The organism is Nonomuraea sp. NPDC050394 (assembly GCF_044459065.1).
Classification (GTDB): Bacteria; Actinomycetota; Actinomycetes; order Streptosporangiales; family Streptosporangiaceae; genus Nonomuraea.
In genome coordinates, this window is sequence record NZ_JBITIO010000003.1 from 563,749 (window position 1) to 679,091 (window position 115,343).

The window sequence follows — 115,343 nt, forward strand, 5'->3', positions numbered from 1 at the left end:
CCGCGCCGTCGGCGAGGTGTCGTCCGGACGGCTTCGCGGGCGGGATCAGCGCGACGTACCGGGCGCCGAAGACGGTCGTGGGCAGCATCTGGGCGCGCACGTCGGCGGGGATGAGGCGCAGGTGCTCCGGCTGGATGGCCAGTGTCAGCCGGGCGCCGTCGCCGGCGGCGGCGATGGTCCTGACCTCGCCGACCACGACCCCGCGCACCTTGACGTCGGCCAGCGGATGCATCTGGTGGCCGACCGCGCCGGTCCGCAGCGTGACGAGGGCGACCTCGGCGAACTGCTTGGTGTAGACGGCCACCGACAGCCACACCAGCAGCACGGGGACCATGAGGAACGCCACCCCTGCCAGCCGTCGTCTCATCCCGCGCTCCTCATCCGGTGATCTTCACGGTCGTGGTGGCGCCCCAGATGGCCAGGCTGAGGAAGAAGTCGGTGACGCTGATCAGCACGATCGAGGCCCGTACGGCCCGGCCGACCGCCACTCCCACCCCGGCGGGCCCGCCGGCGGCGCGGTAGCCGTAATAGCAGTGGGCCAGGATCACCATGACGCTGAAGATCAGCACCTTGAGGAAGGAGAGCAGGACGTCCGTGGGCGACAGGAACACGCCGAAGTAGTGGTCGTAGGTGCCTTCCGACTGCTGGTTGACCCAGATGGTGACCATGCGCGAGGACAGGTAGGAGCTGATCAGGCCGATGCCGTACAGGGGGATGATCGCGACGGTCCCGGCCACGATCCTGGTGGAGACCAGGTACGGCAGGCTCGGGATGCCCATGCCCTCCAGGGCGTCGACCTCCTCGTTGATGCGCATGGCGCCGAGTTGCGCGGTGAATCCGGCGCCGATCGTGGCCGACAGGGCCAGGCCGGAGACGATGGGCGCGATCTCGCGGGTGTTGAAGTAGGCGGAGACGAAGCCGGTGAAAGAGGCGGTGCCGATCTGGTCGAGGGCGGCGTACCCCTGCAGCCCGACGACGACGCCGGTGAACAGCGTCATGGCGACCATCACGCCGATGGTGCCGCCGATGACGGCCAGGCCGCCGCTGCCGAAGGCGACCTCGGCCAGCAGGCGCAGGATCTCCCTGAAGTAGCGGGCGAGCGCGGCCGGGATCCAGAGCAGCGCCCGGACGTAGACGCCGAGCTGGTCGCCGAGTTCGTCCAGCCAGGTCAGGACTCTGGTCTGCATCAGCCCACCTTCGAGGGGACGACCTGCAGGTAGATCGCCGTGAGCACGACGTTCACGAAGAACAGCAGCAGGAAGGTGATGACGACGGACTGGTTGACCGCGTCGCCGACGCCTTTGGGCCCGCCGGCCGGGTTGAGCCCCCGGTAGGCGGCCACGACGCCGGCGATGAAGCCGAAGAGCAACGCCTTGAACTCGCTGACGTACAGGTCCGGCAGCTGGGCCAGGGCGGAGAAGCTGGCCAGGTAGGCGCCGGGCGTGCCGCCCTGCATGACGACGTTGAAGTAGTAGCCGCCCGCGACGCCGACGACCGAGACGAGGCCGTTGAGCAGCACCGCGACGCCCATGGCCGCCAGCACCCTGGGCACCACCAGCCGCTGGATGGGGTTGACGCTCATGACCTCCATGGCGGCCATCTCGTCGCGGATCGTGCGGGCGCCGAGGTCGGCGCAGATGGCCGAGCCGGCCGCCCCGGACACCAGCAGCGCCACGATCATCGGGCTGATCTGCTGGAGCATGCCGAGCACGCTGGCCGCACCGGTGAACGACTGGGCGCCGATCTGCTGGGCCAGCGAGCCGACCTGCAGGGAGATGACCGCGCCGATCGGGATCGACACCAGCGCGGCGGGCAGGATCGTGACGCTGGTGATGAACCAGAACTGCTGGATGAACTCCGCGAACTGGAACGGCCGCCGGAACATCAGCCCCAGCACGGACCCGCCCAGGGCGAACATCCTGCCCGTCTGGCGTAAGCCGCCGGTGATCGAGGCCATCGTCTACTCCTTCACACCGGGCAGGTGCCGGGAGACGATCGCGTCCCTGGCGGCGGGGGCGAGTTCGGGCAGCATGCGCATGACCCGGTCCATGCGCCGCCAGACGGCCTGGCGCGGGGGCAGTCCCGGCGTGGGGGCGAGCTGCTCGGGGATGGTCTTCCCGCCGCCGCCGCCGTACGGCACGGCGCTCTCCATGGCCCGCAGGGCGGCGTCCTTCTCCTCCGACATGCCGATGGGCCCGCGGACGTCCCCCTTGAGAAACTGCCGGACGACCTCGTCGTCGCTGGTCAGCAGGACCTCGCGGGGGCCGAAGGTGACCAGTTCGCGGCGGTAGAGCATGCCCAGGTTGTCCGGGACGGTCGAGGCGATGTCGATGTTGTGGGTGACGATCAGCATCGTGGTGTCGAACTGGGCGTTGAGGTCGATGAGCACCTGCGACAGGAACGCGGTGCGGACCGGGTCGAGGCCGGAGTCGGGCTCGTCGCACAGGATGATCTCGGGCTCCAGCACCAGCGCCCTGGCCAGGCCCGCGCGCTTGCGCATGCCGCCGGAGATCTCGCCGGGCAGCTTCTTCCCGTCGCCCGCCAGGCCCACCATCTCCATGCTGTCCAGGACGATCCCGCGGATCTGCGCCTCGCTCTTCCTGGTGTGCTCGCGCAGCGGGAAGGCGATGTTGTCGTAGAGGTTCATGGAGCCGAACAGGGCGCCGTCCTGGAACATCAGGCCGAAGAGCTTGCGGGTCTCGTAGACCTGGCGGTCCGGAGAGTTGATCATGTCGACGCCGTTGACCACGACCTTCCCCCTTTCCGGCTTGATCAGGCCGATCAGGGATTTGAGAAACACCGTTTTCCCGGTGCCAGAAGGACCGAGCATCACGCTGATTTCCCCGGCGGGGAGAATCAGCGAGACGTCTTCCCAAATGGTCTGCGCGCCGAAGGACTTCGACAGTCCCTGGACCACCACTTCGATTCCCATTACCTCGCCTGACCGGTCGCGGTATTGCGTCCGGGCAAGCTACTCATCACGGCGATTGGGAGGCAAGTGACTAAAGACACGATTCCGCATCGGTCGGGTCGTCTATCAACGCCTGATTGTTTTGGATTCGCCTTTTGTCATCGGGTGCGGGTTTTCCTGGAGAGCCTGATCCGCGTTTTGCCGCATCGTGCGCACGCCTGCGTCACCACCAGGCCGATCCGCTCGATCTCGACCCAGTGGCGATGGAGGTGCATGGGGGTTCAGCCCTTCCGCGAGCCCGCCTTCCTACCATTGATGGTTACCTCGGGCGGGCACTGGGCGGAAGGGGCGCCGGCCGTTCCGCACAGGGCGCCCTGGTTGACCTGGATCTCGTTGGCCTTGCCGGAGACCGAGGCGGTCAGCAGCCGGCTGATGTCCTCACCGACGCCGCAGCCGGCGAACGGCGGGATGTCCACCAGCCCGCGCAGGACACCGCCGACCAGGAGATTGTCCTGGTAGGGCGGGTCGTACATCTCGCCGCCCCGGAGTTTGAGATCGATCGGCCTGGCCGTCCCGCACTTCGGGCCGACGTCGATGGCCTGGCCGTTCACGCTGGCCTTGAGCACGCGCATGGTGACGCGCGCGTTGACCGCCACGGCCAGGTCGTCGGAGCCGTCGGAGGTGGAGGAGTCGATGAGGTGGACGTTGGCCGCGCCCACCTGGGTGAGCTCGACCGTCGTGGTGGTCGGCACGAAGCCGAAGGTCAGGAAGGTGCCGGTGGCCCGGACCGGCTGGTTCTCGCCGACGTAGTCCTGGCGCTGCCACGGCACCGTGCCCGGCGGCGGGTCCTTCGGCACGACCCAGCGGAAGCCGCTGAGGCTCTTCACCGCCGACAGCGACTCGACCGAGACGCCGGCGTCGAGCTTCTTGATGTTGGAGAAGCCCTTGAGCTTGGCGCAGCCCATCGCGGGCGGGATGGGGCCCGGCACCGCGGTCGGCGGCACCTCGGGGACCTCGAAGTCGGGGTTGAGCACGGTGGCGGCCGGGTTCGGCGGGCAGTCCTCGCCGGTCTTCGGGCCGCGGAAGACCACCTTGGCCTGCACGGTCTCGGTCTCGGGCGTGCAGGTCGCGGTCTTGGCGCCGCCGGTGGGCGGGGTCAGGACCATGGTCAGCGTCGAGGCGGTGAACGTCGCGACGCCGGGGACGGCCGCCTTGAACGCGTCGCCGCGCTGGCCCGCGGTCCAGGTGGCGGCGGTCAGCCGTACCTCGCCGGAGGCCGCGACCGGGCTCTTCGCCGGGCTGCGCACCTGCCGCCAGGCGAGGACGCGCGGCTCCGGGCTCTCGCCCTCGTCCGCCTTGAAGGCGGCGCCGACCTTGGGGGTGATGGTGGCGCTCAGCGAGTCCACCGGCTGGTCGGAGAGGTCGGCGAGGATCGAGCGGGGCATGACGATCTTCATGCTGAGGCGTCCGGGGCGCACGTCCACGCCCACGGCCTCGGGGCTCTTCATCGTGACCGTCAGGCGGATCCTGATGCGGTGGTTCGTGGCCGAGGTGCCGACCTTGCACCCGTACACGGTGTCCGACACGGGGCCCTGCGTCCCGGTGGCGGCGCTTCCCCCGGACCCGAACATGGTCGCGAGGATTCCTGCGGCGATCCATGGCGCGGCTGAGCGCATGGCAGTCCCTTCAGCGGTGTCCGCGGCACGGTAGGGCACAACGCATTCGCTTTTCAAGCCTTTGTCATCGGCTGACAAACGCGCCGCGCGGCTTTGTCAACGGATGAGCACGCGCCGCTTGGCAGCCAATGACTAATTCACCGCGCATTGTTTGTCACTGGCTGAGCAATACATATTTCAGGGATTCGAATTGTTGACGCCAGAACTCTCTTCTGTTTCTGTGACGTTCGTCACCACTCACCTTTCATGGAGGCACACGATGAAATCCATCGCACGGGTGTCCGCGCCGTTGGCCGCCGCGGCCGTCGCACTGATACTGCTGCCCGGCACGGCGGTGGCGGCCGAGTCCACCCCCGTCATCCGCGCCGGTACGGCCACCGCGGCCGCGTACTCCGGGAAGATCCAGGCGCTGAGCTTCGGCGAGGTGTACTTCTCCGGCAACGCCCCCTTCATCGGCCTCGTGGACACCACGTGCCAGTACGCCCAGCTGCGCGGCGGCGTCAGCTCCAACGGCACCGGCGGCTACGTCAACTACGTCCAGATCGACAACGACGGCTCCGGCGGCGCCTGCCCGAACAACCAGGGCGGCACCACCACCATCACCACCGTGAACACCAACGGCAGCGGCACCATCTACTACGACGACGATCACCTCAACAACCGCGACACCTTCCTCAAGCTGCCCGGCAACCAGCCCGGCGTGAAGATCAAGGCCGTGATCGAGATGCCGGCCGTCACCACCGAGCCGCAGACCTGCTACTACGGCCTCACCGCCGACACGCCCACCCTGGAGATCGACCTCTACAACCCGGACAACCCCAACCGTCCCGACCCGACGCTGGCCCAGGCCCAGGGCAGCGCTCAGGGGCAGCAGTTCTACCTGATGCCGACCGAGACCAACGACGTGTACTGCCCCGAGGCCGCGGCGGCCTTCGCCAACGTGGTGGTCAAGGGCGAGTCCGTGCCCAACTCCGGCACCTACGACCAGAAGCTTTACGCGACCAAGGCCCCGTGAGGAATCCAGTGAAGCGAGCCGAAGCCGCCCTGGCCGCACTGCTCATGGTGGCGACACCCGCCGCGATGGCCACCCCCGCCCAGGCGGAGGACATCCCCGCGTTCGACTTCGCCGACTGCCCCGACCTGCCCGATCGTGCCGATCCGCGGTTCTGGACGTGCAACGTGATCATCGTCAACGGCGGGAAGTTCGTCCTCGGCAAGTTCGACCAGGTCATCAACAAGGCGATGAAGATCACTTATGCCACGGGCCTCGACCCCGACACCCGCAAGCAGGTCACCGTCTTCGGCCGGCTGCGCGCCGAGCGCATGACGGTCAGGAAGGGCATCTTCGGGGACCCCATCCTGACCGCCGTCTACGCCGAACCCCAGTACGCGGGCTCGTTCGACGTCGTGCCCGGCCCGATCTGGAAGATGGCGCTGAAGGTCCGCATCATCAACCCGGTCCTCGGCCACAACTGCCGGCTCGGCTCCGACAGGAACCCCCTCCGGCTGAACCTCATCCTCGGCACGACCAACCCGCCACCGCCCAACACGCCCATCTCCGGCGTGAAGCCGGTACTGGTGTCCACGAATCCGCCGATCCAGAAGGCCACGATCGTGGACAACGCCTTCGCGGTGCCCGGCGCGGAGAGCTGCGGGCTCGGCCTGGGCCTGCTGAACGCGGTCGTGAACTCCCAGGCGGGGACCCCTGCCGCCGCCGGCCGCAACACCGCGATCTTCCAGCAGTACGGATCCTTCAAGAAGTACACCGACATCGTGCCCTGAAAGGTTCGATGATCAAGGAAGTGCCTGGTCTCTTGTCGGAGGCCGGGCTCTTCCCTATGTTCGTTGTGTCACATGTCACAAGGCGTGCGAGGGAGGTGTGACTGTTGACGCAAACCGTTGAACAGGGTGACTTACCCGGCCCCATCCCGCCGCACTTCGCCGAGATCATGTGGCCAGAGGTGCCCAGCATCGTGGACGAGGTCCTGCTGGCGATCGGCGAGTCGATCCCCGAGTTCGCCCACCGCACCACCGGCAAGCACGGCCAGCTGCTGAGACGCGGCGTCGACTGCATCCTCACCTCGTTCATCCAGCGGGTCGCCGACCCCAGCGCCTCCTTCGAGGCCCGCGACGCCGTCTGCCGCCAGCTCGGCCGCTTCGAAGCCCGCGAGGGCCGCAGCCTCGACAGCCTCCAGGCCGCCTACCGGCTCGGCCTGCGCCTGGTCTGGCGGCGCAGCGTCGAGGTCGGCAACCGGCACGGCGTCGACCCCTCGCTCGTGGCCACGATGGGCGACTCGATCATCGCCTTCATCGGCGACCTCGCCGAGCAGTCCGTACGCGGTCACCAGGAGGAGCTGGCCAGGGCCAGCAAGGACCTGCGTGAGCGCCGGGCCAGGCTGCTGCGCCACATACTCGACGGGGGCGGGGCCGTACCCGAGCGTGCCGCCCGCGCCGCCTGGACGCCCGCCGAGCAGATCACGCTGGTCGCGCTGCGGGCCGGCGCCGCCGACCCGGGCGGCCCGCTCGAACCCGGCGTCCTGGCCGACTGGGCCAGCGCCGAGCCCTGCCTGCTGTATCCGGGCGAGATCGCCGGCGAGCGGCTGCGGCGCCTGGAATCCCTGCTGGGCGGCATGTCCGCCGTCATCTCCGTCACCGTGCCACTGGCCGCCGCGCCCTCGGCCATGAGGTGGGCGCGGCGCGTCTTCTCGCTGGCCGACGAAGGGATCATCGCGGGCGCGCCGCTGCTGCGCTGCGAGGACCACCTGGTCACGCTGTGGCTGCTGGCCGACCACGAGCTCACCGAGCAGATCGCGCGCCGCGAGTTCACCGCGCTCGGCTCGTTCACGGCCGGGCGGCGCGAACGGCTGCTGGAGACGCTCGGGGTATGGCTCGCCACCCGCGGCACCGCGGCCGACATCGGCGAGCAGCTCCAGGTGCACCCGCAGACCGTGCGCTACCGGATGCGGCAGCTGGAGAGCGCCCTCGGCGACGCCCTCACCGAGCCGGACCGGCGCTTCGCCATCGACCTGGTCCTGCGGGCGCGCGCCGCGAAGGGCTCGTTCGGCATCTGACACGTGGCGTCTCCGGGGGCCCTCACGGGGTTTGGCTCAGGCCTCTCCCTGGTTCGACTCAGGGCGTCTCACGGGTTCGGCTCGGGCCTCTCGCGGGTTGGCTCGGGCCTCTCACGGGTTCGGCTCACGCCTCTCACGGGGTTCGGCTTTGGCGTGTCACCGGTGGTGGCTTTGGTGTCTTCGGTACGGCGCGCCGCGTCCGGTGCCAGAGTGTCGGTGCGAAGCCGTACCTTAGTTCGCGTGCCTGAGCAGCCCCTGACCCTCGACGCCGCGCTCTCCGAGGAGGCGGTGCTGTCGACCTACCGCCGGATGTTCGCCGCGCTGGCCCGCGACAGCGGGGCCGTAGTCGACGACCCGGCCCTGGTCGACATCGCCGAGACGCTGTTCGGCGCGTTCGCGGAGGCGGGCGAGGAGTGGCTGACGCACGAGCAGATGCGCCACGTGTGCCGCGCCTACCCGGCCGACCAGTTCGACAACCGGCTGCGGGTGCTCAAGGGGCTGGGCGCCGTCCGCGAGGTCTTCCCCAAACCCAACCAGCTGCGCTACCGGGCCTCGTTCACCAGCGTGGTCGGGCTGATGTTCATCCGCCGCATGATGGACGACGGCGGCCAGTCCGAGATGCACCGCCTGCTGGCACTCGAAGACCTCAACGTCGCCGACCCGCGCACCACCATGGAGGAGGCCAGGCAGAGCGCCGCCAACCTCGCGCGCGCGTTCCGCCTGTGGGCGCTGGAGCTGATCACCCTCACCACCGGCACCATCGAGGAGCTGCGCGAGCAGGCGCCCAAGCTCTGGGGCACCGAGGAGATCGCCCGCCGCGCGCAGAGCCTGCACGGCACCATCCTCACCCGCTGGCCCGATCTCGACCGCACCTGCACCGACCTGCGCGCCGCCATCTACTCCTACAGCGACGCCAGCCGCCGCGCCGCCGGGCGCCTGGCCGACTCCGCGGGCACCACCCGCAACCTGACCCTGCTGCCCACCGAGACGTGGCGTACCTTCTCCCAGACCGCCTCCCGCGAGCGCCTGGCCGCCGTCCTGGACGGGTTCGTCTTCGACGCGCCCGCGCCGTGGCACGATCCGGCCGCGATCGCCCGCGCCGTCGACGAGGCGCCGCGCCCGGTGCCCGCCCAGCCCACTCCCCCGCGCTCCGACCTGCCCGACCCCGGCCCCGCCGACTCTCTCGACGGCCCGGCCGACGCCGTCGTCCAACGGCTGACCGAGGTCGCCGAGTCCCTCCTGGCCGGTGGTGCCGACCGCGTGCGCCTGGCCGACGCGGTCGGCACCGACTGGTCCTCGGTACGCCGCCTGCTGGCCGACCTCACCAGCATCGACCTGCGCCCCGAGCTGCCCTACCGCCTGACCTGGTCCGACGAGCTCTCGGTCGACCCGGATCGCGAACCCGCCTGGCTCTCGCACGGCTTCCTGGAGCGCACCTCATGACAACGACAGAACCCACCTCGGCCACCGATCCAGGACCCACCGACACCACACCCCCGGCCGAACCGGGGCACGCGAGCGACGCACCACAGACGGAGGCAGGGCACGCGGACATCACGCCGCGGGCGGAGTCAGCGAGCGTGAGCACCACGCCGCAGGCCGTACCGAAGCACGCGGACGCCGCGCCGCGGGCGGAGGCGGGGAGCGCGAGCGGGGCAGTGCGGGCGGTGGCAGAGCCGGTGAGCGGGGTGGCCGCGGCGGTCGCGCATGTGCGGGCCCGCTCTGGTGGGCCGCTGCGGCTCGGGGCCGGGGCTCCGGCGCCGGTGGGCATGGTGCGGCTGACGCATTACGACACCACCGGGCTCGCGATGCCCGTCTGGCCGGACGGGGCGACGCCGTCCCTGCTGGAGGAGCATCAGGTGGCGGCGATGCCGGTCGAGCGGGCCGGTGAGGCGCGCCGCGTGCTGGCCGCCTGCCTGAAGTGCTGCTGGAACGACCTGGCCACCGACCCGTGGCCGGGCGTCGCGGCCCCGGCCGAACAGGTGCTCGACACCTACCGGGCGCTGATCGGACGCTCCGACGACCTGATGCGCAACTGGGCCGTCGGCGCGCTGCGCCGCCTGCACGACTCCTCGTGGATCGTCCTGTCCGACGGCCTGGTACGTCTGGGACCCCGCTGCGCCCTCTGGCCGGTCGAGTCGTTCGCCCAGCTCAAAGAGCTCGTCCGCAGGCTGCCCGAGCCGGAGCGCGACGAGCTGACCGTGGTCGCCGACGAGGACCTGGTGGCCGGAACGCCCGCCGCCGAGCCGGGCGGGCTGGTCGAGGGCGGGGAGGCCGAGTTCGACGACCTGCTGTCCAGTTATGACGAGCGGCGCAGGGCCGAGCTGGTCGGCGCCTACATGGTGCTGGAGCATGCGGCCGAACCGGTCCAGGAGGCCAGGTTCGCCGCGTTGCGCGACCCCGCCATGCGGCACACGCTGGGCGAGATGCTGGGGCGGCGCGGCCGTACCCTCATCCAGCAGCACGAGCGCTGGACGTCCGGCTACGACGACGCGACGGCGGCCGGCGCGGCGCGGGCCGAGGGCGGGCTGGGTGAGAGCGAGCGGGCGGTGCTGACGCTGGTGCTGGTGCACTCGGTGGCGATCCCGCGCGCGGAGGGGGCGCTGCCCGAGGACACGTGGCTGTCGCCGTTCCCGACGCCGGTGGACGAGCTGCGCCGCCACACCCAGCTGCCGATCGGCGAGCTGGAGTCGGCGCTGCGCGCGTTGCGGCACGCCGGGCTGCTGGGGCAGGTGAAGGCCGGTGAGGAAGCGGGCGGGTACGTGCCGGGACCCCAGTTCCACCGGCTCACCCCGTCGGCCAGGCGGCGGCTGCAGGAGGAGCTGATCCTGGCGGCCGGGCCGCACACGCCGCTGGCGGGAGCCGTACGGGCGAGAAGGTCCGCATCGTGACGGCGATCAGGCATCGCCACCCGGGCGGACCCCACCGCGCGAACACGTATCGCCACGCGAACGGGCACCACCACGGGGAGGCGCGTCGCCACCCGGATAGGCAATGCCACCCGGATGGGCATCGCCTCCCGGGCGGGCGTCGCCGCTCGGGTTGGGGTGTGGGTGGGTTGGGTTGGGCTGGTCGTTGGATGAATCTCGGGGGTTGAGGGTGTCGCAGGTGGAGAACGTCGTCGGGGACCGGGTCCTGATCGCCGTGCAGGCGGTCAACATCTCCCGGCTTTCGACGCACCCCGTGCCGACCGTGCCGGGGACGCTGATCGTGGTGGCGGGGGCCGGGCCGAAGGACTCCAACGGGGCGGGCAAGTCATCGTTCATCGCCTCGATCACGGCGTTGCTCGGCGATGAGCAGTGGCGGTTCGCCTCGGGGGCGAAGGCGGTGTCGGAGCTGCTGTTCAACGCCGAACTGGCCAGCGGGGCGGGTGGCAGGCAGTGGGCCAGCGCCGACCACGGCTACATCGTCGGCGTCTTCGGCCCGCCCGGCGCCGACGCCGATCTGGCCGCGCTCGACCACGGCGCACCTGCCGCCGCCGACGACGAGGAGGGCGGGGCCGGCGAGCTGATCTCGGCGGAGATGGAGACCGGGGAGCTGTTCCAGGTGCCGACCGGGGGCGCGGTGACCGTGTGGCTGCGGGTCAACCAGGAGGCGCCGCACCTGGAGGTCCGCTGGCGGGAAGGGGTGCACCTGGCCGCGGCCGCGTCGGAGGCGGAGCGGGTGGCCAGGGCCGACGACCTGTGGAACGCGCTGCCGAAGTCAGCCGGACGCCGTGACGTGGTGGCCCGCGACCTCACCAAGGTCCTCTATGGCGACCGGGTGCGCTGCGTGTCGTTCCTGTCGACGTCGGTGCGGAGCAAGGTGGCCACGAACCTGCTGTCGCAGCCGCTCAACGAGATCTCCCCCGAGCGCGTCTTCGAGGCGATCGCCGCGCTCACCGGCCTGGACACCGAGCTGGAGCAGGAGCGCGAGGCCCGGCGCGACGAGCACGCCAAGCGGGTGCGCGCGGCCCAGGCGGGCGAACGGCTGGCCGAGTTCGAGGCAGAGTCGAAGGCGTGGGTGACCACGTTCGACCGCAGAGACCAGGCCCGTGTACGGCTCGCCGAGGCACTGCGCTGCTGGCGGGGCCGCCAGGCCAGGAAGCTGGCCGACGCCGCGGCCAAGGACGAACTGCTGGCGGCCGAGTCGGCCCGGCACCGGGAGGCGGCCGAGAAGGCCGCGGGGGCGATCGCCATGGTCAAGGCGGAGATCGCCACGCTCAAGGACGACACGCTCGACAGGAAGGTGGGCGAGGCGCGCAAGGAACTGGCCGCGCTGCAGGCCAGGGCGGCCAAGCTCGACGCCGACCGGGCGGTGGCCGCCAACTCCGCCGACGAATTGCGCGGCCAGATCCCGGCGCTTGAGGAGACGCGGCGCTTCGCCGACGGCCGGGACGTCCCGGCCGCCGAGCGGGAGGTGGGCGAGGCCAGGTTGCGGCTGAACGAGGCGCTGAAGGGCCTGGGCGTCGCCGACCGCGAGGTGGCCTCCGCCCAGGCGGCGCTGGACGACGCCGAGGGCGGCCCGGCGGCGGCCCAGCTCAACGCCCTGTCGGCCGCCGGTCTCGACGCCACCGGCCTGCTCGACGCCCTCGACGTCGCCGAACAGGCGCGCGACCACGCCCACGGCCCGGGGCCGGAGGGGCTGGTTCTGTCCGGGTTGCGCGGGTGGCCGCACGAGCACGCGGTGATCGTGGACGCCGACCGGCTGGAGGCCGCGGCTGCCGCGCTGGCCGGGCTACCGGGGTCGGTTCTGGTCTCCTCGGCCGGGGTGAGCGTGGTCGGCGCCTTCGACGGGGTCGCCACCGGGCGCGAGGCGCGGATCAAGGCCGCCGAGCACCGGCTGAACCGGGCCAAGGACACGCAGGAGTCGGCGACGCAGGCCGTACACGATGCCGAGGGGGCGGTGGCGCGGGCGCAGCGGCGGCTCGAAGGCGCCAAGGCGGCGGTGCGGCTGGCCGAGATCGAGGCGCGGCTGGCCGAACGGCGCGCCAAGCTGGCCGAGCTGACCGCGGCGGTCGAGGAGGTCACCCCGAAGGTGGCCGAGACCGAGCGGCTGGCCGGATCGCTCGACTTCCGCGCGCGCACCCGCGACATGGAGATCGAGCGGATGGAGGGGCGCAGGCAGCGGCACGAGGGCGAGCGCAACCAGGCGAACGAGCAGGACCGGCGGGTGGCCGCCGACCGCGAGGCGCTGAAGCTCGACGCGCTGGCCGCCGACTGGGGCGGCACCGCCGACGGCGCCCGCGAGTGGATCGAGGCGCTGCCGGAAGAGGAGCGCCCGCGCGGCGCCGACGAGTGGTGGCGGATGGCCGAGCGCCACTTCGACCAGGCGCAGCGGGACACGTTCCCGGAGGAGGACGCCGAGGTTCCGGAGGAACTGGCCTTCCTGCTGGCCGAGCGGGCGGGCAGCACGGCGCGCGAGCAGGCGACGTTCGCGGCGGTCTGCGGCGCGCTGGCCTCCTACCTGCGCGGGCAGGAGGAGTACGAGAAGCACCAGCGCCGCCAGATCGAGGCGCAGGTCGACTCCCGGCAGCGCGACCTGGCCGCGGCCGACAAGGGCGCGGAGGAGGCGGCGCAGTCGACGGCCGTGCACCGGGCGGCGCTGACGGCGGCGATCAAGGCGCGGCTGACGCGGGTGGCGGAGGAGTTCGACAAGCTCGACACCGGATACGGCGGTTACGGGGCGACGCTGGAGTTCCCGGTGCCGCCGCCGCCCGCCGACCCGGAGCAGCGCTGGCAGTGGCGGGTCACGCCGAAGTGGCGGCGGGGCGACGGGCAGGGGTTCGTGCCGTACAACCGGCGGGCCAACACCGCGCTCATGGACGAGAAGGCGGTCAAGCTGGTGTGCGCCGCGGCGATCGCCTCCTCCGGGGGCGGGCACCTGTGCCTGGTGCTCGACGAGCTCGGCCGCAACCTGGGCAAGGAACACCGGCGGGAGGCGGTGGCGCTGTTCCGGCGGATCGGCGAGACGTATGGGATCACGGTGATCGGCGCGCTTCAGGATGACATGGAGCCTTATGCGATCGACGCGTGCGGGCAGTACATCAAGCTTCGGCGGTCGTCGGACGCCATGCCGTACAACGAACCGCCGGTGATCATCGGGCACGACCAGCACGCGGAACGTGTGCGCGCGCTCGCCTCCTACGTGGAGCGGCCCGCCTCCTAAAGATCCGGCGGCCCCACGGTGTGCCTGCGGGGCGGCGGCGTGGCGGGCGGCTAGCGTCCGAGTCCGATGACGTACACCGCCTCCGATGCCGACGGGCATCGGGCCATGGCCCTGGCGCTCCGCGTCGGCGAGCTGCTGCTCGGCAGCGGCGAGGCGACCGAGAACGTCGGCGGCGCCATGCGCAGGATCCTGGAGTCCTACGGCCTGCGCAACGTGGAGGCCGACGTCAACCTGTCGGCGATCACGTTGTCGCACGTGCCCGAGGACGGCCGCGCCGCCGCCACCGCCGAGCGCAGGGTACGCCGCCGCCAGCCCGACTACGACCGGCTCATCGCCGTCCACGTGCTGGTCGGCGAGATCACGTCCGAAGGATTGTCGCTGGCCGAGACGGAGGGACGGCTGCGGGAGATCACCCGGCGGGTCAAGGTGTACCCGGAGTGGGCGGTGGTCTGCTCGCTCGCGCTCATCTCGGCGTCGGCGGCGGTGCTGATCGGCGGCGGGCCGATCGTCGCGGCGGCGGCGTTCGCGGCCACGATCCTCGGCGACCGGGCGGGCGCGTGGCTGGGACGGCGCGGGGTGGCGGAGTTCTTCCAGCTCGCGGTCGCGGCCAGCTTCGGCGCGCTCATCGCGGTGCTGCTGATCTGGGGCGAGGTGCCGGTGCAGTCGTCGGCGGTCGTCGTCGGCGCGGTGATCGCGCTGCTGCCGGGGCGGCCTCTGGTGGCGTGCGTGCAGGACGGCATCGCCGGCGAGTACGTCACGGCGACCGCCCGGCTCACCGAGGTCGTGTTCATCGTGGCGGCGGTGATCTCGGGCATCAGCTCGGTGCTCGCGTTCGCGCTGCAGCTCGGGGTGCCGATCAGCGTGGACAACGTCCCGACGGCGCCGCTGTCGCTGGAAACGCCGCAGTTGCTGGGGGCGTTCGGGGTGAGCCTGACGTTCGCGGTCGCGCTGCTCGTGCCGCCGCGGTACCTGGCGCAGGGGGCGTTGGGCGGGTTGCTGATCTGGGTGACGTTCGTGTTCCTGACGTGGCGGGGACTGCCCGCGGTGGTGGCCACGACGGTGGCGGCGGCGGTGATCGGGCTGCTGGGGACGGCTTTCGCGCGCCGGGTGAAGGTGCCGTCGATGGTGTTCGTGATCCCGGCCATCGGGCCGTTGCTGCCGGGGTCGGTGCTGTACAAGGGGATGCTGGAGATGAGCCTGGGCGAGTTGTCGCGGGGGACGCTGCACCTGATCGAGGCGCTGTCGATCGCGCTGGGGATCGGCGCGGGCGTCATCATGGGCGCGGAGATCCTCCGCGCCTTCCGCGGCCGCGACCTGGCCCGCCGCATCCGCCCCGCCTCCCGCCGCACCCGGGGATACTGATCACACTTCCCCACTCCCATCGGGCGCGTCCGGCTCTCAGCACACATGCCACCCCCGCCATCGGGTGCGCGCGTCCGGCTCTCAGCACACATGCAACCCCCGCCATCGGGTGCGCGCGTCCGGCTCTCAGCACACATGCCACCCCCGGCCATCCGTTACGGCAAGCCGCCCCCACGCCTCCCGCCGACGTCGGCGGGCGCCGATCGTCGGGCGCGTCTCACGTCGGACAACACACCCGCCGCCACGACGCCCCCTTGGCCGGACACCGGGTGTGACGTGACCCAGATCGCGCGCCGTCGCGTCAGGCGGGATCAGCGCGCTTGTGTGGTTGTCCCGGACGCTGTGTGGTTTGTGTGGTTTATGTGGTTTCTGTGGTTGGTGGGGTTGTTATGGGGGCTGGGTTGGGGGGATTGGGGGTGGGCCGGTGTAGGAGGCTCGGAGGCGGAGGAGGGTGCCCTTGCCGTACTCCTCCATCGCGTGGGCCAGCCAGCCCGCCGTTCTCGCGATCGCGAACACCGCCTCCCCCGCCCCGGAGACCATGCCCGCCACCGCCACCAGCGTGGCCAAGGCCATGTCGATGTTGTGTTCCGGTAGCCGCCGGCGGCGGGTCTCGGACAGGACGGCTCGGGCCGCGGCCACCCGGTCGTGGCCGGGGGCGGCGGACTCCACCAGGTCCAGGAGGGCCGCGCCTCTGGCGTCGCCGTTCTTGTACACGCTGTGGCCGAAGCCGGGGATGCGTTCGCCCCGCCGTACCCGCTCGCCGATCACGCGCGGCGCCAGGCCGGGGTCGGTGACCTCGGCCAGCATGCGCTCGGCCCCGTAGGAGGCGCCGCCGTGGAGCGGGCCGCCCAGAACGCCCAGCCCGGTGAGGACCACCGCGTACGGGTCGGCCTTCGCGGAGGCGGCGACCCGGGCGGCCAGGGTGGAGGCGGCCAGTTCGTGGTCGGCGAGGAGGACCATGGCCGCGCGCAGAGCGTCCACGAGGGCGGGGGTGGGTGCGCGGGCGGTCAGCCGCGGCCACAGCCGCTCGGCGATCGACCCCGCCGTCTCCTGCGCCCCCACCAGGGGCAGCGCGTCTACCAGGCCGGAGATGAGGCGGCGTCCGGTGGCCGCCACGGAGACGGGGTCGAGCTGGTGCCGCAGGCTGTCAGAGGCGCCGAGCACGGTGACGATCACCTGCAGCCGATCCAGTGGCAGAAGTTCGACCGGCAGACCCCGCTGCGCGGCCACCGCCGCCCGCAACGCCCCCGCCTCCCCTGCCCACCCACCCGGCTCGTCCGCCACGTCCCGCGCGACGACCCGCCCGGCCGTGTCCCCGTGCGACTCGCCCAGCCTCACAACCCGCCCGATGGGCTCGGCCCCCGCACCTCGCGAAAACGCCCCGCCACCCCGGCCAGCCTCCTCACCTCGCGAAAACGCCCCGCCACTCCGCGAGAGCGCCCCGCCGCCCCGGCCGGCCTCCTCACGTGGTGAGAGCACCCCACCACCCGGGTCCGCGGATCCGTGGCGGGTCGGGTCCTGATCGCCCGCGCGCTCCGGGCTCCCTGAGGCGGGCCACGTGTCCGGTGCGTCGGTCCACAGGAGTTCGGCGACCGATTCGAAGGGGTGTGCGCGGGCCAGGGACAGGGCGTCGTGGCCCCGGTAGTACGGGCGGTCGAGGCCCAAGGCGGTGATGGAGGACTCGATCACCAGCTCCGGCGGCTGGCCACGCGGGCGGCCGCGGCGGGCCAGTGCCTCGATCTCGGCGGCGTCGAACATGCTGCGCCTGCCGTCATGACGGCGCTTCAGGACACCCCTGCTGACATACGCGTAGAGGGTCGCGGGCTTGACTCCGAGGCGGTCGGCCGCCGTTGCGGCATCTATCCAGTCCACGGCCGAACCCCCTCGATGTTGATGAAAATCAATATTGATCCATGTTGAGGGAACATGTCAACGTTGAGGACATGCCAAAGGTTCATTTCCTCGACGTCACCAACCGGGACGGCGTGCAGACCGCGCGCACGGGCCTGTCGAAGTTCGGCAAGACCATGGTCAACTTCTACCTGGGCAAGCTCGGGGTGGCACAGTCGGAGATCGGGTTCCCGTTTCTGTTCCACGAGGTGCCGTATGTGCGGGCGCAGGTGGCGCTCGCGCGGGCCGGCGCGTTCGGGGGGCTGCGGCTGTCGGGCTGGTGCCGGGGAGTCGCGCAGGACGTGGAGAAGGCGGCGCCGCTCGGGCTGACGCACTACAACCTGTCCATCTCCACCTCGGACTACATGATCCAGAACAAGTTCCAGGGACGCCTCGACCGGGAGGCGATCATCCGGGAGATGACGGCGGCCGTGCGCGCGGCCAAGAGTGCCGGTGCCGAGACCGTCGGGGTCAACGCCGAGGACGGCTCGCGCACCGACGACGGGTTCCTGCTGGAGTTCGCGCTGGCGGCCAAGGAGGCCGGGGCGGATCGGGTGCGGTACTGCGACACGATCGGCGGCGACACCCCCGGCCGGATCCGCGAGCGGTTCGCCCGCCTGGCCGGTGCCACCGGCATGCCCGTCGAGACCCACTGCCACAACGACCTCGGGATGGCCGTGGCCAACTCCGTCTCGGGCGCGCTCGGGGATCTGGAGGCGGGGCAGGACGCGTGGATCAACACCTGCGTGAACGGCATCGGCGAACGTTCGGGCAACGCCGACCTGCTCTCCACGATCCTGGCGTTCCGGCACGGGTTCGGGCTGGAGAAGGCGGAGATCGGCGACGAACTCGACCTGTCGTGGGCCAGGAGGTTCGGGCTGTGGGCGGCCTACGCCTTCGGGCAGGCGCTGCCGTACAACCAGGTGGGGGTGGGGCGTAACGCGTTCGCGCACGAGAGCGGCATCCACGCGGACGGCGCGCTCAAGGATCACGGGAACTACGAGCTCTACGACGAGGCGTCGCTCGGGCCCTTCCCCGCGGACTGGCACGCGCGGGACGGGCGGGTCGTGCTGACCGGCGAGTACGGCGGCAAGGCCGGGTTCCGGCACGTCATGGAGGGGCTCGGTGTCGAGGTGGCCGAGGAGGACCTGGCGTTCCAGGTGGTGCAGCTCTGCAACGCGATGACGGGCAGGCCGCTCACCGACGACGAACTGCGCCTGATCGCGACCTACCCGCGTGAACTGTCCCTGTTGTTCCCCAGCTACACCGGCTAGCGCTCACGCCGCCCGGTCCACCTGGGCCTGGGTGGCCAGGGCCTCGTGGAAGTCCTTCTCCGGGTGCTCAAGACCGCCCAGCTGAACGGCTTCGCGGCGGAAGAACATCGCGAGCGTCCAGTCGGCCAGCACCTTCGCCTTGTGGTTGAAGGTCGGCACCCAGGCCAGGTGGTACGCCCGGTGCGCCACCCAGCCGAGGAACCCGGTGAGCCTGAGCCGGTAGACCTGGGCGACGCCCTGGTGGTGGCCGAGTCCGGCGACCGAGCCGAGGTAGGCGTGCCTGTAGGCCGTCAGCTTGCGGCCCCTGACGTAGGCGACGATGTTGCGGCCGAGGAGCTTGGCCTGCCGTACCGCGTGCTGGGCGTTCGGGGCGGTGAAGGCGCCCGGGTTGGTGAGGTCGGGCACCGCCGCGCCGTCGCCGGCCGCGAACGCGTCGGCCAGGCCCTCCACGGCCAGGTACTCCGTGGCGAGGATCCGGCCGGTGCGGTCGACGGGCAGGCCGCTGGTGGCGGCGAGCGGGTTCGGGCGGCCGCCGGCGGCCCAGACGATCGTGCCGGCGTCCAGGGCGGTGCCGTCGCTCATCGTGGCGACGCCGTTCTCCGCCGAGGTGAGCCGCGTGTCGAGGCGCACGTCCACGCCGCGTTCCCGCAGCGCCTTCGCCGTCCAGACGCCGAGGTCCTCGTGGATCTCGGGCAGGATGCGGCCGGTGGCCTCGACCAGCGTCCAGCTGAGCTCCTCGCGCCGGATCCGCGGGTGGTAGCGCAAGGCGTCGTCGGCCAGTCCTTGCATCTCGGCCAGCGCCTCCACGCCCGCGAACCCGCCGCCGACCACCACGAACGTCAGCGCCCTGCGGCGCACCTCGTGGTCATCGGTCGAGGCGGCGGCGGCCAGCTGGGCGAGCACGTGGTTGCGCAGGTGCACGGCCTCGCCGACCGTCTTGAAGCCGACGGCGTGCTCGGCCAGGCCCTTGATCGGCAGCCCTCTGGTGATCGAACCCGTGGCCATCACCACGATGTCGTAGGCGATCTCATAGGGGCGGCCCTGGGCGGGCTGGAAGGTGGCGGCACGCTCGTTGTGGTCAACGTTGGTGATCTTGCCGGTCAGCACCCTCATGCGGGGCAGCACCCGGTTGAGCGGCGCCACCACGTGCCTCGGCTCGATCTGGCCACCGGCCGCCTCGGCCAGGAACGGCTGGTAGGTCATGTAGCCGCGAGGGTCGACGATCGTCACTTCCGCCTCGCCGGTACGCACCAGCTTGCGCAACCCCAGAGCGGTGTACAAGCCGACATATCCGCCGCCGACGATCAGGATCTGCTTCCTCATGACGTCCACGTCCTTCTTGAGTGGTTGTTCACCCACATAGACGGGACAGCCCTCACGGTTGTGACACCTCATTTCAAGATTTTTCCCGCTACGGGGTGAGGCCGTCGAGGCGGTCGGTCAGGCGCGAAGTGATCACGGGACCGGCCTCCCAGGAGGAGGTCAGCGGGGTGACGGTGACGGCGCCGCTCGACAGGAGCGTACGGTCGGCGTCCGGGACCGGGTCGGGCGCGGTGGCCGTCAGCGGCGCGAGGCGGTAACAGCGCGGGCACGCGTCGGTCGCCGGCAGGTAGTCGACGGTGATGGGCAGCATTCTGCCCAGGCGGGCCATCTTGACCTCGCCCGTCGGCACCGCCGGGTAGTTGACGTTCAGGGCGGTGTACGCGGGCAGCAGGCGGCCGTTGCGTGCGGTGGTGGCCAGGCGGTTGACGAGCTTGACGCCGAAGGCGATCGAACTGGCCGCGCTGGGGAAGGCCGAGCCCGCGCGGGCCGTGCTCAGGGCGACGGAGGGAACGCCCACCTCCAGCGCGGTGATCGCGGCGCCGACGGTGCCGGAGTGGTTGACGGCCGCCGCTACGTTCTCGCCCTGGTTGGGGCCGGAGACGACCAGGTCGGGCGGGTCGCCGGCGAAGACCGTGCGGAGGCCGAAGGAGACGGCGTCGGCGGGGCTGCCGGCGATCGCCCACACCCCGGGCGACATCTCGGCCGCCTCCACGGTGGTGCCGAACCTGATGTTGATCGAGGTTCCGACGCCGCTGGAGTCGCCGGCCGGGGCGACGATCGTGACCTCGTGGCCGGCGGCGACGAGGGCCTGGCGGAGCTGAAGGGTGAACGGAGCCTGGTAACCGTCGTCGTTCGTGAGCAGGATGCGCAACGACGGCGGCGGCGTGGCGGCGGTCCGCGCCTGAACAGGGGTGGCCAGGACGGATAACAGGGCCGGTACGAGGAGGATGCGCCTGAACATGGGGGTCTCCGTTCATGGTCGTTCACCGGGGATTCACCTGCTGAGTGAGTGCTCCGGATCGGGCCTTCTGAACTGCGAGCCTGCTATGCGGCACGGGGAGGGGCACACCCCTAAACGGGCAGGGGTCACCGCGATTGTGCGCGCGGATTCCTGACTGCGGGGTTCACATCGTGTCGCCGGCGGTCTCCGGCAGCGCGGCCAGGCACAGGAGGCTGAGCACGGCCATGGCGCTGACGTAGCCGCCGACCGCCATCGTGCCGAACCCGCCGCCCTGCAGCGCGGTCGCGACGAGCGGGGGTACGGCCCCGCCCAGCACCCCGCCGAGGCTGTAGGCGACCGAGGCCCCGCTGTAGCGGCACTCGGTAGGGAACAACTCCGGCAGGTACGCCCCCATCGGCCCGAAGATGAGCCCCATGATCCCGAGCGCCCCGGCCAGCGACACACCGGCCAGCAGAACCGACCTGGTCTCCATCAGCGGGAACATCACCAGCCCCCACCCGATCGCGACCGCCGCACCGGCCATGAGCGTACGGCGGCGGCCCAGGCGGTCGGAGACCAGGGCGGACACGACGGTGCCCGCGCCCATGAACACGACGCCGATCATGGTCAGCGCGAGCATCGTGGTCTTGGGGATGCCGAGGGTGGCGGTGCCGTACGCGAGACAGTAGGTCGTGGCGGTGTAGAAGAGCGTGTACGTCACGGTCATCGCACCGGCGCCGAGCAGCACCCGCCGCCACTGGTGCCGGATGAGCCCAGCGAACGGCACGCGGGCGATCCTGCGCTGATCCATGGCCTGCCGGAAGACCGGCGTCTCGGCGATCCTGACCCGCACGTACAGCCCGACGAGCACCAGCAGCAGGCTCGCCACGAACGGCAGCCGCCACCCCCAGCTCCCGAACTGCGCGTCCGTGAGCGTCGCGCCCAGGATGAGGAAGAGCCCGTTGGCCGCGATGAACCCGACCGCCGGCCCGAGCTGCGGAAACATCGCATACAGCCCGCGCCTGCCCGGCGGCGCGTGCTCGGTGGCCAGCAGCGCGGCCCCGCCCCACTCCCCGCCCAGCCCGATGCCCTGCGTGAACCTGAGCACCACCAGCAGCACCGGCGCCGCCACCCCGATCGCCGCATACCCCGGCAGCAACCCGATCGCCACCGTGGACAACCCCATGAGCAGGAGCGAGACGACCAGCATCGACTTGCGCCCGATCCGGTCGCCCCAGTGCCCGAACACCGCCGAGCCCAGCGGCCGCGACAGGAACGCCACCGCGAACGTCGAGAACGCCGCCAGGTTGCCCGCCGTCTGGTCCAGCTCGGGGAAGAAGGCGGCGTTCAGCACCAGGGCGGCGGCGGTGCCGTAGATGTAGAAGTCGTAGAACTCGATCGCCGTGCCGACGAGGCTGGCGACGGCGATCCTGGTCCTGCTGGGGGCATCTGTCACAACATCTCCCCGATTCCTTGACACACTGGGGCGATGACCGCAGACCGCCACCGCCCCGGCTACGTCCGCCGCCGCCTCGGCCGCGCTCTCCTCCAGTACGCCGTCGCCCTCGTGGTCGGCGCCGTCGTCGTCGCCGTCTGGTGGTTCACCCGCTGACCCCGGCCACCGCCAGCGTCGAGCCGGTACGCGTCTTCGTCACCCTGAGCTGCGCCGGAATCCGGGTGCGCAGTTCGGCGACGTGACTGACGATCCCGACCGCGCGACCGCCGTCTCGCAGCCCGTCCAGGATGTCCAGCACGCCGTCCAGGGTGTCCTCGTCAAGCGTGCCGAACCCCTCGTCCACGAACAGGGTTCCGATCTCGGCGCCGCCCGCCTCCGCGGTCACCACGTCGGCCAGCCCGAGCGCCAGCGCCAGCGAGGTGATGAAGCTCTCGCCGCCGGACAGCGTGGCCGGATCCCGGTCGACGCCGGTCCAGCCGTCGGCCACCCGCAACCCCAGCCCGCCGCCCGACCGGCCGCGCGCGCCGGCCGTTTTCCGCAGGTCGTGCTGGAGCTGGTAGCGCCCGCCCGACATGTGATCCAGCCGGTCGTTGGCCGCCGCCACGACCTGCCGCAGCCGCTCCCCCAGCACGAACGACGACAGGCTCATGTTCCACTGGTTGTCCCCGGAGGTGCCCGAGGCCAGCGACGCCATCCGCTCGGCCAGCCGATGCGCCGCCTCGGCCGGCTCCCACCGCTCCAGGCACCCGCGCAACTCCTCGCACAGCTCGTCGAGCCGCCGGGCCCTGGCCTGGGCCTGATCCCGCGAGGAGACCAGCGCCGCGTACTCCTCCTCGGCCCGCTCCCGCCCCGCCTCCAGCTCCGTCAGATCAGGCGCCGCCTCGCCGGCCGCCGCGACCAGCGCGGGATCGGCCAAGGTGCTCGTCACCGCCGCGTACTGCGCGTCCAGCTCCCGCAGCAGCTCCGCCTTACGCTCGCGCTCCTCGTCCGGGCGGGCCACCGCGAGCGCCTCGTCCACATCCGCGAACTCCGCCTCGGCCGCCGCCCGCTCCGCCTCCTGCCGCGCCGCATCCCGTTCCTGCGCCGCCCGCACCGCGCGCGCCGTCGCCTCAAGCGCCTCACGCAGCAGCTCGGCCTCGTCCCCCAGCCGTGACAGCCGCGCCGCCAGCGTCGGGTCGTCGCCGCGCGCACCGTCCAGCCGCGCCGCCAGCCGTCCCGCGTCGCCGCTCAGCTCTTCTTGCCGGGTACGGCAGGCCGCCACCCGAGCGGTCACCCGCCGCAACCGTTCTTCCAGCTCGGCCCGCTCCCGGTGCAACCGCTCCACCTGCCCGGCCAGCACCGCCTCCCGCCCGGCCGAGCGCCGCAACCGATCCACCTCGGCCACGGCCTCCCGCAACATCGCCACCCCGACCACCGGCTCCCCGCCCGCGGCCACCGCGCCATCGCCACCGGAGGCGCCCGAGCCGGCGCCATCAGAGGCAGTGCCTTCCGTGGCAGCGGCGTTGCCAGGTGCGGCGCCGGTAGCGGCTGCGGCGCCCGTGTCGGGTGCGGCGCCGGTACCGGCTGCGCTGTCCGTGTCGGGTGCGCTGTCCGTGTCCGGGGAGGTGTCCGGCGAGGTGTCCGTGCCGGGAGCGGCGACGGCGGGGAGGCGGTTGATGAGGCGGGCGCGTTCGGCGGCCAGCTGGGTGTGGTGGGTGCGCTGGGCGGCGATGGCCTCGCCGACCTCGCGGGCCTGCTCCGCCGCGCGTCGCTGCCGCCCTTCGATCCGCTCGACCTCGGCGGCCAGTTCCGGCTCACGCTCGGCGACCGCCCGCAGCCGGTCCACCTCTTGCCCGGCCTCCCATAGCGCCCGCTGCGCGTCCTCCACGCCCAGCCCACGGCTCTGCCCGGCGTCCATGTCCCCATCAGCCGAGATGCCCCGCCCGCTCTGGACCTCACCGGACGCGCATCCTGTGTCCGGCCGTGCCTGAGCGCCGGATGGGTGTTGCGGAGCCCAGGGGTGAGGGTGTGCCGGGCAGGCGGCTTCCGTGGCGGTGGCCAGGCGGGTCTCGAGGGTGGCGATGGTGAGTTCGGCGGCCTCCCGGCGGCTCAGGGCGGCCTCGTGGGCGGACTCGGCGGCGAGCTCGTCGTCCGGGGAGGGAGCCGTGGGGGCCGGGGCGGCGGGGTCGGGGTGGTGCGGGGAGCCGCACACCGCGCACGGCGCGCCCGAGGACAGGTCGCGGGCCAGTTCGGCGGCCATCCCGTCCAGGCGGGCCTGACGGAGGTCGAGCCAGCGTTCGCGTAGCCGCTGGGCTTCGTCCACCAGGCGCTGAAGGGCTTCGGTGGCGGTGTGGAGTTCGCCGGTCAGGGCGTCGCGGCGGCGGGCGGCCTCCAGGACGGCCAGCGCCGCGTCCCTCGCCGCGATGGCCGCGGGGACGGTGGCGGCCTCCGTACGTACCCGGGCCAGCGCTTCCTTCGCCTCGGCCAGCTTCCCGGGCAGGTCGGCGGCGGCCGCCGACAGGTCGCTCTGGCGGCGGGTCAGGGTGTCGAGCTGGGCGGCCAGCCGTACCAGCTCACGGTCGGTGTCGAGAATGTCGGACACGGCGGCCCGCACGGCCTCGGCGGCGGGAACCCGCGCGGCGTCCACCCGTGACTGGGCCAGCAGCCCTTCGGCCTGTTCGATCAGGGCGGGCAGTCCGGCGAGGCGCGCGGTCGTGCTCTCGTCGTCGGTGACCAGGGCGGTGAGCTCCTCCTCGACCCTGGCCAGGTCGCGGCGGATCACCGACAGCCTCGCCTCCTCGGTCAGCAGCTCCGACAGGCGCGCCGATTCGTCATGCCGCTCCCGCTCCAGCGCCGCCAGCCGGCCGGGCAGCTCAGGATCGTCGACCCCGGCTGCCCGTCGTCCCGGCTGCCCGTGCCGGCCGGGCAGCCGCGCCTCGACGGTGCGCCCCTCGACTGCGCGAGCCTCTGACACGCGGGCTTCCGTCGCGCGAGCCTCCGACGCGCGGGCTTCCGTCGTGCGGGCTTCTGTCGTGCGGGCTTCTGTCGTGCGGGCTTCTGTCGTGCGCGGGTCGTCGGAGGGGAGGAGGGGGCGGGCGCGGGCGATGGCGTCGGCGGCGAGCGTGCGGGTCTTGGCGGCGGCCTCCGCGCGCTGGCGGGCCGCCGTCACCAGCGGGAGCACGCGATCGGCCCGGGTCGCGTCGTCGAGCAGCGCCTGCAGGTCGGCGCGCTCTTCCGCGCGCTCGTCAAGGGTACGGCGGAGCGCGACGGCCGCCGCGTGCCGCCGCTGCCGCTCGGCCAGCGCGGTGGCCACCTCATAGGCGTTCCTGGCCCTGCGCAGCGCGGACTCCGCCCCGGCCTGCCGATCGGCGGACCCGGCCACCACCGCCCGCGCCGCCGCCAGCAGCCCACCGGCCCACGCGAGCGGATCGTCCTCAGCCGTGAGCGGCTCAACGACCGTAGGCGCTTCGACGACCGTGGACGGTTCCGCGGCAGTGGACGGCTCGACGGTCGTGGACGGTTCGACGGGCGCGGCCTGCTCGGCCAGTTCGAACAGCGCGTCCTGTTCTCCGCCGGGCACCTCGACGGGCGCAGCGGCCGGGAGCGGGAGCGGGGTCAGGTCGTCGCCCGCCGCCTCCTCGATCCGCTGGATGGCGAAGTCGACCTGCCGGCGTAGTTCTTGCTGCTCCCGCCACGCCTGCTTGCGCCGCTCGGCCAGCCACGACTCCGCCTGCGTGTAGACCTTGACGGTGAACAGCCGCTCCAGCAGCCGCCGCCGGTCGTCGCCGTCGGAGCGCAGGAAGCGCGCGAAGTCGCCCTGGGGCAGCATGGCCACCTGGCAGAACTGGTCGGCGTTCATGCCGAGCAGCCCGCCGATCAGGTCGCCGGCCTCGTCGGCCCGCGTGGTCAGCCCCGTCCAGGTGGAACCCGACCGCTCCTGGACGATGACCTTGGCCTTCTCCTCGGTGAACCCCGAGCCGCGCCGCTTGGGCCGCTGCCAGGCGGGCGAGCGTTCGACGCGCAGCAGGCGGCCCCTGATCGTCGCCTCCAGCGTCACCGACGGGCCGACGTCCGGCGGCGCGTGGTCGCAGCGCAGGCTTCTGGCGCTGTCGCGCTGGGCGTTGGCGACCTTGCCGAACAGCGCGAAGCACAACGCGTCGAGGACGGTGGTCTTGCCCGCGCCGGTGGGGCCGTGGACAAGGAAGAGACCGGCTTCGGTCAGCGCGTCGAAGGAGACCGTCTCGGTGCCCGGGAACGATCCGAACGCGGTGAGCGTCAGCAGGTGCGGCCGCATCTAGGCCATCGCCTCCTTGATCCTCGATGCCTCGATGGCCAGTCTGAGCAGGTCTTCCTCGTCGCCGGAGGCGGGCTCGCCGCGTACCTCACGGACGAAGTCGAGCGCCACCTCGGCCTCCGCGCGGCCGTTGATGGGGGCCACCGGGGTGGCCTCGGCGGCGCCGACGGGGTCGAAGGAGAGGGCGAGCGTATGCGGGAAGCGGGCGCGCAGCCGGTCCATGGCGGACTTGGGGCGGATCGCGTCGGTCAGCACGATCTGGAGCCAGTGGTCCTCGTAGGCGGCGTGGCGGGGTGAGGTCAGCAGGTCTTCGAGCTCGCCCCTGAGCCGGCCGATCGGGCGCGGGACCGGCGCGGGCACGAACTCCGGTTCCTCGCCCAGCGTCACCAGCCAACTGCCCTTGACCTGGTTGACCTCGGAGAAGGAGTAGGCCAGCGGCGAGCCGGAATAGCGGACGGTCTCCGACATGCGCTGGCGGCCGTGCAGGTGGCCGAGGGCGACGTAGTCGAGTCCGGCGAAGGCCGACAGCGGCACGTGCGCCACCCCGCCCACGCTGATGTCGCGCTCGCTGTCGCTGGCCTCTCCCCCGGTCACGAACACGTGGGCCAGGGCCACGGAGCGCGCGTGGCGGGCCGCGGAGGCGCGGATGCGCCCGGTCGCGTGGGCCAGCGCCGCGGTGTGGCTGCGCTCGGCCAGCTCCCAGGGGCCGCGCACCAGCTCGGGCTCCAGGTAGGGGATGCCGTAGAAGGCCACATCGTCGAGGACGACGGGCTCCCAGGCGAGGTCGGGGTCGGTGCGCAGGTGCACACCGGCACGATCCAGCAACGAGGCCCCGACGCCAAGGCGACGCGCCGAGTCGTGGTTGCCGCTGATCATCACAATCCGGGCACCGGCGTCGACGATCCTGCTCAACGCCTCGTCGAACAGGGCCACGGCGTCGACCGGCGGCAACGCCCGGTCGTAGACGTCACCCGCGACTGCCACCACGTCGACCCGCTCCGCCATTATGGTCTCGACCAGGTGATCGATGAAGGCCGCCTGGCCCTCCAGCAGGCTCTCGCGGTGAAAGGCGCGGCCGAGATGCCAGTCGGAGGTGTGCAGGATCCGCATGTCGCAGGAAGCTAACAGGTCTCACCGACAAATGCGGTCCCCTGCGCCACATGAGCCGGGAGTAGGGTGGAAGATCAGTGGGCAAACCAGCGCACATGGGGAGGCCGATGCGCACAGGCCGTGGCACCTTGAGTGTTGCCGCAGGTTTGGTGCTGGTGGCTTTGGCGACTGTGGGATACGCATTGCCACCGGCGTTCGATCCGCCGCCCTTGCAGGTGGATCAGGCGTTCCGTTCCCTCGCGCCGCAGCCGGCCGAGGAGGTCAGGCCCGTGGTGGCGGCGGGGCCGGTACGCACGACCGAGGTGACGATCTCCGCCGAGCGTCAGACGCTCTCAGGAACGGTCCGTTTTCCGCTCACGCCCGGCCCCCATCCGGGGATGGTGTTCGTGTCGGGCTCGGGCAACGGCTCGCGGGAGGAGTTCACCCCGCAGGCGGAGTTCCTGGCCAGGGCGGGCGTGGCGACGATCGCGTTCGACAAGCGGACGATCGGCTACACCTTCCGCGAGCGCGACTTCGGCCTGCTCGCCGACGACGCGCTGCGATGGGTGCGGTGGCTGCGTGACCAGCCGGGCGTCGACAAGTCACGGGTGGGGCTCTGGGGCGTGAGCGAGGGCGGCTGGGTGGTGCCGATCGCCGCGGCCAAGAGCCTTGACGTGGGCTTCGCCGTACTCGTGTCCTCGCCGAACGTCTCGCCGCTGCGGCAGGTCGCCTGGGCGCTGAACGAGCAGTTGCTGCGGCTGCGCGCGCCCGTGGGCGCGCGGGACCTGCTGACCCGGGCGATGGGCGGGGTCGGGTTCAACTTCCTGCGCTACGACGCGATGCCCGCGCTGCGGCAGATCAAGCAGCCGGTCCTGGCTCTGTACGGCACGACGGACCCCTCGATCCCCTTCGTGGAGTCCACGCAGGCGCTGACGAAGGCGCTGACCGAGTCGGGCAACGACCAGTACACGATCCGCTTCATGGACAAGGGCGACCACGCGCTGCGCATGTCCGGCGGGCCGTTCACCAAGGGGTACCTGGAGACGCTGGCCAACTGGCTCAAGGGCCTGCCGCACACCGCCCGGCCACAGGTGCACATGGCGGGCGCGACGCCCGTGCAGCGCTTCGAGGCCGCCGACGTGCCCGCCGCGCCGTGGTACGCGGGCGGGACGATGCTGGGGCTGACGATCTGCCTGGCCGCCGTCGGCTACGTGGCCGGTCCCGTCGCCTCCATGGTGGTACGGCTGCGCGGCCACAAACGCGCCACAGCCGAGACGAACGCCAGGCTGTGGCCCCCGATCCGGCGCCGCCTGCACCGCATGGCCTGGACGGGCCTGGCGCTGCTGATCTCGGTGGGCGGGTTCATCGGGCTGCTGGTGATGTTCTCGATCAACCAGGCGGGCGCCTGGCCCGCGGTGCTGGCCGGGTGGCTGCTGGTGCGGGCGCTGGCCGTGCTGATGCTCATCCAGGAGGTCACCGCGGTCGCCGCGGTGGTGTCGGGGCTGCGCGAGGGCTGGCAGCCGAGCCGCTGGCAGCACGTGGCGATCGCCGGGGTGGCCGGCGGGACCGGGCTGCTGCTCGTGGCGGCCGCCTACTACGGCCTGTTCTCCTTCCCCTGGTAGCCGTCCCGTTCAGTCGAGGTAGGCGGCGCTCCAGCGGTCGATCTCGGCGAAGACCTGCTTGCGGGCGGGTTCGGCCGACAGCACCAGGTCGTGTATGCCGTCGGTGATGCGCACGCAGGTGACGTGGGGGCCGATCGCGGTGGCCCAGCGGGCGATCTGCCGCGGGTCCAGGACGATGTCGGCGGAGCGGGCCTCGGGTACGAAGTCGCGTACGCGCAGCCCGTTGCTCGCGGCCAGGACCAGCACCGGGACGTCGACGTCGAGTCCCTTGTGCAGGCGGCGCTGGGCGCGGCGGATGGCGGCCAGCCAGGAGGCGTGCACGGAGAAGCCGCCGAGCGGCTTGAGCTCCAGGTCGTAGTCCCATTCGCCGCCGGACGAGCGGTGCAGGCTCTGGCCGTAGGCGGTGCTGACGCCGAGGGGCAGCGCCCGGTCGGAGTAGGACAGCGGGGTCTTGAGGAGGTCCGCGGCCAGGCGGACCGGGGCCGGCACGTTGAGGTCGAGGAACGGGCTGTTGAGCACCAGCCCCTGGGTGAGGCCGCGGCCGCGGACCCGGTCGGCCCACAGCGCGGCGACCAGGCCGCCGGTGGAGTGGGCGTTGAGCGTGAGCGAGTCGTGGTCGCGCCGGATGACGCGGACCGACTCGTCGATCTCCGGGAAGTAGTCGGTGACGCTCTTGATCAGGCCGCGGGTCTGGTGCGGGAGCAGGGACCGGCCGTACTTGCGCAGGTCGAGGGCGTAGAAGTCGACGCCCTGGGCCAGGTAGTGGTCGGCGAGGTGGTCCTGGAAGAAGTAGTCGGTGAAGCCGTGGATGTAGAGAACGGCCCGGCCGGTGGGGGCCTGCGCCCTCCTGGTCAGAAGGGTCGCGATGACCTCGCCCTCGGAGTCGGGCGGGAGCGGGAGGACAGTGCTCTCATACATGTTCATCACGATACGGCCAATCCGGCAGCCCCTCGGGCAGGTCTGTGCTCACCTTCATCGGGAACGCGGCGGGGCGTTTCTCCAGGAACGCGGTGACGCCTTCGACCGCGTCGGGGGCGCCGCCCAGCTCGGCCATGAGGCGGGAGTCTGCGGCGTGCGCCCGCCAGGGGCTGTCCGCCGACAGACCGGACCACATGAGCCTGCGGATGGCGGCGACGGAGACGGCCGAGGTGTTGTCGGCGATCTCGCGGGCCAGGGCGTGGGCGGCGGGCAGGAGGTCGCCGGCCGGGTAGAGGCGGGAGACGAGCCGCCCGCCGAGCGCCTCGGCGGCGTCGAAGATCCGGCCGGTGGCCGACCATTCCATGGCCTGGGCGATGCCGACGATCCTCGGCAGGAACCAGCTCGACGCGGCCTCGGTGACGATGCCCCGGCGGGCGAAGACGAAGCCGAAGCGGGCGGTGTCGGCGGCCAGCCGCACGTCCATGGGCAGGGTCATCGTGGCGCCCACGCCGACGGCGGGGCCGTTGACGGCGGCGATGACCGGTTTGAGGCTCGCGGCGATGCGCAGCGCGACCGTGCCGCCGCCGTCGCGCGGGTAACCGTCGATGAGCTCCCCTTTGCCGTGGCCGAAGGTCTTGCCCCCGCCGGACAGGTCGGCACCGGCGCAGAACGCCCGGCCGGCGCCGGTGACGACGACCGCGCGGACCTCATCGTCGGCGTCGCTCCTGTCGAAAGCGTCGATCAACTCACCGCGCATCGTAAAGGTGAAGGCGTTCAGGCGTTCGGGACGCTTCAATGTGACGGTGGCGACACCGTCCGTCACGGTGTAGTCGATCTCGGAGAAGGCCATGGACCGAATCTTATTCGGTTACTGATGTTCACTCTCCACTAACGTCATATTTCGCATTCCATCCGTATGCTGCCGCCCCAAAGCGGCCTACGGTGGACTGCGCGGGGAAGCGGGGATGGGTGTGTCACGGAGCAAGGTACCGGTGAGCACCGGCGCGGTCCTGGGATGGACCCTGTTGTCGGCGCTCGTGCCAGGGGCGGGCCATCTGCGGGCCGGCTGGCGTAGGACCGGCCTGGCGTTGCTCGGCTGTTACGCGGCCGGGCTCCTCGCCCTGCTCTTCGTCGCCCTGACCGCCGACGGCGACCTGTTCGGAACGGCCGTCAACTGGCTGCGGACGATCGCGATCGGCTCGCTCGTGCTCGGGCTGGCCTGGTTCGCGCTGGTCGTGCACACGTTCATCGTGCTCAGCCCCGGGCGGCTGCCGCAGAACGCGCAGATCCTCACCGGAACGCTCGCCGGGCTGCTCGCGGTGGCGGTCATCGCGCCCTTCGCGTACGCCGCCCAGACCGTCTGGACCATCCACAGCACGATCGGCAACATCTTCGCCCCCGACGAGCCCCTGGCGGACCGGCCGCAGCAGCAGGGCCGCCCGGCCGACCCGTGGGCGGGGCGCGAACGCGTCAACATCCTGCTGCTCGGCGGCGACGCCGACACCCACAGGACCGGCGTGCGCACCGACAGCATGAACCTCGCCAGCATCGACGTCGCCTCCGGCAACACCGTGCTGATGAGCCTGCCGCGCAACCTGGAGAACGTGCGCTTCCGTCCCGGCACGCCGATGGCCGAGCGTTTCCCGAACGGCTTCCGCCTCCCCGCCGACCCCGGCGGCGGCCGCAGCGACCTGCTCAACAGCGTCTGGGAGTACGCCGACGCGCACCCGGAGATCTTCGGCGGCCGCACCCACCAGGGCGCGAAGGTCCTCATGGAGACGATCGGCCACACCCTCGGGGTCAAGGTCGACTGGTACGCCCTGGTCAACATGTGGGGCTTCGCCAAGCTGATCGACGCCATCGGCGGCGTGACGATCAGCGTGGAGAAGGACGTCGTCTTCGGCAAGTACAACGAGGGCCTGGTCAAGGCCGGCACGCGCAAGCTCAACGGCGGCGACGCCATGTGGTACGCCCGCTCGCGCACCTACTCCGACGACTACACCCGGATGCGCCGCCAGCGCTGCGTCATCGCCGCCCTGCTCGACCAGGCCGACCCGGCGACGGTTCTGACCCGGTTCAACAAGATCGCGCTGGCCACCAAGGAACTCATCAGGACCGACATCCCGCGCAACATGCTCGCCCACCTGGTGCCGCTGGCCCTGAAGGTCAAGAACGCGAAGGTGTCCAGCATCCAGTTCGTCCCGCCGCTGATCAGCACCGGCTATCCCGACTGGGACAAGATCCGCCAGATCTCCACCAAGGCCATCCGCGACTCGGCGGAGCGCCGCCCGGCCGCCGCCGCGAGCGCCACGCCGTCCGGCTCCAGCACGCCGAAACCCCGCAAGACCACCTCGCTCGACCCCACGAAGAGCCTCGGCGACGGCTGCGGCGTCCTCTGACCCTCTGCTCTCCGGTACGGCCCGGGCCGTACCGGAGGCTCTGGGCTCAGGCGCGGCGGAAGGCGGCGCGCCAGCGGCGGCGTTCCCCGTCTCCGATCTCCTCGATCGCGGCGGCGAACCCGTCCTCGCCGAAGGCCGCGACCTCTGACGGGGTCAGCGGCCACGGCGGCGCGTACACGGGCCCGCCCTCGTCCCTGGCCGAGGCGATGACGAGCAGCGTGCCGCCCGGCGCCACCAGCTCCCGCACCGCGGCGATGGCCCCGAGGTGCAGGTCCTCGGGCAGCGCCTGCACCGTCATGATCTCCACGACCAGGTCGAACGCCCCGCGCCACTCCCCCGGCAGATCCAGCAGGTCGGCCGCGGAGTAGTCGACGGCCGACGCGGGGAAGCGCGTCCTGGCGCCCTTGACGGCCGACTCGGAGACGTCGAAGGCAGTGGTGGCGTAGCCGAGCCCGGCCACGTACTCGGCGTCGTCTCCCAGCCCGCACCCGACCACCATGGCCCGCCGCCCGTCCCCAGAAGACCCCTGTGACCCCTGCGACCACTCGACGAGCAGGGGGTGCGGGGTGCCGGAGTCCCAGGGCACGACGGCCTCGCCGGAGGCGGCCTCGGCGTAGAGCTTCTCGAACCAGCCGGTGGCGTCGCCGCCGGCCAGGGATTCGGCCGCCAGCCGCCGGGCGTCCTCGTCGGGGTCGCGCATGTGTCCTCCGTCGCGTGCGAGCTCCACGACGTCTATCAGATGGCCGTCCGGCCCGACCAGCTCCCGCTGTCGGTACGGACTTTTGGCGATATATCCCATCTTCCAGGCTTTCACCTGAAGGATCGGGAGCAGGGCGCAGACGTCGCGGTTGGGATGGGGACACGGCCACCTGGTGTGCCACCACTGGATCTCCGCCGCCCGGCCCGCGCGGACCAGCGCGATCACGTCGTCGTCACGAGCCTCGCGGCCGATGACCTCGGCGGTCGCCACGATCACGTTCGAGCGCAACTCGTTCCAGTAGTCGATCCACTGCTCGCGGGTGACGTCGGCGAGGCGGAAGCCGCCCCCGGTCCCGAGATCGACTCCCCTCAGGAGGCGGGTGACGAACCGTCGCGGCACTTCGGCCACCACGGGATCGCCGGCCGGTTCAGGGACGGGCCCGTCGCTCCAGCCCAGGTCGTCCATGGCCTTGCCCTCGGCGGCGGCCGGATGCGCGCGCATCCAGTCCCAGACGTTGGGCGCGATCCGCTCGGCCAGCCGGTCGTGCCGCAGCTTCCACAGGAATGCCTCATAGGCGTCGGCGGGCGTCCCCGGGGCGCGAGCCATCAGCCAGTCGAAGGCCCAGACACTGACGAGGAACCGTCGCAGAAACGCGGCGACCCGCTCCTGCCCGGCCAACTCGGCCGCGGCCAGCCAGTCGGCACGGCGGATCTCCCGGACGGCCGCGACGATCTCCGCCTGCCACGGCGTCGGCTTCAGCAGCTCGTCCGCGTACAGATCCAGGAACAGGTGCCTGCGCAACGAACCGTTCCGCAGCCGGGTCAGCTCGATGATCAGCAAGGCACGCAGCTCGTCCTCGGGCAACTGCAGCAGAAGCGGCAGCCCGATCCGCACCCGCGGCTTGCCGTACCAGTTCCTGGCGACGCCCGTCCACACGAAGGCGCTGATCCGGATCTGCGGCGTCCGGCGGAACCCGGCCGTCCGGGCCGCGTCCTTCACCACCGCGGCCAGGCGCGGCTGCTTGCGCAGCGAGAGCCGCGGGTTCTTCCACGTGAAGGTCGTCTGGCGCGCGGCCCACGCGCAGAGCCCCGTCAACGCGGCGGCCACCGGCAGCATCCAGCTTCCGCCCGCGATTCCGGCCCACCGCACGATGAGCCAGCAGGCGCCCGCGCCGACGCCCACGACCGCCCAGGGGATCCAGGGAATACTGAACAGCCAGTAGGGGATCAGCGCGGAGGGTTGCGTCCGGAGCACGATCTTGAGTAATCGCCAGTTCGACACGGCTCAGACGTCCAGGGTGTAGCGGCGTTTTTCCAGCGAGCGGGCGCCCAGGCGATCGTAGAAGCGGATGGCGCCCTCGTTCCAGATCGGCGTCTGCCACTGCACGTACGGCAGGCCCAGCTCCCGCGCCTGCTCCACCACCGCCGCCATGAGCAGCCGCCCGAGGCCGTGGCCCCGGCTGGCCTCGTTCAGGAACAGGCAGTCCATGTGCAGGTACTCCGACCCGCCCCACGTGGACACCTCGGCCGCGCACGTGGCGTAGCCGACCACCTCGCCGGAAGGCGTCTCGGCCACCAGGCAGCGCAGCCGTGGGACGGCGGCGCCGAACAGCAGTGCCGACAGCCGCTCGGCCAGGTCGGGCGGGGGTGGCGGGGCCTTCTCGTAGGCGGTGTGCTCGGTGGCCAGCTCGGCGACGCGGGGCAGGTCGGCGGGTACGGCCGGCCGTACACGAGGATTCAACGGACCTCACCCGAGATCACGTCGGCGCTCCACGCGGACACCCGTCGCCCGATGGGCCCGTCACCGTCGAGCACGTGGCGCACGAACGCCTCCCGCTCGTGCGCGAGGATCGCGGCCTCCCACACGCACGGCGCCAGCCCCGCCCGGCCCGGTCGCAGCCCGGCGGGGTCGCCCGCGGGGCCGGCGAAGATCGCGAGGTCTGACATGTGGCCCTCGATCCAGGTATGGATGATGACGTAGTCGCCGTCGCCGCCGGCGTGCAGGATCAGCACCGACAACCCCAGGGAACCGCGCAGGGCGCCGAGCGCGAGGTGCCCGCCCGCGATGTCCAGGCCGGTCTCGGCATCGATGGCGCTCCGGCCCGGCTTCTCCAGCGCGTACACCTTCACCAGGTGACCGCCGGACTCACGCACGCCCAGCGCGCGGACGGCGCGGGCGTGGTGCCCGCCGGACAGGGACAGCAGAGCGGCGGCGTCCACCGCGCCTGGCAAGGTCAACGTCTCACTCATGAGCACATCATGCCGTCCGCCCCCGACGGGAGACCACCGGCGGCGGAGCCGTGTCAGCCGCCGTATCAGGAGGGCGACGGCCCGGGATCAGGGCGGGCGGCGAAGGTTGGACCCATGAACGGGTCAGCGGGACCCGGCGAAAGCTTCGAAGGAGCACACACCATGTCCATCACCCTCACCGACCAGGAAACGCTCACCCTCCGCCTCGCCGCCTGGGGCGCCGTCTCCCTGATGTCCGCCGCGGGCGCGGCCGTCTCCTCCCACAAGGCCGCCACCCACGGCTCCCTCGCCCTGACCTCGGCGACCGGCCCGGTCGGCCACGTGCTCACCAAGGCGCCCAAGGGCGTGAAGTACGGCAAGACCGTCGCCGAACTCGCCGACCAGGTGCTCCCGGCCCTGACCACGGCCGTGAACCTGCTCAGGCGGCAGGACCCGGCCGAGGCGGACAACTTCCGCCGCACCGTCATCGTCGCCATCGAGGCCTCCGCCCGGAGCCACCAGGGCGAGCCCGGCCCCACCATGACCGAGATGGCCCGCAAGATCACCGAAGCCCTCGACGCCGCCTGACGGATGTCCGCCGAACCCACGATCCGGCGGCCTTCCCCTCTCTCCCGGCGGCTTGTACCGTTCGCCTGTGGGGCCGGGAGAGGGAGACTTCACGTCCGAACCGCACCCGCTGGCCGAAGGCGATCCGCTCCGGATCGCGGACTACCCGCTGACCGGCGTACTCGGCAGCGGCGGCCAGGGGGTGGTCTACCTGAGCCGGACCCCGCTGGGGCGGCCGGTGGCGGTCAAGACGCTGCACGCCCGCATGGCCGGCGACGGCCAGGCCCAGGAGCGCTTCCTGCGCGAGACCGAGATCGCCCGCCGCGTGGCCGCCTTCTGCACGGCGCGTGTGCTGGACGCGGGTGTCGCGGGCGGGCGACCGTACCTGGTCAGTGAGTACGTCCAGGGCCCGTCCCTGGAGCGGCTCGTGGCGCGCGACGGGCCGCGCACCGGCGGCGGCCTGGACCGGCTGGCGATCACCACCCTGATGGCGCTGCAGGCGATCCACCGGGCCGGCGTCGTGCACCGGGACTTCAAACCGGGCAACGTGATCATGGGCCGGGAGGGGCCGGTGGTCATCGACTTCGGCATCGCCCGCGCCCTCGAACACTCCACCACCACCTCCGGCCTGGTGGGCACGCCCGCCTACATGTCCCCCGAGTTACTCGGCGGCGCCGTCGCCAGTGTGGCCTCGGACGTGTTCGCCTGGGCCGCGACCATGGTGTACGCCGCCTCCGGGCACCGGGCCTTCCCCGGCTCGACCCCCGGCGCGATCCTCAACGCGATCATGACCCGCGAGCCCGACCTCGCCGGCGTACCCGGCCATCTGCGCCCGCTGCTGACCGCCTGCCTGGCCAAGGACCCCGCCTCCCGGCCCGCGGTCGCCGACCTCCTGACCGCCCTGACCCATGAACGCCCGCTGGCGGCTCCGCCGCGCGTGGCCGTGGGCCGCCGCCGCATGGTGCGGGTGCTGGCCGCGGGCGTCCTGGTCGCCGCGGTACCCGCGGTCTACGGCCTGTTCTCCACCACCCCCGGCGTGCCGTTCGGCAGCCTGGTCCGGCAGCCGGTCACGGGCCGCCAGAAGTGGGTCCTGTCGCTCGCGCTGATCCAGGTGAACGGCCGCCCGGTCGTGGTCAGCGGCGGCTACGACGGCACCATCGCCGTGGCGGACCTGGCCACCGGCGCTCCCGTGGGCGCGACGCTGAAGGGCCATGAAGGTCCGATCTGGTCGGTGGCGACGGGCCTGGTGCGCGACGCCCCCGTCGTGGTCTCCGGCGGCCTCGACGGCACGGTACGCCTGTGGGACCTGGCGACCGGCACACCGATCCACGAACCGTTCACCGGCCACCGGGGCTCGGTCGAGTCGGTGGCCGTAGGCCGGCTGAACGGCCGTCCCGTGGCCGTCTCAGGCGGTCAGGACCACACGGTACGCCGGTGGGACCTGACCGGCGGCGCGGCCATCGGCGGCCCCATCGAAGGCCATCCGACCTGGGTACTGGCCGTCGCGGCAGGACAGTCCGCCGGCCGCCCCGTCGTGGCCTCCGGCGGCTACGACGGCAGAATCCTCATCTCCGACCTGGCCACCGGCGCGAAGGTGGCCGAACGCGCGGCGGGTCACAGCGGGCCCGTGGAGTCGATGACGGTGGGACGGCTCGGCGACCGCCAGGTGGCGATCTCGGGCGGCGGCGACGGCGACCACGCGGTACGCGTCTGGGACCTGGCCACCGGGGCGCCGATCGGCAGGCCGTTCACCGGTCACCGGAGCTGGGCCCTGGGCCTGGCGGCGGGCGAGCTGGACGACGGACGCGCGGTGGTCGTGTCCGGTGGATACAGGGACGAGACCGTACGGGTGTGGGACCTGGCCACCGGGGCACCGATCGGCGGGCCCTTCCTCGGGCACCGGGGGCTGATCGAGGCGGTGACGGTCGGGGTGCTGGAGGGCCGGCGGGTGGCGGTGTCGGCGGGGGACGACGGCATGGTGCGGGTATGGAGCCTCGGCCCGCCGTACCCGCCGGGCTCCTGACGCTGAACGGCTACGCGCGCCGACGGCCCGCTTCGACGACCCACAGAACGGTCGCGCCCATGGCGGCCATGGCGGCCATGGCGGCCATGAACTGCACCACGAGCAGCCAGATCGCGACCCCGGGAGACACGTCGGCGTTCTGGGCGATCACCAACAGGGCCACGCACGCGGCGATCAGGAGATTGGCCCAGCCACCGAGACGGGTCTGGCGCCGCTTGTTCAGCCAGAAGGCCCAGGACGGCGCCCGGTCGATGATCACGCTGTGGATGCCCACTGCGGCGTTGAGCGAGGCCAGGACGAGCAGAATCCACGCGAAGGTGATCACCCACCCATTGTCACTCACCCGCCGCCCTTGGCCCGCGAGACTGCCCGAACGCGACATTGACCGGCGATCGCGCGGTTCCAGGACGCACGACGAAACCTTTCCCGGACCACATGGGCGGCGGTCGCCCGGTTTCTGGCGGGCCGGAGCTGCTCAGCGCAGTACGGCCGTCAGCAGGTCGGCGCCCAGCGCCGTCAGATCGGGGAGATTGAGGGTGTAACGGATGTATCGACCGTGCCGCCGGGAGGTGAGCAGGCCCGCCCGGCGCAGGACGGCGAGGTGGCGGGACACCTCCGGCGGTGAAAGGTCCCAGGCGTGGGCCAGCTCACCGGTGGTGTGCGGGCCGCGGGCGAGGGTGCGCAGCAGCCGCAGTCGTACCGGGTGCGCGAGTGCCTCCAGCCGGAGCGTGACGGTTTCCATCGGCACCGGTTCCGATGGACTCGCCTCGGCCACGGGGTACTGCAGCACCGGCTGCCACCCGGGCGCGTGGACCATCACCAGGTGCGGGCGGCCGAAGACACTGGGGAGGAAGGTGACCCCGGCGCCGTGGGCGGCGGTCTGCCGGTCCTGAAGCTTGTCCACGATGATGCTGCCGCCGTCCGGCGACAGGGTGACGGCGCCGGAGACCGACGCGAGAGCCGCCCCCACGCCCTGGCGCTTCAGCAGGTCGTTCTTCAGGCGCAGGTCGGCGGCGAGTCGCGCGGCGACACCCGTCCAGGCGGCGTCGAAGAAGGCCTCGGCGCACTGTTCGAGGGTGTGACGCACCCGTGCCCGCACGGCGGCCGGGTCGGCGAGCAGCCGTTCCGCGAAGGCCTCCTGAAGCGCGCCTCGGGCCTGGGCCAGGTCCAGGGCCCGCTCGCGCGCCGTCGCGTCGGCCAGCGGCGACGGCGCGGCGAAACGGACCCGGTTGCTGCCGCACGTGGTGACGAGCGCGGCGGTCACATAGGTCTCGTCGTCGATCCGGTCCACGTCGTCCAGTTCCTCGGCGAGAGTAGGCCGAGGAGCAGCGGGCACCAGGAAGTCGGCTCGTGAGGAACGCCAGAGGAACTCCGCCTCCCGCAACCGCTCGGCCAGTTCCGGCCGCAGCCCGGCCCAGACGTCCCCGGCCCAGGCGGCGAGCTGCGGGTGGTGCCCGGGTTCCGCCAGCACGTGCAGCATCGCCGTCAGCTCGGCCAGCGGCGAGGCGGCGAACCGCAGCCGCCCGGACGGCGGGCCGCCGATGTCGATCCTCAACGTCATCCCCTCATCATGGCCGGTCGCAGGGCCGGCGACCGCGCCGGTTGACGGTGTCCGTCAACCGGCGCCGCGGGCCCGGCGGCCGAACGCACTGTTGACACCATGGCAACCACCACCAAGATCCGGCCCGGTGCCCTCGTCCGCGCGTCCGGCGGTCCCCGCTATGCCGTCGCCCTGGCCGTGGACGCGCTCGGCACCGGCCTGCTGCGGCCGTTTCTGCTGCTGTACGGGGTGATGGTGCTGGGGCTGTCCGCACCGGCCACCGGCGTCGCCATGACGGCCGGCGCCGTCGTGGGCCTGGTGTGCGTGCCCGCGGTCGGCCGATGGCTGGACCGGGGCGCACGCAGCACGGTCGTGGCGGCGTCGATGCTGGTGCGGGTGCTGGGCGTGGCCCTGCTGCTGGCCACCCCGGCGGGCAACGTCTGGCTGTTCGCGACCGCGGCGCTCTTCCTCGGCATCGGCAACCAGGCGTGGCCGGCCGCCCACGCCGCCCTCGTGGCCACGATCGCCCACGGCCGCGAACGCGACGCCGCCCTCGCGGGAGGCCGCGCCCTGCGCAACGCCGGCCTGGGCGCCGGTGCGCTCCTCGCCACCGCGGGCCTGGCGGGCGGCACCACCGCGTTGCAGGCGCTGGCAGCCGTCACCGGGCTCGCCTACCTCACCGCGGCGGCCCTGGCCTGGTCGGTCCACGTGCACGCTCATCGTGCCGCCAACCCGGCCGGGGACGAGGCCAACGAGCCCGCACCCCGGATGCGCGCCCTGCTGGCCGCCAACGTGATCTACGTCTTCTGCCTCAACGTCCCCGAGATCGCGCTCCCCCTGGTCCTGGTGACGCAGATGCACGCCTCCCCGGTGTGGCCGGCGGCCATCTTCGTGGCCAACACGGTGCTGGTGATCACCCTGCAGGTTCCGGTCACCGTCCTGTTGTCCCGCTTCTCCCGGCGGACCGTGCTGGCTCTCTCCGGCGTGGTACTCGCCGCGTCCTACCTCGGCTTCCTCGCGGCCGGCTCTCTGGGACCCGGCTGGGCCGCCCCGGCCGTCGCCATGGTGTCCGTGGTCTGCACCGTCGGCGAGATCATCTACGCCGGCAGCGCCACCGCGCTCGTCACCGCCCTCGCCCCGGCCCATGTCCTGGGACGCGCCCTCGCCCGCTTCCAGCTCTCCACGGGCTTCGGCCTCGCCGCCTCCCCGGCGGTCATCACCGCTTTCGCCCCCTACGGCCCGGCCACCCTCTGGGGCAGCCTCGCCGCCGCCACACTCCTGTCCGCCACCGCCGTCGCCACCGAAAAGGATCCCAGCGGTCACCCCCGCCGGTCGCGAGCGGGCTCGTGAGCTCACCCACCGCCTCTGGTGACGGTTTGGGTAGTGGACGTGTTCACGGTGGTGGCGGGCCGCTGGTCGGCCCGAGGCGGCCCAACCGGCAGGCCACCCGCCTGTGGGGTGGGCGGAAGGTGGCTGCCACCGCTCTGGTCAGCGGGTGGGGCCCCGGCAAGACGTCCGAGCGGAGCGAGGGCCTTCAGGGGTCGAGCTTCAGCTCGACTGGCAGAGCGTGTGGAGCGAAGCGGAACGCCTTGCTTTTCAGGCGCGGAACCGGTCCTTGGCCAGGCGGTGTACGCGGGGTTCGTCGATCGTGTGGCCCAGGCCGGGCTGGGTGAACGGGACGGCGATCACGCCCGCGTTCGCGCCCACGATCGGGTCCACGATCTGGTTGTTGCGTGGCGGCTGGGTCACGTCGCAGGCCAGCGTGCACCCCGGCAGGCTCGCGACGGCGACCGTCGCCGCCCTTGCCAGGCCCGCGCCCTGGCCGCCGGTGCACTGGATGTCCCAGCCCGCCGCCGCGGCCCGGTCGTGGGCCCGGCGGGTCTCGCTCAGCGACGGGAACGCCGCGGGCCGCAGCAGCAGCACCCGTCCGGCCCGCAGGGTCAGGTAGTCGTCCAGCTCAGCGGCCGTGCTCGCCTCCACCGCCACCGCCGCCGACACCTGGTCCTGAAGGGTGGCGTGAAGGTAGGGGTCGGACACGGCGAAGGGGCGCTCAATCACTTCCAGGCCGTAGGAGTCCAGGGCGATGAGCTGTTCGGGGGTGGTGTAGCACCCGGCCCCGTCCACCGCGAGCGTCAGCGCCGGGTACGCCGCCCGCACCGCCCGCACCGGCTCGACGTCCCAGCCCGGCCTGATGTCCAGCGTCACGTGGCCGTATCCGGCGCACACCTGCTGGTTCACGCGGGAGACCAGGCTTTCCAGGGACGGGTCCGGCGTCAGCCGTACGGTCGCCATCAACGAGGTACGGCTGCCGCCCAGCGCGTGCGCCAGCGGCACGCCGCGCATTCTGGTCCAGAGGTCCCAGCAGGCCATGTCGACGGCCGGGTCGCCGCTGGGCGCGCTGTCGGGGTGTTCCCAGTCGACGCCGATGAGCCGGGCGCCGAGGGTTTCTTCCAGGTTGGTCCAGGTCTTGGCCTCGGGGGCGATCGCCTCGCCCCAGCCGGTCATGCCACCGTGGTCGGTGAGCTTGACGAGCAGGGTCTCCTGGCGTCCGCCGAACGGCAGGACAAGCCTGAAGACCTCAAGCTCCCGCACTCGCGGCATGTACCCCCCTTTTATGACGCGGTTCCCTCCAGTGTGCCCGTCTTCGCGGACTGGGCAAAACGGGGGGCCAGGATGGCGCCGAGGATGGCGAGGCCGAAGGTGAAGGCGAAACCGGCGATGTAGGTCTCGTGGGTGGCGGTGAACAGGGCGCCGGTGACGGCGACCGCGACGACGGTGAAGACGGACTCGCCGACGCCGACGGCCGCGGAGTTGTTGCCCTCCTCGCCCTGCTTGGACATCTCCAGCACCAGCACGGAGACGGTCGGGTGCAGGGCGCCGATGCCGAGCCCGGAGATGGCCATGGCGACGTAGGCGACGGCCAGCGGGACGGCGTCCACGAGCACGAGGCTGACCAGCGCGATCCCGAGAGCGATCATGAGGGCGCCGCCGCGCAGGGCGAGCATGTTGCTGATGGTGCCGCGGCCCTTGAACCAGGAGCCGGTGGACCAGCCGAGCGCGCCGACGGTCAGGACGATGCCGGCGCCGATCGGGGACAGGCCGCGCTCGTTCATGAGCATGAGCGGGATGAGCACCTGGGAGGCGGTCAGGGAGCCGAAGGCCAGGCCGCGCAGGACCGGGGCGGTCGGCAGGCCGGGTGCGGCGCGCAGGGAACCCTTGAGCAGCAGCCTGGGCAGGGCCACGGCCAGGACGACGACACCGGCGAGGAGCAGGGGCATACCGGCCAGGCCGAGGGCGCTGCCGTACTGGATGAGCGCGGCGGCGACGGCGGTCAGCGCGGCCCAGGCGAGCTTGCGCCCGAGGCCGGGGGCGGGTTCCGCGGCGCCGGAGCGGACGTCGGAGCCGGCGGTACCGCGCCACAGGAGCAGGGCGGCGGGTACGACGATCACGGCGACGCCGAGGAAGACCCAGCGCCAGTCGACCCGCTCGACGACGAGTCCGGCGATGGCCGGGCCCACCATCGACGGGACCACCCAGGCGGCGGAGAAAAGGGCGAAGACCTTGGGGTGCATGGAACCCGGGTAGACCCGGGCGACCACCACGTACAGCGACACCTGGATCAATCCGGCGCCCAGGCCCTGGACGAAGCGCCCGGCGATGAAGATCTCCATCGTGGGGGCGAATCCGGCCAGCAACAGACCGGCGACGAACGTCACGACACCGGTGCCCATGGGCTGGAGGGGGCCGCGCACGTCCGACCACCGGCCCCCGAGGACGGTGGCGATGACGCTGGCGGCGAGGGTCGCGCTGAAGGCCAGGTTGTACAGGTCCATGCCGCCGAGTTCGCGGGCGACCACGGGCATCGCGGTGGCCACGGCCATCGCCTCGAACGCGACGAGGGTGACCAGCGCGACCAGCCCGAAGCTCAGGGAGCGGTACTTCCGCGAGATCACGCTTACTGGGGCAGGTGGGGCTTCAGCAACGGTTGTCATGACAGGCAACCTACGATCATCCCAGGTCAGGCACATCGGGCGCAGGACCTAGGCAATCCGGCCTAGGGCATGATCATGGCGGCGGGGCGGCCGGCTGACGGCCCTCGACCGCCGCCGCCATCAGCTCGGGGAAGGCGTCGGGCGTGCACGCGAACGCGGGCACGCCCAGCGCGGCCAGGGCGGCGGCGTTGTCGCGGTCGAACAGCGGCGTGCCCTCGTCCGACAGCGCCAGCAGCACGATCACCCGCACCCCCGCCCCGGTCATCGCCGCGACCCTGCGCAGCATCTCGTCCCTGATCCCGCCCTCGAACAGGTCGCTGAGCAGCACCAGGACCGACTCGGCCGGGCGTTCGATGAGCCCCTCGCAGTAGGCGAGCGCCCGGTTGATGTCGGTGCCGCCGCCCAGCTGGGTGCCGAACAGCAGCTCGACCGGGTCGTGCAGCAGGTCGCTGAGGTCGGCCACCGCGGTGTCGAAGACCACCATGCGGGTGCGCAGCGCCGGGATCGAGGCCAGCACCGCGCCGAACACCCCCGCGTACACCACCGACTCCGCCATCGAGCCGCTCTGGTCCACGCACAGCACGACGTCGCGCCTGAGCGAGCGCCGCTTGCGGGCGTGCCCGACCAGCCGCTCGGGCACCACGGTGCCGTGGTCGGGCAGGTAGTGGCCGAGGTTGGCGAGGATCGTCCGGTTCCAGTCGACATCGGAGGTACGGCGCGGCCGCCGCGTGCGCGCCACCCGGTCCAGCGCCCCGGCCACGGCCGTCCGCGTCCTGGCCGTCAGCCGCCTCTCCAGATCGCCGACCACCGCCCTGACCAGTGCCCGCGCCGACTCGCGCGCCTCGTCCGGCATCACCTTGGCCAGCGACAGCAGCGTGGCGGCCAGGTGCACGTCCGGCTCGACCGCCTCCAGCATCTCGGGCTCGGCCAGCAGCCGGGTCAGGTCGAGCCGGTCGATCGCGTCCTGCTGCATGACCCGCACGACTCCGGGCGGGAAGTACGTGCGCACGTCACCCAGCCAGCGGGCCACCCTGGGCGCCGAGGCCCCCAGCCCGCCCCGCTCCCCGCTCTCGTACAGCGACCCGAGCGCGGCGTCCATCCGGGCGTCGTCGCCGTGCAGGCCGAGGCCGGTGCCGTCCGCCTCGCCGCCGCCGAGCACCAGCCGCCACCTGCGCAGCCGTTCATCCACGGGCCCTCCCGAGTATCGTCAGCACGGTCCGCCCGGCCGCCGCCGCCCGCCGTTCGTCGACCTCCCGCACGGGCCGCCCGCCGCCCGCGCCCGACCGCACCCGCTCCCCGATCGCCCTGCGCTCCGGTACGGCGAAGCCGCCGAACGTCCGCCGCAACAACGGCAGCACCTCCGTGAACTGTTCACCGGACAGTCCGCTCATCCAGGCGTCGACCAGGCCCAGCAGCCGCGCGTCGTGCACCAGCAGCAGCCCGCCCCCGGCCAGGAACCCCTCGATCCACGCCGCCGCCCTGGCGGGCCCGCCGCCGCGCGAGGTCGCCCGCGCCAGCCGCCGTTCGGCGTCGGCCAGGGCGCCCGCGTCCAGCAGGATCCGCGTCAGCCGCCCCTCGACCAGGCCGTGCGCGCCGGGGGCGTCGCAGATGCCCAGGAGCGTGGCCAGCCAGCGTTCGCGGGCCGCCGGGTCGCCGAGCAGGTCGACCGCGGCGTGCACGCCGTCCACCTGCGCCAGCATCGCGCCCGCGGCCTGCCAGGACAGCCCCGGCAGCGCGGCGGGAAGACCGGCCCGGACGCGGTCCAGCATCGAGCGGGCGACCGCCGCCAGTCCCTCGGCCGGTGTCCCCCGTACGTCGCCGTAGCGGTGGGCGCGGACGATCGCCGGGAGCGCGGTCATCAGGTGCGTGATGTCGGCGTCCAGCGCGGCCCGCTCCGACAGGGCGGCGAGCACGCCGGGCAGCGCGCCGGGCAGCTCGGCCAGCAGGCATTTCTCGACCGTCGCCGCGAGCTCGCCCAGGTTCTGGCCGGTGGGCGCCAGGTCCAGCACGCGGCGGGTGGCCGCGGCCTCCACCGTGGTGCCCAGCGCCGCGGACTCGATCAGCGCCAGGTCGAACTCCGGCCGCCACTCCAGCCGCCAGGTCTCCCTGAACGTCCCTTTGCCCCGCGCCTCCCCCGGCACGCCCCAGGGCACGCCGAGCAGCCGCAGCCGGTGCAGCAGGTGGCTCCTGCCCAGGTCGAGCGTCTTGCGCAGATCCAGCTCCAGCTCGCGGACGGGCGGAGCGGCCCCCTCGTCCAGGCCGGCGGGGTGGAGGCGGAGGTGGCGCTGCTGCTCGCGCAGGTCGCGCCGCAGGGGTACGAGCGGTGCGTCGTCGCCCACGTGACCCAGGCGGTCGCCGACGACCATGCGGCGCTGGATCAGCGCGACCCGCAATTCGTCGCCCTCGCACAGCACCGCCCTGGCCGCCTCGGTGACCTCGCTCAGCCCCGGCAGAGGACGGCCGCGGAGGGCGGCCAGGCTTACGGCCAGCCGTACGGCCTCGATGACGTGCGCGGGCGACACGGCCAGTCCCTCCTCGCGCAGGACCGCCGCGGCCGCGCCCAGCCACCGCTCGACCGGCCGGTCGGCCACCGTGAACAGGTGGTGGTACCAGCCGGGCGAGCCGACCCCCGCGCCGTAGCCGGAGCGGATCGCGAGCCGCTCGTACGTCCACGGCACCCACGCCAGCGCCGCCTTCACCTTGGGCAGGCCGCGCAGCAGCGCGTCGTCGGCCTTCACGGGAGGCGGCGGCCCGGCCAGGGCGGGCACGTGCCAGGCGCCGCAGACCACCGCTATCCGCTCATGTCCCGCCTTGACGGTCGCGCGCAGGACACGCCGCATGTACGCCTCGCGCCTGGCCTCGAAGACGTCCGGCGCGTAGCCCTCCCGGAGCGCCGCCATGGCCTCGCCGATCACCTCGAACGGCGGCGCCGCGCCGGGCCGGTGCTCGACCACGTCCTCCCACCAGCGTTCCGGGTCGTCGTGCCCGGCGGCCGCGGCCAGCTCGCCGATCGGGTCGCGTACGCCCCGTTCGCCGCCGCCCTCCGGAGCCAGCAGGTGGGCGGCGGGCAGGTCGCAGAAGCGGATCGGGACGCCGTGGCGCGTGCCGTACAGGATGGCCTGCCATTCCGGCGAGAACACCGCGAACGGCCAGAAGGCCGACCGCGCCGGGTCGCCCGGAACGTGCGCGAGCAGCGCGACGGGCGGCTCGCACCCGGCGGCGAAGCGGACGAGCGCGTCGGCCTCGGGCGGGCCCTCGATGAGGATCGCGTCGGGCCGCAGCCGCGCCAGGCCCTCCCGTACGGCCTGCGCCGAACCGGGGCCGTGATGCCGGACGCCGAACACCTCGATCATGAGACCTCGCGGCAGGCCCGGTAGAAGTCATGCCAGTCCGGGCGTTCGCGCACCACGGTCTCCAGATACTCCCGCCACACCACCCGGTCGGCGGCCGGTTCGCGCACGACGGCGCCCACGAGCCCGGCCGCCACGTCGGCGGCCCGCAGCACGCCGTCGCCGAAGTGGGCGGCCAGCGCGATGCCGCTGGTCAGCACCGAGATGGCCTCGGCCGTGGACAGGGTGCCGCTGGGTGACTTGAGCTTGGTGCGGCCGTCCTCGGTGACGCCGTCGCGCAGTTCGCGGAAGACGGTGACCACCCGGCGGATCTCCTCCAGGCCGGTCGTGGTCTCGGGCAGTCGCAGGGAGCAGCCGAGCTGGGCGACCCGGCGGGTGACGATCTCCATCTCCTCCTCGGCCGTGGCGGGGACCGGCAGCACGACGGTGTTGAACCGCCGGCGCAGCGCGCTGGACAGCTCGTTCACGCCGCGATCGCGGTCGTTGGCGGTGGCGATGAGGTTGAAGCCGCGCTGGGCCTGGACCTCCACGTTGAGCTCGGGGACCGGCAACGTCTTCTCCGACAGCGCGGTGATCAGCGCGTCCTGGACGTCGGAGGGCATCCGGGTGAGCTCCTCCACCCTGGCGATGCGGCCCTCGGCCATCGCGCGCATGACCGGGCTCGGCGTGAGCGCCTCGCGCGAGGGACCTTCGGCCAGCAGACGGGCGTAGTTCCAGCCGTAGCGGACCGCCTCCTCCGGGGTGCCGGCGGTCCCCTGGACCAGCAGCGTGGAGTCGCCGCTGATCGCCGCGGCGAGGTGCTCCGACAGCCACGTCTTGGCCGTGCCGGGGACGCCGAGCAGCAGCAGCGCCCGGTCGGTGGCCAGCGTGGCGACGGCGACCTCGACGATCCGGCGGGCGCCCACGTACTTGGGGGAGATCCGGCCACCGTCACCGAGCACGTACGCGGTCACGGCCCAGGGCGACAACGCCCAGCCGGGCGGCCTGGGCCGGTCGTCCTCCTTGGCCAGCAGCGCCAGCTCCTCGGCGTACTCGTCCTCCGCATGGGCCCGCAGGACCGTCATGCGCCCTCCCTTCCCCGTTCTTTTGGCCCAAGCTCTTTTCGCCCAAGCTCTTTTAGCCCAAGCTCTTTCACCATCTCCGCCCGGAACCGCAGCACCTCGGCCACCTCGGCCGCGCCGCTCTGGTCGGCCAGCGGGTGCAGCTCCGGATCGACGCGTTCACCGGCGAGCCTGGCCAGCTCGCCGAGGTTCCAGGGCTGGGTGGCGGCGATCATGGCGATCTTGTTGAGTACGGCTGCCGCCAGCGCCGCCCCCCACGGCCGTTCGACGCCGCCGAGGACCATGATGAGCTGGCTGTCCATGTCCTGATTTTTCACGAACTCGGCGGCCAGTTCCTGCTGTTCGTCCGGCGGGAGCACGCCCAGCAGATCCGCGATCGGATCGTGCGCGAACATCGCCCGCGCCCACCCCGCCTCCCGCTGCAGCACCGCCGCCCGCACCCATCCCGCCTTGACCTCGGCGTCCCAGTCGGAGATCCGCAGCCCGAGCATCACCCGGGGCTCGGCCCACATCCGCAGCGGCGCCCGCGCCACCACCTGCTGCAGCCACCAGGCCCGCTCGCCGATCCCCCGCGGCGGCTTGGCCCGCACGCCGTCACGCTCCATCGCCGCGTCGCACTCGCGCGGCGGCCGTACCTCGACGCGGCCGCCGGACACCGCCAGGCAGGCCGCCGCCCGCCGCGCCATCCGCCCGGCCAGCCGGGAGTCCGGCAGTCCGGCCAGCAGGTTGGCCGCCGTCTGGCGTACCTCGCGGCGGCGGTCGTCCAGCGCGCGTTCAAGGAACGGCTCGTCGGCCATGCTCAGGCCGACGCCCAGCGCCTCGGTGAACTCCGCCCGATCTTCCGGCGTCTCCCGTTCCCACGTGCCTTCGAGCAGTTCCCGTGCCGCCGCCGGGTCGGCCGCCCTGACGGCCCGCAGGTGGGCGCGGCGGTCGGCGGGCGAGCCGTACTCCCAGCTCTCGCCGGTGGGCTCGTCGAGCAGGAACTCCCAGGCCGGGTTCCGCGCGGCCAGCCATCGCCCGCGGCGTCCGGCCAGCACGCCGAGCCATGCCCTGATCGAGCGGTCGCGCCTGCCGCGTTCGAGCAGGTCGGGCAGGACGTGCGGTGGCACCCTGCGTCCGCTCGCCGCCGCCATCGCCAGCCACTCGCCCAGCACGCGGCCGTGCTCACCGCCCAGAATCCGCCCGAGCCGCTCCGCCGCCCGCCACGGCACCGCCGCGCGCTCCTCCGCCTCCGCCGGCTCACCGTCCCGCGGGCTGAGTGCCACCTGCCCTGCCAGCCGCCGCACCACCTCGACCGCCGCGTCCCCCAGCAACTCTCCCCGGTACGGCCGGCGCGCCGTCCCCACCAGAGCGGTGGAGACCATCTCCTCCCACGCCGGGCGGCCCGCCGGTTCTCCCGTAGCCGGGCCGCGCGCGGGTTCCGGGCCGTTCACAGGGGCACCGGCCCGGCGTCGTCGTCCCACACCGTCAGCGGGCGCAGCCCGCGCGGCGTCCACTCGGCTGCCACCGTCACCGGCCCGCCACCGGAGACCGCGATCAGCCGCCACGGGTCGTGACAGGCGGGGTGCAGCGGCAGTCCCCCGAGGTCGGCCCGCCCCGGAACCACCCCGTCCAGCAGCAACGGCCAGGCGTCCGTCCAGGGATCGGCTGCCACCGCCCCGGCCACCTCCTCCAGAGCGGCCTCCACCGGCACCGCCCGGAAAACCTCCCCGGACTCCCGGCCGGGCGCGGGAAAGACGCCGCGAAGACCGGGCCCCACCACCGCGCCAGGCACGGGCGCGGCCACCCGCGCGGGAGCGTGCGGCCGGGAAGCGGGGCGCGCGGGCTCCGGCGCCTCCTGCCCGTCCGGCGCCTCCTGCCCGTCCGGCGCCTCCTGCCCCTCCGGCGTCTCCTGGCCGTCCGAGGGGTCGGCGATCAGGGCCCGTAAGGGGGCGGCGGCGGGGTAGAAGGCGAGGGCGGTCTCCAGGACGGCGCCCGGGGCCGGTGCCTCGTCCATGGGGTGGGCGGCGGGGGTGAAGGTCAGGATGAGGGCCGGGCGGCCCGTGGCCCGCCCGCGCAGCCATACGCGCCGGGCGGTCACGTGGTCGAGTGGCTCGTCCCGCACCCCGAGCACCAGCCACCGGTCATGGACGTGCGGCTCGGCCAGCACCTCCGCCCGCGAGGTCGTGAATCCGACCCGGGTCAGCACGGTCCGCGCCAAGGCCGGGGGCAGCTCGGCACGCCGCCGGTACGCCACGGCCAGCAGGTTGAGCAGGGCGTATTCTGACAGCAGCGCACCGGGCCAGCCCGCCGCGGCCCGCACCCGCTCCAGCCGCGCCACCAGCCCGGCCGCTCCGGGAGCCTGGGCGTCGACCAGCCGCTTGACCAGATCATCCCAGTCGCGATCCCCCGCCTGGCCCAGGCCGAGCCGTACCTGGTCACCGAGCCACCGCTCCAGCTCGGCCAGCCCGGCGGCCACTCTCGCGTGCCGCGCGGTCTGAGCTGGGGTTTCGGAGATCACTCGATGCAGGGTAGCGGGCGAGACCGACATTTCCTGGTAAAGGGACTGGCGTGACCGGGACCACACGTCTACTGTATTCAAAACTCAGAATACATCACGTGACATACCACCGGGAGCAACCCCGTGAAGAGAGCCATCGCCGGGCTATCACTCGTTCTCACCGCTTCCTGCGCCACCGGCGGCGTCCCGGCCAAGGAAGCGCCGAAGATCACTCAATCCGCGAACGCCAAGGTGTCCGGAAATATCGAGATCTGGTCGTGGGATGTCGCCGCCAAGGCGCTCCAGCGGCTGGCCCCGGAGTTCGAGAAGGCCAACCCGGGCGTCAAGGTCAAGGTGACCGACATCGGCTACGACAACGCCTACGACAAGATCACCGTGGGCCTCAAGTCGGGCGCCGGCCTGCCCGACATCATCACGCTCGAAGACACCGCCGTACCCGGCTACGCCGAGAACTTCCCCGGCGGCCTGGTCGACCTCACCTCGGTGGCCGGCAAGTACAAGGCCGACTTCGACCCGGCCAAGTGGCAGGCCGCCTCCACCGCCAAGGGCCTGTACGCCCTGCCCTGGGACTCCGCCCCCGTCGGCCTGTACTACCGCCGCGACTACTTCGAGAAGGCCAAGGTCGACCCCAGCTCGCTGGCCACCTGGGACGACGCGGTCAAGGCCGGCGAGAAGATCAAGCAGGCCACCGGCAAGCGCCTGTTCGTCTCCGACCTGACCACCGCCGCCGGGTTCACCACGCTCCTGCAGCAGCTCGGCCAGGGCTACTTCGTCGACGGCAAGGTCGCGGTCAACTCCCCCGACGCGGTCCGCGCGCTCACCCTGCTCAAGACGCTCAAGGACAAGGACCTCCTGCAGAACGAGAAGGGCTGGGACGGCCGCGTCACCGCCACCAAGCAGGGCAAGGCCGCCACCCAGCCGACCGCCGCCTGGTGGAGCGGCACGCTGACGGCCGACATGCCGGAGCTGTCGGGCAAGTTCGGGGTCGTCCCGCTGCCCGCCTTCGACGCCGGCGGCAGCCGTACCTCCGCCAATGGCGGGTCGGCGCTGTCGATCACCGCGCAGACCAAGAACCAGCAGACCGCCTGGGCCTTCCTCGACTGGATGCTCGCGAGCAAGGAGCGGCAGGTCTCGATGATGCGGACCGAGGCGCTCTTCCCCGCCTACCTGCCCGCGCTGAGCGACCCGCTGTTCGACGAGCCGCAGCCGTACTTCGGCGGCGAGAAGGTCAACCGCCTGTTCGCCGACCAGGTGAAGGAGATCCCGCCGGTGCAGCTGACCGGTGACGACAAGCAGGCGGAGGAGCTGCTGAAGAAGGCCGTCTCGGCCTGCCTGCTCAACGGCGAGGACCCCAAGGCGGTGCTCGACGGCGCGGCAGAGCAGCTCGCCGCCGCCACCCGGCGCGAGATCGCCTCGTGAGCTCCGTCGCGGTCGATGTTCCCAGGACCCGGCGCCGGTACGGCCGGCGTCGCCGTACCGTCGGATGGGTCTTCGCGGGACCGGCGGCGGCGCTGCTCGCGCTCTTCTTCGCCTACCCGCTGGCCGCGTCGCTGCTGCAGAGCCTGGAAGGCGGGTTCGGGAACTACGCGCGGCTGGTGCGCGACCCGTCGTTCCTGCGGTCGCTGGGCAACGCCGGGCTGATCCTCGTGGTCCAGGTGCCGGTCATGATCGGGCTGGCGACCGTGCTGGCCTACGTGCTCAACCAGTCGTGGCTGAAGTTCCGCGCGACGCTCCGGGTGGCGTACTTCCTGCCGGCGGTGACGACGCTGGTGGCGTACGCGGTGGTGTTCCGCGTGCTGCTGCGCACCGAGGGCGGGGCGGTCAACCAGTTCCTCGGGCTGCAGGTGGACTGGCTGAACGACCCGTTCTGGGCCCGGGTGGCGCTGATCGCGTCGCTGACCTGGCGCTGGGTGGGCTACAACGCGGTCATCCTGCTGGCCGGGCTGCAGGGGATCGGGCGCGAGCAGTACGAGGCGGCGGCCATCGACGGCGCCGGGCCGCTGACCGCGTTCCGGCGGGTGATCCTGCCGCAGCTTCGGCCCGTCGTGGTGTTCTGCTCGATCACCTCGACGATCGGGACGCTGCAGTTGTTCGACGAGCCGCTGGTGCTGACCGGCGGCGGGCCGGGCGACGCCACGCTGACGCCGATCCTCTACCTGTACCAGGTCGGCTTCAAGCAGTTCGACTTCGGTTACGCGGCGGCGATCGCGTGGGCGGTCGTGGCGCTGATCGGGGCGCTGTCCTGGCTGCAGTTCCGCTACTTCGGCTCGCGTACGTCCGGGAAGGAGCGCGCATGAGGCGGCTCGTGTGGGTGCTGGCGGTTCTGGGCGCCCTGGTGAGCGTGGTGCCGTTCTACTGGATGATCGTGGCGGCCACCCACGACGGCAGCGAGCTGTTCGCCTCCCCGCCGCCGTTCCTGCCCGGCGGCGACCTGCTGGCCAACATCGTCAAGCTTGAGGAGTCCGTGCACTTCGCCCGGGTCATGGCCACGAGCGTCTGGACCGCGATCGTCTACACCGCGCTCAGCTCGCTGGTGTCGGCGATGTGCGGGTACGGCCTGGCGAAATACCGCTTCCGCGGCCGGGGCCTGCTCCTGGGAGTGGTCCTGGCCACGATGATGGTGCCGTTCCAGGTGCTGCTGGTGCCGTTGTTCCAGATGATGGCCAGCATCGGCTGGGTCGACACCTACCAGGCGATCATCATCCCGTTCCTGGCCAACTCCTTCGGGATCTTCCTCATGCGCCAGGCGTTCCTCGACTTCCCGGACGAGCTTCTGGAGAGCGGGCGCCTGGACGGGGCCGGTGACATGCGGATCTTCTACCGGATCGTGCTGCCGGTGGTCCGGCCACAGCTCGGCGCGCTGGTCATCTTCACCTTCATGACGCAGTGGAACTCCTTCATCTGGCCACTGCTCATGCTCAACTCCGAGGAGCGCTACACCGTGCCGGTGGCGCTGAACCACCTGATCGGGCTGTCCCACGTGGACTACGCGGGGCTCATGCTCGGCGCGTTCCTCGCCACGCTGCCGCTGATGCTGGTCTTCCTGGTGTTCCAGCGGCAGTTCGTGGCCGGTCTGCTGGGGGGCGCCGTGAAGGGGTGAGATTTCCGGCATGATCGCATTTATGCCAGGTGTGGAGACGGCGGTCGTGGCGGCGGGCAAGGCCATCGCGGAACGCGCGATGCGCGAATGGCTCGCCGCCCGTGGCGCGAACCGGGACCGCGACGCGCAGCTCAAGGACATGATCCAGAGCGGCTTCCGCGACCGCCTGGCCCCCAGGAAGTTCGGCAACCAGCTCGAAGGCATGGCCATGGCCGTCGAGGCCCGGCTGCGCGACCTGGTCGAGCAGGAGTACCGCGGACTGGGCGAGGACGCCCGCTCCGCCGTACTCCTGGAGGTCGTCGAGTCGCTGCGCACGGCGGACCTGTCCGACGAGGCGCTGTTCAACGCCGACGCCGACCCCGCGCGGCTGGCCAGGCGCGTGCTCGACACCGTCGCGCCGCCCCGCCTCGGCACCACCGAGGACGCGCTCTACGGCGTGCTGCTGGCCGAGTGCGTGGCCTGCCTGGTCGGCATGATGCAGCAGCTCCCCCCGTACCTGCCGCGCGCCGCCACCGAGAACCTCGCCCGCCTCAGCGGCCTGGCCGAGGGCATGGAACGCGTCCTGGCCCGCCTGCCCGTCCGCACGCTCGAAGCCCCCGAGGGCTCCCAGGACGACCTCGCCTTCGAGCGGCACTACCTGGCCTTCCTCAGCCGCACCCTCGACGAGATCGAGCTGTTCGGCGTGCCCATGGAGACCTACCGCCCGCGCACCTCCCTCAGCGTCGCCTACATCTCGCTCACCGTCAGCGCCGACCACGAGCGCCGCCCGCTGGAACGCCTCGCGCCGTCGTCGCTGACCGGCCGCGACGAGAGCGAGCCCGGCAGCCGCCGCATCGAGTCCGCGCTCGGCCGCCTCACCCTGCTGCGCGGCGAGGCCGGGTCCGGCAAGAGCACGCTGCTGCGCTGGCTCGCCGTGACCGCGGCCCGCCGCGGCTTCACCGGCGACCTGGCCGCCTGGAACGGCCGCGTCCCGCTCATGGTCAAGCTGCGCAGCCACGCCGACGGCCGCCTGCCCGCACCCGCCGACCTGCTCGACGACGTCGCCCAGGAGGTCGCGGGACTGATGCCGCGCGGCTGGGCCGAGCGCGTGCTCGCGTCCGGCCGCGGCCTGCTGCTGGTCGACGGCGTGGACGAGCTTCTGGTACGGCACCGCAACGCCGTCCGCCAGTGGCTGTCCAGGCTCCTCGCGGCCAACCCGGAGCTGCGCGTCGTGGTGACCTCCCGGCCCGCGGCGGCGGACGTGCGCTGGCTGGCCGACGAAGGCTTCACCGCCGCCCTGCTGGAGCCCATGACCCCGCACGACCTCCGCGAACTCGTCCGCCAGTGGCACGTGGCCATGCGCGAGTGCCCCGGCCTGCCCTGCCACGCCGACGACCTGCCCTCCTACGAACGCGCCCTGCTCGCCCGCCTGGAGAGCAACCCCCACCTGCGCCTGCTGGCCTCCACCCCGTTGCTGGCCGCAATGCTGTGCGCGCTCAACCTCGACCGCCGCACCCAGCTGCCCCGCAGCAGGATGGCCCTGTACGACGCCGTCCTCACCCTCCTTCTGGACCGGCGCGACGCCGAACGCGGCATCCAGGACGACATCGTCCTCGACCCCGAGCAGAAGATCTGGATCCTGCGTGACCTGGCCTGGCGCGTGGTCTCCATGGGCCGTTCCGAACTGGCCAAGGCCACCGCCCTGCGCCGCATCGAGCAACGGCTGACCGGGATGACGCGCATGCCGTACCAGGCGGCGGACGTGCTGGAGTATCTGCTGCGGCGCAGCGGCGTGCTGCGCGAGCCGGTGCCCGGCAGGATCGACTTCGCCCACAAGACCGTCCAGGAGTACCTGGCGGCGGGCCAGCTCGTCGAGGACGACGACGTCGAGGCGGCCGTCGAACGCGCCCACCTGGACCAGTGGCGCGAGGTCGTCGTCATGACCGCGGGGCACGCCACCGGCCGCCTGCGCCGCGACCTGCTGCGCGGCCTCCTCGACCGGGCCGACGACGGCGGACGGCACACGCGGCGGCTGCGGCTGCTGGTGGCGTCCTGCCTGGAGACGATCAGGGAGATCCCGCTGGAGCTGCGCGAGCGGGTGGAAACCTGCCTGGCCGAGGTGATCCCGCCGCGCAGCGAGGACGAGGCCAGGATCCTGGCGGCGGCGGGCGAGGAGATCCTGCGCCGCGTGCCTGACGACCTGTCGGCGTTCACCCCGCTGCAGGCGGCGCTGACGGTGCGGATGACCGGCCTGATCAACGGCGAGGCCGCCGTCAGGAAGCTGACCGCCTTCGCCACCGACCCCCGGCGGCCGGTGCAGGCGGCGGTCGTGGACATGTGGCGCTTCTTCGACACCGACCGCTACACGCTGGACGTGCTCGCGGCGATCCCCGACCCACCGCGGATCGTCGTCAGCGACCAGCGTGAACTGCTGAACCTGCGGCACCTGAAACGGATGACCGCCCTGTGGGTCGACCGGAGGGTCGAATCGCTGGCCTTCCTGAAGGACATGCCGCAGGTCGAGTTCCTCGAACTGTCGGAGCTGGCGGGCGACCTCGGGCCCGTCCGCTTCCTGACGGGCCTGAAACGCCTGTGGCTGCGGACCGACAGGCCGCTGGACCTGACCCCCCTCCAGGGCATCGAGAGCCTGTTCGGCCTCTGGGTGTGGGGCGCGGTCCACGACCCCGATCTCGCCTTCCTCGACCGGCTCCCACGGCTCCAGCAGCTGGGCCTGAGCCTGCCCGGGGGCGAGTTCTCGACGGAGGCGCTGTCGCGGCAGACGGCGCTCAGGGTCGTCTCCTTCAGAGGAGGCGGGCAGCGTCTGCCCCCTGCGGCCTTCGCCCAGGCGCGCGAACTGTTCTCGATCACCCTGCGCGACGTCCACGGCGTCCCCGAGTGCCTGGAGGCCGTGGTGTCGGCGGGCCCGCCACTCGAATATCTGCGCCTCCACCACACCGACGTCACCGACGTGTCGATCATCGCCCGGCTGCCCACGCTCAAGCTGGTCAGCGTCCTGCCGGCCGACGGCGTGGACCTCACCCCGCTGACCGCCGTCCCCGGCCTCGTCGTGAACCCGGACTAGCATCGGTCCCGTGGATCTCACCCTGTACCCAGACGGACCGGCCACCCAGGTCGCCGGCGAGGCCGAGGCCCTGGCCCTGGCCGGCACGATGGACGGCCAGCTCGTCCTGGACGGCGACCGGTTCCTGCGCCGCGACGTCCATGGCAAGGCGGTCGCCTTCGTGCCCCGCCCGCCGGTCGCCGCCGCGCTCGACCTTCTCCCCCACCCCGAGGGCGGCTGGTACCGCCAGACCTGGAAGACCACCGTCCGCTTCACCCCCGGCGGCTACGACGGCGAGCGGGCCAGTGCCACGGGCATCTACTTCCTGCTGATGCCCGGCGAGGAGTCGGTCCCGCACGTGGTGCGCTCGGACGAGGTGTGGCTGTGGCACCGGGGCGGCCCGCTCGACCTGACCATCGGCGATCAGCACGTCGTCCTGGGCCCGGACGTCGAGAACGGGCAGGTCCCGCAGGCGATCGTGCCCGGCGGCGTGTGGCAGTCGGCCCGCCCGGCGGCCGATCAGGAGGTTCTGGTCAGCTGCGTCGTGTCGCCAGGCTTCGAATTCGCAGATTTCCGGGCATAAAAACAGCCATTCAACTTTGAACCATCCCTCAGCGGGAATCGTCGTGGGATGTGTGGACTCTCTCCGATGAGACGCTCATGGCGGGAATGGCATCGGGTGACACCGATGCGGCGGCCGCGTTCGTACGGCGCTTTCAACCCAGAGTGTACGGCTTGGCGCTGAGCGTGGTCGCCGACCCGTGCCTGGCGGAAGAGGTGGCCCAGGACGCCTTCGTCCGGGCGTGGCGGCACGCCGCCGCGTACGACCCCGGCCGCGGCCGGGTCGCGACCTGGCTCCTCACCATCACCCGCAACCTGGCGGTCGACGCTGTCCGGCTGCGCCGCGACCTGCCCGTGGACCCGTGGCGATTACCCATCCCGCCGCCCCGCCCCGACCCCGGCGCCCGAGTCGAACGCATCCACGAAGAACTCCTCGCCCTGCCCGCCTCCCAGCGCCGCCCGCTCGTCCTGTCGATCCTGTACGGCCTGACCGCCCAGGAGATCGCCGACCGCGAGGGCATCCCGCTGGGCACCGCCAAGACCCGCATCCGCCGCGGCCTGGCCCGCATCCGCACCGCCCTGACCACCACCCCCTGACCCCTCCGCGGTCGAGGGCCCTGGGGTGCCTGGACGCCTGAGCGGGCGGCTATGGACGGCCGGGGCCTGAGTGCCGGGGGCCCGAGGCTGTGGTCTGGGGGGCCGGGGCCGTTGGCCGCGGTGACGGACGGGCGGCAGGGCAGGGGCCTGAGGGCCGGAGCCGGTGGGTGAGGGTCGTGGGTTGGAGCCCGTGGGGTGAGGGCCGGAGAGCCGGGGTCGGGTGGGTGGTGAGGTGGAGGCCCGTGGGTGGAGGCCCGTGGGTGGGAGTCGGGTGGGTGGGATATTGGATTGCCGGTGAGGGGGATGGCGTGGTGGGATGCCGCCCTGTGACCGCACTGAGTGAGCTCCACCGCCCCGACGTCTACCCCCGCTCCTCCCGCTACGACCCCGCCTGGGTGGTCGGCCTGGACATGGGCCCGCATCCCCTGTGGCTCCTGGAGGACCTGTCCCGCGACCTCGACCTGAAGCCGGGCATGCGCGTGCTGGACCTGGGCTCCGGCATGGGGGCGACGTCGGTGTTCCTGGCCCGGGAGTTCGGCGTCGAGGTGGTCGCGGCCGACCTCTGGGTGGCGGCGGACACGGCGGCGGCCGTGTTCGCGGAGGCGGGGGTGTCCGACCGGGTGCGGGCGGTCAACGCCGAGGCCCACGCGCTGCCGTTCGAGAAGGAGTCCTTCGACGCGATCGTCAGCATCGACGCCTACGAGTACTTCGGCACCGCCGACGGCTACCTCGCCTACATCACGAGCTTCCTCAAGCCGGGCGGTCAGCTCGGGATCGCCACGCCCGGCATGACCGCCGAGATCCGCGACCTCGGCGCGATTCCGCCGCACATCAAGGCCCTGGTGGGCTGGGAGGCGCTCGCCTGGCACACCGCCGAGTGGTGGCGCTTCCAGTGGGAGATCACCGAGCTGGTCACGGTGACGTCCGCGCGCCTGCAGCCCGGCGGCTGGAACGACTGGCTCCTGTGGGCCCGCGCCTGCATGGAGCACCGCCCCGGCGACGCCGCCGGGCGGACGATCGCGATGCTGGAGGCGGACCGGGGCGAGTTCCTGTCGTTCGCGGTGGTGAGCGCCCGCCGTACCTGACGCTCGGTCTAGGAAGCGGGACGGGACTCCGCCATCCGGGCCTCGACCCGCGCCCAGAACCGTTCAGGATCATTGAGGTGCGGGTACGGCTCGCCCGGCGCCGGCACGCCGAGGAAGTCGCACAGCGGCGCCCATCCCGATCCCGGCCCGATCACCAGGAGCCGCTCGGACGGCACCGCCCGGCGTACCGCCGCGTTGTGCTCCTCGTAGACCGCGATGGCGTGGGCGCGGTCGGTGAAGCGGCCGGAGAAGAAGCCGTCCCAGATCATGGCCCGGTGGAACGCGGTGAACACGTCCAGGCCGGGCACGGTCCGCCTGGCCTCGGCCACCCGGGCGTCGGGCTCGGCGTCGCCGAACATGCGGTAGATGGTCCTGGACACGCTGGCGTACCACGCCTCGGGGTCGCGTTCGGTCAGGATCACCTTGGCGCCGGGGAAGGTGGTGAGGATCTCGGGCCAGAAGGCGGCGCCCGGCCAGTCCACGCTGGAGGCGTACCCGGCGAACACCGCTTGCCAGGACACCGGCTGCCCGGCCGCGGCCGCGCGCCACATGGGCAGCCGGTCGGGGTGGTCCAGGACGTGGCGGCCGTGGAAGCAGGGGCCGAGGCCGAGGCGTTCGAGCGCCGCTTTCAGCGACAGCGTGCCGGTCCTGCCGACGCCCACACCGATGACCTTCATCCCACCACCTGGTCCTTGGTCAGCGCGCCCGGCGAGTCGGCCCCGCACAGCGTCAGCGCGTTCTCCAGTTCCCCGCGCAGCAGGGACAGCACCTGGGCCACTCCGCCGGCCCCGCCGCTGGCCAGTCCCCACAGCACCGGGCGGCCGAGGGCGACGGCCGAGGCGCCGAGCGCGAGTGCCTTCACCACGTCGGTGCCGCGCCGTACGCCGCCGTCCAGCAGGAGGGGAACCCGGCCGCCGACCGCGTGGGCGATCACGGGCAGCCGGTCGATCGTGGCGGGGGTGGTGTCGAGCTGCCGTCCGCCGTGGTTGGAGACGATCAGGCCGTCCACGCCGCAGGCCACGGCCTGGGCGGCGTCGGCGGGGTGCAGAACGCCTTTCAGCAGGACGGGGAGCCGCGTCACGCCGCGCAGCCATTCCACGTGCTTCCACGAAATTTCGGGAGAGAGGGTGACCTGCCGGACGTTTCCGTCGCCCCGCATGTTGGCGCAGAAGATGCCCGGCGGCAGGTCGTGGAAGTCGTTACGGTCGCCGCGTTCGTTCCTGCCCAGCGCGGGTGAGTCCACGGTCACGACCAGGGCGCGGCAGCCGGCCGCCTCGGCCCGCCGTACCAGCGACTCGGTGAAACCCAGGTCGGGCTGGATGTACAACTGGAACCACAGCGTGCCCCCGGCCGCCGCGATCTCCTCTATGGTGATCGTGGACAGCATCGCGGCGATCATGATGACGCCGGCTTCGCGGGCCGCGCGGGCCGTGGCGGCCTCGCCCTCGTCGGGCCAGGCCAGCCGGTGGAAGGCGGTCGGCGCGAGCAGGACCGGCATCGAGGTCTCGCACCCCAGCACGCTGCCCGCCAGCCGGGGCGGGCCGTGGCCGCGCAGGATCCTCGGCACCAGGGCCAGCCGCCGGAAGGCCGCCTCGTTGGCCGCGAGCGTCACCTCGTCCTGCGCCCCGCTGGCGAAGTAGTCGTAGAACACCGGGTCGAGCTTCTCCCGGGCCACGTCCTCGAAGTCGCGCAGGTTGAAGACCTCCATGTGAGTTGTACGGATCACGGCAGCCCAAAAGATTCCGGTGAATCTCGGGACATATCGGCATTCGTAGAACCGGGTGTGATTGTTGTGGTCGCCACCCTCGGGGCACTCGCCGTCCTGCTGAGCCTGCCGTACTGGCTGCCCGGCGCCGTCACCAAGCTGCGCACGTGGCTGTTCGCCCGCATCAACGGCGCGGACGGCATCCCGGTACCCGGCGACCTGGTGGATCTCTCCCGCTTCATGGAGCTCTACGCGCACCCCGCCGCCGACGGCCGCAGCCGCGGCGCGGCGCTGTCGGACCTGTTCTGGTACTGGCTCTCGCCGGGGGCCGAGGTCCACCAGGAACACCTGGAACCCGGCCCCCGCTACAACGACGTCGCCCGCTGCACCCGCCGTATCCTGACGATGCCGAGCCGTACCGCCGACGAGCTCGCCACCGCCAGCCTGCGCGCCGCCCTCCCCCAGCAGAACGGCCTGGTACGGCTGCGCGACCTGATGATGCCGGTCTGGGCGGAGTTCTACCACCGGGTCGTGTTCGGCATCCCCTGCCCGCCAGGCGTCAGAGACCTCATCGTGGGCCACTCCGACGACGTGGTCACCTCGCTGAAGTGCTGCGGCCTGCGCCACATGGACCGGCGCCTGCGCCTGACCCGCCACCTGCGCGACACCCTCGGCCAGGTGCCGCACCCGCTGCCCGAGACCCTCGACGAGCGTGAGCGCGCCTACTACCTCCAGGGCACCTTCTTCAACACCGCGGTCGTCCAGAGCGCCGAGGCCACAGCACACGTGCTCATGGAGATCGCCGCCCACGGCGCCGACGGGCCACTGGAGGCGGTCATCGAACGGACCCTGCACGACTTCCCGCTGTTCGGCGTCGCGCACCGGATCACCTCGGCGGAGATCTGCCTGGAGGGCGCGGAGCCGATCCCGGCCGGCTCCGTGCTCTGTTTCAGCTATCCGGAGTTCCACCGCTCGGGCGGCCACATCCCGTTCGGGGTGGCGGCCAACCGGCCCTGCCCCGCCTGGCACCTGGCGCCGATCACCATCGGGGCCGTCGTCAGGGAGGTCCTGCGCGAACACGATCTGGCCACCACCGCCCGGCACACCCGCCCGCTGCCCAACCGCGGTCCCTGTCTGATGACCCCGCGCGGCCACCGGGTACGGCTGCGGCGGCTCGTCCTCGCCTGTCTCCGGCTGCGCGATCGATGGGAGGAGGTGTGGCGCAGCCCGCTCCAGCTCGTCCTCGGCACGTACATGGTCTGGCACGCCAGGCGCCTGCGCCTGTGCGAGCGCCACTTCGAACAGGAGAGGAACACCTCCCATGACCCTGCGCGCCACCGCGACCACGCCGGCTGAGCGGCCCACGGCCCGCCGGTGGCTGGTCGTCCCGGTCAGCGTGCTGGCCGGCTTCCTGCTGACCGTCGTGTGGTCGGCCGAGTTCGTCGACCAGACCATCGGCGCGAGCGTCGCCGACACCCTCCTCGGCCACGACGCCTCGGAAACCCCGATCGCCGGCATCCTGTCCGGCGTCGTCTTCGCCTTCGTGACCGGGCTGGCCGGCACGTTCACCGCCTGCAACATCGCCGCGATGGGCGCGGTCGCGCCCCTGGTGGGCGCCGGCAGCTCGGCGGGGGCCCGGATGGCGCGCACGCTCAAACCGCTCGGCTGGCTGGCCGTGGGCGTGCTGGCGGTGTCCGGCGTCTACGGCTTCGTGGTGGGCCTGGCCGGCACCGCCATGCCGCAGTTCGCCAACTCGCCGCCGGCCGGCGGGCTGCTCGCGCGCAACATCCAGTCGATGGTCACCTTCGGGGTGATCGGGCTGATCCTGGTCTTCCTGGGGCTGGCCGCGCTCGGCCTGGTCAGGGATCCGCTGGCCCGGCTGGAGCGGCGCTTCCCGAACGCGCGCATGCTGGTCATGGGCGCGCTCATCGGCGCCTTCCTCATCGGCCGGCCGTTCGGGCTGTTCCGCCAGCTCTTCCGCGACGCCGCCGTCAGCCACAACCCGCTCTACGGCGCGCTGGCGTTCATGCTGCAGTCGCTCGGCAACATCGTCGTCATGGCGGTGCTCGTGCTACTGCTCGCCCTCGCGCTCGGCGGCCGGGCACAGCGCTGGCTGGGCGCCAGGCCGGGACGGATGGCCATCATCACCGGCACGGCGTTCATCGTCGCGGGCTCCTTCACCACCCTGTACTGGGTGGGCAGGCTGCTCGGCCGCTTCGAGATCATCTGGTGGCCGACGGCCCCGTGGGTCTGAGCGCACGTTTGTCCGGCTTGCCCGCCGCGTTCAGCGGGACCTCCCGGATGACGGTGATGCTCCTCGGTGTGCTGGCCGCGCTCAACGCCTCGGGCACGAGCGCGGCCAGCGCGCCGAGATCGGGCGCCCGCCCCGCGGCGGGCACCACGAAGGCGTGCACCGCCTCACCGGTCTCCCGGTCCGGCGCGCCGACCACGAACGCCTGCTCCACGTCGGGATGCGCGGCCAGCACCCGCTCGATCGCGCCCGCGTAGCAGACCTCCGCGCCGACGATGATCACGTCGCGCGTCCTGCCGGTCAGGTGGAGCAGCCCGTCGCGGTCCAGGAAGCCGAGGTCGCGGGTGCGCAGCCAGCCGTCGTGCAGCACCTCGCTCGTCAGCTCGGGCGCGCGCCAGTATCCGGCCATCATGTGCGGGCTGCGCACCCACACCTCGCCGTCCGCGCCGTGCGGCACCGGCCGCCCCCCGCCGTCACGCAGGCTCACCTGTACGGCGGGCAAAGGCCGCCCCACCGCCCCGGTACGGCCCGCCGCCACGTCATCCGGTGTCAGCATGGCGATCACGCCCGCCTCGGCCTGGCCGTACCCCTGCCAGATCACCGGCCCGAGCCGGTCGGCGGCCCGCTCCAGCAGCGACGGCGCGGCCGGCGCGCCCCCGAGCACCAGCGCCCGCAGGCCGCGCAGATCGGCGTCCTGGTCCAGGAGACCGCCCAGGACCGGCGGCGCCATCATCGTGGCGGTGGCCCGGTGGGCGGAGATCGCCTCGGCCAGGGGCAGCTCGGGGATGATCGCGACGCCGCCGGCGACCAGCGTCCTGCCCAGGTACGTCATCATGACCGGGCTGGCGAGGCTGGCGTGGATCAGGCAGCGCTCGAAGTTCGCCATCAGCGCCTTCAGCGGCGGCGGCCAGGCGGCGGGCCGGTAGGCGAGGCTGTAGGCGCGGTAGGTCTGGACGGGCGCCTTGGGACTGCCGGTGCTGCCGCTGGTGAACGTGAGCCGGGCCAGGTCGTCGGGCCGCGCGCCCGCCTCGGCCGCGCCTGTGGCTGAAGAACGGGCGGATCCGGCGGCCACCTCGTCCACCTCGGCGCCGGTCAGCACGGCGTCGAAGCCCGCCGCCCGCGCTTCTGCCGTCCGCACCGGGCCCCAGCCGGGACGGGCCATGCCCACGAGGCAGCCGAGCGCGTGCGCGGCCAGTTGCGCGGCGTAGACCTCGGGGGTCGAGGCGGCGACGACCAGGACGCTGGAGCCGGGGCGCAGCCCGCTCGCCCGCAGGCCGTCGGCGCACCGCGCGACCAGCCCGAGCAGTTCCCCGCGGGTGACCACCCGCTCGCCGTGCTCGATGGCCGTGCGCGCCGGCGCGCGCTCCAGCGCCTCCAGAACCGGGCCGGGGAAGAGCATCGTCACTCCAGGTGTGAGGGCGCGCGCCCCGGTGGACCGCCACAGCACCCGGGGACGCGCGCGCACGGCCGTCTCCCCGCACACACCCCTTCGAGGAACGGCACCCCAGCCGTTTTCCGGGAAGACGGTCGTCCGGTTATACGCATCCGGACAGGTCCAGAGATTCGCCTTCGCAGTAATACGAACCAGGACATCGCCGGACGTTCGCCAGGGCTTGGGAAAATGTGCGGCAGGATGATTGTCTTTGCGGAGGAACTACGAGGAGGTCATCGGTGACCCGTCAGATTGTCTCCATTGTCGGGGGTAAGGACGTCCCCGCCACCAGCACCTACAGCTCGGGCAACCCGGCGCGCACCGGCGAGGTCGTGGCCACGGTGGGCCTCGCGGACGCCGCCGCCTTCGCGGCCGCCTGCCGTACCGCCAAGGAGGCGCAGCGCGAGTGGGCCAAGGTGCCGGCGCCGGTGCGCGGGCGGGTGATCGCCTCGATCGGGCGGCTGGTGGAGGCCAACGCGGAGGCGCTGGCGCGGCTGGTGACCGAGGAGATCGGCAAGCCGTACAAGGAGTCGCTGGGCGAGGTGCGGGAGATCGTCGACACCTGCGACTTCTTCCTGGGCGAGGGGCGCAGGCTGTACGGGCAGACCGTGCCGTCGGAGATGCCGGACAAGAACCTGTTCACCTTCCGCAACCCGGTCGGCGTGGCCGCGGTGATCACCGCCGGGAACTTCCCCGTCGCGGTGCCCTCGTGGTATCTGGTGCCGGCGCTGCTGTGCGGCAACGCGGTGGTGTGGAAGCCCGCCGAGTACGCCGCCGCCTCCGCGCACGCGATGTACCGGCTGTTCGCCGCCTCCGGCCTGCCCGAAGGCGTGCTCAACATCGTCTTCGCCGACGGCAAGGAGACCTTCGAGGGCCTGGACCTCGCCCTGACCGAGGGCACCGTGCAGAAGGTCGGCTTCACCGGCTCGTCCGAAGTGGGGAGGAAGATCGGCGAGCTGACCGGGCGCCACCTGCAGTCGGCCTGCCTCGAACTCGGCGGCAAGAACCCGATGGTGGTCATGCCGGACGCCGACCTCGCCCTGGCCGTGGAGGGCGCGCTGTTCGGCGGCTTCGGTACGGCCGGCCAGCGCTGCACCAGCCTCGGCACCGTCATCGTGCACGAGAGCGTCCACGACGAGTTCGTCGAGCGCTTCGCCCGCGCCGTCTCCAACGCCAAGATCGGCGAGCCGATGGGCGACGTGCTGGCCGGGCCGCTGCTGGATGAGAAGTTCGCGGTCCGCTACGAGGAGTTCCTGACCTGGATCCAGCCGCACCACGAGGTCGTGACCGGCGACACCGGAAAGATCAGCAAGGAGAGCCCGCACCACGAGTTCACCGGCGAGGGCGGGCTCTACTACCACCCGGTGGTGGTCGACGGCGTGCGTCCCGGCGACCGGCTGTTCCTGGAGGAGACGTTCGGCCCGATCGTCGGCGTGACCACCTTCCAGACCATGGACGAGGCCATCGAGCTGGCCAACCTGCCCGGCTACGGCCTGTCGAGCTCCATCTACACCACCGACGCGAAGAACGCCTTCCGCTTCCGCGAGGGCGTCTCGGCCGGCATGGTCAGCGTCAACAACTCCACCAGCGGCGCCGAGGCGCACCTGCCGTTCGGCGGCAACGGCAAGTCGGGCAACGGCAGCCGCCAGTCCGGTATGTGGGTGCTTGACCAGTTCACCCGCTGGCAGGCCATGAACTGGGACCATTCCGGACGTCTGCAAAAGGCCCAGATGGACGTGGCAGATATCACTCCTGACCTGGACTTCCGCCTCCCCTAGGCAACATTCCCTCCGGAGCCTCACAATGTTGCTCCGGAGGGATGCACAGTGGGCTCACGACAGCACCTCGACGGCCTCGCGCGGTCGGCACGATCCCTGCAGGACACGGTCGGTGAGCTCCATGCCGCGCTGACCGCGGGCAACGAACGCCGGGCCGGCTACGCCCGCGACCGCCTCGCCGAACAGGCCCGCGCCGCCCTGGGCGAAAGCGGCGAGTACGGCTTCGAAGCACCCCGCCCCGGCTCGCACACCCCGGCCCCGGACCCGGACGACCTGCTCGCCGAGGCCGTACGCGACCTGGCCCTGTCCCAAGCCCTGATCTCCGCCGCAGCCGGTCTCGGCGAGACCAACACAGGAGAAGGCGGAGGCGGAGGCGCGGCCGATGGCAGCGGAGGCGCGACCCTGGACGGCGGAGGAGCCGGGACCCGCGACGGCGGAGGCGCAGGCGGTGTCGGTGGCGGCGGGGGTGGGGCGGGTGGTGAGTTAGGGCGGTTGCGGGTGGCCGGGGACTCTCTCGGGCGGCTGGCCACGGCGCTGAAACCCCCGGACCACTTCGGCTTCGAGGCCGCCACGAACGCCTCCCCCGACCTGCCCACCGCGATCGCCACCCTCCGCCAGGAGGCCGCCACCTGCCTGGACCGCATCCACGAACGCTCGGCCGGCGTGGCGGGCGCCGCCCTCGCCAAGATTCCCGTCGTGAGCACGGTCACCACCACCGCCCGGGAGATCCTCGACAAGCTCGGCATCGGCGCGCTCACCGGCACCCTCACCAAACTCGCCGCCCGCACCCTGCACAAGGCGCTCACCGCCCTGCACCGCCTCATCCCCGCCGCCGCCCTCGACCGGGTCAACGCGGCCGTCTCCCGGCTGGCCGACGGCCTGGACCAGGACAAGGCGGCGGGCCCCCTCCTGGTGTCCGCGCTGCTCGGGACCGACGGCGTCAGATCCGCGCTCGACGAGCGGCTCGCCCGCGACGCCCTGGACCGTGCCAGGCTCGACGGCGCCCGCGCCGACCTGGCCGAGCTCGGCGACCGCTTCGGCAGGCACATGGACGTTCTCGCGATCGCAATCACGGTCAGCACCGGCCTGGTCGCGTGGCTGGCCACGCCACTGGCCGCGGGCGCGGTGGCCGCGCTCCTGCTCGGCGTGGTGCTCGTGCTGGCCGCCGACTACGCCGACGCGTGGTCCCTGCCGGTGGCCGTACGCGGGGTGCGTACCGTGGTCGAGGACGCCACCGCATGATCGATGACCACGTCAGCGCCGAGATCGACGCCCTCGACCAGGCCGCCGGCCTGGCCCTCCGGTCAGAGCCCGGCACCGCGACCGCCCGCTCCATCAGGCACCACGCCGACGACCTGATCCTCGAACTGCGGGAGGTGCGCGACTGGGCCCACCTGCGCCACCTGCGGGAGAAGACCGAGCGGCTGCGGGTCGAGGCCCTCGACTACGCGCAGGCCGTCCTGCTGCGCCGGTACGCGCTCGGCGACGACGGGGGCGCCGCCGAGGCGCTGGTGAGCTTCCTGTGCGAGCGCGCGGGCGTCCCCGCCCACGTGGCGATCGCCGCGTGCGCGCGCTCGGAGTCGTACACCAGAACCTCCGACATGCTCCGGCTGCCGCCCTCCCCCGACGCCTGGCACCTCCCGGTCCTCGCGCACGAACTCGGCCACTACGTCATCCGCGAGGTGGGCCACGTACGGGACAAGGACGAGCGGCCCCTGCTGGAACGGGCCGACAGCCGGCACCGCGAAGAGCTGATCGCCGACTGCTACGCCACCTACGCCCTCGGCCCCGCCTACCCGCTGTCATGCGTGCGCCTGCGCATCGACCCGGAGGAGATGGACCTGACCGGCCCGTCCCACCCGTCGTGGCGGATACGCGTGCACACGATGACCGAGATGCTCATGGCGATGTCGGACAAGCACGGCAGGACGTACGCCCGCGCCGTCGAGACCATGATCGCACCGGCCTGGACGGCGCTCACCGGCGAGAACGGGAACGCCGAACCGGAGCACCGGTCCCCCCTTCCCGCCGCGGCCGTCTTCGACCTGCTGGAGCGTCACCTGCCCCGCGCCCGGTACGAACCCGGCGGCATGGTCGGCGCGGCCGAGCGCGCGCTGACCGGCGAGGAACCCCGGAGCCCCGGCATCACCCCGGCCCACGTGCTCAACGCCGTCTGGCGCCTGCGCCTCGACGGCAGGGCCACCGGGGAGACCGGCGCCCGCGCCCTGGCCATGCTCGCCCGGGGCGGCTGACGTGGACGGCAAGCTCATCCTGATGATCAGGCTCGACTGCCTGCTGGCCGACCTGGACCGGATCAGCGGCGCGGTGACCGACGCGATCCGCAAGCGCGAGCACATGCGCGAGGTGATGGACGCGCTCCAGGAGGCCGAGAACGCCGTCGGCGAGCTCGCCAGCAACGCCGCCCCGATCAAGCAGGAACTGGCCAGGCCGGGCAAGGGACGGCTCGGCGACCTCGGCAACCGGCCGCTGACGACCAGCATCACCGACCTGGACGGCCACATCCGGGCGGTCGAGGACGGCGTCGCCAGGATCCGCGAGACGATCGAGCCGCTCAGCGACCGGATGGTGGAGCTGGAGAAGCAGACCGTGCTGGAGGAGGACCTGCGGGCCGCCACCGGGAACCTGCGCTTCGAGGCGGAGAAACTGCGCGACCGGCTCGACTCCGACGGCGCCGACCTGCCCGAGTTGTGGCGCGGGTACGCCGAGTTCGTCAAGAAGGAGGCCGAGCCGGTCTACGACAACTACGTCGAGTTCGTCGCGGGCCTGGCCATGCGCGACAGCGCCGTGGAGGACAGCGTGTGCACGGTGACCGACCACCTGCTCACCCGGATGCTCGGCCCGCACCAGGCTCTGTCCCTGCCCTCGCGGACACCGGCCTTCAGCATGCGCGCGGTCATCAAGCTCGGCTTCCCCGACTGGAACATCTGGGGCGTCCCGCTGGCGGCCAGGGAGGCGGGGGCCAGCGTCGTCAAGCACGCCGCCGACAAGGCCAGGATGCTCAACGAACTGCTCGCCCGGCCGCCGACGCCGTACGCGGCCCGGCTGGCCGAGGACGCGCTGGCCGCCTTCATGCTGGGCCCCGCCTACGCCCGCGCCATGTTCACCTTCCGCCTGCATCCGAGCGCGCCCTCGGCCTCGAACCTGCCGCCGGACACCCTCAGAGCGCAGATGATCCTGTCCATGCTGCGGCTGGCCGGCCCCGCCGACGGCCAGGACGCCTTCGCCGAGGAGGTGGACCAGCTCGAGGACTTCTGGACGGACCTGCTGCGGCAGCTCGGCGTCCCCCCGGAACCCGTCCTCGATCCGGACTTCTGCCGTCACCTCCACACCGCCCTGCACCGGGACCGCTTGCGCGGCTTTTCCGCCAGGAACTGGGCTGACGTGCAAACATGTGCCGACCACCTCCTCCTCGGGGACACCCTGCCGCCCCTGACCCCCGTCGACCGGGTGGTGATCCTCCTCAACGCGGGCTGGGTGGCCAGGCATCGGGACCCCCTCCACACGAACGTGATCGCCGGCCGGCTCATGCACCACCTCAAGCACGACGGCACGGGCCGCTCCCCGGATGCCAGGAGCGGCGGCCGCCCGCTCACCACCCGAACCCCCAGGGGAACATGATGACGTCACACCACGTGGCGATGGCCGAGCTCTGGCGTAACCGCCGGCGCGCCGACCTGGTCCCCGACACCGGCGACCTGTCGCAGCAGGTGGGCTGGCTGCTGGCCGGCCTGTGGCTGGAGCACTCCGGCGGCCTGGCCGAGCGCGCCGCCGCCCTGGAGGACACGCTGCACGCCGCGCTCAAGGCCCGCTCCGCGCACTGGCACACGGAGCTGAACGGCCTGCTCGGGCTCGTGCTGATCGCCCGCGGCATGCTGGCGCGCGAGTCCGGCGACCACGCGGCCTCCGGCGACCTGTTCGCCAGGGCGCTGAAGCTCTCGCCGCCGTCGTTCTCACCACCTCTGTACGCCTTGGCGATGCTGCACACCGGCCGCCGCGAGGAGGCGGCGCGGATCGTGGCCGAGGGGGGCGACGCCGAGAGCCCCTACACCGCCTACGCACAAGTGCTCCTGGCCGAGACCGGCGACCCGTATGCCGCGCTCGACCTCGCCGACCGCGCCTGCGCCCGGTGGGAGGGCGACGTCAGGCTGTCCAGGCTCCGGCTCGGCCTGGCCGAGCGGCTGGGCAAGCTCACCTCCGCGGCCTGGCGCGACCTGGGCGGCGCGCTGCTGGCGGCCGACCGCCACGAGGAGGCGATCGAGGCGCTGCTGCGGGCCGACCGCGACGACCCGGACATCCCGGAGTGGCTGTCCATCGCCTTCCAGAGCATCGGCGACGACGAGAGCGCGGCCGACGCGGCGACCGAGGCCGCCCGCCGCCGGCCGGGCGCGGCGCTTCACCTGGACGCCGCCGACGCCTGCGCCAGGGCGCGCCGCCGTCCCCAGGCGCGCGAGCACGTGGACGCCGCACTCGGCGCCGAGGACGACCACGTCGTCCGCTTCGCCGCCGCCCAGATCCTGCTCGGCACCGGCGACATGGACCGGGCGCTGGACCTGGTCCGCGCCATCCGGGCCGACCTGCCCGACGACCCCAGGGCGCTGATCGTGGAGGGCATCGCGCTGTTCGGCGTCGGCCGGGTGCGGGAGGCCGAGCTGACCCTCGGCACGGCGGCCTCGCTCATGCCCGACGAGCCGGTCGTGCTGCGTCACCTGGCCGTCGCCCGCCTCGATCTGGGCCTGCTGGAGGAGGCCGCGCCGCTGCTCGACCACGCCCTGGAACTGGACCCGGACGACGGCTGGATGCTGGCCGTACGCGGCGACCTGCGCAGGCGGCTGATGGACCTGCCCGGCGCCAGGCGGGACCTCGACCGGGCCGCGAGCGTGGGCTTCGAGAACGCGTGGACCCTGCGCGCGCAGGCCCAGGTCGCCGAGGCCGACGACCCGGCGCAGGCGCTGCGGCTGCTGGACCGCTCGCTGGAGCTGGACCCGGAGGACGCCGCCGCGCACGCCGCCCGCGGCAAGATCCTGCACGGGCTGAAACGTGTCCCGGAGGCCGACGCCGCCTTCCGCAGGGCACTGGAGATCGACCCGCTCGACCCGCGGGCGCTGACGAAGCTGACCGAGTTCTGGCTGCCGGAGCTCCCCGTCGCCGACGTCACCGACCTCAGGGAGTCGGTCGAGCAGGCCATCGAGCGCACCCCCGACGACATCCCGCTGCGCTGGGCCTACAGCGAGATCCTCAGCGTGCAGGAGCAGGCGAAGGACGCCCGCGACGTGGCCAGGCACATCACCCGCATGCAGCCGCGCGACGCCGAGGACCACCGCCTGCTGGGCCTGGCCTACAGCAGGCTGGAGGAGCGCGAGGCGGCGGTGGCCGCCTTCCGCGCGGGCATCGAACTCGCGCCCGGCTACGCCGACCTCCACGCCCACCTCGGCGTCGAGCTGGGGCTGGCCGACCGGCGCGAGGAAGCCGAGCGCGAGCTGGCCAAGGCCGTCGAGCTCAACGAGGACTATCCGTTCGCGCGGGCCAGGCTCGGCAACGCACTGCTGGCGCTGGGCCGCTTCGAGGAGGCCGAGCCGCACCTGCGCAGGGCGATCGAGCTGTGGCCAGGGGCCTCGGACCCGCTGCTCGACCTGGCCGAGGTGCTGCGCATGACGCGCCGCCCCGAGGAGGGCCTGGAGCTGGCCGAGCAGGCCGTACGGCTGCAGCCGTCCGCCTTCGCGATCGGCTCGCGGGGCCAGCTCTACTACACACTCCAGCGGCTGTCCGAGGCCAGAGCCGACCTGGAACGCGCGATCGAGATCGACCCGGAGCTGTCGTGGGCGCGCGGCACGCTGGCCGAGGTCTACCGCATGACCGGCGACCTGGACGACGCCATCGCCCACGCCACCCGGGCCATCCCCCAGTCCGACGACAGCAGGTGGCTGCTGTCGGTACGCGGCGCCGCCAAGTTCGCCCAGGGCCGCTACGCGGAGGCGGAGACCGACCTGCGCGAGGCGGCGGAACTGCGCCACCCGGCCGAGCCGGTCGACCTGCTGGCCCTGGTCATGCTCCGCAACACCCTGCAACGCCTGGGCAGGGGCGAGGAGGCGGTGCGGCTGCTGCGCGGCCACGCCATGACCGGCACCGTGGTCAGCAGGGAGGCCGATCCCCAGGTGGTCGTGCACTACTCCGAGGCGCTGCAGTACGACGGCCGCCTGGACGAGGCCAGGGAGGTGCTCAACCAGGCGGTCCGGGTCTGGCCCGAAGACCCGGAGATCCATTCGGCGCAGGCCTGGCTGGAGGCGGCCACGGGGCGCTACGAGGCCGCGCTGGAGGCCGCGGGCCGGGCGGTGGAGCTGGCGCCGGGCAACGCCGAGCGGCTCTACGTGCTCGGCTCCATCCAGCGCACCGCCAGGGACCCGCTGTCGGCCATCAGAAACCTCACCCGGGCGGTGGAGCTGGAGCCCGACGCCGCCTGGATCTGGGCGGAGCTGTCGATCACGCTGTCGTACGTGGCCGCGTGGGACCTGGCGATCGAGGCTGGCCTGGAGGCGACCGCGCCCGGCCGGCAGGTGACCGCCTACTGCGAGGAGATGCTGGCCTGGGCCTACCGCTACCGGGAGACGCCCGACCTGGACGCGGCGCTGGCCGCCTACGACCGGGCGCTGGCGCTGGACGCGGGCTCCACCGGGGCGCTGGCGGGACAGGGTGACACGCTCTTCTCGCTGGGCGAGCGGGAGCGGGCGGCCGCGTGCTACGAGGCGGTGCTCGACGCGCTCAGCCCGTACGATCCCGACCACCTGTCGACCAGGGGGTGGTGCCTGTACCGGCTGGGCCGTTACCAGGAGTCGCTTGACTACTACCAGCAGTATCAGGCGGTCAAGCCGGACCGGCCGGGCTTCCTGCTGTTCGACCTGGGGCTGCTGGCCTGGGCCGAGGGCGACGACGAGGCGGCGAGGACGGCGTACGACCATGCCCTGGAGCAGGCGTTCCAGGAGGCGCCGCCGCGTACCCGCGGGCTGATCGAGGTGGCGATCCGGGACCTGGAGTCGGACCGGCGCGGCAACCCGGAAACGCAGCGTGCGCTGATTGCCCACCTTCATGGGAAACGCGCGGATCTGCCCAAATACGAACCACCACCCCGGCTCTAGATCCTTCTACCTCGGAGTAAGAAAGCCACTCCGCCGGGAATGGGCGGGCTTTCCGGCGAGTCAGGGTCGTGGCACGATAACGGCGCCTTCGATTACGGGGAGAAGCCGATGCGTGACGATCTGACACTACTCGCCGCCCAGCAGACCCTCCGCCTGCGCGCCGGCTTCCCATGCCGGTGGAGCGTCTGGACGGCCGACGGCCGGGGCTGGTACCCGCACGGCACCTCACCGGCCAGGGACATCGACGGCCTGCCGTACTTCCACGGCGACGACGTCGTGCTGGAGGTGCCGTCGAGCCGGCTCACCGTCAGGGCGGCGCGCGGAATGGAGTACGGCCACGCCGAGACCACGCTCACCCCCGGCGCGGGCGAGACGCTGGTGGAGCTGGCCCCGCCGCGCATCTACGACGCCGCCGCCCGCGGCTGGTACGGCGGCGACCTGCACGTAAGGCTCAACCGCCCGCCCCAGTGGGTGGCCGACTCACAACACGGCGAGGACCTGCACGTCGTCAACCTGCTCGCGGGCGACGGCGACACCGAAGACCTCTGGGCCGGCCGCAACCTGCCCTGGTCGGACGCCACCCACGTGGCCCGGGTGGGGCTGGCGCAGGACGCGCCGAGCGTCCCGTCGGGCTCGGTGGACAAGCTGCGCGAGCGGGGCGCGCTGATCGGGTACGCCAACGCCTTCCGCGGCCCGGTCGAGACGCCGGAGCAGTTGTTCGACGGCGGCTACCCGATCTACGACGCCCGCATGTCCGTCGTGGACGCGGCACTGGGGCTGGTCGACAGCTTCTCCTCGGCGATCGGCTCCGACCGGGCCTACCGGCGGCTGATCGGGGCCGGCAACCGGGTGGCCGCGGTCGCCGGCACCGCGGGACGCCTCGGCCCGATCGGGGGCGAGCGCACCTACGCCCACGTGGACGGCCCGCTCACCGCCGAGTCCTACGCCCACGCGGTACGGCACAGCCGTACCTTCGCCACGACGGGCCCTTTCCTGGAGCTGTCGGTGGAGGGCGAGCGTCCGGGCGCCACGATCGATCTGCAGGCGGGCACCCGGGTGCGGGCGGTGGCGCGGGTGATCGGCCCCGGCGTGCAGCGGGTGCGGCTGCTGACCGCCGACGGCGAACTGGCCTCGGGCCCGCCGAACGAGGTGTCGGCCGAGTTACGCGTGGACTGGCCGACGTACGTGGTGGCGGTGGCGGAGGGCGGCGGCCTGGTGCGGGCGCATTCGAGCCCGGTCTACCTGGACGTGGAGCGCCGCAGGGTGGCGAGAGAAGAGGACGTGACGTTCTGCCTGCGCTGGCTGGACCTGCTGGAGGAACTCGTCAAGGACAGGGGCGGGCTGGTGGCGGAGGCCCGCAGGGTCTACCAGTCGCGCCTGACGTGAAAAGGAGGAACGCGGGTCCCGATCGGGGGTGCCCGCGTTCCTCCGGAGAGCGTGCCGTCAGACCTGGCCGGCCTTCTCCAGGGCGGCGCAGCAGGTGTTGACCAGCAGACGGGTCACCACGTACGGGTCGACGTTGGCGTTGGGGCGGCGGTCCTCGATGTAGCCCTTGCGGTCCTTCTCGACCTGCCACGGGATGCGCACAGAGGCACCGCGGTTGGAGACGCCGTAGGAGTACTTGTTCCACGGGGCGGTCTCGTGCGCGCCGGTCAGGCGGGACTCGATGTCGGCGCCGTACTGGCGGACGTGCTCGACCGGCTTGTCGCCCTCGCCGAGCGCCTCGCAGGCGGTGATGATGGCGTCGTAGCCCTCGCGCATGGCCTTGGTGGAGAAGTTGGTGTGCGCGCCGGCGCCGTTCCAGTCGCCGCGGGCGGGCTTGGCGTCGAGGGTGGCCTCCACGCCGAACTCCTCGGCGGTGCGGTAGAGCAGGTAGCGGGCGACCCACAGGTGGTCGGCGACCTCGAGCGGGCTCGCCGGGCCAACCTGGAACTCCCACTGTCCCGGCATGACCTCGGCGTTGATGCCGGAGATCTTCAGGCCGGCGACGAGGCAGCGGTCGAGGTGGAGCTCGACGATCTCGCGGCCGAAGACGGCCTCGGCGCCCACGCCGCAGTAGTAGTGGCCCTGGGGCGCGGGAAAGCCGCCCTCGGGGAAGCCGAGCGGGCGCGAGCCCTTGAAGAAGGTGTACTCCTGCTCGATGCCGAACCACGACTCCTGGTCGGCGAACTGCTCGGCGATCGGACGCAGGAGGGCGCGGGTGTTGCTCCGGTGGGCCTCGCCGTCGATCTCCTCGACCTCACACAGGACCAGTACGTTGTCACCGCCGCGGATCGGGTCCGGGCAGGTGAACACGGGGCGGAGCACCCGGTCGGAAGCGTGGCCCTCGGCCTGGTTGGTGCTGGAGCCGTCGAAACCCCACACCGGCGGCTCTGCGCCGTCGGCAAGGATCTTGGTCTTGGCGCGGAGCAGAGCCGTGGGCTCGGTGCCGTCGATCCAGATGTACTCAGCCTTGTAGCTCACGGAGGTCCTTTCGGGGTTTTACTCAGCCACGCCGAGGCTGCCAGGCTGCCGTTTCCCGGTTTTTGCCCGAATGTGAACGCCGTGTTAATCCGGAGACGATGAGCGACTGTGGAAGCAGGACGACTGCGGTGATACCTCCGTAAGCCGACTTGCTGAGGGTGACCTTGATGGCGTGGCGGCGGGCGAGGAGCCCGACCACGAGCAGGCCGAGCCGTTCGCTGTCGGCCAGGTCGAACTCCGGCGGGTCGGCCAGCCGGGAGTTGACCTCCTCGCGGATGGTGTCGGGCAGGCCGAGCCCGCGGTCCTCCACCTCGATGGCGAAGCCCCTGCCGACGACCTGCCCGTACACCTGGACGGTGGTGGTCGGCGGGGAGAAGGCGGTGGCGTTGGCGACCAGTTCGGTCAGCAGGTGCGTGACGTCGGTGGCGGCGGCGCCGTCGAGGAAGGCGTCGGGGATGGGCGGGGCGTTCACCCTGGTGTAGGCCTCGACCTCGGAGATGGCGTCGCGCACCACGTCGGCCAGCGGGACCGGGTCGCCGTTGGCGGGTCCCGGCGAGCCGCCCGACAGGATGAGCAGGCCCTCGGACTGGCGGCGCATGCGGGTGGTGAGCCGGTCGAGCGTGAACAGGTCCTGGAGCGTCTCCGGCTCGGTGATCTGCCGCCTGATCACGTCGAGCTGGACGAGCTGGCGGTGCACCAGCGCCTGGTTGCGCCGGGCCATGTTGCGGAAGACGCGGCCCAGGCCCTTGCGCAGCGCGGCCTGGCCGACGGCCGCCTCGACCGCGGTGCGGCGCACTCCGGCGAAGGCGTGGGCGACGTCGCGGATCTCCTGGGTGGCGCCGTCGGTGGGGATGGGCGGTGCCTCGACGTCGACGTCCACGTCCTCGCCGCCGCGCAGCCTCTCCACCACGCGCGGCAGCCGTTCGTCGGCCAGTTCCGCGGCGGCGTCGCGCAGGGTGTCGAGCTCGGTGGCCAGGCGGCGGCCGAGGCGGGCCGACCACATGACGGCCGCGATGATGGAGACCAGGCCGAGGAAGCCCACCACGACGATCCGCACGACGATCTCGCCGGCGGCGGCCTCGGCGCGCGCGTTCAGCAGTTCCGAGCGGCTGACCAGCAGCCGGTCGAGGGTGGCGCCGAAGCTGTCGGCGGCGGCCTGCCAGGAGTTGCGCACGCGCGGCAGCCGCGCGGTCTCGATGATCTCGCGCTCGATCTCGGAGATCCTCTGGTGCTCGGGAGAGGCCATCAACAGGTCGTACGGCGCGCGTAACTCGGCTTCCAGGGCGGCCACGCCATCTTCGAGCAGAAGTCTCCTGTTGGGTGAGAGCACCTCGACCGCCTCGTACTCCTCCCTGGTGATCCGCCCGGCCAGCGTCGCCCCGGAGATCAGCGCGTCCTCGCGCGACATGAGGTCGCGGGCGTGGGCGATGCGCTGAAGCCCGGCGGCCTGCTGGTAGAGCTTGATGTCGGGCACGGTGACGGCCTGGTCGTAGAGGCGGTAGACCTCGTCGGTGGCCTCGCCGTAGGCCTGGACGACCGACAGGCGGCTGGTGGTGCGGTCGTCGACCTCCCTGCGCACCGCGTCGAGGCCGCCGATCTTGCGCAGCACGGCGTCGATGGCGTTGCGCAGCTCGGGCGTGGTGATGGTCTGCGCCTCCTCGGAGGCCGACAGCGTGCGGAACGCGGCCGCCGCCGCGTTGGTGCGCTTGCGCGCGGAGACGAGCAGGCTGCCGTCGGGCGGCGGCGAGGACAGGAACATCGCCGCCGACTTGCGCTCATGCTGCAGCTCGGTGACCAGCGCCGCCGCGGGGGCGCTGATCTTCTCGAACGCGGTGGTGGCCCGGCGCAGCTCGAAGAAGTCTCCGACCACGTGACCGGCGACGAAGGTCCACAGTGCGACGAGCGCCACGATCGGCAGGCTGAGGAGGGAGTACAGCTTGAAGCGCAGGCTCTGCGATGCCATCGTCCCGGGACGCTAGCACCTGCTCGGACGCCCCTAAAGGGCCCAAAGTTTCGTGCCGCCCACAACTGTGGCCACGCACCGTCCAGAACCGTGCTCCACCAGGCCGGCGTAGGGGTCGCGGAGGTCGCGGAGCTCGATGTCGAAGACGGCGAAGTCGGCGCGCGCGCCCGGCCGCAGGACGCCGATCTCGTCCCGCATGCCGAGGGCGTGGGCGCCGCCGAGTGTCGCGGCCTCGATGAGCCGCCGGTCGAGGTCGGGGTGGTGGTAGCCCTGCCGTACGGCGAGGTGCTTGAGCGCGGCGACGTCGGCGAGCAGGTCGAGTGACGGCGAGGACGACAGGGAGTCGGTGCCGACGGCGATGGGGTTGCCCTCGCGCAGCAGCGCGGCCACGTCGGGGCCGTCGAGCCCGAGGGTGCGGTTGGAGCGGGGGCACAGCGCGATCGCGGTGCCGCGCTCGCGCAGCAGCGCGCGGTCGTCGGGGCCGAGGTGGACGCCGTGGGCGAGGTGGCAGTCCGGGCCGAGTACCCCGAGGCTGTCGAGGTAGGCGGCCGGCGCCAGGCCCGAGCCGCCCTCCAGCAGCGCGAACGGCGCGGACCACTGGCGCACCAGCTCGGCCAGCGGCCCGGTGCCTGCCATCGTGTACTCGCGTTCGTGCGCGGACTCGGCCAGGTGGATGTGGATGCGGGTGCCGCGCTCGCGGGCGAGCAGGGCGGCGTCGGCGAGCACGCCGGTGTCGAGCGTGTAGGGCGAGTGCGGCGAGATGCCCGCGCGGCGCCCGCCGAGCGTCTTGAGGAAGCGCTCGCGCCCGTCCTCGTGCCAGCTCGCGTCGGTGTCGCCGATGATCTCCAGGTACGCCAGGCCGCCCAGCGGCGTGTCCACGAACGCCTCCGGATCGGTCACGATGTCGGCCGCGGCGGTGGTTCCCGAGCGCAGGCACTGCCAGGCGCCCTCGGCCGCGGCGGCGGCCCAGTCCCAGGCGCCGGTCCTGAGCGCGGGGTCCCAGCTGCCCTCGCCGCCCTTGAAGTAGGCCTGGTTGAAGACTTCGGACCAGTGCTCGAAGGAGTCGTAGACGCGCCGCCCGACCTCGGCCATGCAGGTGTACTGCAGGTGCGTGTGGGCGTTGACCAGCCCGGCGACCAGGACGCCCGGCCAGCGCACCTCGGCCCTGCCCCGCCCGACCTCGACGACGCGGCCGTGCTCGACCGTGACCGTGCCGTCCACGATGGGCGGGCCGGCCATGGTGAGGACGAGCGGCGCGCCGTGGACTACGGGACCCATACGACGTCCGTGCCGATGATCTTGTACGCCAGCAGTGCCAGCGCGAAGGCGGCGAACGCGCCGAGGAGCAGGTAGTCGGCCCGGTCGAAGGCCAGCTCGCGCATCCATGTGCGGTGCTTGGCGCCGAAGCCGCGCAGGTCCATGGCGTTCGAGGTGTCCTCCGCGTCGATGAGCGAGTTCACGGTCAGGGGGATCACGACCGGTTTGAGGGATATTAGCCGCTTTATCGGATTATTCGTGCGCGGGTGGGTGTAGCCGCGTACCCGCTGCGCGTCGATGATCTGCTGCATGGTCGCCGCCGTGGACGGCAGGAACCGGAACGTCAGGTCCACCCCGAACGCCAGTCGCTGCGAGACCCGCAACCGGGCGAAGCTGACCCCGAGGTCGCCCGGCGCGATGCAGAACGCCACGGGAAAGCCCACCATCGCCATCGCCACGAACCTGATCAGAAGCGTCAGCGAGTACGACAGCGTCGCCAGGCTGACCGGATTCCCGGTGACCGGCATGTCGAACAACGGCGGCGCCTGCTTGGTCGCCTCGATCTGCAGGGCGTCGGTGAAGACGCTGTTGACCAGCACGGTCAGCGTCATCAGCGTCAGGACGAGAGCCCAGTTGGCCCTGACCGCGTGCCACGGGATGCCCGCCGCACGGTAGTAGGCCAGGGCCACGAGGGCGCAGAGCAGCATGAGACGCAGGTCGCTCACGCGCGCCACCGCCACGAGGAAGCAGACCGGGACCAGCAGGAGCACGCGCGGGTCCCGCCGGCCCAGGAAGGACTCGCCTCCCAGATACCGTGGCGTGACGTCCACGCGGTTACCTGCCCATGCGCTTGGAGATCGGTTCCCAGATCGCGTCGAGCGCGGGCACCAGAATGAGGGCGACCAGCGTGTTGCTGAGCAGCAGCGGGCCGAACGCGAAGGAGGCCCAGCCGCCGAAGGTGAGGTCCTGCAGCCACATGTCGGTGAAGGTCGTGGCGAACCCGATGAGCATCGAGATCCACGCGATGGCGCCCACCAGGACCAGGCGCAGCATCTCCTTGGAGGCGCCGGCGCGCGCCACGAGCAGGGCGAACAGGATGCCGGCCAGCAGTCCGGTCAGCGCGTTGGCCAGGCTCCAGTTCCAGTAGAACAGCGCGCCGTAGCCCTTGATCTGGTCGATGACCATGTTGCCGACCAGGCCGGTGAAGAATCCGGCGATCGGGCCGAACCGCATGCCGATGAACGGCACGAGCGCGAAGGCGGGGCGGATGTCGACGTTCTGGGTGCCGGGAATGGTGAAGCTGATCAGGCCCAGCACCGCGTACAGGGCGGCGCCGACGGCGGCGAAGACGACCACGCGGGAGTTGATCTCCCACAGCGAGGTGCGGACGGGTAAGGCGTCGGGGGATGTCATGGCAGGTGAGTCCTTCCAGATCTGGCCAGCTCGAACGGGTGCGGTATCGCTCCTTTCCCGGGTAGCAGGTCGCGGATGGCGCGGACCAGGCTGGTCTCGCGCAGGCCGCTGCCGGTCCACAACCGCTCGTCGTGGGCCAGCTCGGCCGGTGAGGCGTCGGCGACGACGCGGCCGCCGTCCACGATGACGATGCGGTCGGCGCGGGTGATCGCCAGGTCCACGTCGTGGGTGATGAAGTAGACGCTCTGCATGCCGGCGAGCACGCGGTCCATGAACGTGGTCGTGGTGCGCAGGTCCTGCCCGGCGGTCGGCTCGTCGAGCACGAGCGTCCTGGGGCGCATGGCCAGCGCGAGCGCCACGGTCAGGCGGCGCTGCTGGCCGTGCGAGAGCGTGTGCGGCGGGCGGGACATGATGCCGGGCTCGCGGTCGAGCAGCATGGTGGCCAGTGCCTCGCGGGAGACCTCGGCGATCTGCTCGGGGTTCTGCCCGAGGTTGCGGGGGCCGAAGGCCAGTTCCTCCTCCACGGTGGCGGAGAAGAGCGCCTGGCCGGGGTTCTGGAAGACGTAGCCGAAGGTCGTGGCGAGGCTGAGCGTGTCGCGTTCGCCGACGGGCTCGCCGTCCACGAGGATCTCGCCGCCGGTGGGTTCGAGCAGGCGTACGGCGGCGCGCAGCAGGGTCGACTTGCCGGCGCCGTTGCGGCCGAGGATGGCGACCCGTTCGTCGGCCTTCAGGTCGAGGTCGGTGTCGTGCAGGACGGTGCGGGAGCCGTACCCGAGCGAGACGTTCTTGTAGGCGAGGCGGGAGGGGCCGGTGCGGGCCGGGCGGGCCGGCTCGGGAAGGCTGGGCAGTTCGGCGGCGCGGGCCACGAGGGTCTCGAAGGGGAGTTTGACGTGCGCCACCGGTGCCTGACGCAGGAATCCCGAAATGTCGCCCGAGTAGCGGGTACGGCCCTCCTCCATGTAGAGCGCCTTGGCCGGGCCGAACTCCAGCAGTTCCTCCACCCGGTGCTCCACCACCACGGCCGCGCCGCCGTCGTCGACGAAGCGGCGTAACGCGCCCAGCAGGCGGCGGCCGGCGTCGGGGTCCAGGTTGGCCAGCGGCTCGTCCACGACCACGACGTCCGGGCGCATCACCAGCACGCCCGCGAACGCCACCATCTGCAGCTCGCCGCCGCTCAGCTCGTGGGTGGGCCGGGCCAGCAGGCGGGCGATGCCGACGCGGTCGGCCACCTCGTCGATCCTGGCGCGGATCTCGGCGCGGGGCAGGCCGAGGTTCTCCGGGCCGAAGGCCAGTTCGGTGGCGACCGTGGTGCCGACGATCTGCTTGGCGGGGTCCTGCAGCAGCGTGCCGACCACGGTGGAGAGCTGCCGGATCGACTGCTCCAGCGCGGACCGGCCGCCGATCTCCACCCGCCCGGTGACCTCGGCGCGGTAGGCGTGCGGCACCAGCCCGTTGAGCAGCCGCAGCAGCGTGCTCTTGCCACACCCTGACGGCCCGGCGACCAGCACGAAGTCGCCGCGCTCCACGGCCAGGTCCACGCCGTGCAGGACGCGCTGCCCGGTCGAGCGGTACCGGACGGTGGCGTCGCGGACGTCGACGATCACAGTCCACGGTCCAGGAACGCGCGCTGCCGATCGGTCGCCCGGTCAAGCCGTACGCCCAGCGCGTCCAGTTTCAGCCTGGCCACCCGCTCGTCCAGTTCGTCGGGCAGCGGGTGCACGCCCGGGGGCAGGCGCCGCCCGAGCAAGTGACCGACGGCCAGCGCCTGCAGCGACAGGGACAGGTCCATGATCTCGATCGGGTTGCCCTCGGCGGCGGCGCAGTTGACGCACTCGCCCTCGGCCAGCAGGTACCAGCCGCCATGGTCGGTGACGCCGGGGCGTACCGGGCGGCCGCCCGGCGGCCGTTCCACCTCGTCCTCCACTCCCCCGGCCACCGCCACGAAGGCGCCCGGCTTCAGCGCGGCGAGGTGCCCGGACGTGACCGTGCCGGCGACGCCGGTGGCGCTGAACAGCAGGTCCGCCTCCGGGCAGGCGTCGATCAGGGGCAGCACGCGCAGGCCGTCGTGGTGGGCGCGCAGCGCGGCGAACGGGCCCACCTCGCTGACCACGACCTGCGCGCCCAAGGCCGCGGCGTAGCGGGCCACGCCCTGGCCGACGTGCCCGTATCCGGCGATCACGCAGGTCAGCCCGTCGAGCTCCAGCCCGCTGAGGTCCAGCGCGGCCATGACGCACGACTGCCCGGTGCCGTGCACGTTGTCGAACAGGACCTTGCTGCGGGCGTCGTTGACCGCGAGGACCGGCACCCGCAAGCTGCCGTCTGCGGCCATGACGCGCAACGGCCGCAGGCCGCTCGTGGTCTCCTCCGCGGCGCCCCTGAGCGGGCCGAGCCGGTCCTCGGCGTGGGCCAGCCTGATCACCCGGGAGCCGTCGTCGACCAGAGCGTCGAGCCCGGCGTCGAGCATCCGGCGGGCCAGGTCGTCGTCCTGGGCGCGCGTCGTGCCGGACCTGGCCAGCACCGGGACGCCCGCGCGCACCAGCGCGGCGGCCACGTCGTCGGAGGTCTCCCTGCCGGGGCAGTGCACGATCACCTCGGCCCCGGCCTCACGCAGCGCGAGGGCCAGATTCGCGGTCTTGGGCTCCAGGACGAGCACCAGGCCGACCCGCCAGCCGTCCAGGTCGAGCTCGCCCGACAGCGCGCCGAGCACGGGCATGAAGCGCCGCGCCCACGCGATCCGGTCGGCTCCGCCGGGCCAGAGCCCCGGATCGGCGATCTCGGTCAGCACGGGACGCTCACGACATAGACATCGGCGTCGCCGCCGCCCAGGTTGACGCGGTCCACGTCCTGCCTGGCCGGTGTCATGCCGAGGACGCCGCAGCGTACGCTGCCCACGACCACGGCGCCGGGCTTCAGCGCGACGGCCTGCACGCCCTCGCCGAAGATGAGGTCGGCCTCTTCGACGGGGCTGCCGGGGTGGGCGCCCATCGCGCGCAGCCGCGTGGCCAGGCCCGGCGGCGCGTCGCCGACGATCGCCACGCGTTTGCCGGCCATGAGCAGATTCGTACGGCGCAGGACGGCCTGGATGAGCCCCTGCGCGCTGAGGAGCCGGGTCAAGGGCGTCCTTCCGATCTTCGCGGGATCCGATTGAATTAGACCACTTTGTACAGTCTCATCGGAATCCCATCGCGCGGCCGGAGTGTCACCGTCGCCTCCGCCCGCACCTCCGTGCCCGCCTCCATCTCCAGCCGGAAGTCCCGCACCAGCATGGCGATGATCAGGGTCGCCTCCATCACCGCGAACCCCGCCCCCACGCAGATCCGCCGCCCGGCGCCGAAGGGCAGGTAGCTGAAGCGGCGCGGCGCCGCCCCCGGCAGGAACCGCTCCGGGTCGAACCGGTCCGGATCCGGCCAGGCGCCCGGGTCCCGGTGGGCCAGGTAGACCGGGATGACCACGTTCGTGCCCGCGGGCACCGGCAGATCGCCGAGGTGGTCGTCGGCCACCGCCGTACGCACGATCGACCAGGCCGGCGGATAGAGGCGTAAGGCCTCCTGGAAGGCGGCGGCGGTGTAGACGAGCCGGTCGGCGTCCTCGGCGGTCGGCACCCGGCCGTCGAGCACCTCGGCCACCTCGGCCTCGACGCGGGCGCGCGCCTCGGGGTGCAGGGCGAGCAGGTGCCAGAACCAGGCCAGGCCGTTGGCGGTGGTCTCGTGCCCGGCCAGCAGGAAGGTCATCACCTCGTCGCGGACCTGTCTGCGGTCCATGGGCGCCGCGAGCAGCAGGCCGAGCAGGTCGTCGGTGCCGCCGGGGTGCGCCGCGACGACCGCCTCCACCACCTCGTCGGTGGTGGTCAGGACGTCGTGCAGGCCCCGGATGCCGGGGATCCACTTGGGCGCCCGCCGTACGACGGCGTGGGCGGCGTCCACCAGCCACGGCGGCGTGCGGAAGAGCAACTGCAGGCGGGTCGCGCGCACGCCCGCGCGCAGCCCGGAGGTGAGGACGGGCCCCAGCCGCGCGGCCTGCTCCGACAGGCCGGAGCCGAACAGCGCCCGGCCGACCACGTCGAGCGTGAGCCGGTTCATGGCGGTGGCGGCGTCCACACGGGCGCCGTCCGGCAGTTGCTCCCATTCCTTGGCGAAGTCCGCGACGGCCTCGGTCATGTGCTCGGCGAAGCGGCCCAGGTGGCGCTTGGCGAACATCGGCTGGATGAGCCGCCGCTGGGCGGCCCACCGCTCGCCCTCGCTGGTCAGCAGGCCGTCGCCGGTGACGACGGCGAGCAGCCGGTACTGCGCGGACTTGGCGTAGAGGTGCTGGTGGGTGACGAAGACGCGCTCGACGTGCTCGGGCGCCCACACGACGACGTAGCCGCCGCGCCGGCTCGTGCGCACCTGTACGGCTCCCGCCGACCGATCGGCGATCATGTCGAAGCGATCGAGCACATCCTGGAAGGTGTAAAGCGCCCGCAACCGGTTCCGCAGGCTGATCCGCACGACCTCCGGCATCCCACACCCCACTATTAGCTGATAAGTCCAATTAGTGGGGTGCCGGGTGGTCCGGTCAAGACGTCAGGGCACTTCGCGCAGCAGGCCCCGGCCGTCCACCTGCACCTTCGCGTTCGGCCCGCCCTCGCCGCACTCGGGCCCGTTGGGGAAGCGGCCACGCGGCATCACCCGGACATCCCGCTCCACCACCGGCTTTCCCGAGGCGTCGGTCAGCTTCAGCGAGACCTCGGCCGGCTCCTTGCGCAGCCCTTCCACGTCGCCGAAGCCGAACCGGCCGCCCCGGTCGGCCCGGAAGAGCTCCAGCCTGGCCGGCCGGCACGTCCCCGCCTGGCACACCTCCATCTCGGCCGCCGCCACCCGGTCGGAGATCGGCGGCGCCACGTCCACCTGGATGCCCACGGGCGTACCGATGAGCGTGCAGATCCGGTCGCTCTGGCAGGCGGCGAGCGGGAGGGCGGCGAGAAGCACGCACACGCCCTTCAGCGGGAGAAGGCGGTTCATATCCTGACGACGGCCCGCTCCCACGACCGGTTCACGGCTCCTCGCTCTTGAGCCGCCGCGCCCTGGCCTCGATCGCGCTCAGCGGCTCGGCGATGGTCTCCAGCGCGGCGCGCTCGGCCTTCACCCCGAAGCGCAGTTCCACCAGGCCCGCGAAGATCATCATCCCGGCGGCGAACAGGTAGCCGTAGAACAGCCGGGTCGGCTCCGGGTGGGCCTGGTCGCCGATGAGCGCGCCGAAGATGGCCGGGCCGAAGGAGCCCACGATCTGGCCCATCGCGAAGAACAGCGAGATCGCCTGCGCCCGCATCTCGATCGGGAAGATCTCGCTGACCGTCAGGTACGCCGAACTGGCCGCCGCCGAGGCGATGAAGAAGATGACCGACCACATGAGCGTCTGCGTGGTCGCGGTCAGCACGCCGCGCTCGAACAACCACCCGGTGAAGGCCAGCAGCGACCCCGAGACGATGTAGGTGCCGGCGATCATCTGCCGGCGCCCCACGGTGTCGAACAACCGGCCGAGCACGATCGGGCCGAGCAGGTTGCCGAGGGCGAAGGCGAACATGTACTTGGGCACCTCGCCCGCCTCGACGTCGTAGAAGTGGGTGAGCACCAGCGCGTACGTGAAGAAGATCGCGTTGTAGAGGAACGACTGGCAGATCATCAGCGTGGCGCTCAGGAACGAGCGTCCCGGGTAGGTGCGAAAGAGCGTCCTGGCCACTTCGACCAGCGGCAACCGCTTGCGCGGCACCACCTCGATGGCCGCGCTCTCCGGCACCGGCTCCAGGACGAGCTTGTCCTCCCTCTCCACCTCCTTCTCGATCGCGGCGACCACCCGCTCCGCCTCGTCCTCGCGGCCGTGGGTCATCAGCCAGCGCGGGCTCTCCGGCAGGTGCCTGCGCAGGCCCCAGATGAGGATGCCCAGCACCGGGCCGATGAGGAAGCCGAGCCGCCACGCCCAGTCGGGGTCGAGCGGGCCCGACGGGTTGAGCAGGAAGAAGGTCGCCGAGGTGGCCAGCAGCGCGCCGAGCCAGTAGGTGCCGTTGATGGCCAGGTCCACGTGGCCCCGGTACTTGGAGGGGATCATCTCGTCGATCGCCGAGTTGACCGCGGCGTACTCGCCGCCGATGCCGGTGCCGGCGACGAAGCGCAGCACGAGGAAGCTGCCGAGGTCCCAGGAGAAGGCGGTCAGGCCGCTGGCGATCAAGTAGACGGCCAGCGTGAGGATGAACAGCCTGCGCCTGCCCATCCGGTCGGACAACCATCCGAAGAACAGCGCGCCGACGACCTGGCCGATGAGGTACACGGTCGCCGACAGGCCCACCTGTGCCGAGGTCAGGCCCAGCGTGTCGGAGCGCTGCAGAAACGCGGCGACGTTGCTGACGATCGTGATCTCCAGCCCGTCCAGCGTCCATGCGACGCCGAGCGCGATCACCAGCCGGGTGTGGAACGGCGACCAGGGCAGGCGGTCCATGCGCGCGGGCACCAGGCTGCGGATGATTCCAGGACCCATATCACTCCTTGCTCAGGCCAGTTTCACCCTAAGCAATGAAGCGACCACATTACGTGATTGGCGTCACCCTTCTCCGGCAGCTCGTCCGCCGTCGTAGCCGAGCAGGCGCATCGCCGTGTCGGGGTCCATGGCGGCGGCCAGGAGCTGGGCGCGGGCATGGGCCCGGTCGCGCTCGCCCTCCGCCCTGGCGCGGGCGGCGCGCAGCCCCCTGACGGCCATGACCGCCAGGCAGGCGCCCACGATCAGCGCCACCACGACCACGAACAGGATCACCAGCAGTCCCGGTGAGGCCAGCTCGGTGGTGGGTCCCGACCGGGTGACCACCAGAGCGCCCAGCACCGCCACCGTGACCAGCCCGGCCAGGCTGCCGACCGCGATCAGCACCGCCCGGCCGAGCCCCGGCCGGACGCGCTCGTTGACGGGCGCGACGGGCCGCCGCGGGTGTGGTTGCGGTGGGCGGACCTGATGGGGGTGCGGGTGTTGCGGCCGGACCTGCTGCGGGGGTATCCAGGCCACGAACTCCGGCTGCGCCGTACCCCCGGCAGCCGGTACGGCAGGCCCGCCGGAACCAGGCCTGCCCCATGAGGGCACGACCCCAGGATGGACGGGCGGGGTCGGGTTCCGGAGTGGCACGGCCGGCCCGGTGACGGGCTGGTGATCCATGACCTCTTCCGCCACCAAGCGGGGCAGTGCCCGCCCGACCCGGCCGTGCTCGCGGTGCGCCCTGGCCGCCTCCCGGTGGTAGTCCTCCAGCTCGGCGTGGAGCTCGTCCGAGGCGTACACGGTCCCGTCGACCAACGGCCCGGCCCGCCCCTCGATGATCGCCACCACGTCGTCCCCGTTGAGCGTGCGGTGTGTCTCCAGCGCGTGGGCGACGCTCAGCACCTGCCGCCGGTGCTCCCGCAGCAGCCGCCCGGTCTTCTCCAGCAGCCGCACGAGGGCGGACTCGATCCGCTCCCCCGGCACGTCCGGCATCTGCCCGTTCTGCCCGGGGTGTGGCGTCGACGCGCCGCCCATGATCTCCAGTTCCCGCAGCGCGGGCAGCGAGGTGACCCCGGAGCCCATCCCCCAGCAGGATTCCATGAGCGCGGTCAGGAACGTGGCCGTGCGCAGGTCGCCGGAGACCCCCGAGGAGCTGTCCTCGGCGAAGAACATCCGCTCCCCCGCCAGCGAGGCGAGGCAGACCATGATGTCCGCCTCGTACTCCGACTTCCACCGGGTGAACCGGTCCTCCGGCCCGATCGAGGCGACCATGCCGAGGTGGCCGGCGCCCTTCTCGATCGTGGCGATGTCGATCTCCAGGTGGGAGCGGGTGTGGTGGGCCACCACGGCGTGGCAGGCCTCGTGGACGGCGACGGCGTGCCGTTCGCGCTCGATGTACGCGACGTCCTCCGGCGCCCCGAGCCGCTTGAGCCGCCGGGCCCGCAGCACGTCGGCCCAGGTGATGACCTCGCGGCCGTCGCGGATGGCGGTGATGAGCGACTCGTTGACCAGGTCCTTGATCGTGGCGCCGGTGGCGTGGGGCGTGATCGTGGCCAGCTTGCCGACCTGCCCGGGGGTCAGCTCGTGCCGGACCTTGTCGAAGTAGCCCTGGTAGGTGCGCACCCGCCCGGCCTTGGACGGGTGGCCGACCTTGTAGACGCGGTCGATGCGGCCGGGCCGTAACAGCGCCTCGTCGAGCGCGTCGGGGCGGCTGGTGGCCATCATGACGAGGATGCGGTACCTGGGTGGTGGCTTGGGCCGCATGCCCAGCACGCGGCGTACCTGCCGGTTGAAGAGGCCGCGCGGCTTCTTCAGGCCGGACAGCTCGGTGAGCAGCGCCCGCAGGGTGCCGGAGCCGTGGGCGGGGTCCGGTTCGGGGCGGCGCGCCCGGAAGGCGAGGACGGAGCGGGTCTCCTCCGACAGGTAGTTCAGGCCGTGGCAGCCGCTGTGGCACTGCCGGGCCGGGCGCTCGCGCCTGCCGAGGGAGTCGGCCCCGTCGAAGAAGACGATCACGCCGCCGTGGCGCAGGGCGAGCTTGCGCAGCTTCCCGAAGAGCGCCTTCACCTTGAGGCTGCCCACGAACGTGCCGGTGAAGGCGCCGGGATCCACCAGCACGTACGGCTTGCCGCTCTCCCCGGCCACCGCCTCGGCCATCAGCGTCTTGCCGGTGCCCGGCGGCCCCCAGAGCAGCAGCCCGCCGGGCACGTAGCCGCCGCGTTCCTCGATGGCGCCGGGCTTGTCCAGCAAGACCAGGTCCTCCCTGACCCGCTCGACCACGTGGTCTTGCCCCCACACGTCGGAGAAGCGGGTCTTGACCTCGCCGGGCAGGTACGTCTCCACGCCGCCGCGCGACAGGAACCAGAACGACCCGGCGACCAGGACGGCGAGCACGAAGATCGGGAAGACGACCTGCGGCGCCTGCCCGACCAGCGCCGGAGCCCTGAACGGGGCGACGAACGGGCTGACGTCCAGCACCGCCCCGAGCACCAGCGCGACCAGCGACACCCAGAAGGCGATCTTGACGGCCCTGGCGGCGCGGAAGCGGGTCCAGTCGCCGAAGTGGCGGTGCGACCAGCGTTCCGAGGCGCCGAAGACCTTCTGGCTCCAGAATCGGTGGTAGCCGGAGGAACGCTCGCCGGCCAGGAGGTGCGCCTGCCGTACCGTCTCGGCGGCCAGGAGCCAGAGGATCCACGGATGGGCCCGGCCGACGTACCGCATGGCCTCCCCGAACGAGATGATCCCCTCGAAGTCCGCCATCGTCTTCCAGGTCAGGATGAGGAAGGCGGCGAGCAGCCCGATCAGGAACGTGCCGCGATCCCGGAGCCGCATCGTCTTCCGGGTGGCGCGCAGGCCCCCGTGGGGCGTGGTCGTGGTCACTGGAGCTCACTCATCCGGGCAGCCGGAGCAGCTTGAAGGATCGCGCGATCTGGTCGATCTCGCCGCCGCGCTCCCTGAAGCAGAGCGAGCGGCAGCTGACGATCAGCACCGAGACCGTGGAGCCCCTCTCGTCGAGGATCGCGGTCTGGTCGAAGGTCTGGACGTCGGGCCCGATCTGGTAGTTGAAGCGGAGCCGCACGCCCCTGGCGCCGCCGTCCAGGGTCAGGACCCGGTCGAGCAGCGGCTCGAACCTGACGTAGAGCGGCATCTGCCCGTTGCCGAGCCGGTCGGTGACGTACGCGGTCCTGGCCGGCTCCGTCACCGGGAAGACGAAGTCGCGCAGCCCGTCGAGCGAGACCCGGTCGCGCTCGCGAACGGTGAGCTGGTGGACGGCGGAGTACACGAACGGGTCGCCGGAGCTGAGCAGGTGCTGGAGGGTCGGCGCGCCCGCCCGGTCGAAGGCGGTGGACCACACCCGCTCCTTGCGCAGCCTGGCGGCCTCGGAGTCGGGGTGGAGCCTGCTCAGGTAGAGCTCGATGGGGTAGGCGTCGAGCTGGGCGAAGGAGGAGGGGACCTTGAAATAGGTCGTGCCGCCCTTGTCGCGTACGTAGTGGAAGGCCGGCTGGCCGCAGGCCGATGCCAGGAGAGCCGCGATCATGACCGCGGCCCAGGTCCGTACCGTTATCACCGGGGCTTACCTCCGCTTAACGGACCAACGGTGTAGTTGTGCCCTTTTTCATGCGGAATGAGCGCCATGCCCGGTGACAAATCTTGACCAAATCTTGGCCGTACCTTGGTTTTACTTGTTACGGAAGCCTACGGGTATTCCTTGACCGGGATCTGCACGGTGACCGTACCCGCCTCCTGGAACTGGAAGGTCGCAGGAACCCACGAGCCCACCCGCGCCTCCAGCCCGGTGGCGGTGGCGATCGCCCTGTCCCCGCCGACCGGCTCGGCGGGCGGCAACTCGATCGGGGCCGGCAGGGCGAGCTTCCCGGAGGTGATCGTGAGCTGGACGAGCCGGTCGGCCCGCGCGCCGGAGTTGATCAGCACGGCGTGCAGCGAACCGCCTTTCAGCAGGTAGGCGTTGCGCACGTGCACGCCGCGCTGGCTGGCGTTCCCGCCGTCGTTGCGGGGCAGCGCCGCGCCCGGCGCCTCTCCCTGATCGGCCCCGCAGGCCGTGACGAAGAGCAACACGGCGGCGAGTAGACCTAAGGCACGCATGCCTTCACGGTCACTCCGCCGCAACGTTCCCGCAACCCCCATTGGTCCATCTCCGGAAGTAGCGAAAGATATAAGGATCACCCGGGATAGGGAGTGCGGTTTGTATGGCAGAGATGACGTTCGCCGATCTGTGGTCACGAGACGCGCTCTCTTTCCGAGAACGCCGGCTCCTGCTGCTCGGCCTGCTCGTCGGCCAGGGCGGCCTGGACGAGGAACTGCTGATCCAGCTGGACGCGGCGGTGCGGGCCAGAGAGCTGAGCGTGGAGGAGTTGCGGGAGGTCGTCGCCTTCCTCACCCACTACGCCGGCTGGACACGCGGCGCCCGTCTCAACGCCCAGGTGGAGGATCTCATCGATCAAATTTCCGGCTGAATTCCCCTCCTTGGCAAATGCAGACGATCTCCCGACTTCACGGAAAACCACGCCACATAATCCGCGACGGTAGTGGTCCATAGGATCTGCCCCATGGGCCGCGCGCTGAGAACGACCATCCGCGCGGCCTTTCCGATGATGGCCGCCGAGGCCGTGAAGACGGCGCTCGGCATCGTCGCGGGCGCCGCCCTGGCCCGCGCCCTCCAGCCGGAGGGCCGGGGCCTCTACGCGGCGATCGTCAGCATCGCCACGACCGCCGTCCTCATCGGGCACTGGTCGCTGAACACCTCGCAGATCGCCTTCTGGCCGCACCGGGTGCTGCGGGCACGGCTGGCGGGCAACGCCGTCGTCATCGGCTTCGGCATGGGCACGATCACCGCCCTGCTCGCCTTCGCCGCGGCCGCCGCCTGCGATCCGCGCACCGCCACGCCCGCGCTGGCGATCGCGCTGGCCTCGGTCCCGTTCACCGTCTGCTGGCTCAACCTGCGCGGCGTCCTGCTCCTGCGCGGCCGCACCCGGCTGGTCAACCAGGCGCAACTGGCCTCCGGGTTCGCGCAGTACCTCCCGATCCTGGCGCTGGCCGCCTTCGACCTGCTCACGCTCACCGCCGTCGTCGCGTGCTGGGCGGCGGCCAGCGTACCGGCCGTGCTGCGCTTCACCGGCGCGCTCGGGGCGCGGGCACTGCGCCCCGCCAGGGCCCTGGCCGTCCGCCAGCTCGCCCTGTCCGGCCGCTACCACCTCGGCCTCGTCGCCTTCCACCTGCTGCCCGCGGCCGACACGCTGCTGCTCGGGTTCCTGCACTCGCCCCGCGAGGCGGGCTTCTACACCGTCGCGGCCGGGGTCCTGATGCTGGTGAAGATCCCGACCGAGGCGGTGGCCCACGTGTGCCTGCCGGGCCAGGCGGGTGGCACCGACTCCGGCTCGCGCGCCGTCACCACCCACATGCTCACGCTCAACCTGGTCATCTCGCTGGGGTGCGTCGCGCTGATCGCCGCCGGTGCCGCGTGCGCGCTGCCTTTCGTGTACGGCCCGCCGTACGCCGCGAGCGTGGCCCCGCTCCTCGCCCTCGCGCCCGCGGCCGTCATGGCGGCGCTCATCAAACCCGTCGAGCAGCACCTGGCCCGGCTGGCCACGCCCCGCCCGATGACCATGATCACGCTGTCTGCCCTGGCGCTCAACCTCGGCCTGGACACCGCGCTGATCCCCGCCTGGGGCGCGACGGGCGCGGGCGTGGCCTCCAGCATCACGCACGCGGTGACGGCGGCCCTGATGATCGCCTGGTTCGTCAGGTCGCCGGAGGTCAGGCGGCCGGGCTGATGACGGCGGCCAGGGTCGCGCCCAGCTCCCAGCAGGCTTCCAGGTCGGCCTTGGCGGGGCGGCCCGTGACGGTGACCGGCGCGGCGGCGCGCTCCCAGCCCAGCCCGCCCGCGATCGACTCCACCGCGCGCACCGCTCCGGTGGTGTCGTTGTCGCCGTGTACCCACAGCCCGTACGGCAGCCGCCGCGTCTCGGCCAGGCACGGGTAGTAGACGGTGTCCAGGAAGTGCTTGAGCGCGCCCGACATGTAGCCGATGTTGGCGCTCGTCCCCATGAGCAGCCCGTCGGCGGCCAGCAGGTCGGCCGCCGTGGCGCCCAGGGCCGGTTCCGTCACCACCTCGACGCCCTCGACCTCGTCCGTGGTCGCGCCCTTGAGCACCTGCTCGAACAGCTCGTGCGTGACCGGTGAGACCGTGTGGTGCACGATCAGCAGGCGGCTCACGACGCCGCCTCGATCTTGTAGACGGGTCCCTGGAGGCTGAGCGCGTACAGCTCCCCGTCGGCCGCCTGCCCGAACGACGACAACTGCTCGACCGTGCCCACGTCCACGACGTCTTCCAGCTCGTCGGCCTGCGCCGCCTTCACCCATCCCGCGCAGAAGTCCCCGTACAGGAACCGTCCCCGCAGCCACGGGATCTTTTCTCCCCGGTAGACGAACCCGGCGATGACCGAGCAGTTGCCGCCCTCGCCCAGTGGATAGGTGATCACCGGATCGGTGAGCTCCTTCCCCTTGCCGCCGTTGAACGGCCGGTCGCCTTCGCGCAGGTTCCACCCGTAGTTCTCGCCGCCCTCGGAACCGGCCGGCTGGAAGTCGACCTCCTCCCAGGCGTTCTGGCCGACGTCCCCGATCCAGAGGTCGCCGCTCTCCCGGTCGAAGGTGAACCGCCAGGGATTGCGCAGCCCGTAGGCCCAGATCTCCGGCTTCGCGCCTTCCTTCCCGGTGAAGGGGTTGTCCTCCGGCACCTTGTACGGCGTGCCGCGCGGGTCGATGCGCAGGATCTTGCCCAGCCACGTGCCGAGATCCTGACCGTTCCCCTCCGGGTCGCCGCCGCTGCCCCCGTCGCCCAGCGCGATGTACAGATACCCGTCAGGACCGAACGCCAGCTGCCCGCCGTTGTGGTTGGCGAACGGCTGGTCCTGCCGCAGAACGTCCCGGCGCCCCGTGGCCTCGTTCCCGTCGAAGGCCCACTCGGTCACGTGGGTGTGGCCGTTGCTGTCGGTCCAGTTCAGGTACAGCCATCGGCCACTCGGATGGAAGGCCACCCCGAGCAGCCCTTGCTCGTTGCCGGTGCTGACCTCGCCGGACAGGTCGAGCACGGTCGCGCCGTCCAGCGTGCGCAGCTTGCCGCCCTGCTCGGCGACGTAGACGCGCTCGTCGTCCTTGCGTACGGCGAAGGCCACGGGCTTGTCCATCGAGGCCACCTCGGTGAACACCAGCTTGCCCGGCTTATCCGGCTTATCCGGCGCCTCGGAAGGCGTCGTGGCCGATGGCGTGGTGGCCGATGGCGCGGCGGCCGGGGCCGAGGGCGTACCGGCCACGGGAGCGGAAGGTGCGCAGGCGAGCGCCGTCACGGTGAGCACCACGACGGCCAGCGGCGCGAGAAGAGCCGATCGCACCCCCCGATCCTCTCACGCCACCCGCGCACTCGACGGCGGGCTAATCTGCGAACATGCCTACCGCACTGATCACGGGCGCGACCGCCGGCCTCGGCGCCGCCTTCGCCCGCCGCCTGGCCGCCGACGGTTTCACGCTGGTCCTCGTCGCCCGCGACGAACAGCGCCTGGCCGAGAGCGCCGAGCAGCTCAAGCTCCGGTACGGCGGCGCCGTCGAGACCCTGCCCGCCGACCTGTCCACCGAGGACGGTCTCACCGCGGTCGAGTCCCGCGTCCGCGACGGCGTGGACCTCCTGGTGAACAACGCCGGCTTCGCCCACCCGGACACGTTCCTGCGGACCCCGGTCGAGGACGAGCAGCGCATGCTGAAGGTGCACTGCGAGGCCGTCCTGCGCCTGACGCTGGCCGCGTTGCCCGGCATGAAGTCCCGGGGCCGCGGCGCCGTCATCAACGTCGCCTCGGTGGCCGCCTTCTTCACCCGCGGCACCTACAGCGCCTCGAAGGCCTGGGTGGTCAACTTCAGCACGGCCGCCGCGGTCGAAGTGGGCCATCCCCGGGTGAAGATCATGGCCCTGTGCCCGGGGCTCGTCCGGACCGAGTTCCACGAGCGCGCCGGCATGGACACCTCCGGCCTGCCCGGCTTCCTCTGGCTGAAGGCCGACAACGTGGTCGCCGAAGCCATGCGCGACCTGGCCCTGGGCCGCGTGATCAGCATCCCGGACCTGCGCTACAAGGCGATCGTCGCGGTGGGCAGGCTCGTCCCCCGCAACCTGGCCGCCCAGATCTCCACCAAGGTCGGCCGCTGACGCCGGCAGGACAGGCGGAAGCCCCCGTCCTCCTGCGGGAGGGCGGGGGCTTCCGGTCAGGCGAGGGTGATCAGCGCAGAGGGTGCTCAGCGCAGAGGGTGCTCAGCGCAGGTCGAACCGGTCCAGGTTCATGACCTTGTTCCACGCCGCGACGAAGTCGTTCACGAACTTCTCCTTCGCGTCGTCGCTCGCGTAGACCTCGGCGAGCGCGCGCAGCTCGGAGTTCGAGCCGAACACCAGGTCGGCCCGGGTGCCGGTCCACCTGACCTGGCCCGAGGCGTCGCGGCCCTCGAAGGTGTTGGCGTCCCCGGCGGTGGCCTTCCACGTCGTGCCCAGGTCGAGCAGGTTGACGAAGAAGTCGTTGGTCAGCCTCCCGGGCGTCGTGGTGAGCACGCCCAGCGACGACTGCTGGTGGTTCGCGCCCAGGACGCGCAGGCCGCCGACGAGAACCGTCAGCTCGGGGGCGCTCAGCGTGAGCAGGTTCGCCCGGTCGAGCAGCAGGAACTCGGCGGGCAGGCGGTTGCCCTTGCCGAGGTAGTTGCGGAAGCCGTCCGCGGTGGGCTCGAGCGCGGCGAACGACTCCACGTCCGTCTGCTCCTGCGCGGCGTCCACGCGGCCCGGCGCGAAGGGCACCTCGACGTCGAAACCGGCGTCCCCGGCGGCCTTCTCGACGCCCGCGTTGCCGGCGAGCACGATCAGGTCGGCCAGCGAGACGTGCTTGCCGCCCGCGTTGAACGCCTGCTGGATGCCCTCCAGCGTGCGCAGCACGGTCGCGAGCTGGTCGGGGTCGTTGACCTCCCACCCGCTCTGCGGCTGCAGGCGTACCCGCGCGCCGTTGGCGCCGCCGCGCTTGTCGCTGCCGCGGAAGGACGCCGCGGAAGCCCACGCGGTGGACACGAGCTGCGACACCGACAGACCCGAGTCGAGGACCTGGGCCTTGAGCGCGGCGGCGTCCGCGGCGTCGAGCAGGTCGTGCGTCCGCTCGGGCAGGGGGTCCTGCCAGAGCAGCGTCTCGGCCGGGACCTCCGGGCCGAGGTAGCGCACGATCGGGCCCATGTCGCGGTGGGTCAGCTTGTACCAGGCGCGGGCGAAGGCGTCCGCGAGCTCGTCGGGGTTGTCCAGCCAGCGCCGGGTGATCTGCTCGTAGATCGGGTCGACGCGCAGCGACAGGTCGGTCGTCAGCATCGTCGGGGCGTGGCGCTTCGACGGGTCGTGGGCGTCGGGTACGGTGTCCGCGCCCGCGCCAGCCTTGGGACGCCACTGGTGCGCGCCGGCCGGGCTCTTGAACTGCTCCCACTCGTAGCCGTAGAGGATCTCCAGGAAGCTGTTGTCCCAGGTGATCGGCGTGTTCGTCCAGATGCCCTCAAGGCCGCTGGTGATCGTGTCGGCGCCCTTGCCGGTGCCGAACGTGCTCTTCCAGCCGAGGCCCTGCTCCTCGATCGAGGCGGCCTCGGGGTCGTCGCCGACGTGGTCGGCCGGGCCGGCGCCGTGGGTCTTGCCGAAGGTGTGACCGCCCACGATCAGGGCCGCGGTCTCCTCGTCGTTCATCGCCATGCGGCGGAACGTCTCGCGGATGTCGCGCGCCGCGGCGAGCGGGTCCGGGTTGCCGTTCGGGCCCTCCGGGTTGACGTAGATGAGGCCCATCTGGACCGCGGCGAGCGGGTTCTCCAGCTCACGGTCGCCGGTGTAGCGCTCGTCACCGAGCCAGGTGGACTCGGGGCCCCAGTAGACGTCCTCGTCGGGCTCCCACACGTCCTCGCGGCCGCCGGCGTACCCGAAGGTCTTGAAGCCCATCGACTCCAGGGCGACGTTGCCGGTGAGGATCAGGAGGTCGGCCCACGACAGGTTCTTGCCGTACTTCTTCTTGACCGGCCACAGCAGGCGGCGGGCCTTGTCGAGGTTGCCGTTGTCCGGCCAGCTGTTGAGGGGGGCGAAGCGCTGCTGGCCGGCCCCCGCCCCGCCGCGGCCGTCGCTGATCCGGTACGTGCCCGCGCTGTGCCAGGCCATCCGGATCATGAACGGGCCATAGTGGCCGAAGTCGGCCGGCCACCAGTCCTGCGAGGTGGTGAGCACCTCCAGGATGTCCTGCTTCACGGCCGGGAGGTCGAGGCTCTGGAAGGCCTCGGCATAGTCGAACTCCTCGCCGAGCGGGTTGGCCACGGCGGGGTTCTTGGCGAGGATTCTCACGTTGAGCCGCTCCGGCCACCACTGGCGGTTGCCGCCGCCCTGGGTCGGATGCGCGGCACGCCCGTGCGCGACCGGGCAACCGCCCGCTTCCTCTGTCTTCGCGTCTGTGACGATCGCGTCGTGGTTCTCAGACATGGGAATCCTTCCGGACTATCGGATCATGTTCAGGCACTGCGTGCGGTGGTGCAGGCGGGGCACAGGCCCCAATAGACGACCTCGGCCTCGTCGATCGTGAAGCCGTGGTCGTCGGCGGCTCTCAGGCAGGGCGCGTGGCCGACGGCGCAGTCGACGTCGGCCACGGCACCGCACGAGCGGCACACGACATGGTGGTGGTTGTCCCCGACGCGCCCCTCATACAGGGCGGGGCTGCCGGCCGGCTCGATCCGCCGGACGAGGCGCGCGGCGGTGAGCGCGTGGAGTGCCTCGTACACGGCTTGCAGCGAGATGTGGCCGACGCGCTCACGCACCCTGGAGGCGATCTCCTCGACACCGAGGTGGTCGCCGTTGCGGACGGTCTCGAGCAGCGCGACACGGGCGGCCGTCACCCGGAGGCCGGCCCCACGCAGTTCCTCGGCGGTGGTCGGAGTCACGGGTGCGGTCATGGCGCCAAAGTTACCCGCATAAACACGAACGATACAAGAGAACTAACTATGCAAGCCTGGAAACCTCCTCCCCGCCGACGCGCTCGCCGCCCGGGGCATGGCCGGAAGATCACGGCCAGGGGAGCCGGGTGGGTGCCCGCCGCGGCAAGCGGGCACCCGGTCCGGAGGGTCAGGCGTCGTCGTCGGACACCCGCGAGGCGCCGCCGCAGTCGGTGACCGAGGTGCTGAACAGGACGCCGGGGCCGCCACAGGTGCTCACCGGAAGGGAGACCGGTTCGACGATCTCGTCGTTGAAGATGATGACGTCGCCCACGAGGGCCGTGGGGGCCTGAGCGGGTTCCGCCTCGGCGGGTTCCGCCTCGGCGGGCTCGGCCTGGGTGGGCTCGGCCTGGGTGGATTCCGCCGGGGCGGGTGCGGCCGGGGCCGGTGCGGCCTGGGCCGGTGCGGCCAGCAGTGCGCCGCCGAGCAGTCCGGCGGCCAGGGCGAGCCCGGTTCTCAGGCGGCGATCTGTTTGCGGGGCATCTCGTCGGCGGCCGGGGTCTGGGGATCGGACCGGTGGGCGGGACGGGGTCCGTCCATGATGCGATCGATCACGGCGAGCGCGACCGCCGAGAGGATGAAGGTCAGATGAATGAGTGTTTTCCATAGGAGTTCTCTGTCGGTTATGGCGGGCTTGGCCGCGTTGATGAAGATCTGAAGGAGGTGGATGGAGGAGATGCCGATGATCGCCATGGCCAGCTTGACCTTGAGCACGTTGGCGTTCACGTGGGAGAGCCACTGGGGCTGGTCGGGGTGTCCTTCGATCCGCAGCCGCGAGACGAAGGTCTCGTAGCCACCCACGATCACCATGATCAGCAGGTTCGAGATCATCACGACGTCGACCAGGCCGAGCACGATCAGCATCACCGTGGTCTCGGCGGGCCTGCCGCCGAAGCCGAGTTCGATGAGGTGGAGAAGCTCGGCCATGAAGCGCCAGACGTAGACCACCTGGGCGGCGATGAGCCCGAGGTAGAGCGGGGCCTGGATCCAGCGGCTCAGGAACATGACGTAGCCGAGGCGCCTCAGCGCGCCGCGCGGCTGAGGCACTCGGGCTATGGATAGCAGTGGTTGCATCTCAGGAGGTCAGGACGTACAGATTCAGCCTGTCGACGATGGCCTGCACATTGAGGGTGGCCGGGTCGCTGCTGCCCATGAGGGCGGCGGCGACCGCGAGTGCCGCGGCCGTTCTGGCTACGAGGGCTCGGATGTCCAACGGAACTCCTTCGCGAAGGGGGGATGCCGGAGGGACGGCGCGGCGTGGCTCGCCGCGCCGCCTGTCTGGTCAGGGCTGAAGGCAGTGGACCGCCGGCACTTCGGCGGGTACGCCCGGCGCGGTGGGGTCGACCAGCGCCGTCACGTCGACGGCCGTTTCGGTGAGGCAGCCGAGCACGGCGGCGGGGTCGACCACGGCGTGGGCCGGTGCGGTGGCCAGAAGCAGGCCACCTGCGGCGAGGGCGGAGAGGGCGAGGAGACGAGTCGTGCGGGGCATGAAACCTCCTGTTTCAGGCTGCGAACGATTACCGACAGTAGTGGATCAGTAACGATCGGCTCAAGAGGTTGGGGCGCCCGGTCAGGATCTTCGCACCTTCAGGACAGCGTTTCGCCTGGTAACAGGCCCGAAGGCGGCTCGCCCCTCCGCCCAAACAAAAAGGACCCCCGAAGGGGTCCAGGAAACAACCGATCCCCACCACAGGAGGGGGTTGTGGTGGGGATCGGAGCTCGGAGTGCGTTACTTGCCGATGTTCGCCTCGTGCCCGATCGACAGGCCGGAAGTGGAGTCGAAGAAGTGCAGGTTGTGCGTGTCGATGACCAGGTCGATGCTCTGGCCGGGACGCGCGTGGCTGCGGGCGTTCACGCGGGCGGTCCACAGGGACTTGTCGCCCACGAGCGGCAGCGCTGCCTCGTCGTCGTCGCCGGTGTCCTGGGCGGCGACGGTGTCCTTGTGCTCGACCGGCGGGGCGTCGATCAGGAACAGGACGTTGATCTCGGAGCCGAGCTCCTCGGTGACCTCCGCCTTGACGTGCAGGGTGGCCCAGCCGTTGGCGTGGTTGCCGGCGGAGGCGGCGTCCTCGAAGTCGGAGGGACGGATGCCGAGGATGATCTTCTTGCCGATGTACTGGTCGAGGCCGGGCTTGTCGGAGAAGGTCGACTCGGGGATGGAGAGCTTGATGTCGGCGAAGGAGACGGCAGCGCCGCCGCCGTCGCGGACGAGCTCCGCGGTCACGAAGTTCATGGACGGCGAGCCCATGAAGCCGGCGACGAACAGGTTGACCGGCTTGTCGAACAGGTTCTGCGGGGTGTCGACCTGCTGCAGGAGGCCGTCGCGCAGGACGCAGACCCGGTCGCCGAGCGTCATGGCCTCGACCTGGTCGTGGGTGACGTACACGGTGGTGACGCCGAGGCGCTCGTGCAGGGTGTTCAGCGAGGCGCGCATGGAGACACGGAGCTTGGCGTCCAGGTTGGACAGCGGCTCGTCCATGAGGAAGGCCTGCGGCTCACGCACGATGGCGCGGCCCATGGCGACACGCTGGCGCTGACCACCGGAGAGCGCGGCGGGCTTGCGCTTGAGGTAGGTGTCGAGGCCCAGCATCTTGGCGGCCTCGCCGACACGCTTCTGAATCTCCGCCTTGGGCATCTTGCGGAGCTTCAGGCCGAAGGCGAGGTTCTCCTCGACCGTCATGTGCGGGTAGAGCGCGTAGTTCTGGAAGACCATCGCGATGTCGCGATCCTTCGGCGGGAGGTGGTTGACCACCTTGTCGCCGATGGAGATCTCGCCGCCGCTGATGTCCTCGAGGCCGGCGATCATCCGGAGCGCGGTCGACTTGCCGCAACCGGATGGGCCGACCAGCACCATGAACTCGCCATCCTTGATCTCAAGGTTGAGCCCGTTCACAGCCTTGACGCCACCGGCGTAGATCTTGTCGACGTTGTTTAGGACGATGGAAGCCATGCGCACTCCTGCGTGGATACGTTTTCATGCATCTCACCCGAAACGGACATCCATGTCAAGAGCCTGGGGCAACACTGGAAAGCGCGTCGAAACCATGATGGAATCGTTTCCATGAAGAGGGCGACCATCAAGGATGTGGCCGAGGCGGCGGGCGTCGGCGTCGCGACCGTATCCCGGGTTCTGTCCGGCGGTTCGGCCAGTCCGCAGACCCGCGAGCGCGTGCTGGCCGTGGCCGCGCAGCTCGACTACCGGCCCAGCGCCCTCGGCCGCAACCTGCGCCAGCGGCGTACCGGCGGCATGGGCCTGCTGCTGCCCGACCTGACCGACAGCTTCTACGGCCAGCTGGCCGAGGGCGTGCTCGCCTGCGCCCGCTCGGCCGGGGAGCCGGTGGTGATCGGTTCCACCGCCGACGATCCCGAGCAGGAGGCCGAGCTGATCGGCATGCTGCTGGAGCAGAGCGTCGACCGGCTGATCGCGGTGCCCTGCGGCGACGCCGACACCTGGCGTCCGGCGCTCAAGGCGGGCATGACCGTGGTCTTCGCCGACCGGCTGCCGCCCGAGCCCGACGCGGGCACGACGGCACCCGATCCGGCGGCGGCGGTGGGAGGGGCGGAGCCGGGCGGGGCCGTACCGGAAAGTGAGCTGGAGGGCGCGCTGAGCGGCCTCAGCTCGGCGGCGCTGTCGGAGCTGATGATGCTCGACGGGGTCGGCGCGCTGCCCGGCGCCCGCCCGGCCGCGCCGCGTCCCGCCGCGCGGCCGCTGGACGTGCCCGCCATCCTCACCGACGACCGATCGGGCATCCGTACGGCGGTGCAGTACCTCAGGGGCCTGGGCCACCGCCGCATCGCCTACCTGGGCGGCCCCGGCCGCGAACGCAGGGTGGAGGCGTTCCGCCAGGCCGTGGGCGGCGTGCCGGACGAGGAGCTGATCGTCTTCTCCGACGGCAGCCGCGACTCGGCCTACGCGGCGGCCTCCGGCCTCTTCCAGACGCGCCCCGACCTGACCGCGCTGGTGGCGGGCGGCAACATGCTGGGCGAGGCGGCGGTGCTGGCCGCGCGCGAGCTCGACCTGCGCGTGCCCCGCGACCTGTCGGTGGTCATGTACGACGACGTGCCGTGGGCCGAGTTGTGCTCCCCGCCGCTGACGGTGATCGCCCAGCCGGCCCGCGACATGGGCTACCGGGCGGCCGAGCTGGTGCTGCGCGCCGGCTCCCGCCGCCCGCGCAGCGTGCTGCTGCCGACCGAACTGGTCATCCGCGGCAGCTGCGGCCCCCGTCTGTAGGCGTCCTCAGAGCACGCCTTCGATCGCGCGCACGAGCTCGGGCGAACCGGGCTCGGTGCCGGGGCGGAAGCGGCCGGCGACCGCGCCGTCCCGGGCGACGAGGAACTTCTCGAAGTTCCACTGGATGTCGCCGCCCGCGCCCTCGGCGTCGGCGGTCTTGGTCAGCTCGGCGTAGAGGGGGTGGCGGGTGTCGCCGTTGACGTCGGCCTTCTCCAGGAGCGGGAAGTCGACCCCGTAGGTCGTCGAGCAGAACTCCTGGATCTCCTCCGCCGAACCGGGCTCCTGGCCCATGAACTGGTTGCACGGCACGCCGACGACGGTGAAGCCGCGCGGGCCGTACTCCTGCTGGAGTTTGACCAGCCCGGAGTACTGCGGGGTCAGCCCGCAGCGGGAGGCCACGTTCACTATGAGTAGCGCCTTGTCGCCGGCGAGTTCGGCGAGTGTGGTGGGGACGTCCGCGAGGGTGCGGACGGGGATGTCACGAAGGCTCATGATCCCCACAGTACTCCTCCCCAAATCCGCTCAGACCAGGCAAAACCCCGCCCCCGGCGGTACGGCGGCGCGCCGGGCCCCATCTGGCCATCCCGACACCGCGGGCCCCTTTCCCCAAGCGGGAACCGGATGTTCGAATCCCCCGGTCCAGGAAGCGGCCGGACCGGGGCAACCCGACCCCGCCAGAACGCAAAGTCCTGTCCTCTGCGGGCCCGAGGTCCCTGACCCGCGCCGACCCCGCGCATTAGAAAACGCCTAGGACATGTCGTGGAGCTTCCGGGCCACCCTCAACGGGCGGAACCAGATCCCGGGAAGCCACGCGGACCCTCCTCATCCAAGCCACGGATCGGGGATCGGCAGGTACAAGGCGGTGACGCTGAGTAATCGTTCGCACACGGCCTGACAGCAAGGATCGATTTGGACAGCAAACGCGCTCTGCGCAGCACCCTCGTCACCCTGCTCTCGTTCGCGGGAGCGACCGGCGGGAGTACTGCCGCCGCCTCGGCCGACACCGAGGTGGAGCACCGGGGTATCTGGCGTACCAGTGTGGAGACACCGGACGTCAGGCGAGGGACCTGGAGCACCAAGGCCAGGCCCAAGACCACGCCCAGGCGGCCGGAGGGACGGAACAAGCGGATCGCGCTCGGCCTGGTGGTTCAGCGGGCCTGGTCACTACGCGAGTTCCGGTGCCTCGACAGCCTGTGGACCCGGGAGAGCAACTGGAACCACCGGGCGTACAACCGCTCGTCGGGCGCCTACGGAATCCCGCAGGCACTGCCCGGCGGCAAGATGCGGGGAGCCGGGCACGACTGGCGCTACAACCCGGCCACTCAGATCCGCTGGGGCCTGAAGTACATCAAGGGCAGGTACGGCAGGCCGTGCGGCGCTTGGGGCCACTTCAGGTCGCACAACTGGTACTAGGACAGCCGCTCAGGGGAAGGGGCGGCTGCCCCGGAAAGGGCATCCGGCGCGCCGGGTGCCCTTTTCCTGTGGACGGCGATCGCCTGGATGAGCAGTTCCACACCGAAGTCGAACTCCTCGTCCGGATCGCACGAGTCGAGCAGCGGCGCCAGCGAGGCGACCGTGGGGAACAACTCGGCGTCGACCCGCTCGGCCCGCATCCTGGCGGGCAGCGGCGCGAACGACGGCGTCACCCCGACCTCGCGCAGCAGCGAGCCCACGATGTAGGCGATGAACATGCGCAGCACCTTCACCGCCTCCGGCCCGTCGAACCCGGCGCTGCGCAGCGTGGCCAGCGCCCGCTCCACCGGCAGCAGCCCCGCGTTGGAGTGGAGTTGCCGGCTGACGACCAGCATGGTCGAGCGCGGGTAGTGATGGGCGATCTGGCGGAAGGCGCGCGCCTGGATGCGGACCCGCTCGGTCCACTCGGCGCCGGGGTCGTCGGTGAACTCGATCTCGCTGAGCACCGCCTCGGCCACCTCGGACAGCAGGGCGTCCTTGTTGGGCACGTGGTTGTAGAGCGACATCACGCCCACACCCAGGTCGGCGGCGATCCTGCGCATGGATATCGCGTCGGCGCCCTCGCGCTCGATGAGGCCGATCGCCGCGGTGACGATGCGCTTCTTGGACAGCGGCTCGGAGGGCATGGCTCATTCTAGTTTCATTGACGCACCCCGAGACTCCATGCGAGCCTGCAGACATACGTACGGTGTACGTCCCCCTGGAGGCGGCATGTCGACGCACGATCTCTACACGATCCCCGCGGAGCTCTCCACCTGGAACGTGGAGATGGCCGGTTCGAGCAGATTCACCTGGGAGTACGACGACGGCCGCGACCGCATGCTCGCCCTGTACCAGAAGGGCAAGGACAAGCAGTGGGACTCCGCCAAGCGCATCGACTGGGACCTTGAAGTCGACCCGTACAACGTGCTCGGCATCCCCGACCAGACCATCGCCATCTACGGCACGCCGCTCTGGGACCGGATGGACGACAAGACGCGTCAGGACGTCCGGCTGCACAGCGCCGCCTGGCAGTTCTCCCAGTTTCTGCACGGTGAGCAGGGCGCCATGATCTGCTCGGCGAAGATCGTGGAGTCGGTGCCCGACCTCGACTCGAAGTTCTACGCCGCCACCCAGACCATGGACGAGGCCCGCCACGCCGAGACCTACGCCCGTTTCCTCCAGGAGAAGGTCGGCCTGGCCTACCCGATCAACGAGCACCTCAAGGCGCTGCTCGACAGCACGCTCAGCGACTCCCGCTGGGACATGCCCTACCTCGGCATGCAGGTGCTCATCGAGGGCCTGGCCCTGGCCGCGTTCGGCGTCATGCGGGACATCACCACCAAGCCGCTGCCCAAGCAGATCCTCGCGTACGTCATGCAGGACGAGGCCCGCCACGTCGCCTTCGGCCGGATGGCGCTGCGCGACTACTACCAGAACCTGACCGAGGCCGAGCGCAACGAGCGCGAGGACTTCGTCATCGAGGGCTGCTACCTCATGCGCGACCGGCTGCGCGGCAGGGAGACCTGGGAGACGATCGGCCTGTCGAAGGCGGACGTCGAGGAGGCCATGCTGGCCGTCGACCAGTCCGAGTACCTGCGGCTGTTCCGGTCGCTGCTGTTCAGCCGGATCGTGCCGTGCGTCAAGGACATCGGCCTGTGGAGCCCGCGCCTGCGGCAGGCCTACGCCGACATGGGCGTCCTGGACATGGCCGGGCAGTCACTGGACACGCTGATGCGGCAGGACGAGGAGATCGCCGACAAGCTCGACGAGGCCCGCTTCGCCGAGGAGGAGGCGGAACGCCACGCCGAGGTCGCCGAGACCGTCGCCCTGGGCGGCGAGCAGCCCTAGTGCCATATTTGACCGGTCGTTCTTGAATGAGCTAGATTCCGGGCATGGCAAGGACGAAGGAGTTCGACCCGGATCTCGCGCTGCACAGGGCCATGGAGCTCTTCTGGCGCAAGGGCTACGAGGCCACCTCCATGGCCGATCTGGTCGAGCATCTGGGCGTGGCGCGGGCCAGCATCTACGCGACGTTCGGCGGCAAGCGCGAGCTCTACCTCCAGGCCTACGAGCGCTACCTGGAGAACGGGGTCGACTTCGCCGGGCGGCTGGGCGGGGCCGGTCCGGTGCTGCCGGCCGTACGGGAGCTGGTGCGGCAGTACGCCGAGGAGGCCGCGCACGACGCGCAGCGGCGCGGCTGCCTGGTCGTCAACACCGCGGTCGAGCTCGCGCCGCACGACACCGAGATCGCCCGGCGCGTCCGCGTGAACTGGGACTTCGTGGAGGACAACCTGGCCGCCGCGCTCTCCGTGGCGCGCGAGCGGGGCGAACTGGCCGAGGGCAAGGATCCGCGGGCGATCGCGCGCCTGCTTCTCGTCGTGCTCCAGGGCCTGCGGGTGATCGGCAAGGCCTCCGACGACGCCGCGCGGGTGCGCGACGCCGCCGAGCAGGCACTGTCGCTGCTCGACTGATGCCCTTTTTCAAGACTGATCGTTCTTAAATATCGAGGAGTTGTGTCATGCGTTTCAGCGACAAGGTCGTTCTGGTCACGGGTGGCGGCAGCGGGGTCGGGCGGGCCACCGCGCGGGCGTTCGCGCGGGAGGGCGCGTCCGTGATGGTGGCGGGGCGCAACGCCGGCGCGCTGAAGGAGACCGTCGAACTCATCGCCGCCGACGGCGGCGAGGCCGCGGCCGTGGCCGCCGACGTGACGCGCGAGGACGACGTCGCCGCGATGGTGGCCGAGACCGTGCGCAGGTACGGCGGGCTGCACATCGCCCACAACAACGCCGGCGTCCTCAGCGCACTCGGCCCCGTCGCCGACCTCGACGCCGGGACCTGGCGCCACGTCCTGGACGTCAACCTGACCGGCGTCTTCCTGTCGATGAAGCACGAGATCGCCCACATGCGCCTGCACGGCGGCGGCGCGATCGTCAACACCTCCTCCAACATCGGCGCGCACGGCCGCCGCCCCGGCTTCGCCGCCTACGCCACCTCCAAGGGCGCGGTGAGCCTGCTGACCAGGTCCGCGGCCCGCGACCACATCGCCGACGGCATCCGCGTCAACGCCGTCAGCCCCGGGGCCAACGAGGGCCCGATGTCGTCACTGCCGGGCGAGAGCCACGAGGAGCGCGCCGCCCGCTACGCCTCGCTGATCCCGCTCGGCCGCATCGGCACACTCGACGAGGTGAGCGCGGCGGTGCTCTGGCTGGCCTCGGACGAAGCCGGCTTCGCCGTCGGCCACGATCTGGTGATCGACGGCGGCGTCACCGCCTGACCCCTGACGGTCGCGCGGACACCTCCGGAACCCCGCACCCGCAGGCGCGCGGCAGTCGCGCGGGCACAGCGAAGGCGCCGCGCGGACGGAGCCGGAATTGGCGTCGGCGTTTTTGTCGGAGCCGATCTCTAACTTCACCGCCATGACTGCCGTTCAGGCGTACTCCTACGCCGCTCCCTCCTTCCTCGACGGCTCCCGGCTGGGCCTGTCCACCTCCGGCGGACGGGCGCTGTCCGGCCCGCTGCCCCGCCCGCGCTTCTTCAGCGGGCTGGTCACCGAAGCCGCTCCCGCCGCCGCCGGGCTGCTGGCCCTGTCGGACGTGGCGATGACCCGCTACCACCAGCCGCGTCCCGGCTGGACCCGCGACCCGGTGGTGACCTGCGACGGACAGCGGCTGCGGATGGAGTCGTTCTCCGCGTGCGGCGGCGTCTACGCCCGGCTCGACCTGGCCGCGCTCGACGGCGACATCCTCGACCGCGGCACCACCAACGTCGACGTCAACGGCCCGCTGCGCGAGGCGCTGGCCCGCGTCGGCGGCAAGGACCCGCTCCACCTGGGCGTGGGCGCCGACGAGATGGCCGTCACCACCCTCGACGGCGCGGTCGTGGAGAAGAAGGTCCCGCTGCCGCCGCGCTGGCTGCGCGGCTTCGCCGAGGTCCAGGTCATCGCCGCCGGATTCGACCTGCGCGCGGAGCTGACCGGCCCGCACGCGGTGCGCTTCCTGCGCTCGCTGCCGCGCGCCGCCGGCGCCACCGTCTGGGTCTCCCCCGCCGGACGCGACCTGCGCGTCCACACCGGGGCCCGGCCCGGCGCCGTCTGCCTGGCGGGCGCGGGCCGCGTCGCGACGCTCCTGCCCCTGCTGCGCTTCGCCAAGGCCCTGCGCGTGTACGGCCCGCCCGCCGGATCCGGCTCCACCGCGAGCGTATGGGAGCTGGAGCTGCCCGGAATGCGCTACACGCTGGCCATCTCCCCCGCTCCTTCGCGCGGTTTCTCCGGCGAGGGCGCGGTACTCGACCACCTGTCCACCGACGAGGCGGCGGGTGACGCCGACGTGCTGGCCCCGCTGCTCGCCTTCGAGCCGGCCATCGAGGTCGGCGCGCTGGCCGACGCCTCCGGTCTGGCGCCGGCCCGGGTACGGGCGGCGCTGACCCAGCTCGGCACGGCGGGCCGGGTCGGCTACGACCTCCACGAGAGCGCCCACTTCCACCGGGAGCTCCCCTACGACCGCGACCAGGTCGCCGAGCTCAACCCGCGGCTGACCGCCGCCCGCGCGCTGGTGTCCTCCGGCGCGGTGCGGGTGTCGGGCGAGCGGGCCGAGGTGACCACGCCGGGCGGCGTCAGGGTCGTCGGGCTGGCCGAAGGCTCGTGCACGTGCGAGTGGTGGTTCGACCACCGGGGTTCACGCGGGCCGTGCAAACACGTGCTCGCCGCCAGGATCGCCGCCCGCGTGGCCGTCGGGGTGAACGCGTGAGCGGGCGGGCGCGGGAGAGCCGTCGGGGTGAACGCGTGAGCGGGCGGGCGTGGGAGAGCCGCGCGGGCGTCAAGGTGGTCGCGTGAACGGCCGGGCGTGGGAGGCCGTGCGCAAGGGGATCACCCGGGCGGACGCCGGTGAGGTCGCCGAGCGGGTCCTGGAGCTGGACGAGGCCGGGCGGCGTGAGGTCGCCCGCGAACTGCCCGGCCACATCGCCCCGGCCAGGACGGCGCAGCGGCGGCTGGCCGAACGGCGGCGCACCTGGGACTGGCAGCTGACCCAGGAGTGGATCGAGCCCATGCGGGTGGCGGGAGCGGGCACGATCGGCGGGGCCGCGGCGGTCGCGAGCTGGCTCTACCGGCGCGAGTTCGCGCGATGGTCACCGGCCTCCGACATGGAGCCGCTGCTGAAGGTCATCGCGGCCCGCCCGGCCGCGTGGCAGGCCGACCTGGCCGTACGGCTGGCGCTGCGGCTGCGCGGCTCGCGCGCCCAGGCCGACGACGACAGCGCGGCCCTGGCGCTGGAGCTGCTGCGCAGGACCGGGACCGTGCCGCCCGACCACGAACCGCTCGTGGCCGCCTGGGTCGCCCTGCCGCCCAGGCTGCCTGACGATCCGCTGGCGGCGCACCTGCTGCCGCGGATGTTCGAGGCGGAGGGGGTGGGCCGGGCCCTGCGCGAGGACCGGATCGAACCACCACGGTGGGAGTGGGAGCCACAGCACTCCTGGCTGCGCACGCTGCGCGACCTGGCCGCCTCCGGCGTCCTCGACCGCGAGATGCTCGCCGACGGCTGCGTGCGCCGGTTCCTGCGCGGTGGCAACGCCGCCGACCTGCGCTTCTTCGTCCGCCTGCACGAGCTGCTCGACCCCGCCCCGAACCCCGGCCGCGCCCGCGACTACCTGCGGCTGCTGCCCGCCGCGCCGGGGCCGATCGCCGAAGCGGCGCTCAAGCAGTTGCGCGGCTCACTCGACGGCGACGACGCCGGTGAGGCGGTGTCCGCGCTGCTGTTCCGGCCCGAGAGCAAGCTGGTGCGGGCCGGGCTGACCTGGCTGGACCGTCTGGCCCGCGAGAGCGACGGCGACCTCGACCACCTGGCGCCCGCGCTGGCGTCGGCGTTCCTGTGCGAGTCCTACCCGGTCCAGGAACGGACGGTACGACTGGCCGTACGGCACGCGGGGCGTTTCACTCCCGTCGGCGCCGAGGCGGTGCGCGAGGCGGCGACGGTGCTGCCGGCGGACCTGCTCGGCCGGCTGTCCGAGGCGTATGGCCACGTCGAGCCGGAGGCCGGCCTGGACGACGGGTTCCAGGCGGTCGCGCTGCCGGAGGTCGAGCGGCCGGTCCATGAGCCGGATCCGTTCGAGCAGTGGCTCGACGGGTTCGTCCGCGACGCGCCGGCGGCGGCCGGGCGGCGCCCTCCGCCGGCCGCCGTGCGCGGGGCGCTGATGGCCGTGCTGAACCGGCCCCTGTCCCGGAGCCGTCTCGACGCCGAGCGCACCTGGGGCAGCGTGGAGCTGTGGGTCGAGGCGCTGATGCGCGAGGCCGCCCATCCGGGTGAGAGCACGGGGCAGCCGAGGGAGCGCCTGCCGAAGCGGCGCTCGGTCGCCGCGCCGTACCGGATGACGCTGGAGCGTTGCGCCGAGGTCCTGGCGGGGCTGCGGGCCGGGACGCTGCCGCCGTACCTGCTGGCGCCGCCCACGACGGCGGCGGGGCAGGTCGGGGCCGCCGAGCTGGTCACCCGGCTGGAGGGTTACGAGCGGGCCGGCGCGGTGGCGCTGCCCGCCGACCTGCAGCAGGCGTTGCTGAGGCTGCCGCGCGCGGTCCCGGCTGAGGTGGCCGAGCGTGCCGGGCGGCTGACGTCCGAGGCGGGCCGCACGCTGGCGCGCTGGCTGGCCGACCGGCCCGAGCCGCGCCCGCGGGTGCTGTGGCGCGAGCAGCGTCCGAGGGTCGTCGCGCATCTGGAGCCGACCGGGCTCGATCTGGTCGACGCGCTGCTCGGCGGCGCGTTCTCCGCCCGCCTCGGCGAGTCGATGGAGGACTGGCACCGGGTGCTGCCCTCGGACCGGGAGGCGCTGGCCGTGCACCTGCTGCCGTTCGCGAGCGCGAGCTGGGAGCGGCCGGCGCACTTCTCCGACCACGTGTCCGCCCTGCTCCATCAGGAGGGCCCGGGCGGTGAGGCCGTCGGGGCGCTACTGGCGGCGCTGCTCGGCGAGCGCGGCTGGTACATGCCGGCGGAGCTGGCCGAGCGGCTGCTGCTGGAGGCCGCGGCCACCGGCGGCCTGCCGGGTGAGCGCTGCGGTCACCAGCTCGGCCTGGCGCTGCGGGCGGGCGCGATCAGGGCGGCCGACATCCGTTCGTCCCTGGAGTCCTGCGCCAGGCAGGGCGCGCACCGCGAGGTCTGGGAGATCATGACCGGCCTGCTCACGTCCTACCTGCCCGCGGCCGACGAGCGGAGCACCGCCACCCACACCCGGATGCTCGTCTTCGCCCTGGACGTCGCCCGCTGGGCCGGGGCCGCGGGCACGGTGCCGGTCGTGGCGCACCTCGCCGACCGGCCCCGCTCCAACGCCCTGGTCCGCGCGGCCCGCGTCCTGGACGACCACCTCACCGCGCGGGAGGCCCGCCAGGCCTCCTGACGCGGGCGCCGCCAGGCCTCCTGACGCGGGTGCGTGGTCAGCCGGACAGGTACGCGGCGCGGCCGACCACGTAGGTGGCCACGGCCACGGTGATGATCTGCGCGCAGCCCACGATGAGCAGCGGTCCGCCCGTGGCCGCCGTGGGCTCGCGCAGCCACATGCCGGCCAGGATGAGCAGGATGCCGGGCACCTGGGGCTTGCTGCCGGCGTGCATGCGGGCCAGCGTGCCGGGGAAGCGGACCAGTCCGATCCCGGCCACGAAGGTCAGCGCCGCGCCGAGCAGCAGGCAGGTTCCGGCGAGGATGTCGGTCATCGGCCGCTCCTGGCGAAGAACCTGGCCAGGCAGACCGACCCGACGAAGCCCAGCAGCGACAGGACGAGCAGGATCGGCATCGCCGAGTATTCGCGGTAGATGGCGGCGCCGGTGCCGACGGCGCACATGGCCACGGCCGTCAGCACGTCGAAGGCGACCGCGCGGTCCAGCATCGAGGGGCCGCGGGCCAGCCGGTAGACGGTCATCGCCGCCGCGCAGCCGAGCAGGATCACCACCGCGGCGTAGACCATGCTCATCGGAGTTCCTCCCTGTCGGCCCTGGTGCCGAAGACGGCGATCACCCGGCTTTCGAGCCGGGTGACCTCCTCCTGGACCGAGCCGGTGTCCGTGACGCCGAGCACGTGCACGACCAGTTCCTTCCTTCCGGTGTAGGCCTCGACGACGAGGCTGCCGGGCAGCGACGACAGCGCCACGATGATCAGCGTGGTCATCGGCTCCGACGAGGTGCGCAGCGTCGCGGTGGCCAGGTGGACCGGCGGGTCGCAGGCCCCCGGCCGCAGCGCCCACCAGGCGACGCGCACGCTGGAGACGACCATGTCCAGCGCGTAGCGGGGCAAGAAGGCCAGCAGCGCCACGGGCCTGAGCCGGATGCCGGGGTCGAGCAACGGCAGCGGCAGCATCCAGGAGATGACCGCCCCGGCCAGCAGTCCGCCCAGGACGTTGCCGACGCTGAGCTCGCCCCACAGCAGCACCCAGACGAGCGTCAGCCAGATCACCAGCGGCAGCGGCACGTGCCGCCCGAACACCCGCGGCGCGAACAGTCGCGTCCTCATCGGCCGCTCCCCGACACGGCCTCCAGGTACGGCTGCCGCGCCATCAGCTCACCGGCGGCCCGCCCGGCCAGCGCCGACAGCGGCCCGGCCAGAACCGTGTATGACAGGGCCAGCACGACCAGCGCCGCCGTGGCCGCCACCATGGGCCAGGGCGGCAGCACGGTGGTGCGGATCGCGTCCTCCTCCGACGACTCCTCGCTGTCCAGCACGGTCTCCTCCGCTCCGTACGCGGCCGGCGGGCTGCGCCAGAACGCCTTGCCCCAGGTCTTGGCCACCGCGTACAGGGTCAGCAGGCTGGTCACGAGGCTGCCGGCGACCAGGGTGAGCGCCAGCGGCCCGCCGTCGGCCAGCCCCGCCTGGACCAGCAGAAGTTTCCCCAAAAATCCGGACATGGGGGGTATCCCGGACAGGTTCATGGCCGGGATGAAGAAGAGCACGGCGATCAGCGGGGCCAGCCGCATCAGCCCGCCGAGCCGGTCCACGGACGTGGTGCCGGTACGCCGCTCGATCAGTCCGGTCACCAGGAACAGGCTGGTCTGGACGGTGATGTGGTGCACGACGTACATGACGGCGCCGGCCATGCCGGCGATCGACGACAACGCGACGCCGTACACCATGTAGCCGATGTGACTGACCAGGGTGAAGGAGAGCATGCGTTTGATGTCGGTCTGGGCTACGGCGCCCGCGACGCCGATCAGCATGGTCAGCAGGGCGGCCCACATGAGGATCGTGGACACGGGCCCGCCGGGGAACAGCAGGGCTTCCAGCCGGATGATCGAGTAGATGCCGACCTTGGTGAGCAGACCGGCGAAGACGGCGGTGGCGGGGGCCGGGGCGGTGGGGTAGGAGTCGGGCAGCCAGGCGGACATGGGGAAGACCGCCGCCTTGATCGCGAAGACCAGCAGCAGCGTGAGCTCGACCAGGAGCTTGAGGTGCTGGGGCAGGCCGGCGAAGCGCTCGGCGAGCTGGGCCATCGACAGGGTGCCCGTGCTGGCGTAGGTGATCGCGAGCGCGATCAGGAAGAGCATGGAGGAGGCCAGCCCCATGACCGTGTACGTGGCGCCGGCCCGGATGCGCGGCAGGGTCCCGCCGAAGGTGAGCAGCACGTACGAGCCGCCCAGCAGCATCTCGAAGGCGACGAACAGGTTGAACAGGTCACCGGACAGAAACGCGTCCGCCACCCCCGCGACCATGATCAGGTACGCCGGGTGGAAGATCGCCATCGGCGCCAGGTGCTCCTGGTCGGCGTAGGCGTTGGCCAGCGAGTACAGCATGACGCAGAACGTCACCGCCGACGACACCACCAGCATGAGCGTGGACAGGCGGTCGGCGACCAGGCAGATGCCGGTCGGCGCGGGCCAGCCTCCGACGCACGCGACCAGCGGGCCGCCGCGGTCGGCCGCCACGAGCAGGATCAGCGAGATCACGACCATCGCGCCCAGCGTCGCCAGGCTGATCAGCGCGTGCAGCCGGCGCAGCCGCCCGCCGATGGCCAGCTTCAGCGCCGCGGCCAGCAGGGGCAGCAGGACCGGCGCCGGGATCAGCGCCTGCATGTCAGTCCTCCCCTTCCAGCTCGGGATCCTGGGCGAGCGCCTGCCTGCGCAGGTCCTCGCGGATCGCCGCCCGCAGCTTCCTGCGCGCCTCGCGCTGCCGGGTACGCAGCTTGCGCCGCAGTGCCTGCTCGGCGGCGTCCTGCTCACGCTGCCGGCGGGCGAAGTCCGCGCGCAGCTCGCGTACCCGGTCGTCCTTGCCGCGGGCCTGGGCCTCCTCCTGCAGCCTCGCCTCCTCGAAGCGGCGCAGCAGTTCCTCCGAGGACAGCCCGTCGTTCTTGTGCGCCTCCATCCAGCGGCCGAGGTCCACGTTGATCTCCAGGATCCGCGACTCCAGCTCGGCGGCCGCGCGGCGCTCGCGCTCGATCCGCTCGGTGTCCAGGCGGGCCAGTTCGGCGCGCTGGTCGGCGACGAGCCGTTCGTAGGACTTCTCCCTGTCGCGCAGTCCCCGGCTCAGCTCGCCCGCGGTGGCCCTGATGCGGACCCGGCGGTCCTCGGTGTCGTCCTGCACCGCGTCGTCGCCGGTCAGCTGCCAGGAACGGTGCGCCATGGCCAGGAGGAAGGCGGTCACGCCCAGCGTGATCACGATCGAGGTCAGGACCATCGCCTGCGGCAGCGGGTCGGCCATCCCCTCGGTGCCGGCGAACGGCGGGCGCCCCGCCGGCCCGCCCGCGGTGACGATCAGCAGGTTGACGCCGTTCGACAGGACGATGACGCCGACCAGGATCCTGACCAGGCTCCGTTCCAGCAGCAGCGTGACACCCGCGGCGATGAGCACCGCGGACAGCGCGAACGGCACCAGCGGCAGGCTCACGAGCCCTCCATCTGCCGGTCCAGCTCGGCCCCCAGGCTGCGCAGGACGTCACCGACCATGCCGACCACCGACAGGTAGATGCCGAAGTCGAACAGCAGCACCGTCGACAGGTGCAGGGTCCCGACCAGCGGGAGCGTCACGTCGGCCGCGAGCATCCGCAGCGCGTCGCCGCCCGCGCCCCACCCGATCAGCGCGCAGCACACCGAGAGCGTCAGCCCCACCCCGATCAGCACGCCCGCGTTGACCGGCAGAGCCCTGGCCAGCTCGTAGCGCCCGCCCGCCAGGTAGCGCACCGCCACCGCGAGCCCGGCCACGATGCCGCCCGCGAACCCGCCGCCGACCCGGCCGTGCCCGGTGAGCAGCAGGAACACCGACAACAGCAGCATCGTGTGGAAGGTCAGCCTGGCCACGATCTCGAAGATGACCGAGCGCTGGCCGGCCGGCAGCGTGGCCGACAACCAGTGCGTGCGGCCGTCCGGGAGCGGCGCCGCGTCCTCGCGTTCGAGGCTGAAGGTACGGCGGCGCAGGAAGACCAGGCTCGTCACGCCGAGCGTGAGCACGATGATCACCGAGCTCTCGCCCAGCGTGTCCCAGGCGCGGATGTCCACCAGGAGCGCGCTGACGATGTTCGCCGCCCCCGCCCGCTCGGCCGCCGCGGCCAGCTGCGTCCCGACCGGAACGGCGGTGCGCTCGTGCAGCGCCACCATCCCGGCCCCCGCGGCCACGACCCCGGTGACCAGGCCCAGGCCCAGCCGCAGCCCGAACGGCACCCGGGCCGAATCGCGCTCCGGGCTGACCGGCAGCCGCCGGAGCACCAGCGCGAACATCACCAGGCTGAGCGTCTCGGCGAGGAACTGGGTGAGCGCCAGGTCGGGCGAGCCGTGGACCAGGAACAGCAGGGCGGCGCCGTAGCCGGTGACGCCGGCCATCAGCGCGAGCAGGATGTGGCCGCGCACGAACAGCAGGGCGGCGGCTCCGGCCACCAGGACCGCGCCGATGACCGGCTGCTCTGGCCGGTCCCAGGCGGTGACGTCCAGGTCGAGGACGGGGGCGCCGCCGTACAGGAAGGAGAAGCAGCCGGTGGCGGCCATGACGGCCAGGGCGAGCGTGAGGTAGCCGGGCAGCGAGCCGCGCTGGAGGAGACCGGTGAGGATGGTGGCGTTGCGGTCCACG

Annotated in this window: 98 protein-coding genes (2 of these 98 only partly in view); 39 read left to right on the plus strand and 59 right to left on the minus strand. The window is 72.1% G+C overall.

What is annotated here, in order from left to right:
- The 5 genes from ACIBKY_RS15680 to ACIBKY_RS15700 form a co-directional block, all read right to left on the minus strand.
- A protein-coding gene (locus ACIBKY_RS15680) for an MCE family protein (RefSeq protein ID WP_397097340.1) crosses the window boundary here: on the minus strand, window positions 1-367 show its 5' end (the start). Its footprint begins 1,004 nt before the window's first position; the window shows 367 of its 1,371 coding nt (coding positions 1-367); it begins with the start codon at window positions 365-367; its stop codon lies off the left edge, out of view.
- 10 nt (window positions 368-377) lie between these two features.
- A complete protein-coding gene (locus ACIBKY_RS15685) occupies window positions 378-1,187 on the minus strand; it encodes an MlaE family ABC transporter permease (protein WP_397097341.1) in 810 nt (269 codons plus the stop codon).
- Complete coding sequence (locus ACIBKY_RS15690; protein WP_397097342.1) at window positions 1,187-1,957, minus strand: MlaE family ABC transporter permease; 771 nt, start codon at window positions 1,955-1,957, stop codon at window positions 1,187-1,189. Before ACIBKY_RS15690 ends, ACIBKY_RS15685 begins: the two co-directional genes overlap by 1 nt.
- A gap of 3 nt (window positions 1,958-1,960) precedes the next feature.
- Window positions 1,961-2,932: an ABC transporter ATP-binding protein gene (locus tag ACIBKY_RS15695; RefSeq protein WP_397097343.1), complete on the minus strand. Its 972-nt coding sequence runs from the start codon at window positions 2,930-2,932 to the stop codon at window positions 1,961-1,963.
- 260 nt (window positions 2,933-3,192) lie between these two features.
- On the minus strand, window positions 3,193-4,497 hold the full coding sequence (locus ACIBKY_RS15700; protein WP_397097344.1) for a hypothetical protein: 1,305 nt from the start codon (window positions 4,495-4,497) through the stop codon (window positions 3,193-3,195).
- A gap of 349 nt (window positions 4,498-4,846) precedes the next feature.
- Between ACIBKY_RS15700 and ACIBKY_RS15705 the strand changes: the two genes are divergently transcribed.
- The 7 genes from ACIBKY_RS15705 (at window position 4,847) to ACIBKY_RS15735 (ending at window position 15,167) form a co-directional block, all read left to right on the plus strand.
- A complete protein-coding gene (locus ACIBKY_RS15705) occupies window positions 4,847-5,602 on the plus strand; it encodes a hypothetical protein (protein WP_397097345.1) in 756 nt (251 codons plus the stop codon).
- An 8-nt stretch (window positions 5,603-5,610) separates the two neighbouring features.
- On the plus strand, window positions 5,611-6,369 hold the full coding sequence (locus ACIBKY_RS15710; RefSeq protein WP_397097346.1) for a hypothetical protein: 759 nt from the start codon (window positions 5,611-5,613) through the stop codon (window positions 6,367-6,369).
- 104 nt (window positions 6,370-6,473) lie between these two features.
- The gene (locus tag ACIBKY_RS15715) at window positions 6,474-7,658 is read left to right on the plus strand and encodes a helix-turn-helix domain-containing protein (protein WP_397097347.1); all 1,185 of its coding nucleotides are present in this window, start codon (window positions 6,474-6,476) and stop codon (window positions 7,656-7,658) included.
- Between the two features lie 240 nt (window positions 7,659-7,898).
- Window positions 7,899-9,101 carry a hypothetical protein gene (locus ACIBKY_RS15720; protein ID WP_397097348.1) on the plus strand — a complete coding sequence of 401 codons (1,203 nt, stop codon included), beginning with the start codon at window positions 7,899-7,901 and terminating at the stop codon, window positions 9,099-9,101.
- Window positions 9,098-10,549: a hypothetical protein gene (locus ACIBKY_RS15725; protein WP_397097349.1), complete on the plus strand. Its 1,452-nt coding sequence runs from the start codon at window positions 9,098-9,100 to the stop codon at window positions 10,547-10,549. Before ACIBKY_RS15720 ends, ACIBKY_RS15725 begins: the two co-directional genes overlap by 4 nt.
- Window positions 10,550-10,766: 217 nt before the next feature.
- Window positions 10,767-13,805, plus strand: coding sequence for a chromosome partitioning protein ParA (locus ACIBKY_RS15730; protein WP_397097350.1), 3,039 nt, complete (start codon window positions 10,767-10,769; stop codon window positions 13,803-13,805).
- Window positions 13,806-13,871: 66 nt separating this feature from the next.
- Window positions 13,872-15,167: a threonine/serine exporter ThrE family protein gene (locus ACIBKY_RS15735; protein ID WP_397097351.1), complete on the plus strand. Its 1,296-nt coding sequence runs from the start codon at window positions 13,872-13,874 to the stop codon at window positions 15,165-15,167.
- Window positions 15,168-15,554: 387 nt separating this feature from the next.
- Here ACIBKY_RS15735 and ACIBKY_RS15740 read toward each other — a convergent pair whose 3' ends face one another.
- Window positions 15,555-17,039, minus strand: coding sequence for a citrate synthase (locus ACIBKY_RS15740; RefSeq protein ID WP_397097352.1), 1,485 nt, complete (start codon window positions 17,037-17,039; stop codon window positions 15,555-15,557).
- Between the two features lie 71 nt (window positions 17,040-17,110).
- Here ACIBKY_RS15740 and ACIBKY_RS15745 point away from each other — a divergent pair, with 71 nt between their 5' ends.
- Complete coding sequence (locus ACIBKY_RS15745) at window positions 17,111-18,331, plus strand: LeuA family protein (protein ID WP_397097353.1); 1,221 nt, start codon at window positions 17,111-17,113, stop codon at window positions 18,329-18,331.
- 3 nt (window positions 18,332-18,334) lie between these two features.
- Here ACIBKY_RS15745 and ACIBKY_RS15750 read toward each other — a convergent pair whose 3' ends face one another.
- The 3 genes from ACIBKY_RS15750 to ACIBKY_RS15760 form a co-directional block, all read right to left on the minus strand.
- On the minus strand, window positions 18,335-19,654 hold the full coding sequence (locus ACIBKY_RS15750; protein ID WP_397097354.1) for an NAD(P)/FAD-dependent oxidoreductase: 1,320 nt from the start codon (window positions 19,652-19,654) through the stop codon (window positions 18,335-18,337).
- An 88-nt stretch (window positions 19,655-19,742) separates the two neighbouring features.
- Complete coding sequence (surE, locus tag ACIBKY_RS15755; RefSeq protein WP_397097355.1) at window positions 19,743-20,615, minus strand: 5'/3'-nucleotidase SurE; 873 nt, start codon at window positions 20,613-20,615, stop codon at window positions 19,743-19,745.
- Window positions 20,616-20,778: 163 nt separating this feature from the next.
- Complete coding sequence (locus tag ACIBKY_RS15760) at window positions 20,779-22,050, minus strand: MFS transporter (RefSeq protein WP_397097356.1); 1,272 nt, start codon at window positions 22,048-22,050, stop codon at window positions 20,779-20,781.
- A 33-nt stretch (window positions 22,051-22,083) separates the two neighbouring features.
- Between ACIBKY_RS15760 and ACIBKY_RS15765 the strand changes: the two genes are divergently transcribed.
- Entirely contained in the window at window positions 22,084-22,206 is a 123-nt protein-coding gene (locus ACIBKY_RS15765; protein ID WP_397097357.1) for a hypothetical protein, read from the plus strand.
- On the opposite strand, the gene ACIBKY_RS15770 is transcribed toward ACIBKY_RS15765, so the two are convergent.
- Window positions 22,196-26,323, minus strand: a complete 4,128-nt coding sequence (locus ACIBKY_RS15770) for an AAA family ATPase (protein WP_397097358.1) — start codon at window positions 26,321-26,323, stop codon at window positions 22,196-22,198. The genes ACIBKY_RS15765 and ACIBKY_RS15770 overlap by 11 nt on opposite strands.
- Window positions 26,324-27,433, minus strand: coding sequence for an exonuclease SbcCD subunit D (locus ACIBKY_RS15775; protein ID WP_397097359.1), 1,110 nt, complete (start codon window positions 27,431-27,433; stop codon window positions 26,324-26,326).
- Window positions 27,434-27,648: 215 nt separating this feature from the next.
- Between ACIBKY_RS15775 and ACIBKY_RS15780 the strand changes: the two genes are divergently transcribed.
- Window positions 27,649-29,034 (plus strand): alpha/beta hydrolase family protein, encoded by a 1,386-nt coding sequence (locus tag ACIBKY_RS15780; RefSeq protein ID WP_397097679.1) that lies wholly within the window; start codon window positions 27,649-27,651, stop codon window positions 29,032-29,034.
- Between the two features lie 9 nt (window positions 29,035-29,043).
- Here the strand turns inward: ACIBKY_RS15780 and ACIBKY_RS15785 are convergent, their stop codons facing one another.
- Window positions 29,044-29,952, minus strand: coding sequence for an alpha/beta hydrolase (locus ACIBKY_RS15785; protein ID WP_397097360.1), 909 nt, complete (start codon window positions 29,950-29,952; stop codon window positions 29,044-29,046).
- Window positions 29,945-30,802, minus strand: a complete 858-nt coding sequence (locus ACIBKY_RS15790) for a crotonase/enoyl-CoA hydratase family protein (RefSeq protein ID WP_397097361.1) — start codon at window positions 30,800-30,802, stop codon at window positions 29,945-29,947. Before ACIBKY_RS15790 ends, ACIBKY_RS15785 begins: the two co-directional genes overlap by 8 nt.
- A 142-nt stretch (window positions 30,803-30,944) precedes the next feature.
- Between ACIBKY_RS15790 and ACIBKY_RS15795 the strand changes: the two genes are divergently transcribed.
- Entirely contained in the window at window positions 30,945-32,351 is a 1,407-nt protein-coding gene (locus tag ACIBKY_RS15795; RefSeq protein ID WP_397097362.1) for an LCP family protein, read from the plus strand.
- A 46-nt stretch (window positions 32,352-32,397) separates the two neighbouring features.
- Here ACIBKY_RS15795 and ACIBKY_RS15800 read toward each other — a convergent pair whose 3' ends face one another.
- The 3 genes from ACIBKY_RS15800 to ACIBKY_RS15810 are packed head-to-tail and all read right to left on the minus strand — an operon-like array spanning window position 32,398 to window position 35,300.
- Window positions 32,398-34,305 (minus strand): methyltransferase domain-containing protein, encoded by a 1,908-nt coding sequence (locus ACIBKY_RS15800; protein ID WP_397097363.1) that lies wholly within the window; start codon window positions 34,303-34,305, stop codon window positions 32,398-32,400.
- Between the two features lie 30 nt (window positions 34,306-34,335).
- Window positions 34,336-34,791: a GNAT family N-acetyltransferase gene (locus ACIBKY_RS15805; protein ID WP_397097364.1), complete on the minus strand. Its 456-nt coding sequence runs from the start codon at window positions 34,789-34,791 to the stop codon at window positions 34,336-34,338.
- The gene (locus ACIBKY_RS15810; protein ID WP_397097365.1) at window positions 34,788-35,300 is read right to left on the minus strand and encodes a hypothetical protein; all 513 of its coding nucleotides are present in this window, start codon (window positions 35,298-35,300) and stop codon (window positions 34,788-34,790) included. Before ACIBKY_RS15810 ends, ACIBKY_RS15805 begins: the two co-directional genes overlap by 4 nt.
- A 162-nt stretch (window positions 35,301-35,462) precedes the next feature.
- On the opposite strand from ACIBKY_RS15810, the gene ACIBKY_RS15815 reads away from it, so the two are divergent.
- Together ACIBKY_RS15815 and ACIBKY_RS15820 are read left to right on the plus strand one after the other, a co-directional pair.
- Window positions 35,463-35,867: a hypothetical protein gene (locus ACIBKY_RS15815; protein ID WP_397097366.1), complete on the plus strand. Its 405-nt coding sequence runs from the start codon at window positions 35,463-35,465 to the stop codon at window positions 35,865-35,867.
- A gap of 67 nt (window positions 35,868-35,934) precedes the next feature.
- Window positions 35,935-37,869 carry a serine/threonine-protein kinase gene (locus ACIBKY_RS15820; protein ID WP_397097367.1) on the plus strand — a complete coding sequence of 645 codons (1,935 nt, stop codon included), beginning with the start codon at window positions 35,935-35,937 and terminating at the stop codon, window positions 37,867-37,869.
- Window positions 37,870-37,879: 10 nt separating this feature from the next.
- Here ACIBKY_RS15820 and ACIBKY_RS15825 read toward each other — a convergent pair whose 3' ends face one another.
- Window positions 37,880-38,194: a hypothetical protein gene (locus ACIBKY_RS15825; RefSeq protein ID WP_397097368.1), complete on the minus strand. Its 315-nt coding sequence runs from the start codon at window positions 38,192-38,194 to the stop codon at window positions 37,880-37,882.
- 150 nt (window positions 38,195-38,344) lie between these two features.
- Window positions 38,345-39,430, minus strand: a complete 1,086-nt coding sequence (locus ACIBKY_RS15830) for a DUF5937 family protein (RefSeq protein ID WP_397097369.1) — start codon at window positions 39,428-39,430, stop codon at window positions 38,345-38,347.
- Between the two features lie 99 nt (window positions 39,431-39,529).
- Between ACIBKY_RS15830 and ACIBKY_RS15835 the strand changes: the two genes are divergently transcribed.
- On the plus strand, window positions 39,530-40,759 hold the full coding sequence (locus tag ACIBKY_RS15835; RefSeq protein ID WP_397097370.1) for an MFS transporter: 1,230 nt from the start codon (window positions 39,530-39,532) through the stop codon (window positions 40,757-40,759).
- Window positions 40,760-41,005: 246 nt separating this feature from the next.
- On the opposite strand, the gene ACIBKY_RS15840 is transcribed toward ACIBKY_RS15835, so the two are convergent.
- The 7 genes from ACIBKY_RS15840 to ACIBKY_RS15870 all read right to left on the minus strand — a co-directional run bounded on the left by ACIBKY_RS15840 (window position 41,006) and on the right by ACIBKY_RS15870 (window position 50,312).
- The gene (locus ACIBKY_RS15840) at window positions 41,006-42,010 is read right to left on the minus strand and encodes an enolase C-terminal domain-like protein (RefSeq protein ID WP_397097371.1); all 1,005 of its coding nucleotides are present in this window, start codon (window positions 42,008-42,010) and stop codon (window positions 41,006-41,008) included.
- Window positions 42,011-42,021: 11 nt separating this feature from the next.
- A complete protein-coding gene (locus ACIBKY_RS15845; RefSeq protein WP_397097372.1) occupies window positions 42,022-43,362 on the minus strand; it encodes an MFS transporter in 1,341 nt (446 codons plus the stop codon).
- 112 nt (window positions 43,363-43,474) lie between these two features.
- Window positions 43,475-44,590 (minus strand): VWA domain-containing protein, encoded by a 1,116-nt coding sequence (locus tag ACIBKY_RS15850; RefSeq protein ID WP_397097373.1) that lies wholly within the window; start codon window positions 44,588-44,590, stop codon window positions 43,475-43,477.
- Complete coding sequence (locus ACIBKY_RS15855) at window positions 44,583-46,754, minus strand: DUF5682 family protein (RefSeq protein WP_397097374.1); 2,172 nt, start codon at window positions 46,752-46,754, stop codon at window positions 44,583-44,585. Before ACIBKY_RS15855 ends, ACIBKY_RS15850 begins: the two co-directional genes overlap by 8 nt.
- Window positions 46,751-47,815 (minus strand): AAA family ATPase, encoded by a 1,065-nt coding sequence (locus ACIBKY_RS15860; protein ID WP_397097375.1) that lies wholly within the window; start codon window positions 47,813-47,815, stop codon window positions 46,751-46,753. Before ACIBKY_RS15860 ends, ACIBKY_RS15855 begins: the two co-directional genes overlap by 4 nt.
- Window positions 47,812-49,176, minus strand: coding sequence for a DUF5691 domain-containing protein (locus ACIBKY_RS15865; protein ID WP_397097376.1), 1,365 nt, complete (start codon window positions 49,174-49,176; stop codon window positions 47,812-47,814). Before ACIBKY_RS15865 ends, ACIBKY_RS15860 begins: the two co-directional genes overlap by 4 nt.
- 65 nt (window positions 49,177-49,241) lie before the next feature.
- Window positions 49,242-50,312, minus strand: a complete 1,071-nt coding sequence (locus tag ACIBKY_RS15870; RefSeq protein ID WP_397097377.1) for an SWIM zinc finger family protein — start codon at window positions 50,310-50,312, stop codon at window positions 49,242-49,244.
- Between the two features lie 123 nt (window positions 50,313-50,435).
- On the opposite strand from ACIBKY_RS15870, the gene ACIBKY_RS15875 reads away from it, so the two are divergent.
- The 7 genes from ACIBKY_RS15875 to ACIBKY_RS15905 all read left to right on the plus strand — a co-directional run bounded on the left by ACIBKY_RS15875 (window position 50,436) and on the right by ACIBKY_RS15905 (window position 58,695).
- Window positions 50,436-51,731 (plus strand): ABC transporter substrate-binding protein, encoded by a 1,296-nt coding sequence (locus tag ACIBKY_RS15875; RefSeq protein ID WP_397097378.1) that lies wholly within the window; start codon window positions 50,436-50,438, stop codon window positions 51,729-51,731.
- Window positions 51,728-52,609: a carbohydrate ABC transporter permease gene (locus ACIBKY_RS15880; protein ID WP_397097379.1), complete on the plus strand. Its 882-nt coding sequence runs from the start codon at window positions 51,728-51,730 to the stop codon at window positions 52,607-52,609. The genes ACIBKY_RS15875 and ACIBKY_RS15880 overlap by 4 nt, the downstream gene beginning before the upstream one ends.
- Entirely contained in the window at window positions 52,606-53,412 is an 807-nt protein-coding gene (locus ACIBKY_RS15885) for a carbohydrate ABC transporter permease (RefSeq protein ID WP_397097380.1), read from the plus strand. Before ACIBKY_RS15880 ends, ACIBKY_RS15885 begins: the two co-directional genes overlap by 4 nt.
- 22 nt (window positions 53,413-53,434) lie before the next feature.
- Window positions 53,435-56,473 (plus strand): NACHT domain-containing protein, encoded by a 3,039-nt coding sequence (locus ACIBKY_RS15890; protein WP_397097381.1) that lies wholly within the window; start codon window positions 53,435-53,437, stop codon window positions 56,471-56,473.
- 10 nt (window positions 56,474-56,483) lie between these two features.
- On the plus strand, window positions 56,484-57,035 hold the full coding sequence (locus ACIBKY_RS15895; RefSeq protein ID WP_397097382.1) for a cupin domain-containing protein: 552 nt from the start codon (window positions 56,484-56,486) through the stop codon (window positions 57,033-57,035).
- Window positions 57,036-57,121: 86 nt separating this feature from the next.
- Window positions 57,122-57,610: an RNA polymerase sigma factor gene (locus ACIBKY_RS15900; protein ID WP_397097680.1), complete on the plus strand. Its 489-nt coding sequence runs from the start codon at window positions 57,122-57,124 to the stop codon at window positions 57,608-57,610.
- Between the two features lie 326 nt (window positions 57,611-57,936).
- A complete protein-coding gene (locus ACIBKY_RS15905; protein WP_397097383.1) occupies window positions 57,937-58,695 on the plus strand; it encodes an SAM-dependent methyltransferase in 759 nt (252 codons plus the stop codon).
- Between the two features lie 8 nt (window positions 58,696-58,703).
- Here the strand turns inward: ACIBKY_RS15905 and ACIBKY_RS15910 are convergent, their stop codons facing one another.
- Complete coding sequence (locus ACIBKY_RS15910; RefSeq protein ID WP_397097384.1) at window positions 58,704-59,372, minus strand: sulfotransferase family protein; 669 nt, start codon at window positions 59,370-59,372, stop codon at window positions 58,704-58,706.
- The gene (locus tag ACIBKY_RS15915) at window positions 59,369-60,421 is read right to left on the minus strand and encodes an alpha-hydroxy acid oxidase (protein ID WP_397097385.1); all 1,053 of its coding nucleotides are present in this window, start codon (window positions 60,419-60,421) and stop codon (window positions 59,369-59,371) included. Before ACIBKY_RS15915 ends, ACIBKY_RS15910 begins: the two co-directional genes overlap by 4 nt.
- A 57-nt stretch (window positions 60,422-60,478) precedes the next feature.
- On the opposite strand from ACIBKY_RS15915, the gene ACIBKY_RS15920 reads away from it, so the two are divergent.
- Together ACIBKY_RS15920 and ACIBKY_RS15925 are read left to right on the plus strand one after the other, a co-directional pair.
- Window positions 60,479-61,756: a hypothetical protein gene (locus ACIBKY_RS15920; RefSeq protein ID WP_397097386.1), complete on the plus strand. Its 1,278-nt coding sequence runs from the start codon at window positions 60,479-60,481 to the stop codon at window positions 61,754-61,756.
- A complete protein-coding gene (locus ACIBKY_RS15925) occupies window positions 61,722-62,654 on the plus strand; it encodes a hypothetical protein (RefSeq protein WP_397097387.1) in 933 nt (310 codons plus the stop codon). Before ACIBKY_RS15920 ends, ACIBKY_RS15925 begins: the two co-directional genes overlap by 35 nt.
- Here ACIBKY_RS15925 and ACIBKY_RS15930 read toward each other — a convergent pair.
- A complete protein-coding gene (locus tag ACIBKY_RS15930; RefSeq protein WP_397097388.1) occupies window positions 62,623-64,116 on the minus strand; it encodes a class I adenylate-forming enzyme family protein in 1,494 nt (497 codons plus the stop codon). The two genes, ACIBKY_RS15925 and ACIBKY_RS15930, sit on opposite strands and share 32 nt — an antisense overlap.
- Window positions 64,117-64,322: 206 nt before the next feature.
- Here ACIBKY_RS15930 and ACIBKY_RS15935 point away from each other — a divergent pair, with 206 nt between their 5' ends.
- The 6 genes from ACIBKY_RS15935 (at window position 64,323) to ACIBKY_RS15960 (ending at window position 74,398) form a co-directional block, all read left to right on the plus strand.
- The gene (locus tag ACIBKY_RS15935) at window positions 64,323-65,861 is read left to right on the plus strand and encodes an aldehyde dehydrogenase family protein (protein ID WP_397097389.1); all 1,539 of its coding nucleotides are present in this window, start codon (window positions 64,323-64,325) and stop codon (window positions 65,859-65,861) included.
- 48 nt (window positions 65,862-65,909) lie between these two features.
- Window positions 65,910-67,103, plus strand: coding sequence for a hypothetical protein (locus tag ACIBKY_RS15940; RefSeq protein ID WP_397097390.1), 1,194 nt, complete (start codon window positions 65,910-65,912; stop codon window positions 67,101-67,103).
- A complete protein-coding gene (locus tag ACIBKY_RS15945) occupies window positions 67,100-68,113 on the plus strand; it encodes a hypothetical protein (RefSeq protein ID WP_397097391.1) in 1,014 nt (337 codons plus the stop codon). The genes ACIBKY_RS15940 and ACIBKY_RS15945 overlap by 4 nt, the downstream gene beginning before the upstream one ends.
- A 1-nt stretch (window position 68,114) precedes the next feature.
- Window positions 68,115-69,500, plus strand: coding sequence for a hypothetical protein (locus tag ACIBKY_RS15950; RefSeq protein ID WP_397097392.1), 1,386 nt, complete (start codon window positions 68,115-68,117; stop codon window positions 69,498-69,500).
- Window positions 69,497-73,012, plus strand: a complete 3,516-nt coding sequence (locus ACIBKY_RS15955; RefSeq protein WP_397097393.1) for a tetratricopeptide repeat protein — start codon at window positions 69,497-69,499, stop codon at window positions 73,010-73,012. The genes ACIBKY_RS15950 and ACIBKY_RS15955 overlap by 4 nt, the downstream gene beginning before the upstream one ends.
- Window positions 73,013-73,120: 108 nt before the next feature.
- Window positions 73,121-74,398 (plus strand): CehA/McbA family metallohydrolase, encoded by a 1,278-nt coding sequence (locus tag ACIBKY_RS15960; protein ID WP_397097394.1) that lies wholly within the window; start codon window positions 73,121-73,123, stop codon window positions 74,396-74,398.
- 57 nt (window positions 74,399-74,455) lie between these two features.
- On the opposite strand, the gene glnII is transcribed toward ACIBKY_RS15960, so the two are convergent.
- The 14 genes from glnII to ACIBKY_RS16030 all read right to left on the minus strand — a co-directional run bounded on the left by glnII (window position 74,456) and on the right by ACIBKY_RS16030 (window position 90,674).
- Window positions 74,456-75,475 carry a glutamine synthetase gene (gene glnII, locus ACIBKY_RS15965; RefSeq protein WP_397097395.1) on the minus strand — a complete coding sequence of 340 codons (1,020 nt, stop codon included), beginning with the start codon at window positions 75,473-75,475 and terminating at the stop codon, window positions 74,456-74,458.
- 22 nt (window positions 75,476-75,497) lie between these two features.
- Window positions 75,498-77,438 (minus strand): nitrate- and nitrite sensing domain-containing protein, encoded by a 1,941-nt coding sequence (locus ACIBKY_RS15970; RefSeq protein WP_397097396.1) that lies wholly within the window; start codon window positions 77,436-77,438, stop codon window positions 75,498-75,500.
- A 33-nt stretch (window positions 77,439-77,471) separates the two neighbouring features.
- Window positions 77,472-78,716 (minus strand): amidohydrolase family protein, encoded by a 1,245-nt coding sequence (locus ACIBKY_RS15975; RefSeq protein WP_397097397.1) that lies wholly within the window; start codon window positions 78,714-78,716, stop codon window positions 77,472-77,474.
- The gene (locus ACIBKY_RS15980) at window positions 78,704-79,525 is read right to left on the minus strand and encodes an energy-coupling factor transporter transmembrane component T family protein (protein WP_397097398.1); all 822 of its coding nucleotides are present in this window, start codon (window positions 79,523-79,525) and stop codon (window positions 78,704-78,706) included. Before ACIBKY_RS15980 ends, ACIBKY_RS15975 begins: the two co-directional genes overlap by 13 nt.
- Before the next feature lie 4 nt (window positions 79,526-79,529).
- Window positions 79,530-80,108, minus strand: a complete 579-nt coding sequence (locus ACIBKY_RS15985) for an ECF transporter S component (RefSeq protein WP_397097399.1) — start codon at window positions 80,106-80,108, stop codon at window positions 79,530-79,532.
- Window positions 80,105-81,712 carry an ABC transporter ATP-binding protein gene (locus ACIBKY_RS15990; protein ID WP_397097400.1) on the minus strand — a complete coding sequence of 536 codons (1,608 nt, stop codon included), beginning with the start codon at window positions 81,710-81,712 and terminating at the stop codon, window positions 80,105-80,107. Before ACIBKY_RS15990 ends, ACIBKY_RS15985 begins: the two co-directional genes overlap by 4 nt.
- Window positions 81,709-82,893, minus strand: a complete 1,185-nt coding sequence (locus tag ACIBKY_RS15995) for an adenosylhomocysteinase (RefSeq protein WP_397097401.1) — start codon at window positions 82,891-82,893, stop codon at window positions 81,709-81,711. Before ACIBKY_RS15995 ends, ACIBKY_RS15990 begins: the two co-directional genes overlap by 4 nt.
- Window positions 82,887-83,222, minus strand: coding sequence for a hypothetical protein (locus tag ACIBKY_RS16000; protein WP_397097402.1), 336 nt, complete (start codon window positions 83,220-83,222; stop codon window positions 82,887-82,889). Before ACIBKY_RS16000 ends, ACIBKY_RS15995 begins: the two co-directional genes overlap by 7 nt.
- 35 nt (window positions 83,223-83,257) lie before the next feature.
- On the minus strand, window positions 83,258-84,607 hold the full coding sequence (locus ACIBKY_RS16005) for a cytochrome P450 (protein WP_397097403.1): 1,350 nt from the start codon (window positions 84,605-84,607) through the stop codon (window positions 83,258-83,260).
- A gap of 63 nt (window positions 84,608-84,670) precedes the next feature.
- Entirely contained in the window at window positions 84,671-85,108 is a 438-nt protein-coding gene (locus ACIBKY_RS16010) for a hypothetical protein (RefSeq protein WP_397097404.1), read from the minus strand.
- Between the two features lie 31 nt (window positions 85,109-85,139).
- Window positions 85,140-86,618 (minus strand): MFS transporter, encoded by a 1,479-nt coding sequence (locus ACIBKY_RS16015; RefSeq protein ID WP_397097405.1) that lies wholly within the window; start codon window positions 86,616-86,618, stop codon window positions 85,140-85,142.
- Window positions 86,619-86,681: 63 nt separating this feature from the next.
- Window positions 86,682-89,477, minus strand: a complete 2,796-nt coding sequence (locus ACIBKY_RS16020; RefSeq protein ID WP_397097406.1) for an AAA family ATPase — start codon at window positions 89,475-89,477, stop codon at window positions 86,682-86,684.
- A gap of 10 nt (window positions 89,478-89,487) precedes the next feature.
- Window positions 89,488-90,165, minus strand: a complete 678-nt coding sequence (locus ACIBKY_RS16025; protein WP_397097407.1) for a hypothetical protein — start codon at window positions 90,163-90,165, stop codon at window positions 89,488-89,490.
- Between the two features lie 128 nt (window positions 90,166-90,293).
- Complete coding sequence (locus ACIBKY_RS16030; protein ID WP_397097408.1) at window positions 90,294-90,674, minus strand: hypothetical protein; 381 nt, start codon at window positions 90,672-90,674, stop codon at window positions 90,294-90,296.
- A 131-nt stretch (window positions 90,675-90,805) separates the two neighbouring features.
- Here ACIBKY_RS16030 and ACIBKY_RS16035 point away from each other — a divergent pair, with 131 nt between their 5' ends.
- A complete protein-coding gene (locus ACIBKY_RS16035; RefSeq protein ID WP_379618851.1) occupies window positions 90,806-91,072 on the plus strand; it encodes a carboxymuconolactone decarboxylase family protein in 267 nt (88 codons plus the stop codon).
- Between the two features lie 93 nt (window positions 91,073-91,165).
- Window positions 91,166-92,389 (plus strand): lipopolysaccharide biosynthesis protein, encoded by a 1,224-nt coding sequence (locus ACIBKY_RS16040; protein ID WP_397097409.1) that lies wholly within the window; start codon window positions 91,166-91,168, stop codon window positions 92,387-92,389.
- Here the strand turns inward: ACIBKY_RS16040 and ACIBKY_RS16045 are convergent.
- Window positions 92,373-92,831, minus strand: coding sequence for a flavodoxin (locus ACIBKY_RS16045; protein ID WP_397097410.1), 459 nt, complete (start codon window positions 92,829-92,831; stop codon window positions 92,373-92,375). The two genes, ACIBKY_RS16040 and ACIBKY_RS16045, sit on opposite strands and share 17 nt — an antisense overlap.
- A complete protein-coding gene (locus ACIBKY_RS16050) occupies window positions 92,828-94,006 on the minus strand; it encodes a PQQ-dependent sugar dehydrogenase (RefSeq protein WP_397097411.1) in 1,179 nt (392 codons plus the stop codon). Before ACIBKY_RS16050 ends, ACIBKY_RS16045 begins: the two co-directional genes overlap by 4 nt.
- A 53-nt stretch (window positions 94,007-94,059) precedes the next feature.
- Here ACIBKY_RS16050 and ACIBKY_RS16055 point away from each other — a divergent pair, with 53 nt between their 5' ends.
- The gene (locus tag ACIBKY_RS16055; RefSeq protein ID WP_397097412.1) at window positions 94,060-94,809 is read left to right on the plus strand and encodes an SDR family NAD(P)-dependent oxidoreductase; all 750 of its coding nucleotides are present in this window, start codon (window positions 94,060-94,062) and stop codon (window positions 94,807-94,809) included.
- Between the two features lie 102 nt (window positions 94,810-94,911).
- Here the strand turns inward: ACIBKY_RS16055 and katG are convergent, their stop codons facing one another.
- The 7 genes from katG to ACIBKY_RS16090 form a co-directional block, all read right to left on the minus strand.
- Window positions 94,912-97,131: a catalase/peroxidase HPI gene (gene katG / locus ACIBKY_RS16060; protein WP_397097413.1), complete on the minus strand. Its 2,220-nt coding sequence runs from the start codon at window positions 97,129-97,131 to the stop codon at window positions 94,912-94,914.
- 29 nt (window positions 97,132-97,160) lie between these two features.
- A complete protein-coding gene (locus tag ACIBKY_RS16065; protein WP_397097414.1) occupies window positions 97,161-97,598 on the minus strand; it encodes a Fur family transcriptional regulator in 438 nt (145 codons plus the stop codon).
- Between the two features lie 169 nt (window positions 97,599-97,767).
- Window positions 97,768-97,911, minus strand: a complete 144-nt coding sequence (locus ACIBKY_RS16070) for a hypothetical protein (RefSeq protein WP_397097415.1) — start codon at window positions 97,909-97,911, stop codon at window positions 97,768-97,770.
- Window positions 97,912-98,093: 182 nt separating this feature from the next.
- Entirely contained in the window at window positions 98,094-98,684 is a 591-nt protein-coding gene (locus ACIBKY_RS16075; RefSeq protein ID WP_397097416.1) for a TIGR00645 family protein, read from the minus strand.
- 28 nt (window positions 98,685-98,712) lie between these two features.
- Window positions 98,713-98,850: a hypothetical protein gene (locus tag ACIBKY_RS16080; protein ID WP_184962790.1), complete on the minus strand. Its 138-nt coding sequence runs from the start codon at window positions 98,848-98,850 to the stop codon at window positions 98,713-98,715.
- Between the two features lie 69 nt (window positions 98,851-98,919).
- Window positions 98,920-99,126, minus strand: a complete 207-nt coding sequence (locus tag ACIBKY_RS16085) for a hypothetical protein (RefSeq protein WP_397097417.1) — start codon at window positions 99,124-99,126, stop codon at window positions 98,920-98,922.
- A gap of 240 nt (window positions 99,127-99,366) precedes the next feature.
- On the minus strand, window positions 99,367-100,587 hold the full coding sequence (locus ACIBKY_RS16090; protein WP_397097418.1) for an ABC transporter ATP-binding protein: 1,221 nt from the start codon (window positions 100,585-100,587) through the stop codon (window positions 99,367-99,369).
- 111 nt (window positions 100,588-100,698) lie between these two features.
- Between ACIBKY_RS16090 and ACIBKY_RS16095 the strand changes: the two genes are divergently transcribed.
- The gene (locus ACIBKY_RS16095) at window positions 100,699-101,868 is read left to right on the plus strand and encodes a LacI family DNA-binding transcriptional regulator (RefSeq protein WP_397097419.1); all 1,170 of its coding nucleotides are present in this window, start codon (window positions 100,699-100,701) and stop codon (window positions 101,866-101,868) included.
- A gap of 6 nt (window positions 101,869-101,874) precedes the next feature.
- Here the strand turns inward: ACIBKY_RS16095 and ACIBKY_RS16100 are convergent, their stop codons facing one another.
- Window positions 101,875-102,360, minus strand: a complete 486-nt coding sequence (locus tag ACIBKY_RS16100; protein WP_397097420.1) for a glutathione peroxidase — start codon at window positions 102,358-102,360, stop codon at window positions 101,875-101,877.
- A gap of 417 nt (window positions 102,361-102,777) precedes the next feature.
- On the opposite strand from ACIBKY_RS16100, the gene ACIBKY_RS16105 reads away from it, so the two are divergent.
- Window positions 102,778-103,281 carry a transglycosylase SLT domain-containing protein gene (locus ACIBKY_RS16105; protein ID WP_397097421.1) on the plus strand — a complete coding sequence of 168 codons (504 nt, stop codon included), beginning with the start codon at window positions 102,778-102,780 and terminating at the stop codon, window positions 103,279-103,281.
- On the opposite strand, the gene ACIBKY_RS16110 is transcribed toward ACIBKY_RS16105, so the two are convergent.
- Window positions 103,278-103,967, minus strand: a complete 690-nt coding sequence (locus ACIBKY_RS16110; protein WP_397097422.1) for a TetR/AcrR family transcriptional regulator — start codon at window positions 103,965-103,967, stop codon at window positions 103,278-103,280. The genes ACIBKY_RS16105 and ACIBKY_RS16110 overlap by 4 nt on opposite strands.
- Before the next feature lie 85 nt (window positions 103,968-104,052).
- Here ACIBKY_RS16110 and ACIBKY_RS16115 point away from each other — a divergent pair, with 85 nt between their 5' ends.
- The 5 genes from ACIBKY_RS16115 (at window position 104,053) to ACIBKY_RS16135 (ending at window position 110,700) form a co-directional block, all read left to right on the plus strand.
- Window positions 104,053-105,171: a ferritin-like domain-containing protein gene (locus ACIBKY_RS16115; RefSeq protein ID WP_397097423.1), complete on the plus strand. Its 1,119-nt coding sequence runs from the start codon at window positions 104,053-104,055 to the stop codon at window positions 105,169-105,171.
- Between the two features lie 44 nt (window positions 105,172-105,215).
- Window positions 105,216-105,794 carry a TetR/AcrR family transcriptional regulator gene (locus ACIBKY_RS16120; protein ID WP_397097424.1) on the plus strand — a complete coding sequence of 193 codons (579 nt, stop codon included), beginning with the start codon at window positions 105,216-105,218 and terminating at the stop codon, window positions 105,792-105,794.
- A 47-nt stretch (window positions 105,795-105,841) separates the two neighbouring features.
- The gene (locus ACIBKY_RS16125; protein WP_397097425.1) at window positions 105,842-106,597 is read left to right on the plus strand and encodes an SDR family NAD(P)-dependent oxidoreductase; all 756 of its coding nucleotides are present in this window, start codon (window positions 105,842-105,844) and stop codon (window positions 106,595-106,597) included.
- Window positions 106,598-106,739: 142 nt separating this feature from the next.
- Window positions 106,740-108,068 (plus strand): SWIM zinc finger family protein, encoded by a 1,329-nt coding sequence (locus ACIBKY_RS16130; protein ID WP_397097426.1) that lies wholly within the window; start codon window positions 106,740-106,742, stop codon window positions 108,066-108,068.
- Window positions 108,069-108,150: 82 nt separating this feature from the next.
- Window positions 108,151-110,700: a hypothetical protein gene (locus ACIBKY_RS16135; RefSeq protein ID WP_397097427.1), complete on the plus strand. Its 2,550-nt coding sequence runs from the start codon at window positions 108,151-108,153 to the stop codon at window positions 110,698-110,700.
- A 37-nt stretch (window positions 110,701-110,737) separates the two neighbouring features.
- On the opposite strand, the gene ACIBKY_RS16140 is transcribed toward ACIBKY_RS16135, so the two are convergent.
- The 6 genes in view from ACIBKY_RS16140 to ACIBKY_RS16165 are tightly spaced (at most 1 nt apart) and all read right to left on the minus strand, a layout consistent with a single transcriptional unit that may run on beyond the window.
- Complete coding sequence (locus ACIBKY_RS16140; RefSeq protein ID WP_397097428.1) at window positions 110,738-111,013, minus strand: cation:proton antiporter; 276 nt, start codon at window positions 111,011-111,013, stop codon at window positions 110,738-110,740.
- Window positions 111,010-111,270: a monovalent cation/H+ antiporter complex subunit F gene (locus ACIBKY_RS16145; RefSeq protein ID WP_397097429.1), complete on the minus strand. Its 261-nt coding sequence runs from the start codon at window positions 111,268-111,270 to the stop codon at window positions 111,010-111,012. Before ACIBKY_RS16145 ends, ACIBKY_RS16140 begins: the two co-directional genes overlap by 4 nt.
- Window positions 111,267-111,806, minus strand: coding sequence for a Na+/H+ antiporter subunit E (locus ACIBKY_RS16150; protein WP_397097430.1), 540 nt, complete (start codon window positions 111,804-111,806; stop codon window positions 111,267-111,269). The genes ACIBKY_RS16145 and ACIBKY_RS16150 overlap by 4 nt, the downstream gene beginning before the upstream one ends.
- A complete protein-coding gene (locus ACIBKY_RS16155; protein WP_397097431.1) occupies window positions 111,803-113,359 on the minus strand; it encodes a Na+/H+ antiporter subunit D in 1,557 nt (518 codons plus the stop codon). The genes ACIBKY_RS16150 and ACIBKY_RS16155 overlap by 4 nt, the downstream gene beginning before the upstream one ends.
- Window position 113,360: 1 nt before the next feature.
- Window positions 113,361-114,170, minus strand: coding sequence for a Na(+)/H(+) antiporter subunit C (locus ACIBKY_RS16160; protein ID WP_397097432.1), 810 nt, complete (start codon window positions 114,168-114,170; stop codon window positions 113,361-113,363).
- Window positions 114,167-115,343, minus strand: the end of a protein-coding gene (locus ACIBKY_RS16165) for a Na+/H+ antiporter subunit A (protein WP_397097433.1). It continues 1,580 nt past the right edge of the window; the window shows 1,177 of its 2,757 coding nt (coding positions 1,581-2,757); its start codon lies off the right edge, out of view; the stop codon is at window positions 114,167-114,169. Before ACIBKY_RS16165 ends, ACIBKY_RS16160 begins: the two co-directional genes overlap by 4 nt.

Bases quoted from the DNA above. Each gene is read 5' to 3' on its own strand.
- ACIBKY_RS15685 (WP_397097341.1), bottom strand. From the start codon at position 1,187: ATGCAGACCAGAGTCCTGACCTGGCTGGACGAACTCGGCGACCAGCTC.
- ACIBKY_RS15690 (WP_397097342.1), bottom strand. From the start codon at position 1,957: ATGGCCTCGATCACCGGCGGCTTACGCCAGACGGGCAGGATGTTCGCC.
- ACIBKY_RS15695 (WP_397097343.1), bottom strand. From the start codon at position 2,932: ATGGGAATCGAAGTGGTGGTCCAGGGACTGTCGAAGTCCTTCGGCGCG.
- ACIBKY_RS15705 (WP_397097345.1), top strand. From the start codon at position 4,847: ATGAAATCCATCGCACGGGTGTCCGCGCCGTTGGCCGCCGCGGCCGTC.
- ACIBKY_RS15725 (WP_397097349.1), top strand. From the start codon at position 9,098: ATGACAACGACAGAACCCACCTCGGCCACCGATCCAGGACCCACCGAC.
- ACIBKY_RS15735 (WP_397097351.1), top strand. From the start codon at position 13,872: ATGACGTACACCGCCTCCGATGCCGACGGGCATCGGGCCATGGCCCTG.
- ACIBKY_RS15745 (WP_397097353.1), top strand. From the start codon at position 17,111: ATGCCAAAGGTTCATTTCCTCGACGTCACCAACCGGGACGGCGTGCAG.
- ACIBKY_RS15750 (WP_397097354.1), bottom strand. From the start codon at position 19,654: ATGAGGAAGCAGATCCTGATCGTCGGCGGCGGATATGTCGGCTTGTAC.
- surE (WP_397097355.1), bottom strand. From the start codon at position 20,615: ATGTTCAGGCGCATCCTCCTCGTACCGGCCCTGTTATCCGTCCTGGCC.
- ACIBKY_RS15765 (WP_397097357.1), top strand. From the start codon at position 22,084: ATGACCGCAGACCGCCACCGCCCCGGCTACGTCCGCCGCCGCCTCGGC.
- ACIBKY_RS15770 (WP_397097358.1), bottom strand. From the start codon at position 26,323: ATGCGGCCGCACCTGCTGACGCTCACCGCGTTCGGATCGTTCCCGGGC.
- ACIBKY_RS15775 (WP_397097359.1), bottom strand. From the start codon at position 27,433: ATGCGGATCCTGCACACCTCCGACTGGCATCTCGGCCGCGCCTTTCAC.
- ACIBKY_RS15785 (WP_397097360.1), bottom strand. From the start codon at position 29,952: ATGTATGAGAGCACTGTCCTCCCGCTCCCGCCCGACTCCGAGGGCGAG.
- ACIBKY_RS15790 (WP_397097361.1), bottom strand. From the start codon at position 30,802: ATGGCCTTCTCCGAGATCGACTACACCGTGACGGACGGTGTCGCCACC.
- ACIBKY_RS15810 (WP_397097365.1), bottom strand. From the start codon at position 35,300: ATGAGTGAGACGTTGACCTTGCCAGGCGCGGTGGACGCCGCCGCTCTG.
- ACIBKY_RS15815 (WP_397097366.1), top strand. From the start codon at position 35,463: ATGTCCATCACCCTCACCGACCAGGAAACGCTCACCCTCCGCCTCGCC.
- ACIBKY_RS15830 (WP_397097369.1), bottom strand. From the start codon at position 39,430: ATGACGTTGAGGATCGACATCGGCGGCCCGCCGTCCGGGCGGCTGCGG.
- ACIBKY_RS15835 (WP_397097370.1), top strand. From the start codon at position 39,530: ATGGCAACCACCACCAAGATCCGGCCCGGTGCCCTCGTCCGCGCGTCC.
- ACIBKY_RS15840 (WP_397097371.1), bottom strand. From the start codon at position 42,010: ATGCCGCGAGTGCGGGAGCTTGAGGTCTTCAGGCTTGTCCTGCCGTTC.
- ACIBKY_RS15855 (WP_397097374.1), bottom strand. From the start codon at position 46,754: ATGATCGAGGTGTTCGGCGTCCGGCATCACGGCCCCGGTTCGGCGCAG.
- ACIBKY_RS15860 (WP_397097375.1), bottom strand. From the start codon at position 47,815: ATGACGGTCCTGCGGGCCCATGCGGAGGACGAGTACGCCGAGGAGCTG.
- ACIBKY_RS15865 (WP_397097376.1), bottom strand. From the start codon at position 49,176: ATGGTCTCCACCGCTCTGGTGGGGACGGCGCGCCGGCCGTACCGGGGA.
- ACIBKY_RS15885 (WP_397097380.1), top strand. From the start codon at position 52,606: ATGAGGCGGCTCGTGTGGGTGCTGGCGGTTCTGGGCGCCCTGGTGAGC.
- ACIBKY_RS15890 (WP_397097381.1), top strand. From the start codon at position 53,435: ATGCCAGGTGTGGAGACGGCGGTCGTGGCGGCGGGCAAGGCCATCGCG.
- ACIBKY_RS15900 (WP_397097680.1), top strand. From the start codon at position 57,122: ATGGCATCGGGTGACACCGATGCGGCGGCCGCGTTCGTACGGCGCTTT.
- ACIBKY_RS15910 (WP_397097384.1), bottom strand. From the start codon at position 59,372: ATGAAGGTCATCGGTGTGGGCGTCGGCAGGACCGGCACGCTGTCGCTG.
- ACIBKY_RS15925 (WP_397097387.1), top strand. From the start codon at position 61,722: ATGACCCTGCGCGCCACCGCGACCACGCCGGCTGAGCGGCCCACGGCC.
- ACIBKY_RS15945 (WP_397097391.1), top strand. From the start codon at position 67,100: ATGATCGATGACCACGTCAGCGCCGAGATCGACGCCCTCGACCAGGCC.
- ACIBKY_RS15955 (WP_397097393.1), top strand. From the start codon at position 69,497: ATGATGACGTCACACCACGTGGCGATGGCCGAGCTCTGGCGTAACCGC.
- ACIBKY_RS15960 (WP_397097394.1), top strand. From the start codon at position 73,121: ATGCGTGACGATCTGACACTACTCGCCGCCCAGCAGACCCTCCGCCTG.
- ACIBKY_RS15970 (WP_397097396.1), bottom strand. From the start codon at position 77,438: ATGGCATCGCAGAGCCTGCGCTTCAAGCTGTACTCCCTCCTCAGCCTG.
- ACIBKY_RS15975 (WP_397097397.1), bottom strand. From the start codon at position 78,716: ATGGGTCCCGTAGTCCACGGCGCGCCGCTCGTCCTCACCATGGCCGGC.
- ACIBKY_RS15985 (WP_397097399.1), bottom strand. From the start codon at position 80,108: ATGACATCCCCCGACGCCTTACCCGTCCGCACCTCGCTGTGGGAGATC.
- ACIBKY_RS16005 (WP_397097403.1), bottom strand. From the start codon at position 84,607: ATGCCGGAGGTCGTGCGGATCAGCCTGCGGAACCGGTTGCGGGCGCTT.
- ACIBKY_RS16010 (WP_397097404.1), bottom strand. From the start codon at position 85,108: ATGAACCGCCTTCTCCCGCTGAAGGGCGTGTGCGTGCTTCTCGCCGCC.
- ACIBKY_RS16015 (WP_397097405.1), bottom strand. From the start codon at position 86,618: ATGGGTCCTGGAATCATCCGCAGCCTGGTGCCCGCGCGCATGGACCGC.
- ACIBKY_RS16035 (WP_379618851.1), top strand. From the start codon at position 90,806: ATGGCAGAGATGACGTTCGCCGATCTGTGGTCACGAGACGCGCTCTCT.
- ACIBKY_RS16040 (WP_397097409.1), top strand. From the start codon at position 91,166: ATGGGCCGCGCGCTGAGAACGACCATCCGCGCGGCCTTTCCGATGATG.
- ACIBKY_RS16055 (WP_397097412.1), top strand. From the start codon at position 94,060: ATGCCTACCGCACTGATCACGGGCGCGACCGCCGGCCTCGGCGCCGCC.
- katG (WP_397097413.1), bottom strand. From the start codon at position 97,131: ATGTCTGAGAACCACGACGCGATCGTCACAGACGCGAAGACAGAGGAA.
- ACIBKY_RS16065 (WP_397097414.1), bottom strand. From the start codon at position 97,598: ATGACCGCACCCGTGACTCCGACCACCGCCGAGGAACTGCGTGGGGCC.
- ACIBKY_RS16085 (WP_397097417.1), bottom strand. From the start codon at position 99,126: ATGCCCCGCACGACTCGTCTCCTCGCCCTCTCCGCCCTCGCCGCAGGT.
- ACIBKY_RS16090 (WP_397097418.1), bottom strand. From the start codon at position 100,587: ATGGCTTCCATCGTCCTAAACAACGTCGACAAGATCTACGCCGGTGGC.
- ACIBKY_RS16095 (WP_397097419.1), top strand. From the start codon at position 100,699: ATGAAGAGGGCGACCATCAAGGATGTGGCCGAGGCGGCGGGCGTCGGC.
- ACIBKY_RS16100 (WP_397097420.1), bottom strand. From the start codon at position 102,360: ATGAGCCTTCGTGACATCCCCGTCCGCACCCTCGCGGACGTCCCCACC.
- ACIBKY_RS16110 (WP_397097422.1), bottom strand. From the start codon at position 103,967: ATGCCCTCCGAGCCGCTGTCCAAGAAGCGCATCGTCACCGCGGCGATC.
- ACIBKY_RS16115 (WP_397097423.1), top strand. From the start codon at position 104,053: ATGTCGACGCACGATCTCTACACGATCCCCGCGGAGCTCTCCACCTGG.
- ACIBKY_RS16120 (WP_397097424.1), top strand. From the start codon at position 105,216: ATGGCAAGGACGAAGGAGTTCGACCCGGATCTCGCGCTGCACAGGGCC.
- ACIBKY_RS16125 (WP_397097425.1), top strand. From the start codon at position 105,842: ATGCGTTTCAGCGACAAGGTCGTTCTGGTCACGGGTGGCGGCAGCGGG.
- ACIBKY_RS16130 (WP_397097426.1), top strand. From the start codon at position 106,740: ATGACTGCCGTTCAGGCGTACTCCTACGCCGCTCCCTCCTTCCTCGAC.
- ACIBKY_RS16140 (WP_397097428.1), bottom strand. From the start codon at position 111,013: ATGACCGACATCCTCGCCGGAACCTGCCTGCTGCTCGGCGCGGCGCTG.
- ACIBKY_RS16145 (WP_397097429.1), bottom strand. From the start codon at position 111,270: ATGAGCATGGTCTACGCCGCGGTGGTGATCCTGCTCGGCTGCGCGGCG.
- ACIBKY_RS16150 (WP_397097430.1), bottom strand. From the start codon at position 111,806: ATGAGGACGCGACTGTTCGCGCCGCGGGTGTTCGGGCGGCACGTGCCG.
- ACIBKY_RS16155 (WP_397097431.1), bottom strand. From the start codon at position 113,359: ATGCAGGCGCTGATCCCGGCGCCGGTCCTGCTGCCCCTGCTGGCCGCG.